110 protein-coding genes, 5 tRNA genes and 1 pseudogene (1 of these 116 running past the window's edge) are annotated in these 115343 nt (G+C 69.0%); 74 read left to right on the top strand and 42 right to left on the bottom strand.

All coding sequences use genetic code 11. From position 1 onward, the window contains the following. Both GP2_RS07420 and GP2_RS07415 read left to right on the top strand, forming a co-directional pair. Positions 1-991, top strand: the final stretch of a protein-coding gene (locus tag GP2_RS07420; protein ID WP_006899869.1) for an FdhF/YdeP family oxidoreductase. 1334 nt of this gene lie to the left of the window's left edge; the window shows 991 of its 2325 coding nt (coding positions 1335-2325); its start codon lies beyond the left edge, outside the window; the stop codon is at positions 989-991. 108 nt (positions 992-1099) lie between these two features. Then, complete coding sequence (locus tag GP2_RS07415) at positions 1100-2134, top strand: 6-phosphofructokinase (protein WP_006899868.1); 1035 nt, start codon at positions 1100-1102, stop codon at positions 2132-2134. A 97-nt stretch (positions 2135-2231) separates the two neighbouring features. Here GP2_RS07415 and GP2_RS07410 read toward each other — a convergent pair whose 3' ends face one another. Beyond that, the gene (locus GP2_RS07410; protein WP_006899867.1) at positions 2232-2477 is read right to left on the bottom strand and encodes a PspC domain-containing protein; all 246 of its coding nucleotides are present in this window, start codon (positions 2475-2477) and stop codon (positions 2232-2234) included. 118 nt (positions 2478-2595) lie between these two features. Here GP2_RS07410 and gatB point away from each other — a divergent pair, with 118 nt between their 5' ends. After that, positions 2596-4101 carry an Asp-tRNA(Asn)/Glu-tRNA(Gln) amidotransferase subunit GatB gene (gatB, locus tag GP2_RS07405; protein ID WP_006899866.1) on the top strand — a complete coding sequence of 502 codons (1506 nt, stop codon included), beginning with the start codon at positions 2596-2598 and terminating at the stop codon, positions 4099-4101. A 92-nt stretch (positions 4102-4193) separates the two neighbouring features. Here the strand turns inward: gatB and GP2_RS07400 are convergent, their stop codons facing one another. Beyond that, on the bottom strand, positions 4194-6566 hold the full coding sequence (locus tag GP2_RS07400) for a hypothetical protein (protein WP_006899865.1): 2373 nt from the start codon (positions 6564-6566) through the stop codon (positions 4194-4196). A 168-nt stretch (positions 6567-6734) separates the two neighbouring features. Next, on the bottom strand, positions 6735-7835 hold the full coding sequence (locus GP2_RS07395; RefSeq protein WP_040526592.1) for a PQQ-dependent sugar dehydrogenase: 1101 nt from the start codon (positions 7833-7835) through the stop codon (positions 6735-6737). 106 nt (positions 7836-7941) lie between these two features. Here GP2_RS07395 and GP2_RS07390 point away from each other — a divergent pair, with 106 nt between their 5' ends. Then, positions 7942-9159, top strand: a complete 1218-nt coding sequence (locus GP2_RS07390; RefSeq protein ID WP_006899863.1) for a DoxX family protein — start codon at positions 7942-7944, stop codon at positions 9157-9159. Between the two features lie 89 nt (positions 9160-9248). Here the strand turns inward: GP2_RS07390 and ilvD are convergent, their stop codons facing one another. From ilvD to GP2_RS07375, 3 genes are all read right to left on the bottom strand, one after another. Further along, positions 9249-11093 carry a dihydroxy-acid dehydratase gene (gene ilvD / locus GP2_RS07385; RefSeq protein ID WP_006899862.1) on the bottom strand — a complete coding sequence of 615 codons (1845 nt, stop codon included), beginning with the start codon at positions 11091-11093 and terminating at the stop codon, positions 9249-9251. A 298-nt stretch (positions 11094-11391) separates the two neighbouring features. Continuing rightward, the gene (gene mgtE / locus GP2_RS07380) at positions 11392-12735 is read right to left on the bottom strand and encodes a magnesium transporter (RefSeq protein ID WP_040526591.1); all 1344 of its coding nucleotides are present in this window, start codon (positions 12733-12735) and stop codon (positions 11392-11394) included. Between the two features lie 138 nt (positions 12736-12873). After that, positions 12874-13320 carry a PH domain-containing protein gene (locus GP2_RS07375; RefSeq protein WP_040526602.1) on the bottom strand — a complete coding sequence of 149 codons (447 nt, stop codon included), beginning with the start codon at positions 13318-13320 and terminating at the stop codon, positions 12874-12876. A gap of 352 nt (positions 13321-13672) precedes the next feature. On the opposite strand from GP2_RS07375, the gene GP2_RS07370 reads away from it, so the two are divergent. From GP2_RS07370 to ilvC, 3 genes are all read left to right on the top strand, one after another. Next, a complete protein-coding gene (locus tag GP2_RS07370) occupies positions 13673-15631 on the top strand; it encodes an acetolactate synthase large subunit (protein WP_006899859.1) in 1959 nt (652 codons plus the stop codon). Then, positions 15628-16131, top strand: coding sequence for an acetolactate synthase small subunit (gene ilvN / locus GP2_RS07365; RefSeq protein WP_006899858.1), 504 nt, complete (start codon positions 15628-15630; stop codon positions 16129-16131). The genes GP2_RS07370 and ilvN overlap by 4 nt, the downstream gene beginning before the upstream one ends. 95 nt (positions 16132-16226) lie before the next feature. Continuing rightward, the gene (ilvC, locus tag GP2_RS07360) at positions 16227-17240 is read left to right on the top strand and encodes a ketol-acid reductoisomerase (protein WP_006899857.1); all 1014 of its coding nucleotides are present in this window, start codon (positions 16227-16229) and stop codon (positions 17238-17240) included. A gap of 288 nt (positions 17241-17528) precedes the next feature. On the opposite strand, the gene GP2_RS07355 is transcribed toward ilvC, so the two are convergent. Next, positions 17529-18194 carry a chymotrypsin family serine protease gene (locus GP2_RS07355; protein ID WP_006899856.1) on the bottom strand — a complete coding sequence of 222 codons (666 nt, stop codon included), beginning with the start codon at positions 18192-18194 and terminating at the stop codon, positions 17529-17531. 326 nt (positions 18195-18520) lie between these two features. Here GP2_RS07355 and serA point away from each other — a divergent pair, with 326 nt between their 5' ends. After that, positions 18521-20116, top strand: coding sequence for a phosphoglycerate dehydrogenase (serA, locus tag GP2_RS07350; protein WP_006899855.1), 1596 nt, complete (start codon positions 18521-18523; stop codon positions 20114-20116). Continuing rightward, complete coding sequence (locus GP2_RS07345; protein WP_006899854.1) at positions 20113-21123, top strand: 3-isopropylmalate dehydrogenase; 1011 nt, start codon at positions 20113-20115, stop codon at positions 21121-21123. The genes serA and GP2_RS07345 overlap by 4 nt, the downstream gene beginning before the upstream one ends. A gap of 75 nt (positions 21124-21198) precedes the next feature. On the opposite strand, the gene GP2_RS07340 is transcribed toward GP2_RS07345, so the two are convergent. Further along, positions 21199-22443, bottom strand: coding sequence for an MFS transporter (locus GP2_RS07340; RefSeq protein WP_006899853.1), 1245 nt, complete (start codon positions 22441-22443; stop codon positions 21199-21201). Between the two features lie 142 nt (positions 22444-22585). On the opposite strand from GP2_RS07340, the gene GP2_RS07335 reads away from it, so the two are divergent. The 6 genes from GP2_RS07335 (at position 22586) to GP2_RS07310 (ending at position 26159) form a co-directional block, all read left to right on the top strand. Continuing rightward, positions 22586-23359: a fumarylacetoacetate hydrolase family protein gene (locus GP2_RS07335; protein ID WP_006899852.1), complete on the top strand. Its 774-nt coding sequence runs from the start codon at positions 22586-22588 to the stop codon at positions 23357-23359. Further along, positions 23356-24180, top strand: coding sequence for an alpha/beta fold hydrolase (locus GP2_RS07330; protein WP_006899851.1), 825 nt, complete (start codon positions 23356-23358; stop codon positions 24178-24180). The genes GP2_RS07335 and GP2_RS07330 overlap by 4 nt, the downstream gene beginning before the upstream one ends. 44 nt (positions 24181-24224) lie before the next feature. Next, a complete protein-coding gene (gltX, locus tag GP2_RS07325) occupies positions 24225-25700 on the top strand; it encodes a glutamate--tRNA ligase (protein WP_040526590.1) in 1476 nt (491 codons plus the stop codon). Between the two features lie 86 nt (positions 25701-25786). Beyond that, positions 25787-25858, top strand: a tRNA-Gln gene (locus tag GP2_RS07320). Between the two features lie 49 nt (positions 25859-25907). Further along, positions 25908-25980: transfer RNA gene (locus GP2_RS07315), tRNA-Glu, on the top strand. Positions 25981-26086: 106 nt separating this feature from the next. Beyond that, positions 26087-26159, top strand: a tRNA-Glu gene (locus GP2_RS07310). A gap of 167 nt (positions 26160-26326) precedes the next feature. On the opposite strand, the gene GP2_RS07305 is transcribed toward GP2_RS07310, so the two are convergent. Together GP2_RS07305 and GP2_RS07300 are read right to left on the bottom strand one after the other, a co-directional pair. Then, a complete protein-coding gene (locus GP2_RS07305; RefSeq protein WP_006899849.1) occupies positions 26327-26833 on the bottom strand; it encodes a PPOX class F420-dependent oxidoreductase in 507 nt (168 codons plus the stop codon). A gap of 87 nt (positions 26834-26920) precedes the next feature. Then, entirely contained in the window at positions 26921-27655 is a 735-nt protein-coding gene (locus GP2_RS07300) for an IclR family transcriptional regulator (protein ID WP_006899848.1), read from the bottom strand. 93 nt (positions 27656-27748) lie between these two features. On the opposite strand from GP2_RS07300, the gene leuC reads away from it, so the two are divergent. The 3 genes from leuC to GP2_RS07285 all read left to right on the top strand — a co-directional run bounded on the left by leuC (position 27749) and on the right by GP2_RS07285 (position 30644). After that, entirely contained in the window at positions 27749-29185 is a 1437-nt protein-coding gene (gene leuC / locus GP2_RS07295) for a 3-isopropylmalate dehydratase large subunit (RefSeq protein ID WP_006899847.1), read from the top strand. A gap of 52 nt (positions 29186-29237) precedes the next feature. Then, a complete protein-coding gene (gene leuD, locus GP2_RS07290) occupies positions 29238-29831 on the top strand; it encodes a 3-isopropylmalate dehydratase small subunit (protein WP_006899846.1) in 594 nt (197 codons plus the stop codon). Between the two features lie 186 nt (positions 29832-30017). Then, positions 30018-30644, top strand: a complete 627-nt coding sequence (locus GP2_RS07285; RefSeq protein ID WP_006899845.1) for an HU family DNA-binding protein — start codon at positions 30018-30020, stop codon at positions 30642-30644. 149 nt (positions 30645-30793) lie between these two features. On the opposite strand, the gene GP2_RS07280 is transcribed toward GP2_RS07285, so the two are convergent. The 3 genes from GP2_RS07280 to cofC form a co-directional block, all read right to left on the bottom strand. Further along, positions 30794-31717, bottom strand: coding sequence for an NUDIX hydrolase (locus GP2_RS07280; protein WP_006899844.1), 924 nt, complete (start codon positions 31715-31717; stop codon positions 30794-30796). A gap of 52 nt (positions 31718-31769) precedes the next feature. After that, a complete protein-coding gene (locus GP2_RS07275; protein WP_006899843.1) occupies positions 31770-33956 on the bottom strand; it encodes an RNA degradosome polyphosphate kinase in 2187 nt (728 codons plus the stop codon). Positions 33957-34025: 69 nt separating this feature from the next. Beyond that, complete coding sequence (gene cofC / locus GP2_RS07270) at positions 34026-34772, bottom strand: 2-phospho-L-lactate guanylyltransferase (RefSeq protein ID WP_006899842.1); 747 nt, start codon at positions 34770-34772, stop codon at positions 34026-34028. Positions 34773-34896: 124 nt separating this feature from the next. Between cofC and GP2_RS07265 the strand changes: the two genes are divergently transcribed. After that, positions 34897-35904, top strand: a complete 1008-nt coding sequence (locus GP2_RS07265; protein WP_006899841.1) for an NAD(P)H-dependent glycerol-3-phosphate dehydrogenase — start codon at positions 34897-34899, stop codon at positions 35902-35904. Between the two features lie 33 nt (positions 35905-35937). Here GP2_RS07265 and GP2_RS07260 read toward each other — a convergent pair whose 3' ends face one another. Both GP2_RS07260 and GP2_RS07255 read right to left on the bottom strand, forming a co-directional pair. After that, positions 35938-36570 (bottom strand): DUF3515 domain-containing protein, encoded by a 633-nt coding sequence (locus GP2_RS07260; RefSeq protein WP_006899840.1) that lies wholly within the window; start codon positions 36568-36570, stop codon positions 35938-35940. Positions 36571-36640: 70 nt separating this feature from the next. Beyond that, positions 36641-36880, bottom strand: coding sequence for an Lrp/AsnC ligand binding domain-containing protein (locus GP2_RS07255; RefSeq protein WP_006899839.1), 240 nt, complete (start codon positions 36878-36880; stop codon positions 36641-36643). Positions 36881-37068: 188 nt separating this feature from the next. On the opposite strand from GP2_RS07255, the gene GP2_RS07250 reads away from it, so the two are divergent. The 4 genes from GP2_RS07250 (at position 37069) to GP2_RS07235 (ending at position 40797) form a co-directional block, all read left to right on the top strand. Continuing rightward, positions 37069-38106, top strand: coding sequence for a thiamine-phosphate kinase (locus tag GP2_RS07250; protein WP_006899838.1), 1038 nt, complete (start codon positions 37069-37071; stop codon positions 38104-38106). 147 nt (positions 38107-38253) lie between these two features. Next, positions 38254-39495, top strand: coding sequence for a type I glutamate--ammonia ligase (locus tag GP2_RS07245; protein WP_006899837.1), 1242 nt, complete (start codon positions 38254-38256; stop codon positions 39493-39495). Positions 39496-39540: 45 nt separating this feature from the next. Continuing rightward, complete coding sequence (locus tag GP2_RS07240) at positions 39541-40062, top strand: gamma carbonic anhydrase family protein (protein WP_006899836.1); 522 nt, start codon at positions 39541-39543, stop codon at positions 40060-40062. A 48-nt stretch (positions 40063-40110) separates the two neighbouring features. Beyond that, a complete protein-coding gene (locus GP2_RS07235) occupies positions 40111-40797 on the top strand; it encodes a uracil-DNA glycosylase (RefSeq protein WP_006899835.1) in 687 nt (228 codons plus the stop codon). A gap of 61 nt (positions 40798-40858) precedes the next feature. Here the strand turns inward: GP2_RS07235 and GP2_RS07230 are convergent, their stop codons facing one another. Further along, positions 40859-41680 (bottom strand): enoyl-CoA hydratase/isomerase family protein, encoded by an 822-nt coding sequence (locus tag GP2_RS07230; RefSeq protein WP_006899834.1) that lies wholly within the window; start codon positions 41678-41680, stop codon positions 40859-40861. 119 nt (positions 41681-41799) lie between these two features. Then, a complete protein-coding gene (gene rpmB / locus GP2_RS07225; RefSeq protein WP_006899833.1) occupies positions 41800-41991 on the bottom strand; it encodes a 50S ribosomal protein L28 in 192 nt (63 codons plus the stop codon). A gap of 273 nt (positions 41992-42264) precedes the next feature. Between rpmB and fakA the strand changes: the two genes are divergently transcribed. From fakA to GP2_RS07210, 3 genes are all read left to right on the top strand, one after another. Further along, positions 42265-43914, top strand: a complete 1650-nt coding sequence (gene fakA, locus GP2_RS07220) for a DAK2 domain-containing protein (protein ID WP_006899832.1) — start codon at positions 42265-42267, stop codon at positions 43912-43914. Further along, the gene (recG, locus tag GP2_RS07215; protein ID WP_006899831.1) at positions 43911-46160 is read left to right on the top strand and encodes an ATP-dependent DNA helicase RecG; all 2250 of its coding nucleotides are present in this window, start codon (positions 43911-43913) and stop codon (positions 46158-46160) included. Before fakA ends, recG begins: the two co-directional genes overlap by 4 nt. 143 nt (positions 46161-46303) lie before the next feature. Further along, positions 46304-47086 (top strand): HNH endonuclease family protein, encoded by a 783-nt coding sequence (locus GP2_RS07210; RefSeq protein ID WP_006899830.1) that lies wholly within the window; start codon positions 46304-46306, stop codon positions 47084-47086. Positions 47087-47094: 8 nt separating this feature from the next. Here GP2_RS07210 and GP2_RS07205 read toward each other — a convergent pair. Then, positions 47095-47427 (bottom strand): annotated as a pseudogene (locus GP2_RS07205) (DMT family transporter); the annotation flags it as partial. 160 nt (positions 47428-47587) lie between these two features. Then, positions 47588-47887 carry a hypothetical protein gene (locus GP2_RS07200; RefSeq protein ID WP_006899828.1) on the bottom strand — a complete coding sequence of 100 codons (300 nt, stop codon included), beginning with the start codon at positions 47885-47887 and terminating at the stop codon, positions 47588-47590. 180 nt (positions 47888-48067) lie between these two features. Here GP2_RS07200 and GP2_RS22495 point away from each other — a divergent pair, with 180 nt between their 5' ends. From GP2_RS22495 to holA, 13 genes are all read left to right on the top strand, one after another. Continuing rightward, complete coding sequence (locus GP2_RS22495) at positions 48068-48226, top strand: DUF8730 family Cys-rich protein (RefSeq protein ID WP_506256197.1); 159 nt, start codon at positions 48068-48070, stop codon at positions 48224-48226. A gap of 110 nt (positions 48227-48336) precedes the next feature. Further along, a complete protein-coding gene (locus GP2_RS07195) occupies positions 48337-49620 on the top strand; it encodes a glutamate-5-semialdehyde dehydrogenase (RefSeq protein WP_006899827.1) in 1284 nt (427 codons plus the stop codon). Further along, a complete protein-coding gene (locus GP2_RS07190; protein ID WP_006899826.1) occupies positions 49620-50537 on the top strand; it encodes an AAA family ATPase in 918 nt (305 codons plus the stop codon). The genes GP2_RS07195 and GP2_RS07190 overlap by 1 nt, the downstream gene beginning before the upstream one ends. After that, positions 50537-51931 carry a vWA domain-containing protein gene (locus GP2_RS07185; protein ID WP_006899825.1) on the top strand — a complete coding sequence of 465 codons (1395 nt, stop codon included), beginning with the start codon at positions 50537-50539 and terminating at the stop codon, positions 51929-51931. The genes GP2_RS07190 and GP2_RS07185 overlap by 1 nt, the downstream gene beginning before the upstream one ends. A 30-nt stretch (positions 51932-51961) precedes the next feature. Next, the gene (gene nadD, locus GP2_RS07180; RefSeq protein ID WP_006899824.1) at positions 51962-52828 is read left to right on the top strand and encodes a nicotinate-nucleotide adenylyltransferase; all 867 of its coding nucleotides are present in this window, start codon (positions 51962-51964) and stop codon (positions 52826-52828) included. After that, the gene (gene rsfS, locus GP2_RS07175) at positions 52829-53191 is read left to right on the top strand and encodes a ribosome silencing factor (protein ID WP_006899823.1); all 363 of its coding nucleotides are present in this window, start codon (positions 52829-52831) and stop codon (positions 53189-53191) included. It begins immediately after the preceding gene. Next, on the top strand, positions 53188-53901 hold the full coding sequence (locus tag GP2_RS07170) for a histidine phosphatase family protein (RefSeq protein ID WP_006899822.1): 714 nt from the start codon (positions 53188-53190) through the stop codon (positions 53899-53901). Before rsfS ends, GP2_RS07170 begins: the two co-directional genes overlap by 4 nt. A 41-nt stretch (positions 53902-53942) precedes the next feature. Next, positions 53943-54674, top strand: a complete 732-nt coding sequence (gene octT, locus GP2_RS07165) for a diglucosylglycerate octanoyltransferase (RefSeq protein WP_083900210.1) — start codon at positions 53943-53945, stop codon at positions 54672-54674. Positions 54675-54761: 87 nt separating this feature from the next. After that, positions 54762-55622 (top strand): DegV family protein, encoded by an 861-nt coding sequence (locus GP2_RS07160; protein WP_006899820.1) that lies wholly within the window; start codon positions 54762-54764, stop codon positions 55620-55622. A gap of 365 nt (positions 55623-55987) precedes the next feature. After that, on the top strand, positions 55988-56113 hold the full coding sequence (locus GP2_RS22070) for a hypothetical protein (RefSeq protein ID WP_255218595.1): 126 nt from the start codon (positions 55988-55990) through the stop codon (positions 56111-56113). Between the two features lie 97 nt (positions 56114-56210). Then, a complete protein-coding gene (locus GP2_RS07150; protein ID WP_040526587.1) occupies positions 56211-57302 on the top strand; it encodes a ComEA family DNA-binding protein in 1092 nt (363 codons plus the stop codon). A 3-nt stretch (positions 57303-57305) separates the two neighbouring features. Then, the gene (locus tag GP2_RS07145; protein ID WP_006899817.1) at positions 57306-58700 is read left to right on the top strand and encodes a ComEC/Rec2 family competence protein; all 1395 of its coding nucleotides are present in this window, start codon (positions 57306-57308) and stop codon (positions 58698-58700) included. Positions 58701-58882: 182 nt separating this feature from the next. Next, positions 58883-59851 carry a DNA polymerase III subunit delta gene (holA, locus tag GP2_RS07140; protein ID WP_006899816.1) on the top strand — a complete coding sequence of 323 codons (969 nt, stop codon included), beginning with the start codon at positions 58883-58885 and terminating at the stop codon, positions 59849-59851. Positions 59852-60061: 210 nt separating this feature from the next. Here holA and rpsT read toward each other — a convergent pair whose 3' ends face one another. After that, positions 60062-60325 carry a 30S ribosomal protein S20 gene (rpsT, locus tag GP2_RS07135; RefSeq protein ID WP_006899815.1) on the bottom strand — a complete coding sequence of 88 codons (264 nt, stop codon included), beginning with the start codon at positions 60323-60325 and terminating at the stop codon, positions 60062-60064. 228 nt (positions 60326-60553) lie between these two features. Between rpsT and GP2_RS07130 the strand changes: the two genes are divergently transcribed. The 4 genes from GP2_RS07130 to GP2_RS07115 all read left to right on the top strand — a co-directional run bounded on the left by GP2_RS07130 (position 60554) and on the right by GP2_RS07115 (position 65386). Further along, positions 60554-61708, top strand: a complete 1155-nt coding sequence (locus GP2_RS07130) for a hypothetical protein (protein ID WP_006899814.1) — start codon at positions 60554-60556, stop codon at positions 61706-61708. An 83-nt stretch (positions 61709-61791) separates the two neighbouring features. Beyond that, positions 61792-63567: a circularly permuted type 2 ATP-grasp protein gene (locus GP2_RS07125; RefSeq protein WP_006899813.1), complete on the top strand. Its 1776-nt coding sequence runs from the start codon at positions 61792-61794 to the stop codon at positions 63565-63567. Then, positions 63564-64541 (top strand): alpha-E domain-containing protein, encoded by a 978-nt coding sequence (locus GP2_RS07120; protein ID WP_006899812.1) that lies wholly within the window; start codon positions 63564-63566, stop codon positions 64539-64541. Before GP2_RS07125 ends, GP2_RS07120 begins: the two co-directional genes overlap by 4 nt. Continuing rightward, positions 64538-65386, top strand: coding sequence for a transglutaminase family protein (locus GP2_RS07115; RefSeq protein ID WP_006899811.1), 849 nt, complete (start codon positions 64538-64540; stop codon positions 65384-65386). Before GP2_RS07120 ends, GP2_RS07115 begins: the two co-directional genes overlap by 4 nt. A 15-nt stretch (positions 65387-65401) precedes the next feature. Here the strand turns inward: GP2_RS07115 and GP2_RS07110 are convergent, their stop codons facing one another. Next, positions 65402-65830: a type II toxin-antitoxin system PemK/MazF family toxin gene (locus tag GP2_RS07110; protein ID WP_006899810.1), complete on the bottom strand. Its 429-nt coding sequence runs from the start codon at positions 65828-65830 to the stop codon at positions 65402-65404. After that, a complete protein-coding gene (locus GP2_RS07105; RefSeq protein WP_174320704.1) occupies positions 65827-66519 on the bottom strand; it encodes an alpha/beta hydrolase family protein in 693 nt (230 codons plus the stop codon). Before GP2_RS07105 ends, GP2_RS07110 begins: the two co-directional genes overlap by 4 nt. 38 nt (positions 66520-66557) lie before the next feature. Here GP2_RS07105 and lepA point away from each other — a divergent pair, with 38 nt between their 5' ends. The 7 genes from lepA (at position 66558) to GP2_RS07070 (ending at position 75830) form a co-directional block, all read left to right on the top strand. Next, positions 66558-68459 carry a translation elongation factor 4 gene (gene lepA, locus GP2_RS07100; protein WP_006899808.1) on the top strand — a complete coding sequence of 634 codons (1902 nt, stop codon included), beginning with the start codon at positions 66558-66560 and terminating at the stop codon, positions 68457-68459. A gap of 17 nt (positions 68460-68476) precedes the next feature. Beyond that, complete coding sequence (locus GP2_RS07095) at positions 68477-70528, top strand: M3 family metallopeptidase (RefSeq protein WP_040526586.1); 2052 nt, start codon at positions 68477-68479, stop codon at positions 70526-70528. Between the two features lie 3 nt (positions 70529-70531). Continuing rightward, positions 70532-71434: a cation diffusion facilitator family transporter gene (locus tag GP2_RS07090; protein ID WP_006899806.1), complete on the top strand. Its 903-nt coding sequence runs from the start codon at positions 70532-70534 to the stop codon at positions 71432-71434. Between the two features lie 461 nt (positions 71435-71895). Further along, on the top strand, positions 71896-73011 hold the full coding sequence (locus tag GP2_RS07085) for a sulfate ABC transporter substrate-binding protein (protein WP_040526585.1): 1116 nt from the start codon (positions 71896-71898) through the stop codon (positions 73009-73011). Positions 73012-73016: 5 nt separating this feature from the next. Continuing rightward, positions 73017-73898, top strand: a complete 882-nt coding sequence (gene cysT / locus GP2_RS07080; RefSeq protein WP_040526599.1) for a sulfate ABC transporter permease subunit CysT — start codon at positions 73017-73019, stop codon at positions 73896-73898. Further along, positions 73895-74833: a sulfate ABC transporter permease subunit CysW gene (cysW, locus tag GP2_RS07075; RefSeq protein WP_006899803.1), complete on the top strand. Its 939-nt coding sequence runs from the start codon at positions 73895-73897 to the stop codon at positions 74831-74833. The genes cysT and cysW overlap by 4 nt, the downstream gene beginning before the upstream one ends. A 1-nt stretch (position 74834) precedes the next feature. Next, positions 74835-75830 carry a sulfate/molybdate ABC transporter ATP-binding protein gene (locus tag GP2_RS07070; protein WP_006899802.1) on the top strand — a complete coding sequence of 332 codons (996 nt, stop codon included), beginning with the start codon at positions 74835-74837 and terminating at the stop codon, positions 75828-75830. Positions 75831-75887: 57 nt separating this feature from the next. Here GP2_RS07070 and GP2_RS07065 read toward each other — a convergent pair whose 3' ends face one another. Continuing rightward, positions 75888-77909: a glycoside hydrolase family 15 protein gene (locus tag GP2_RS07065; RefSeq protein ID WP_006899801.1), complete on the bottom strand. Its 2022-nt coding sequence runs from the start codon at positions 77907-77909 to the stop codon at positions 75888-75890. 92 nt (positions 77910-78001) lie between these two features. Between GP2_RS07065 and GP2_RS07060 the strand changes: the two genes are divergently transcribed. Further along, a complete protein-coding gene (locus tag GP2_RS07060) occupies positions 78002-78202 on the top strand; it encodes a hypothetical protein (protein WP_006899800.1) in 201 nt (66 codons plus the stop codon). Positions 78203-78288: 86 nt separating this feature from the next. On the opposite strand, the gene GP2_RS07055 is transcribed toward GP2_RS07060, so the two are convergent. The 5 genes from GP2_RS07055 to GP2_RS07035 are packed head-to-tail and all read right to left on the bottom strand — an operon-like array spanning position 78289 to position 83759. Next, entirely contained in the window at positions 78289-79020 is a 732-nt protein-coding gene (locus GP2_RS07055; protein WP_006899799.1) for a sirohydrochlorin chelatase, read from the bottom strand. Then, positions 79017-80312 carry a sulfate adenylyltransferase subunit 1 gene (locus GP2_RS07050; protein ID WP_006899798.1) on the bottom strand — a complete coding sequence of 432 codons (1296 nt, stop codon included), beginning with the start codon at positions 80310-80312 and terminating at the stop codon, positions 79017-79019. The genes GP2_RS07055 and GP2_RS07050 overlap by 4 nt, the downstream gene beginning before the upstream one ends. After that, a complete protein-coding gene (cysD, locus tag GP2_RS07045) occupies positions 80312-81265 on the bottom strand; it encodes a sulfate adenylyltransferase subunit CysD (protein WP_006899797.1) in 954 nt (317 codons plus the stop codon). Before cysD ends, GP2_RS07050 begins: the two co-directional genes overlap by 1 nt. Beyond that, positions 81247-81996, bottom strand: coding sequence for a phosphoadenylyl-sulfate reductase (locus GP2_RS07040; protein WP_006899796.1), 750 nt, complete (start codon positions 81994-81996; stop codon positions 81247-81249). Before GP2_RS07040 ends, cysD begins: the two co-directional genes overlap by 19 nt. Then, the gene (locus GP2_RS07035; protein ID WP_006899795.1) at positions 81993-83759 is read right to left on the bottom strand and encodes a nitrite/sulfite reductase; all 1767 of its coding nucleotides are present in this window, start codon (positions 83757-83759) and stop codon (positions 81993-81995) included. Before GP2_RS07035 ends, GP2_RS07040 begins: the two co-directional genes overlap by 4 nt. Positions 83760-84142: 383 nt before the next feature. Between GP2_RS07035 and hemW the strand changes: the two genes are divergently transcribed. Continuing rightward, positions 84143-85354 carry a radical SAM family heme chaperone HemW gene (gene hemW, locus GP2_RS07030; protein ID WP_006899794.1) on the top strand — a complete coding sequence of 404 codons (1212 nt, stop codon included), beginning with the start codon at positions 84143-84145 and terminating at the stop codon, positions 85352-85354. Positions 85355-85436: 82 nt separating this feature from the next. Here the strand turns inward: hemW and GP2_RS07025 are convergent, their stop codons facing one another. After that, complete coding sequence (locus tag GP2_RS07025; RefSeq protein ID WP_006899793.1) at positions 85437-85943, bottom strand: type II toxin-antitoxin system VapB family antitoxin; 507 nt, start codon at positions 85941-85943, stop codon at positions 85437-85439. A 107-nt stretch (positions 85944-86050) separates the two neighbouring features. On the opposite strand from GP2_RS07025, the gene hrcA reads away from it, so the two are divergent. The 4 genes from hrcA (at position 86051) to GP2_RS07005 (ending at position 89947) form a co-directional block, all read left to right on the top strand. Next, positions 86051-87085 (top strand): heat-inducible transcriptional repressor HrcA, encoded by a 1035-nt coding sequence (gene hrcA, locus GP2_RS07020; protein ID WP_040526598.1) that lies wholly within the window; start codon positions 86051-86053, stop codon positions 87083-87085. A 173-nt stretch (positions 87086-87258) separates the two neighbouring features. Beyond that, on the top strand, positions 87259-88419 hold the full coding sequence (dnaJ, locus tag GP2_RS07015; RefSeq protein ID WP_006899791.1) for a molecular chaperone DnaJ: 1161 nt from the start codon (positions 87259-87261) through the stop codon (positions 88417-88419). Next, a complete protein-coding gene (locus GP2_RS07010) occupies positions 88416-89165 on the top strand; it encodes a 16S rRNA (uracil(1498)-N(3))-methyltransferase (RefSeq protein ID WP_006899790.1) in 750 nt (249 codons plus the stop codon). Before dnaJ ends, GP2_RS07010 begins: the two co-directional genes overlap by 4 nt. After that, complete coding sequence (locus GP2_RS07005; RefSeq protein ID WP_006899789.1) at positions 89162-89947, top strand: alpha/beta hydrolase family protein; 786 nt, start codon at positions 89162-89164, stop codon at positions 89945-89947. The genes GP2_RS07010 and GP2_RS07005 overlap by 4 nt, the downstream gene beginning before the upstream one ends. Positions 89948-89972: 25 nt before the next feature. Here GP2_RS07005 and GP2_RS21625 read toward each other — a convergent pair whose 3' ends face one another. Beyond that, complete coding sequence (locus GP2_RS21625) at positions 89973-90200, bottom strand: hypothetical protein (RefSeq protein WP_006899788.1); 228 nt, start codon at positions 90198-90200, stop codon at positions 89973-89975. Between the two features lie 89 nt (positions 90201-90289). Between GP2_RS21625 and GP2_RS07000 the strand changes: the two genes are divergently transcribed. From GP2_RS07000 to GP2_RS06960, 9 genes are all read left to right on the top strand, one after another. Next, positions 90290-91366 (top strand): PhoH family protein, encoded by a 1077-nt coding sequence (locus GP2_RS07000; RefSeq protein WP_006899787.1) that lies wholly within the window; start codon positions 90290-90292, stop codon positions 91364-91366. Next, on the top strand, positions 91363-91956 hold the full coding sequence (gene ybeY, locus GP2_RS06995) for an rRNA maturation RNase YbeY (protein ID WP_006899786.1): 594 nt from the start codon (positions 91363-91365) through the stop codon (positions 91954-91956). Before GP2_RS07000 ends, ybeY begins: the two co-directional genes overlap by 4 nt. Positions 91957-91958: 2 nt before the next feature. Continuing rightward, the gene (locus GP2_RS06990; RefSeq protein ID WP_006899785.1) at positions 91959-93467 is read left to right on the top strand and encodes a hemolysin family protein; all 1509 of its coding nucleotides are present in this window, start codon (positions 91959-91961) and stop codon (positions 93465-93467) included. Further along, positions 93464-93808 (top strand): cytidine deaminase-like protein, encoded by a 345-nt coding sequence (locus GP2_RS06985; protein WP_006899784.1) that lies wholly within the window; start codon positions 93464-93466, stop codon positions 93806-93808. The genes GP2_RS06990 and GP2_RS06985 overlap by 4 nt, the downstream gene beginning before the upstream one ends. Then, positions 93801-94712: a GTPase Era gene (era, locus tag GP2_RS06980; RefSeq protein WP_006899783.1), complete on the top strand. Its 912-nt coding sequence runs from the start codon at positions 93801-93803 to the stop codon at positions 94710-94712. Before GP2_RS06985 ends, era begins: the two co-directional genes overlap by 8 nt. Before the next feature lie 60 nt (positions 94713-94772). After that, positions 94773-96182 (top strand): YhgE/Pip domain-containing protein, encoded by a 1410-nt coding sequence (locus GP2_RS06975; RefSeq protein WP_040526597.1) that lies wholly within the window; start codon positions 94773-94775, stop codon positions 96180-96182. Positions 96183-96266: 84 nt separating this feature from the next. After that, positions 96267-97082: a DNA repair protein RecO gene (gene recO, locus GP2_RS06970; protein ID WP_040526596.1), complete on the top strand. Its 816-nt coding sequence runs from the start codon at positions 96267-96269 to the stop codon at positions 97080-97082. After that, positions 97063-97884, top strand: coding sequence for an isoprenyl transferase (locus GP2_RS06965; protein ID WP_006899780.1), 822 nt, complete (start codon positions 97063-97065; stop codon positions 97882-97884). The genes recO and GP2_RS06965 overlap by 20 nt, the downstream gene beginning before the upstream one ends. Beyond that, a complete protein-coding gene (locus tag GP2_RS06960; protein ID WP_006899779.1) occupies positions 97881-98285 on the top strand; it encodes a hypothetical protein in 405 nt (134 codons plus the stop codon). The genes GP2_RS06965 and GP2_RS06960 overlap by 4 nt, the downstream gene beginning before the upstream one ends. 77 nt (positions 98286-98362) lie before the next feature. Here the strand turns inward: GP2_RS06960 and GP2_RS06955 are convergent, their stop codons facing one another. The 3 genes from GP2_RS06955 to GP2_RS06945 form a co-directional block, all read right to left on the bottom strand. After that, complete coding sequence (locus GP2_RS06955) at positions 98363-98794, bottom strand: Fur family transcriptional regulator (protein ID WP_006899778.1); 432 nt, start codon at positions 98792-98794, stop codon at positions 98363-98365. Further along, positions 98791-99177: an ArsR/SmtB family transcription factor gene (locus GP2_RS06950; protein ID WP_006899777.1), complete on the bottom strand. Its 387-nt coding sequence runs from the start codon at positions 99175-99177 to the stop codon at positions 98791-98793. Before GP2_RS06950 ends, GP2_RS06955 begins: the two co-directional genes overlap by 4 nt. A gap of 86 nt (positions 99178-99263) precedes the next feature. Then, positions 99264-100781, bottom strand: a complete 1518-nt coding sequence (locus GP2_RS06945; protein ID WP_255218594.1) for a M28 family peptidase — start codon at positions 100779-100781, stop codon at positions 99264-99266. 199 nt (positions 100782-100980) lie between these two features. Here GP2_RS06945 and GP2_RS06940 point away from each other — a divergent pair, with 199 nt between their 5' ends. From GP2_RS06940 to GP2_RS06920, 5 genes are all read left to right on the top strand, one after another. After that, positions 100981-102366 carry a glycine--tRNA ligase gene (locus tag GP2_RS06940; protein WP_006899775.1) on the top strand — a complete coding sequence of 462 codons (1386 nt, stop codon included), beginning with the start codon at positions 100981-100983 and terminating at the stop codon, positions 102364-102366. A 147-nt stretch (positions 102367-102513) separates the two neighbouring features. Next, positions 102514-102966 carry a cold-shock protein gene (locus GP2_RS06935; protein WP_006899774.1) on the top strand — a complete coding sequence of 151 codons (453 nt, stop codon included), beginning with the start codon at positions 102514-102516 and terminating at the stop codon, positions 102964-102966. 40 nt (positions 102967-103006) lie between these two features. After that, complete coding sequence (locus GP2_RS06930) at positions 103007-104272, top strand: deoxyguanosinetriphosphate triphosphohydrolase (RefSeq protein ID WP_085950506.1); 1266 nt, start codon at positions 103007-103009, stop codon at positions 104270-104272. Positions 104273-104443: 171 nt separating this feature from the next. Next, entirely contained in the window at positions 104444-106363 is a 1920-nt protein-coding gene (gene dnaG / locus GP2_RS06925; protein WP_006899772.1) for a DNA primase, read from the top strand. A gap of 49 nt (positions 106364-106412) precedes the next feature. Beyond that, positions 106413-107216 (top strand): alpha/beta fold hydrolase, encoded by an 804-nt coding sequence (locus tag GP2_RS06920; protein ID WP_006899771.1) that lies wholly within the window; start codon positions 106413-106415, stop codon positions 107214-107216. Between the two features lie 65 nt (positions 107217-107281). On the opposite strand, the gene GP2_RS06915 is transcribed toward GP2_RS06920, so the two are convergent. Beyond that, complete coding sequence (locus GP2_RS06915) at positions 107282-107878, bottom strand: TetR/AcrR family transcriptional regulator (protein ID WP_006899770.1); 597 nt, start codon at positions 107876-107878, stop codon at positions 107282-107284. Between the two features lie 97 nt (positions 107879-107975). Here GP2_RS06915 and GP2_RS06910 point away from each other — a divergent pair, with 97 nt between their 5' ends. Further along, positions 107976-108905 carry an alpha/beta hydrolase gene (locus tag GP2_RS06910; RefSeq protein ID WP_006899769.1) on the top strand — a complete coding sequence of 310 codons (930 nt, stop codon included), beginning with the start codon at positions 107976-107978 and terminating at the stop codon, positions 108903-108905. A gap of 98 nt (positions 108906-109003) precedes the next feature. On the opposite strand, the gene GP2_RS06905 is transcribed toward GP2_RS06910, so the two are convergent. Further along, positions 109004-109080: transfer RNA gene (locus GP2_RS06905), tRNA-Ile, on the bottom strand. 403 nt (positions 109081-109483) lie between these two features. Here GP2_RS06905 and GP2_RS06900 point away from each other — a divergent pair. The 3 genes from GP2_RS06900 to GP2_RS06890 all read left to right on the top strand — a co-directional run bounded on the left by GP2_RS06900 (position 109484) and on the right by GP2_RS06890 (position 110378). Next, positions 109484-109556: transfer RNA gene (locus GP2_RS06900), tRNA-Asn, on the top strand. 266 nt (positions 109557-109822) lie between these two features. Further along, positions 109823-110026: a hypothetical protein gene (locus tag GP2_RS06895; protein ID WP_006899767.1), complete on the top strand. Its 204-nt coding sequence runs from the start codon at positions 109823-109825 to the stop codon at positions 110024-110026. 16 nt (positions 110027-110042) lie between these two features. Continuing rightward, positions 110043-110378, top strand: coding sequence for a hypothetical protein (locus GP2_RS06890; RefSeq protein ID WP_006899766.1), 336 nt, complete (start codon positions 110043-110045; stop codon positions 110376-110378). Between the two features lie 658 nt (positions 110379-111036). Here GP2_RS06890 and GP2_RS21145 read toward each other — a convergent pair. The 7 genes from GP2_RS21145 to GP2_RS06865 all read right to left on the bottom strand — a co-directional run. Continuing rightward, positions 111037-111312, bottom strand: a complete 276-nt coding sequence (locus GP2_RS21145) for an HNH endonuclease (protein WP_006899765.1) — start codon at positions 111310-111312, stop codon at positions 111037-111039. Between the two features lie 103 nt (positions 111313-111415). Beyond that, a complete protein-coding gene (locus GP2_RS06885) occupies positions 111416-112147 on the bottom strand; it encodes a phage major capsid protein (protein ID WP_255218593.1) in 732 nt (243 codons plus the stop codon). Positions 112148-112398: 251 nt separating this feature from the next. Then, a complete protein-coding gene (locus GP2_RS20930; RefSeq protein WP_006899763.1) occupies positions 112399-112893 on the bottom strand; it encodes a hypothetical protein in 495 nt (164 codons plus the stop codon). Next, positions 112886-113158, bottom strand: coding sequence for a Rieske (2Fe-2S) protein (locus GP2_RS06875; protein ID WP_006899762.1), 273 nt, complete (start codon positions 113156-113158; stop codon positions 112886-112888). The genes GP2_RS20930 and GP2_RS06875 overlap by 8 nt, the downstream gene beginning before the upstream one ends. 336 nt (positions 113159-113494) lie before the next feature. Then, a complete protein-coding gene (locus tag GP2_RS21140; RefSeq protein WP_157211661.1) occupies positions 113495-113839 on the bottom strand; it encodes a WhiB family transcriptional regulator in 345 nt (114 codons plus the stop codon). Beyond that, positions 113806-114648, bottom strand: a complete 843-nt coding sequence (locus tag GP2_RS06870; protein WP_006899760.1) for a hypothetical protein — start codon at positions 114646-114648, stop codon at positions 113806-113808. The genes GP2_RS21140 and GP2_RS06870 overlap by 34 nt, the downstream gene beginning before the upstream one ends. Next, positions 114645-115343: AAA family ATPase (locus GP2_RS06865; protein WP_006899759.1), on the bottom strand; the 699-nt coding region annotated here is incomplete at its 5' end. The genes GP2_RS06865 and GP2_RS06870, both read right to left, overlap by 4 nt.

Raw genomic sequence — 115343 nt, 5'->3', positions numbered from 1 at the left:
AGAGCACGGGCTCGACTCGGTCGACGCGATGAACGCGATGGAACGCGGCGACATCAGGTTCTTCATGTCGATGGCAGGCAACCTGCAGGCGGCGATCAGCGACTCCAACCGCGCCGACTCCGGGATCGGGAACGTCGACCTCACCGTCTCGGTGACGACGAAGCTCAACCGCTCCCACGCCGTGACCGGCAAGGCGTCGTTGCTGCTCCCGGCGCTCGGTCGCACCGAGTACGACGTCCAGAAGTCCGGTCGCCAGTTCACCACCGTCGAGGACACCGTGTGCTTCATCAACGAGTCCCGCGGCGAGCTCCCACCGATCTCGGACGGAGTGCGGTCGGATGTGTGGATCCTCTGCGAACTCGGCAAGCGACTCCTGGGTGACACGCAGATCCCGTGGCAGGAGTTCCAGGACGACTACGACACCATCCGCGACCGGATCGCCCGGGTGATCCCCGGCTTCGAGAACTTCAACGAGCGGCTGCGCACGGGCCGTCGGGGCTTCCTGCTCGCCCACCCGCCGCGGGATTCGCGGACCTTCCCGACACCGACGGGCAAGGCGCGGTTCACCGTGCACACCCCCGAGCACATCACGTGCCCGCCGGGGCGACTCATCCTGCAGACGTTGCGCTCGCACGATCAGCACAACACGACCATGTACGGCCTCGACGACCGCTACCGCGGCATCAGCCAGGGACGGTTCGTCGTCTTCGTCAACCCGGACGACCTGGCCGAGCTCGGTCTCGCCGACGGCGACACGGTGGACGTGTTCAGCGAGTGGCCGGATTCCCCGGACCGGGTACTCCGCGGCTACCGGGCGGTCTCGTACCCGACTAAGAAGGGTTGCGCGGCGTTGTACTTCCCGGAGGGCAACGCCCTGATCCCGCGAGAGTCGGTGGCCGAGGGGTGCAACACGCCCACCTCCAAGCAGGTGATCGTCCGCCTGGAGCGTTCGGACGAGCGGGCGGCGACCGGACGTCCGGTCACCGTCTGATTCCCGCGTCTCCCGCACCGCCGACGCGCGATGTTCCTCTGCGCTCGGCGTCGCGCGCAGCCGGGCACTAGATTGGGTGTGATCGTCGACAAGGGAGGGTCACACCACATGGCCAAGAGGTTCGGCATTCTCACATCCGGCGGTGACTGCCCCGGCCTGAACGCGGTGATCCGCGGTGCGGTGCTCAAGGGCGAAACCGTATACGGTCACGAGTTCGTCGGCTTCAAGGACGGTTGGGCGGGTCTCGTCTACGGGGACATCATGGAGCTCAACCGTTCCACGGTGCGCGGCCTGTCACATCAGGGCGGAACCATCCTCGGCACGAGTCGCTTCGGGCCGTATTCCGAGCCCGACGGGGGAGCGGACAACATCAAGAAGGTCCTCGAGAACCTGGGCATCGACGGGGTCATCGCGATCGGCGGTGAGGGCACCGCGTCGGCGTCGAAGCGTCTGTTCGAGGACGGCATCGACATCGTCGGCGTTCCCAAGACCATCGACAACGACATCGACGCCACCGACTACACCTTCGGCTTCAACACCGCTGTCGAGATCGCCACCGAGGCCATCGACCGATTGCGCACGACCGGCAACTCGCACAAGCGGTGCATGGTGCTCGAGGTGATGGGACGCCACGCCGGCTGGATCGCCCTGCACTCGGGTATCGCCGGCGGTGCCCACGTCATCCTGATCCCCGAGCAACCGGAGAGCCTGGACCAGATCTGCGCCTGGGTGACCAGCGTCAAGAACCGCGGCCGTTCGCCGATGGTCGTGGTGGCCGAGGGCTTCAAGCTTCCCGACATGAGCGAGGCCTACTCGACCAAGGGGCTCGACGGCTTCAATCGTCCGCGACTGGGCGGCATCGGCGAGGTCCTCGCCCCGCTGATCGAGGAGCGGACCGGCATCGAGACGCGGGCCACCGTCCTCGGCCACATCCAGCGCGGCGGCGTGCCGTCGGCCTACGACCGCGTGCTGGCCACCCGCATGGGCATGGCCACCGCCGACCTCGTCGCAGAGAAGGGCTGGGGCCAGATGGTCGCCCTGCACGGCACCGAGATCCGCCGCATCACCTTCGACGAGGCGCTCGGCAGGCTCAAGACCGTCCCGCCGGAGCAGTACAAGGAGATCCGGGTCATCTTCGGCTGACCGTTGAGTTCCCCGGGCCCGAGACAACGGGGGACCCGGCAAGGGTGGGCGTCCTCCACCCCTGCCGGGTCCGGTCGGTTGATCTGGTGTTCTCGCGTCAGCCGGCCTGATAGGGCTGCACCGGGGCGGCGGGTTCCGGCTCGCGCGGGATGACGATCCACAGGGCCAGGTACAGCAGCACCTGGGGGCCGGGGAGCAGCAGCGACAGCACGAACAGCACGCGGACCAGCGTGGCGTCCCAGCCGAAGCGTGCGGCGATGCCGCCGCAGACCCCGCCGAGCCAGGCGTCGGTGCGCGAACGCATCAGACGGGGGCCGGTGTAGGAGGGTTGTGCTGTGGTCATCGATGGTCTCCTCGGTCGGTGGGATTCTCGTCTTCGACGGTAGGCCGCAGACCTGCCGGGGGACATCCGTGATCACCCTGATCGTTCCCCTGGGATTTCGGCGCATAAACTGACAGCCATGACTTCCGCCGCAGCCGACCTGTTGGAGTACGACGAGGTCATCGCCGCTTTCGATCCGGTGATGGGCCTCGAGGTGCACGTCGAGCTGGGTACCGCGACCAAGATGTTCTGCGGATGCCCGACCGATTTCGGTGCTGATCCCAACACCCAGGTGTGCCCGGTGTGCATCGGCCTGCCCGGATCGCTGCCGGTCGCCAACGCCAAGGCCGTGGAATCGGCCATCCGCATCGGACTGGCGCTGAACTGCTCGATCCGTCCGTCGAGCGTGTTCGCCCGGAAGAACTACTTCTACCCGGACCAGCCGAAGAACTACCAGATCTCGCAGTACGACGAGCCGATCGCCTACGACGGCTACCTCGACGTCCCGCTGTCCGACGGCACCACGTGGCGCGTCGAGATCGAACGCGCGCACATGGAGGAGGACACCGGCAAGTCGCTGCACATCGGCGGCGCCACCGGTCGCATCCACGGCGCGAGCCACTCGCTGCTCGACTACAACCGCGCCGGCGTGCCGCTGGTCGAGATCGTCACCAAACCGATCGTCGGCGCCGGCGAACGCGCCCCCGAGGTCGCCCGTGCCTATGTGACGGCCCTGCGCGACCTGCTCAAGGCGCTCGGCGTGTCCGACGTCCGCATGGACCAGGGTTCGCTGCGCTGCGACGCGAACGTGTCGCTGATGCCCAAGGGCACGAGCGAGTTCGGCACGCGCACCGAGACCAAGAACGTCAACTCGCTGAAGAGCGTCGAGGTGGCCGTCCGCTACGAGATGTGCCGGCAGGCCGCGATCCTGCAGGCCGGTGGCGAGATCGTCCAGGAGACCCGGCACTTCCACGAGACCGACGGCACCACCTCGGCCGGTCGTCGCAAGGAGACCGCCGAGGACTACCGCTACTTCCCGGAGCCCGACCTGCCTCCGGTGCAGCCCGATCCCGCCTGGATCGAAGAGCTGCGGGCCACCATGCCGGAACTCCCGTGGGTGCGTCGTGCGCGCATCCAGGAGGAGTGGGGCGTGTCCGACGAGGTCATGCGCGACCTGGTCAACGTCGGCGCTGTCGAGCTGATCATCGCCACCGTCGACGCCGGCGCCTCGGCCGAGGCCGCCCGCGGCTGGTGGGTCTCGTTCCTTGCGCAGCAGGCCAATTCGCGCGGAGTCGAGCTCGCCGACCTGCCCATCACGCCGGCTCAGGTCGCCGAGATCATCGGCTTCGTCGACGAGGGCAAGCTGACCACCAAGCTGGCCCAGCAGGTCGCGACCGCCGTCCTCGACGGCGAGGGCGAGCCCGCGCAGATCGTCGCCGATCGTGGACTCGAGGTCGTGCGCGACGACTCGGCCCTGCAGAAGGCCGTCGACGAGGCGCTCGCCGCCAACCCCGACATCGCCGAGAAGATCCGCGGCGGCAAGGTGCAGGCCGCCGGCAAGATCGTCGGCGACGTCATGAAGGCGACCCGCGGCCAGGCCGACCCGGCGCGCGTGAAGGAGCTCGTGCTCCAGGCCTGCTCCTGATTCCACGGGATCGCCCAGCGCCCACACACCGACAAGGCCCGATCCCCGTACGCGGGGATCGGGCCTTGTTCCGTTGTTCGCAGTCGTCGTTCTCAGTCGTCGGCCGAGGCGCTGCCGCCGGAAGTGCCACCGCCAGAGGCGCTGCCGCCTGTGCTGGTGCCGCTGCCGGTGGTGCCCGAGGCGCTGTCACTGCCGCCGGTCGTGCCCGTGCTGCCGCCGGTCGAGCCGGAACCGGTGCTGCCGGACGTGTCGCCGCCGGTTGCGGCGGTACTGCCGCTCGAGGCGCCGTCACCGCCGCCGGTCGTGGAACCGGTGGAGCCGCTTGCGCTTTCGCCGCTGCCGGTCACACCACTGCTGGTCGGGCCGCCGCCCGTCGAGCCGCCTGCTCCCTCGCCGGGGGTGTACGTCGACCCGCTCTGGGCCGGTGCCAGGGTCGGCACGGGTGGCGCCGGATCGTCGTTGCGGTGCTTCCCGACGTAGGAGGTCTCGTCCAGCGCGTGCCGGCCGGTGGCATGCGATGTCGTGGACGCCGAGCCGGAGTTGCCGACCGCATCCGCGATCTCGCCCGTGGCCTCGGCGAGGGACGTGGAGGCGGACCGCACGGCGTTCGAGCCCGAGTTGACGAGGTTCGTCGCCGCGTCGGCCAGGGCTTTCGAGATCTGCGAGGCCGTGGGGGTGACGTGCTCGGTGTACAGCGGGCTGAGGAACGCCTCGATCCGGCGCACCACCTCGATCGGGTCGGGCAGGTCGAGGTCGGAGAGGAACCCGGGCAGTTCCGCCTCGGAGAGGAACTCCGGCACCTCGATGCCCAGCGCGGCGAACACGAGCGCCGGATCGAGGGAGACCAGCGAGTTGGCGCCGCCGAACAGGTTGCCCAGCTGACCCAGGTCGAGGAGCGCCGGGTCCAGCTCGCCGAGGTCGACTCCGGCCAGCGAGAGGTCGGCGTCCGGGGGAGTGGTGCCGAGCTGGAATCCGGGGAGTCCGATGCCGAAGAACGACGGACCGCTGTAGCCGATCCCGTACGGACCGACGTTGAGCGAGCCCAGCGAGTACACCACCGGCAAGGTGACCCCGTCGGCCACCTTCAGCAGCGCGACGGTCACGCCGGAGTTGATCAGCATCCCGTCCGGTCCGATGTAGTACGACTGCAGCAGCGAGGTCTTGTCGAGTCCGACACCCAACTCGGGGATCGCGAAGCCCGACGAGCGCGAACCCAGGACCGACTGCACCGACTGCGCGCCGTTGGTGACGATGCCGGGGGAGAACTTGCCGCCGGCCGTGAACAACTGTCCCGGCGAGGTGATCCCGCCGGCCATGATCGGCACGGTCAGGACTTGGTCCGGCCGGCCCTCGCCGCCGGGGATGATCACCTGTGTCAGGCCGACGAGCGAGCCCGCCGAGCCGTCCAGCGGGAGCGAGTAGGCGCTGCCGATCTCGCGCGTGATGATCGACAGTCCCTGGAAGTCGAAGTCGTCGAAGTGCGAAAGCGCTTTGGCTAGGTCTGAATTCGGGTCGTAGGCGATCTCGTAGACCGTGGCACCCGATGCGTCCTTCTCCGCGTCCCACGTTCGGCTGTAGCAAATGCCTAAAGCCTTGCGGGTGCACCGCTCGCTGCCTTTCGCGACCTCCAGCGGTTGGAGCGGACCGTACGCTTGCAGGACGGTGTCCTTGAGGCCGGCCGCGGTGAGCGGGTCCATCGTGAGTCGGTTCTGGGTGATCCAGTTGCTGCCACTGACGCCGAGCGCCGGCCAATCCACCGTTCCGGTCCACGAATCGGTTGTCTTGCTGCCGCTGCCGACGCCGGCCAGCGAGCTGAGGAACTTGGTGGGATCGATGAGGTCTGCTTGTTGCTTGATCGGCCGTCCGTTCCAGGCCTTCTCGGCCAGGGCCTTCGCGTTGGCCGCGATGATGGGGCCGTTGGCCACCGTGAGGTCGGCCCCCGCCGACGCCGCCGGACCGGCGATGTTCGTCAGGCCGAAGAGCGGGTCGACGAGTTGCAGTCCGAGATAGGCCTGCTGGATCAGCGCGTTGCCCTGGTCGAGCGCTCCCAGGATCGAGTTGCCTCCGACGCCGGGCACGTGACTCGTGTCGGGCACCGCCACCAGCATGCCGGTCGCTTCGGAGACGACCTCGAGGATGGTCAGGGGCTCACTGGTCGAGTTCTTCGAGCTCGTGACCGCGGGCACCCATCCCTCGGGCAGCACCGACTTCAGCGGGGCGAGCAGGGCGATCTGTGTGCGCCCGAGGTTGTCGGTGATGGTGATGATGTTGTCGGTCGTCGCATAGCCGTTCTCGGCGATCTGGCCGGCGTTGAGCTCGGCACCCATGGCCGGCGCGGCGACGCCGGTGCCGATCGCGAGCACTGCACCGAGTGCGGCGGCCGCCTTCGTCAGTTTCTTGGACGAGCGTGCCTGTGCGCGCGCCGCCTCCCGGCGACTCGCCCGGTTTCCTTGCGGGGATGTCAAGTTGATCTCCTGGTAATCGCTTGGGGTGCAAGCGATCGTAAGGGGAGATCGTCGTCAGGGCCTCATCAGAAGGCACCGGATTCGCGAAGTTCGTCCGTTTGGACGAATGTCTGATTTCGTCTCTTTGACCTCAGGGTGAACGGAGCGTCACGGCTGCGCTTGCCCCACTCAGGTCCGGTCGTTCCCGCCGCCCTGCGGCAGGAAACGGAAGACGCGGTCGTCGGTGGGCTTGGGATCGCCGACCTGCCGGTTTACGGTCGCGACCTGAAGAACTCCGTTGGGCAGTGCGGTCATTCGGCCCAGGGCCCCATATCGCCGGTCGAGGACCACGGCAGGGGCGGTGACGGTGGGGTCCTCACGGGTCGGTTCCCGGATCCCCTCGATGCGCTGGGTGCGCGTGGTCGACACGAAGATGCTCCCGTTGGCGACGCCGCACCCGGCGATCTGCGGCTTGTCCGGCCACGTCCACAGGACCTTGGGCCCGCCTTCCTCGAGAACCTGGACGCGGTCCTCGGTGGCCTTCTGATCGGCCACGTAGATGGTTCCGTTCTCGTTGGGGCACAACGCCACCGACGATCCGAAGCCGTCGGCCAGGATGCGCGGGCGGGGGTTGGCGCCCGAGGTGAACGAGGTGATTGCCAGCACCTTGCCGGCCAGAGACGAGGGGTTGTCGGCCGCGGCAGGATCGCCCGCATCGCCGGTGGCCACGATGAGTTCGGTGGGCGTCCGGAAGAACATCGACCCCATGTTCCCGGTGGCGCCCTTGGGGATTCCGGTCAGGATGGGTTTCGGGACGTCGTCGGGTGCGAGTCGGACGACGCGGTTGTCCGACGGAGTGGTGATCAATGCGTAGATCAGCCGATCCTGAGAATAGGTGGGGGAAAAGGCGAAATCGATGAGTCCGCCGTCGCCGGAGGCGTCCACCGGGGCCTGCGCCAGGACCCGCTCGGGTCCGTAACGCTTCGTGGTGATGATCTTCCCGGTGGTCCGCTCGGCGACCACGGTCACCTCGCCCTGATCGTCGCCGGGCATCAACCCGCCGGTCGATGCGAGACAGGTGGCGATCACCGCCGGGTCCGGGTCGACACAGGGGCCGGACGGTGGCGGCTGGGTCTCGCGCGGCGTGGCCGGCGGGGGAGTGGGCTCCGCCTGACCGCTCGGCCGGCTGTTGGGGGTGAAGGCGCCGGCCTCCCGCTGACGGTCCTGCTCGGTGAAGTTCGCGCATCCTCCCACCGCGAGCGTGATCACCGCCAGGATCGTCACCAGCATTCGGCCGCTCGGCCGCCCCTTCCACATGAGGTCCACAGTAATGGTGTGCCGACTCACCCCGCCGGGGTGCGGTGAGCGCGCACCTCGAGCGCCTAGAGTCGGGCTTGTGAGCGAACGCGACACGCCGAACGACGGGGAGCCCGACTCGGCCGCCCCCGCATTCAGCCCGTACGACGAACCGACCGGCCAGATCCCGGTCCAGGGGCGGACGCCGTCACAGGACCCGGCGGACCGGGACTCCTTCTTCGACCGGCACGCACGACGCCCGGCGTCGTACTCGAGGGTCGACGAACTCGACGACATCGATCCCGACGACGTCGAGACGCGCCGCATCGACCCGCCCACCCCGGCGCCCGCGGACCCGGAGTCCTCGGACCCCGCTCTCTCCGGGTCCGGCCACGCGAGGCCTGATCGTCCCGGGGCGGATGCTCCGGTGTCCGGATCGTCCCGGCGGGAACCGGGCTCGCCCGCCGTACCTGCACCGGAACCCGCGCACGAACCCGGTGTCGAGCCGACCGTCGCGTTCGCGAAGAGCCCTTCCGAGCCCGCAGGGGTCCCGGCCGACGACGCGCTGACCACCCCGGAACCGGAGCTGCCGCCAGTCGGGACCGCTCGTTATCCGTTCCTCGACGACGAGGACGACAACCTCACGGGCACCGACACCGCCGTGCTCGACGACGACGAGCCCGGTTCACGCAGGGGCCTTTTCGGACGGCGCCGCCGGGATGCGGCCGTCGACGAGCACGAGACCCCGATGGGTGTCGCCGACGAGGAACTCGAGGATGCGGTCGCCAAGGCCCGACGCGGCACCCTCGACCTCGGCCTGCTGGTCCTGCGTGTCGGCCTCGGTGTCGTCGTCGGAGCCCATGGCCTGCAGAAACTCTTCGGTCTGTGGAACGGGCCGCGGTTGTCCGGATTCGAGCAGATGCTCGTCGACGGCGGATTCAACGCCGACTACGCGCAGGCCCTCGCCATCGTGGGCGCGCTGTCGGAGACGGTGGGCGGCCTGATGGTCATCCTCGGTCTCCTCACGCCGATCGGTGCCTCGGCGATCCTGGGCACGATGCTCGTCGCCGCGGCCTACCGCGTCTCGGCCGCGGGCGGTTTCGAGTTCTTCGCGTCGGCGCAGGGCGTCGAGTACGAGTTGTTCCTCGCGGTTGCCGCGGCGGCGGTGATCCTGACCGGCCCCGGCCTGTACTCCCTGGACTACCCGCGCGGATGGGCCCGCCGACCGTTCATCGGGTCCTTCGTGTGGCTGATCGTCGGCGTCGCCGCGGCGGCCGCGGTCTGGATCCTCGCGAACGGGACCAACCCCCTCGGCTGATCGCGCCCCTGCGCAAGAAATGCGGGCCGGGCGTCGCCCAAGGCGACACCCGGCCCGCATTCTGCGTTCTGCTGTTCCCCGCTCGGGCCTCAGTCGACCTTGCGCACCGCGCCCTTGTCGGCCGAGGTGGCCATCTTGGCGTAGGCCCGCAGCGCCTGGGTGACCGGACGCTGGCGGTCCTTGGGCTGCCACGGACGCTCGGAGGCCTCCATCTTCGCGCGGCGGTCGGCGAGCACCTCGTCGTCGACGAGGACCTCGAGGCGACGGGTCTTGACGTCGATCAGGATGGGGTCGCCGTCCTCGACGAGCCCGATCGCTCCGCCCGATGCCGCCTCCGGCGACATGTGGCCGACCGACAGGCCCGACGAGCCGCCCGAGAATCGGCCGTCGGTGATGAGCGCGCACTTCTTGCCCATGCCGGTGCCCTTCATGAAGGCGGTCGGGTGCAGCATCTCCTGCATGCCCGGGCCGCCCGCGGGGCCCTCGTAGCGGACGACGAGCACCTCGCCGGCCTGGATGGTCTTCGACAGGATGACCTGGACGGCCTCCTCCTGGCTCTCCACCACACGGGCCGGGCCCTCGAAGTGCCACAGGTCCTCGTCGATGCCGGCGGTCTTCAGCACGGCGCCGTCGGGCGCGAGGTTGCCGCGCAGCACGCACAGGCCGCCCTCGGTGGTGTAGGCGTGCTCGATGTCGCGGATGCAGCCCCCGGCCGCGTCGGTGTCGAGCGAGCTCCACCGGTTGTTCGTCGAGAACGGCTCGGTGGTGCGGACTCCGCCCGGCGCCGCGTGGAACAGCTCGAAGGCCTCGTCGACGGCCTTGCCGCCGCGGATGTCCCAGTCGTCGAGGAACTTCGCCAGGGACGGGGAGTGCACGGTCGTGGTGGTCTCGTCGAGCAGGCCTGCGCGGCGCAGCTCGCCGAGGATGGCCGGGATGCCGCCGGCGCGGTGCACGTCCTCCATGTGGTAGTCGGAGTTCGGCGAGACCTTCGACAGGCACGGGACCTTGCGGCTGATCTCGTCGATGGTCGACAGGTCGAAGCCCTCGACCTCGCCCTCCTGGGCGGCGGCGAGGATGTGCAGCACGGTGTTGGTCGATCCGCCCATCGCGACGTCGAGCGCCATCGCGTTGCGGAAGGCGGACGCGGAGGCGATGCTGCGCGGCAGGACCGACGCGTCGTCGTCCTGGTACCAGCGCTTGGCGGCCTCGACCACGACCTTGCCGGCGCGCTGGAACAGCGCACGACGGGCCTCGTGGGTGGCCAGCGTCGAGCCGTTGCCCGGCAGGGCCAGGCCCAGCGCCTCGGTGAGGCAGTTCATCGAGTTCGCGGTGAACATGCCCGAGCACGAGCCACAGGTAGGGCAGGCGGACCGCTCGACCTCGCTCAGGCCCTCCTCGTCGACGTCGGAGTTCGCCGAGGCCGAGATCGCGGTGATCAGGTCGGTCGGGGCGTGGGCGACGCCGTCGACGACGACGGCCTTGCCGGCCTCCATCGGCCCGCCCGACACGAAGACCGTCGGGATGTTCAGGCGCAACGCGGCATTGAGCATGCCGGGGGTGATCTTGTCGCAGTTGGAGATGCACACCAGCGCGTCGGCGGTGTGCGCGTTCACCATGTACTCGACCGAGTCGGCGATGATCTCGCGCGACGGCAGCGAGTAGAGCATGCCGCCGTGACCCATCGCGATGCCGTCGTCGACGGCGATGGTGTGGAACTCACGCGGCACGCCGCCGGCGGCGCGGACCGCGTCGGCGACGATCTCGCCGACGTCCTTGAGGTGCACATGCCCCGGCACGAACTGGGTGTAGGAGTTCGCGATCGCGACGATCGGCTTGCCGAAATCGTCGTCGGTCATACCGGTGGCGCGCCACAGCGAACGGGCTCCGGCGGCTTCGCGGCCGACGGTGGTGGTGCGTGACCTCAGGGCTGGCATCGTGTCCTCATATCGATCGTCGGGTCTGGCTGAGTCGCCTCGGCCGCAAGGCCGTTCGGGACGGCCGGCCGGGGCTCGACGGGCAGGACCATCCAGGGTGCGGTCTGCCGTCGGGACTCCTGGCGCAACGCCGCCGACCCAGGGGTTGGTCCCACACGGGCTGTGAGCCTGGGAAGGGGGATGCAACGGCTGCGCACGCTGAGGGTGGGCGTGACGCGTCGCTGAGAGTCCAGGCTACTCCGCTGTGACATGCGGAAACAAAACCAATTGCCGATCACCGGACCGGTGACGGCGCCGGTCAGATCCCCAGGACGGCCTTGGCGATCGAGAAGTAGATGATCAGGCCGGTGGCGTCGCAGAACGTGGAGATGAACGGGGTGGAGAAGACCGCGGGGTCGACGTGGAGCGCCTTCGCGACGAGCGGCATGACACCGCCGACGGTCGCGGCCATGGTGCAGATCGACACGATGGTCAGTCCGATCACCGCGCCGATGGACATCTCGTAGACCAGTGCGGCCACGCCGAATCCGACGACGCCGAGCAGCGATCCCATCGTCAGGCCGACGCGCATCTCCTTGACCGCCACCCGCAGCACGTCGCGGGTCGCCACGTCGTCGGTGGCGAGTGCGCGGGTCACGGTCGTGGCCGCCTGCGAGCCGGTGTTGCCGCCGATGCCGGTGAGCAGCGGGATGAACAGCGCCAGAGCCACCTTCTGCTCCAGGGTCCCCTCGAAGATCTCGAGCACGTTGACGGTCAGGATCGCCGACACGGCCAGGATGAACAGCCACACGATCCGGGCCCGCGTGATCGACAGGATCGAGGCGTACAGGTACGGCTCGCGCAGCGGCTCCCGCGCACCCGCGCGCGCCTCGTCGGTGTCACGCGCCTGCTCCACGACGGCCACCGCGTCGTCGATCGTCAGCACGCCCACGAGGCGATGGTCGCGGTCGACGACGGGCATGGCGAGGATGCCGCGGTCGAGGCAGCGCTGGGCCGTGGCCTCGGCGTGGTCGTCGACGACGGCGTACATCGGCTTGCTCATCATGGCCGCGATCGGCTCGTCGGGGTCGGCGAGCAGCAGGTCGCGCAGGCTGACCACGCCGCAGAGCACCCGCGAGTCGTCGATGACCGGGACCGTGTAGATGGTCTCGGCGGCGTGGCCGCGTTCCTTGACGCGCGCCAGTGCGGCCGAGGCGCTCTCGTCACGGCGGGCGTGGACGACCTCGGGGCTCATCCGGCGGCCGACGGAGCCCCGCGGATACCCGAGCACGACGGCGGTGGCGTCGCGCTCCTCGGGCGTCAGTTGCTGCACCAGCGCGCGGGCCACGCCGGCGGGGAGTTCGTCGAGCAGCTCCGCACGGTCGTCGGGGTCCAGGTTGTCGAAGGCGGCCGCCACCTCGACCGTGCCCAGGTCCTCGATCAGTCGGTGCTGCGAGTTCGGCGACAGGTCGTCGAAGACCTCGACCGCGAGATCCTTCGGCAGCAGCCGGAACGCGACACCTCGCGGCTTGTGGGGAAGCCGGTCCAGGAGAGCCGCGATCTCACCGGGCGGGAGTGCCGACAGCGCCGACGCGGCGACACCGAGGTCGCCGTCGGAGATCAGTTCGTCCAGCTCGTTCGGTTCGATCGTCGCGTAGGTCACGGTATCGACAGTAGCGGCTGGCGTGACGGTCAAACCCTTTCCGGCAGTGTCGTTTCTGTGCCATCAGGGCGCTGAGTCGTCGGCCGGCCGCTGCTGTGGGCCGGTCGTGGGCCGGCCGTCGGCGTGTCCGCCGCGCGATCAGCTGTCGCGCTCGGCGGCGGCCTCGAACGGGTCGGGGATGCGTCCCTTGCTGACCACGTTCAGGGCGGGGAGATCACGAAAGCCGATGGCAGGCAATCGGACCCGCTTGCCGTTGGTCAGCACGGCGCGGACCGGACTCCAGCGCGGGAACTGCAGGCCCGCGATGTCGGACCAGGGGATCTCGGTGGTCGACAGTCCGCCGACCGCGGTCAGGCCGTCCTCGTTCACGACGGTGCGCAGCCGGCGGATCCAGAGGTGGAGCGCGACCGGGACCACGAACCCGAAGGCGAACCACAGCGAGGCGCCCATCAGCAGGATCACCATCAGCGCGACCATCGGCACGGTGAAGTAGGCGACCCGGTTGATGCGGAAGACCACCGGGTAGGTGAACTCGGCGGAGTCGTCGTCGGGTGTCGAGGTGGGGTCACTGGAGTCGGTCGGCACGCGGCCCATTGTGCCAACAGGCGTCGGTCGGGGCGGGTCTCGGGTCGGCCGGGAGGCCGGGACGGTCCGGCGATGCCGTCTCGTGAGACGTGGGTCACCACCAGTGGGTTCCCACGATGTGGGACTGCACTGTCCGGAGTTTGACTCTGTGCTGCGCGCAGTCCTACCGTGATCTCGTGATGACGAACGGGATTCTCGTAGTACTCGGCTGGCGCGTCGCCTGACCGGTCACTTCGCAGACCCCGAAACGGCAACGACGCGCCACCCTCGAACAGCTGTAGCTGTCGGGGGTTTTTTCATGTCAGGCCACATCACACACAGATGAACACACAAACTAGATGAGGATCGTGCAGTGAGCGCACCAACAGCACGCAACGACGCCGGCCGTACCGAGCCGTCGCGTAACGCCGGACTGCGTACGCAGTCTCCCGCGGCGGGCAACCTCCGTGCGGTAGGCCAGCACACCGTGGCGCCCGAACGCGTCAGCGGCGCACAGTCGGTGGTCCGGTCGCTCGAGGAGCTCGGTGTCGAGGTCGTCTTCGGTATTCCGGGCGGTGCGGTGCTGCCGGTGTACGACCCGCTGCTCGATTCCAAGAAGGTCCGCCACGTCCTGGTCCGTCACGAGCAGGGCGCCGGCCACGCCGCGACCGGCTACGCGCAGGTCGCCGGCCGCGCGGGCGTCATGATGGCGACCTCCGGCCCGGGCGCCACCAACCTGGTCACCCCGCTGGCCGACGCCCAGATGGACTCGGTCCCGGTCGTCGCGATCACCGGCCAGGTCGGTCGGCAGCTGATCGGCACCGACGCCTTCCAGGAAGCCGACATCGCCGGCATCACCATGCCGATCACCAAGCACAACTTCCTGGTGACCCGCGCGATCGACATCCCCAAGGTCATCGCCGAGGCGTTCCACATCGCCGAGAGCGGCCGTCCCGGCGCTGTCCTGGTCGACATCCCCAAGGACATCCTGCAGAGCCAGACCACCTTCTCCTGGCCGCCGCAGATCGACCTGCCCGGCTACCGGCCGGTGACCAAGCCGCACGGCAAGCAGGTGCGCGAGGCCGCGCGCCTCATCAACGCTTCGAAGCGTCCGGTGCTCTACGTCGGCGGCGGCGTCATCAAGGCCAACGCCGCCGAGGAGCTGCGTGAGCTCGCCGAACTGACCGGCATCCCCGTCGTCACCACCCTGATGGCGCGCGGTGCGTTCCCCGACAGCCACCAGCAGCACATGGGCATGCCGGGCATGCACGGCACCGTCGGCGCCGTCGCGGCCCTGCAGCGCAGCGACCTGCTGGTCACCCTGGGCGCCCGGTTCGACGACCGCGTGACCGGCGACCTCTCGTCGTTCGCGCCCGAGGCGAAGGTCATCCACGCCGACATCGACCCGGCCGAGATCGGCAAGAACCGTCCGGTCGACGTCCCGATCGTGGGCGACTGCAAGGCGGTCATCGCCGAGCTGATCGAGACCCTGCGCGACGAGCGCGCCACCACCGGCGCCACCGCCGACCTGTCGGAGTGGTGGGAGTACCTCGACGGCATCCGCAAGACCTACCCGCTGAGCTACGACCGCCAGAGCGACGGCTCGATGTCGCCGCAGTTCGTGATCCAGGCACTCGGCAAGGCCGCCGGGCCGGACGCGATCTACTGTGCGGGCGTCGGCCAGCACCAGATGTGGGCTGCGCAGTTCATCAGCTACGAGAAGCCGCGCACCTGGCTCAACTCGGGTGGCCTGGGCACGATGGGTTACGCCGTGCCCGCCGCGATGGGCGCGAAGGCCGCCGCACCGGAGGCCGAGGTCTGGGCCATCGACGGCGACGGCTGCTTCCAGATGACCAACCAGGAGCTGGCCACCTGCGCCATCGAGGGCATCCCGATCAAGGTCGCCCTGATCAACAACGGCAACCTCGGCATGGTCCGCCAGTGGCAGACGCTGTTCTACGAGCAGCGGTACTCCAACACCGACCTCGCCACCCACTCGCGGATGATCCCGGACTTCGTGAAGCTGGCCGAGGCGCTGGGCTGCGTCGCCTTCCGCGTGGAGCGTGAGGAGGACGTCGACGACGTCATCGCGCAGGCCCGGGCCATCAACGACCGCCCGGTCGTCATCGATTTCATCGTCGGCAAGGACGCCCAGGTGTGGCCGATGGTCGCCGCGGGCACCGGTAACGACCAGATCATGGCGGCCCGCGACATCCGGCCGCTGTTCGACGACGACGAGGCCGCCTCCGATCCCGTCGACATCCACGAGACCATGACCAAGCCCGATGCAGCGGCGCCGAATTCGGCTGCGGCGGAGAAGGACCAGAAGTGAGCACCACCCACACCCTCAGCGTCCTGGTGGAGGACCGGCCGGGCGTCCTGGCCCGTGTCTCCGGGCTGTTCTCGCGGCGCGGCTTCAACATCGAGTCGCTGGCCGTCGGACCGACCGAGCTCAAGGGCATCTCGCGGATGACGATCATGGTCTCCGTCGAGGACTTCCCGCTCGAGCAGGTCACCAAGCAGCTGAACAAGCTGATCAACGTGATCAAGATCGTCGAGCAGGATCCGGCCAACTCGGTGTCCCGCGAGCTGATGCTGGTCAAGGTGCGCGCGGACTCGTCGGTGCGCACCGAGGTCATCGAGGTGGTGAACCTCTTCCGCGCCAAGGTCATCGACGTGTCGCCGGAGTCGCTCACCATCGAGGCGACCGGTACGTCGGAGAAGCTCGAGGCCCTGCTGCGGATGCTCGATCCGTACGGCATCCGCGAGATCGCCCAATCCGGTGCCGTGGCACTGGGTCGCGGACCGAAGAGCATGTCGGCCAATCGCTGACCGTTAGACTCCGCTGGAAACAGCGACAAGAGAATTAGAAGTCTCTCGGCGGCAGATCGCACGGCGAGGGGCGCCACAAATCGAAGGGAAACAAAGTGGCCATCGAACTGTTCTACGACGACGACGCAGACCTGTCGATCATCCAGGGTCGCAAGGTCGCGGTGATCGGTTACGGCAGCCAGGGCCATGCGCATTCGCTGTCGCTGCGTGACTCCGGCGTCGACGTCGTCATCGGTCTTCGCGAGGGCTCGAAGTCGCGTGCCAAGGCAGAGGAGCAGGGCCTGAAGGTCCTCACCGCAGCAGAGGCGGCCGCCTGGGCCGACGTCATCATGGTGCTCGCCCCCGACACCTCGCAGGCCCAGATCTTCACCGAGGACATCGAGCCGAACCTGAAGGACGGCGACGCGCTGTTCTTCGGCCACGGCCTCAACATCCACTTCGGCCTGATCAAGCCGCCGGCCAATGTCACCGTCGGCATGGTCGCCCCGAAGGGCCCGGGCCACCTGGTCCGTCGCCAGTTCGTCGACGGCAAGGGCGTCCCGGCGCTCATCGCCATCGACCAGGACCCGAAGGGCGAGGGCCAGGCCCTGGCGCTGAGCTACGCCAGCGCGATCGGCGCCGGCCGCGCCGGGATCATCAAGACCACCTTCAAGGAGGAGACCGAGACCGACCTGTTCGGTGAGCAGGCCGTTCTCTGCGGTGGCACCGAGGAGCTGGTGAAGGCCGGCTTCGAGGTCATGGTCGAGGCCGGTTACGCACCGGAGATGGCCTACTTCGAGGTGCTGCACGAGCTCAAGCTGATCGTCGACCTCATGTACGAGGGCGGCATCGCGCGCATGAACTACTCGGTCTCCGACACCGCCGAGTTCGGCGGCTACATCTCGGGCCCGCGCGTGATCGACGCCGACACCAAGGAGCGCATGCGCGGCATCCTGAAGGACATCCAGGACGGCACCTTCGTCAAGCGCCTCGTCGCCAACGTCGAGGGCGGCAACAAGGAGCTCGAGGCCCTGCGCAAGAAGAACGCCGAGCACCCGATCGAGGTCACCGGCAAGAAGCTGCGCGACCTGATGAGCTGGGTCGACCGCCCCATCACCGAGACCGCCTGAGTCCGAACGACCCTCACGATCGGCCCCTGGGATTCGTCCCGGGGGCCGATCGGCTTTCTCGCCCGTTGCGTCGCGCCCGGGTCCGTGGTGGGTGGTCTGTGCTGGCGGCGGCAGCGATTGTCGTCACGTCCGGAATGCTCGGACAGAAGAGGCCCGCCGAAATGGCGGGTCGTGTCGAGACCGCGGTCGTCGTGGAGGTGGATCGCCCGGTGGTCCGCCACGACCGGCGCGAAAAGAACGACGCCCCGGGTGTGTACCCGGGGCGTCGTCGAGGAGTCCTGTCAGCGGTCAGTAGACGCGGAAGCCGCCGTAGGCCGGCAGCGAGGCGACGCGGTCGAGGATCGGCTTGATGTTCGTGCCGGTCTCCGGGCCGAAGCAGCCGACGAAGTAGTAGGCGTTGACCATGCCGACGAGGCGGTCGCCGACGACGACCGGGCTACCGGAGTCGCCTTCGATCACGCACAGCTGGCTGAGGTGGACGCCGCCGTCGGAGAACCAGGCGATGCCACAGGTGTTGCCGGTGGTGCGGCCCTCCTTGCACGCGATGGTGGGGAAGGCCAGCGGACGGGTGTCGATGCCGCGGATGGTCACGCCGCGAACGGTGCGCAGCGGCACCACGCGCGACTCGTCCAACTCGATGATGGCCATGTCGAGGTCGGGAGTGGAGTAGGTGATGACGCCGGCCTGCCCGCGGTCCTGGAAGGTCTCCGAGTAGACCTTCTGGCCCCGGTTGCCGCAGTGGCCCGCGGTGATGCCGATCAGCTTGCCGGTCTTGGAGCGGCCGATGGTGGTCAGGGTGCACGCCGCTGCGGAGTTGCCGCCCTTGAGGACCAGAATTCCCGAACCGCCCCCGAGGTAGATCTTCGCCGGCGCCGCGACCGCGGCACCTGCACCCCAGCCGGCCAGCACCGTCGCAGCCAGTATGGCCAACAGTGCTGTCAGCTTCTTCGTCATCCGTTCTCCACTTCTCATTCTTCGCAACCGAACCGCCTGCCGAGTGCGTCGGACAGGCGGTCAAAGCACACCGTACCGACCGCGCCGGGCGATTGCCTCCGGCTGAACCGACCCGGGCACGCATTGCAACACTTCCGTGATGCACGTCGTTGCGGCTCGTAATGCCGATCACACTCTACCCAGCCGTGGGGACAGCGCCCCAAAATTGAGGTAGACCGCCTGATCGGAGCCGATTTGGGGGCTCTAAGCTGTGACATGGAGAGTCCGCGACCCTCCGACCTGACCTTTGGTGTCATCGCACCTGCCCCGACTCTGGAGATAAGACTGTGAGCTCTGCTGGCCGCCCGGTTGTACTCATCGCCGACAAACTGGCGCCGTCCACCGTGGAAGCACTCGGTGACGGCGTGGAGGTGCGGTGGGTCGACGGCCCGGACCGCCCCAAGCTGCTCGAGGCCGTCGTCGACGCCGACGCGCTCCTCGTGCGTTCCGCGACGACCGTCGACGCCGAGGTTCTCGACGCCGGCAAGAAGCTGAAGATCATCGCCCGCGCCGGAGTCGGACTCGACAACGTCGACGTCCCGGCCGCCACCGAGCGCGGCGTCATGGTCGTCAACGCCCCGACCTCCAACATCCACTCCGCGGCCGAGCACGCGATCGCCCTGCTGATGGCGACTGCGCGCCAGATCCCGGCCGCCGACGCCACCCTGCGTGAGCACACCTGGAAGCGCTCGTCGTTCAACGGCGTCGAGATCTTCGACAAGACCGTGGGCGTCGTGGGCCTCGGCCGCATCGGTCAGCTGGTCGCCGCCCGCCTGGCCGCGTTCGAGACCCACATCATCGCCTACGACCCCTACGTGTCGCCGGCCCGCGCCGCGCAGCTCGGCATCGAGCTGGTGAGCCTGGACGAGCTCCTCGAGCGCGCTGACTTCATCACCATCCACCTGCCGAAGACCCCGGAGACCGAGGGCCTGATCGGTGCCGAGCAGCTCGCCCGCACCAAGAAGGGCGTCGTCATCGTCAACGCCGCCCGCGGCGGCCTGGTCGTCGAGCAGGCGCTCGCCGACGCCATCAAGTCGGGTCAGGTCCGCGCCGCGGGTCTCGACGTCTTCTCCACCGAGCCCTGCACCGACTCGCCGCTGTTCGAGCTGCCCGAGGTCGTCGTCACGCCGCACCTGGGCGCCTCCACCGCCGAGGCCCAGGACCGCGCTGGCACCGACGTCGCCAAGAGCGTGCGCCTGGCGCTGGCCGGCCACTTCGTGCCCGACGCCGTCAACATCACCGGCGGCGCGGTCGACGAAGAGGTCGCCCCGTGGCTCGAGGTCGCCCGCAAGGCAGGCGTCCTCGTCGGCGCCATCAGCAAGGAGCCGCCGACCTCGATCGTCGTCGACGTCCGTGGCGAGCTGGCGGCCAAGAACGTCGAGGTGCTCGGCCTCTCGGCACTGCGCGGTCTGTTCTCCGCGGTGCTCGACGAGCCGGTCACCTTCGTCAACGCTCCGGCCGTCGCCGAGAGCCGCGGTGTGACCAGCGAGGTCACCACCGCACCGGAGAGCCCGAACCACCGCAGCGTCGTCGACGTGAAGGCCGTCTTCGCCGACGGGTCCGTCCACAACGTCTCCGGCACCCTGACCGAGCCGCGCCTGGTCGAGAAGATCGTGAACATCAACGGCCGCAACTTCGACCTGCGCGCCGAGGGTCACAACCTCATCGTCAGCTACGCCGACCGCCCGGGCTCGCTCGGCAAGATCGGCACCATCCTGGGCGATGCCGGCGTGGACATCCTCGCCGCCGGCCTCTCGCAGGATGCGGAGGGCGACGGCGCGACCATGATGCTGCGCATCAGCAGCGCGCTGACCGACGATGTCGTCGAGACCATCTCGCAGGCGGTGGGCGCCACCCTGATCGTTCAGGTGGACCTGTCGTGAAACTCGCAGTCATCGCCGGCGACGGCATCGGTCCCGAGGTCATCGGGGAGGCGCTCGGCGTCCTCGAGACCGTGGTCCCGTCGCTGACCACCACCGAATTCGACCTCGGCGCGCGCCGGTACCACCGCAACGGCGAGTTGCTCACCGAGGGCGACCTCGATTCGCTCCGCGAGCACGATGCGATCCTGCTCGGCGCCATCGGCGATCCGTCGGTGCCGCCGGGCATCCTCGAGCGCGGTCTGCTGCTCACGATGCGGTTCGCCCTCGACCACCACGTGAACCTGCGCCCGTCGCGCCGGTTCCCAGGTGTGGCCTCGCCGCTCGCCGGTGATCCGGAGATCGACTTCGTCGTCGTCCGTGAGGGCACCGAGGGGCCCTACACCGGTAACGGCGGGTCGATCCGCGTCGGCACCCCGCACGAGGTCGCCACCGAGGTCAGCGTCAACACCCGCTTCGGGGTGGAGCGCGTGGTGCGCAACGCCTTCGAGCGCGCGCAGAAGCGTCGCAAGAAGCTGACCCTGGTCCACAAGACCAATGTGCTCGGCTTCGCCGGGTCGCTGTGGAGCCGGACCGTCGAGGAGGTCGGCAAGGAGTTCCCCGACGTCACCACCGACTACTGCCACGTGGACGCGGCGACCATCTACCTGGTCACCGACCCCGGTCGCTTCGACGTGATCGTCACCGACAACCTGTTCGGCGACATCATCACCGACATCGCGGCGGCGGTCAGCGGCGGCATCGGACTCGCGGCGTCGGGCAACATCGACGCCACCGGGACGAACCCGTCGATGTTCGAGCCGGTCCACGGCTCCGCGCCCGACATCGCCGGCCAGAACAAGGCCGACCCGACGGCGGCGATCCTGTCGGCGGCACTGCTTCTCGAGCACCTCGGCGAGAGCGACGCCGCGGCGCGCATCGAGAAGGCTGTCGCCGACGATCTCGCCGAGCGCACCGGTCCGGTGAAGACCACCGAGGTCGGCGCGCGCATTCGCGAACGCCTCGGCTGAGTCGCCCTCAGACCGCGAACACCGACGAACCCCACAGGCCGGACCCGGTCTGTGGGGTTCGTCGGTTCGAGCGCCTCAGACGTCGTCTGGTGAAGGGACGCCGGGTGATTCGACGCGTGACGGCGCCTCCTCGGGGACCAGGGGAGCGGCGACCAGCGGTGCCAACGCCGTCAGCGCGAAGGCCGCCGGGAACCCGACCGCGGCGATCAGTCCTCCGAGTACCGGCGTGGTCGCGGCGGTCACCAGGTACTGCCCGGTGTTCTGCACCGCAAGCCCACGCCCGCTCCAGGCCGGCCCGGCGAACTCGGCGATCGCGGTGAACGCCAATCCGTTGTCGGCCACCGAGATCACGCTCGCCACCGCCATCAGGGCGGGCGCGACCGGACTGTCGAACCAGTCGGCCACGGCCAGCGCGCACATGGAGGCGACGCCCGCGACCGCGATCACGCGGATCGGGCGCATGCGCGACAGCCATGCGTCCGACCACCGGCCCGCGGCGATCCGGCCGAGGGCGCCGACGACCTGGGTGACCGTGATCAGGACGCCCGCCCCCTGAGGGGACCAGTGGTGCGCCACGATCAGCCAGGTCGGCGCGAACGTCCACAGCATCGACTGCGGGATCACCAGGAGCATGCTGACGCCGTGGACGCGGGCCAGAAAGGAGTTGCCCCGGTAGGGGTTCGGCGCGTGCATCGGAGTGGAACCGGCTTCCTGCGGCACCGTCCGGCGGGGTGGGTCGGTGATCCCGACGGTCACCGCCAGCAGGCCGGCGGCGGTCACGATCGCCGGGATGGCGAGGGCGGCAGCGGGTCCGTGGTCGGCCGCGATCGCAGGCATGGTCAAGGCGCACACGCCGATCCCCAGCGGCTGGGCCATCTGGCGAATGCCCATCGCCGTCCCGCGCCGGTGAGCGGGGAACCATCCCACCACGATTCGCCCGCTGGCCCCGTTGGCGGCGCCGGAACCGAGCCCGCCCACGAACAACGCGGCGCCGACCACCAGGTAGGAGGAGTCGGAGTGGGCGGCGACCGCGGCTGCGGCCGCGCCCGCGAGCGAGATCGACAGCGAGACCATCAGGACCAGCCGTTCCCCGAAGCGGTCCAACAGGATTCCCCACGGGATGGTCGCGATCATCAGGCCGATCGTGGGCACCGCGGCCAGCGACGACGCCTGCGGCAGTGAGAGTCCGGCGTCGGTGTGCAGCGAGGGGATGAGGTAGGCGACGCCGCTGACGACACAGGTGGTCGTGAGCGCGGCGAGCAGCGAGCACCCGAGGATGACCCACCGTCTGGTGTCGGAGATGACAACGGCGTCATCCATCGGACTCACCTCTCTCCACCGTTTCGGGACGCGGCTGGCGTCTCAATATATGGAACACTGAGTTCACATTGTAGAACCCGTGGCGATCGCGGCTAACTCGGCTCCCCGTGGGCCGGATCGCCTCGTGCGCTAGGGTCGGACCATGCGTTTAGGTCGAATTGCGAGTCCCGACGGGGTGGCATTCGTGTCGGTCGAGGGCGAGGGCTCCGACGCCGTCGTGAAGGAGATCGCCGAACATCCCTTCGGCACCCCGACGTTCACCGGTCGCTCCTGGAAGCTGGCCGACGTCCGCGTGCTGGCCCCGATCCTCGCCAGCAAGGTGATCTGCGTCGGCAAGAACTACGCGGCCCACGCGGCGGAGATGGGCGGGGAGGCGCCGGAGGATCCGGTGATCTTCATCAAGCCGAACACCTCGATCATCGGCCCCGAGGTCCCGATCGTCCGGCCGCCGTCGTCGGAGCGCGTCGACTACGAGGGCGAGCTCGCGGTGGTCATCGGCCGCCCCTGTAAGGACGTCAAGGCCGCGCAGGCCAAGGATGTCATCCTCGGCTACACCGTCGCCAACGACGTGACCGCGCGCGACCAGCAGAAGATCGACGGCCAGTGGACGCGCGCCAAGGGCTATGACACCTTCTGCCCGCTCGGCCCGTGGATCGAGACGACCCTCGATCCCTCCGACGTCGAACTGGTCACCGAACTCGACGGCGAGGTGAAGCAGCGCACGCGAACGTCGTTGATGCTCCACGACGTCGGTGAGATCGTGGAGTGGATCTCTCGGGTGATGACGCTCCTCCCCGGTGACGTCATCCTCACGGGTACCCCCGAAGGCGTGGGACCCATGGTTGCCGGGCAACGCGTTTCGGTGACCGTCGAAGGTATCGGCACGCTCTCCAACCCGGTGGTGGACAAGCAATGACAGCTCCGAGCACAGCTCGCGTCAACGGAATCGACATCTCCTACAGCGTTTCGGGCAGCGGCCCGCTGGTCGTCATGGTGATGGGCACCGGCAGTCCCGGGCGGGTGTGGAAGGCGCATCAGGAACCCGCGCTGGTGAAGGCGGGCTACACCGTCGTCACCTTCGACAACCGCGGGATCGCGCCGTCGTCGGAATGCCCGGAGGGCTTCACGCTCGACGACATGGTCAACGACACCGCCGGCCTGATCGAGCATCTCGGCCGCGGCCCGGCGATCGTCATCGGCACCTCGCTGGGCGCCCGGATCACCCAGGAACTGGCGCTGGCGCGTCCCGATGTGGTCAAGGCCGCCGTGCTCGTCGCCACCTACGGCCGCAGCACGCCTCTGCAGCAGGCGATCTCGGCCGGCGAGCGCGCACTCTACGACAACAACATCAAGCTGCCGCGCGAGTACGAGGCCGCGATCACCGCTCATCTCAACCTGTCGCCGCACACGCTGGACGACGACCGCGCCGCGCGCGACTGGCTCGACATCATCAGCTTCTCGCCGCAGACGGTGACCCCCGGGGTGCGGGCGCAGCTCGAGCTGCACAACAACGAGCTCGACCGCCTCGCGGCCTACAAGGGAATCACGCGCCCGACGCTGGTCGTCGGGTTCGCCGACGACCGCACCCTGCCGCCGAAGCTGGCGCGCGAGGTCGCCGACGTGATCCCGGGCGCCGAGTACGTGCAGATCGAACGCGCCGGGCATTTCGGATATCTCGAGCGTCCCGACGAGGTGAACCGGGTTCTCGTCGAGTTCTGCGGACGCCACCGGGCCTGAACGCGCTGGTCCGGCCCGAAAGCGGTTTCGATACGCTGAGGGTCATGACCAGTAGTGATGTGCGTGTCCGTTTCTGTCCGTCCCCGACCGGTACACCCCACGTGGGAATGGTTCGGACCGCGCTGTTCAACTTCGCCCAGGCCCGTCACGACGGCGGCACGTTCGTCTTCCGCATCGAGGACACCGACGCCCAGCGTGACAGCGAGGAGAGCTACCAGGCGATCCTCGAATCCCTGCGCTGGCTGGGACTCGACTGGGACGAGGGCCCCGAGGTGGGCGGCCCCTACGGCCCGTACCGGCAGTCCGAGCGTCGCGAGATCCACACCGACGTCGTGCAGAAGCTGCTCGACGCGGGGGAGGCGTATGAGGCGTTCTCCACGCCCGAGGAGGTCGAGGCCCGGCACAAGGCGGCCGGTCGCGATCCCAAGCTCGGTTACGACAACTTCGATCGCGACCTCACCGAGGAGCAGAAGGCCGCCTACCGTGCCGACGGGCGCAAACCGGTTGTGCGCCTGCGGATGCCGGATCACGACATCACCTGGAACGACCTCGTCCGCGGCGAGACGACCATCAAGGCCGGCACTGTTCCCGACTTCGCGCTCACGCGTGCCTCGGGCGACCCGCTCTACACCTTGGTGAACCCGGTCGACGACGCCATGATGAAGATCACCCACGTGCTGCGTGGTGAGGATCTCCTCTCCTCGACGCCGCGCCAGATCGCGCTCTACGAGGCGCTCATCCGCATCGGCGTGGCCGACCGCGTCCCCGAGTTCGGTCATCTGCCGTTCGTGATGGGGGAGGGCAATAAGAAGCTCTCCAAGCGCGATCCGCAGTCGAACCTCTTCCATCATCGCGACCGCGGCTTCATCCCCGAGGGCCTGCTGAACTACCTGGCGCTCCTCGGCTGGGGCTACTCGAAGGACACCGACGTCTTCACCCTCGACGAGATGATCGCGGCTTTCGATGTGCGACAGGTGAATTCGAACCCCGCACGCTTCGATCAGAAGAAGGCCGACGCGATCAACGCCGAGCACATCCGCCGGCTGGCGCCCGGTGACTTCACCGCCCGGCTGAAGGCCTTCCTGATCGGGCACGGGCACCTCGCCGAGCCGGTCGACGACGCGACGTTCGCCGCGCTCGCCGAACTCGTGCAGACGCGGATCACCGTCCTCGGTGACGCCTGGGACCTCATCAAGTTCGTCTACGTCTCCGATGACGAGTTCACCATCGACGAGAAGGCCGCGAGCAAGAATCTCGGCGCGGACTCGGTGGCGGTTCTCGATGCCGCCATCGCCGCCGTGGAGCCGCTGGGCTCGTGGGCGACCACCGAACTGCAGGACGCCCTGACCGAGGCGCTGGTGGACGATCTGGGCCTCAAACCGCGCAAGGCGTTCGGTCCGGTGCGGGTGGCGGTCACCGGTTCGCAGGTGAGCCCGCCGCTGTTCGAGTCGATGGAGATCTTGGGGCGCGACAAGAGCCTCGCACGCCTGCGCGCAGCCCGCGAGATCGCCGAAAAATAGCCTCTGAGCTGCATGTTTGTGGACTTCCGGGAACCCTTTGCTAAAGTCTTTCTCGGCGCTTTTCCCGGCAGGGAGAAGCAAGTCCATGGGGTATGGTGTAATTGGCAACACAGCTGATTCTGGTTCAGCCATTCTAGGTTCGAGTCCTGGTACCCCAGCGAACTGAAGAAGGTCGAGTCTCTCGGATTCGACCGCTGGAAGTTCCTTGGCCCCGTCGTCTAGCGGCCTAGGACGCCGCCCTCTCAAGGCGGTAGCGCGGGTTCGAATCCCGTCGGGGCTACAGAGGCTCCCTTCTCCTGCTCGAGCAGGGGTAGGGAGTTTTTCACTGCGAAGTGATCTCTCGTGATCGGGTCCGTCCCAGGATTCGGTCGCACCGGAAGTTCCCTGGCCCCGTCGTCTAGCGGCCTAGGACGCCGCCCTCTCAAGGCGGTAGCGCGGGTTCGAATCCCGTCGGGGCTACAGATCGACTCCCTCCTCCTGCGGCGCAGGGGAGGGAGTTTTCGTTTCGGCACGACGCGGCGGTGCGGGGCACGCGGATGGCCCCCGGCGCACAGAGAACATCGCCCGTGTGGCGATGATCACTCACCACACGGGCGGCGGTTCACTCGTGCACCGGCGGCGCCGGGTCAGTCCGCGTGGAGGAACTGTGCGGTGCTGCCCATCGGCTCCATCTTGTCCATGCCGAGCTTGCGGTGGTCCCACGAACGCGTGCGGGTGGGGATGAAGCGGACGGCCACGCGCTTGTTCATCATCTGCTCGACGAAGGGCCGCGATTCCTCCGTGTAGGGGGCGGTGTAGCGCTCCCAGACGCTGATCCCGACCTTCAGGCAGGAGTCGGGGTCGTCGAGGATCTCGGCCGTGCCCTCGAAGGACACGCCGCGCAGCGAGTCGTAGGTGTCGCCGTCCTCGATCATGATGGTGCAGCGGTTGTCGCGGCGGAGGTTGACCGCCTTCTGCGACTTCGCCTTGGTCTCGAACCAGATCTCGCCGTCCACGAGTCCGTACCACATCGCGACGAGGTGGATGTTCCCGTTCGGGCCGAAGGTGGCGAGGGTGGCGGTACGGCTGCGCGCGACGAATTCGGTGATCTCGTCGTCGGTCATGACGATCTGGCTGCGTTGGTTCACTCCCATGTGATGAAGCTATCCGACGCGCCGTCGATGTGACGAGATGCCCATGCCCGGGTCCGGTGTCGGGACGCGACGCGCGCGGGTGGTGACTCAGGGACGGGAGGCCTGCAGGCGCTTGTGGATCGCGTCGGCGGCCGCGAGGAGGTCGGCGGCCCAGCGTGCCCCGGGGCGCCGGCCCATGCGGTCGATGGGGCCGGAGACCGAGATCGCGGCCACCACGTCGCCGTTGGCGTCGCGGACCGGCGCGGACACGCTGGCGACCCCCGCCGCGCGTTCGCCGGCACTCTGCGCCCACCCGCGGCGCCGGATCTCCTGGAGCGTGCGTTCGCTGAAGACGCTGTCGTGCAACAGGGCGCGCTGGGTGGCCGGGTCGGCCCATGCGAGGAGCACCTTCGCCGCCGAACCCGCGCTCATCGGGAAGCGGGTGCCGACCGGGACCGTGTCGCGCAGGCCGGTCGGCGGCTCCATCGCGGCGACGCAGACGCGTTCGGCGCCTTCGCGCCGGTAGACCTGAACCGATTCGCCGGTGATGTCGCGCAGCCGCGGCAGGACCATCAGGGCGGCCTCGGTGACCGGATCGTGGGCGGATGCGGCGAGTTCGCCCAGGGAGGGACCGGGCTGCCAACGGCCGCCGGAATCGCGGGTCAGGAATCGATGGGTCTCCAGGCCGACCGCGAGACGATGTGCCGTGGCGCGGGGGAGCCCGGTGCGGTCGCACAGCTCCGAGAGATTGCAGGGTGCCTCTGCGATGGCGCGTAGAACGGCCACGGATTTGTCGAGGACGCCGATTCCGCTGCTGACCTCCGATGCGGTATCCTTTCCCATAGGACGATACTAGCTGTCCAAATAGTGAGATGCACGTTTTCCTCCGGGGAACGTGCACCGTCCGCCGAACCCGAGAAGATATCGAGTGCAGCCATGAGCAACAGCCCAGCCAAGCCGCTTACTCTTGCCGAGAAGGTCTGGCGCGACCACGTTGTCGTGCCCGGCGACGCCGATGCGTCCGGGACCCGCAATCCCGACCTCATCTACATCGACCTCCACCTCGTGCACGAGGTCACCAGCCCCCAGGCCTTCGAGGGCCTGCGACTGGCCGGGCGTCAGGTGCGTCGGCCCGATCTGACGATCGCCACCGAGGACCACAACGTCCCGACCATCGACATCGACAAGCCGATCGCCGACCCGATCTCGCGTACCCAGGTCGAGACCCTCCGGAAGAACTGCGAGGAGTTCGGGATCCGGCTGCACCCCATGGGTGACACCGAGCAGGGGATCGTCCACGTCGTCGGCCCGCAGCTGGGCCTGACCCAGCCCGGCATGACCGTCGTGTGCGGCGACAGCCACACCTCCACCCATGGCGCGTTCGGCGCCCTCGCCATGGGCATCGGCACCAGCGAGGTGGAGCACGTCCTCGCCACGCAGACGCTGTCGCTGCGGCCCTTCAAGACCATGGCGATCAACGTCGACGGCGAACTGCCGCCCGGGGTCACCGGCAAGGACCTGATCCTCGCCATCATCGCGAAGATCGGCACCGGCGGCGGCCAGGGCTACGTCCTGGAATACCGCGGCGAGGCCATCCGCAAGCTGTCGATGGAAGCGCGGATGACGGTGTGCAACATGTCGATCGAGGCCGGTGCCCGCGCCGGCATGATCGCTCCCGACGAGGTCACCTACGAGTTCCTGAAGGGACGCCCGCACGCGCCGAAGGGTGCCGAATGGGATGCGGCCGTTGCGTATTGGGAGAGCCTCAAGACCGACGAGGGCGCCGAGTTCGACGCCGAGGTGCACATCGACGCGAGCGAGCTGACCCCGTTCGTCACCTGGGGCACCAACCCGGGCCAGGGCGCGCCGCTGGGGTCGGTCGTCCCGAGTCCCGAGGACTTCGGCGACGAGGTCGCCCGTCTCGCCGCCGCCAAGGCGCTGGAGTACATGGACCTGACGCCGGGCACACCGCTGCGCGAGGTCGAGGTCGACACGGTGTTCGTCGGCTCGTGCACCAACGGCCGCATCGAGGACCTGCGTGCCGTCGCCGACGTCCTCAAGGGCCGCAAGGTCGCCGACGGCGTGCGGATGCTGATCGTCCCCGGCTCCATGAAGGTCCGGGCGCAGGCGGAGGAGGAGGGCCTCGGCGAGATCTTCGTGAACGCCGGCGCCGAATGGCGTCAGGCCGGATGCTCGATGTGCCTGGGCATGAACCCGGACCAGCTGTCGCCGGGCGAGCGCTGCGCCTCCACCTCCAACCGCAACTTCGAGGGGCGCCAGGGCAAGGGCGGCCGCACCCACCTGGTGTCGCCGGCCGTGGCCGCCGCGACCGCCGTCCGCGGCACGCTGGCCGCACCGGCCGATCTCGATTGAGTCACCGCCAGACCACTTTCCAGACACTCTTCTACAACAGGGGCTAACGAACATGGAGCCGTTCACCGAACACACGGGCATCGGCGTCCCGCTGCGCCGCAGCAACGTCGACACCGATCAGATCATCCCGGCGGTCTACCTGAAGCGGGTGAGCCGCACCGGCTTTGAGGACGGTCTGTTCGCCGGCTGGCGGACCGACCCGGAGTTCATCCTCAACAAGGAGCCGTGGAACCGCGGCTCGGTCCTGGTGGCCGGACCCGACTTCGGCACCGGTTCCTCCCGCGAGCACGCCGTGTGGGCGCTGTCCGATTTCGGGTTCCGCGTGGTGATCTCGTCGCGCTTCGCCGACATCTTCCGCGGGAACGCCGGCAAGGCCGGTCTGCTGGCCGCCCAGGTCGAGCAGTCCGACGTCGAGCTGCTGTGGAAGCGGCTCGAGGAAAATCCCGGGATGGAACTCACGGTGAGCCTGGTCGACAAGGCCGTGACCGCCGGAGACCTCGTGGTGCCGTTCGCAATTGATGACTACACGCGGTGGCGCCTGCTGGAGGGCCTCGACGACATCGGTCTGACGTTGCGGCAGGTAGACGCGATTTCTGCCTACGAGGCGGCCCGGCCGTCGTTCAAGCCGAGGACCCTCGCCGACTGACCGTCGACGAGGAGGGTCGACCGCGAGACGGTCGTGTCCCGCCCGGGTCGGAGACCCTGTGAGCTACCATGCGATTTCGCAACACGTCGTCCTAATTGGCGTGGAAGATGGACGTTTTCGAATTCGACGTTTACCGTGTTGTGGTAGCTGGCCGAAAATCGGCCAGATCAGCTTGCGGAGGTACTCATGAACAAGGCGGAGCTCATCGATGAGCTGACCAAAAAGCTCGACGCGGATCGCAAGACTGCGACAGAAGCCGTCGAGCACGTCGTCGACACGATCGTCCGCGCGGTCAACCGCGGCGAGAGCGTGACGATCACCGGCTTCGGCGTCTTCGAGAAGCGAAAGCGCGCGCCGCGCGTCGCCCGCAACCCGCGCACCGGCGAGACCGTGAAGGTTCGTGCCACTTCGGTTCCCGCCTTCCGCCCGGGCGCACAGTTCAAGGCGATCGTCGCCGGCAAGCAGAAGCTGTCGGCCACCGGTCCCGCCGTGAAGCGCGGCAGCGGAACCGCCACGACCGCGGCCAAGAAGACCACCGCCAAGAAGACCGCGGCGAAGAAGACCACCGCCAAGAAGACCACGGCGGCCAAGAAGACCACCGCAGCGAAGAAGACCACCGCAGCGAAGAAGACCACGGCGGCCAAGAAGACCACCGCAGCGAAGAAGACCACCGCGGCCAAGAAGACCACCGCAGCGAAGAAGACCACCGCGGCCAAGAAGACCACCGCCAAGAAGGCGGCCCCGGCGAAGAAGACCACCGCCAAGAAGGCCCCGGCCAAGAAGACCGCGGCCAAGAAGACCACTCGCCGCTGAGTTGTCGCGCGGACCGCACGCATCACCGGCCCGGTAGGGCACACAGAAGAACCCCTGGCGTCTTCCCCGCCGGGGGTTCTTCTGTGTCAGGGGTCGTGTTGTCGTAAGGGGTGTGTTGTCCCACCGATTGTGTTGGGTCGGGAGACAACTCAGTCATGCGGCAGGGGACCGGCGATGTGGTCGGCCGCGACGAGCCGTCCGCGGTCCAGGGAACAGACCCACACGCTGCCCTTGCGGTTGGCCGCCTCGGGCAGGTCGAGGCCGTCCTCGTCGGCCCACCACCGCATCAGCGGAGGGATCACCTTGCCCTGGCTGCAGACCGCGACGACATCCGGACGTGCGGCGAGCTCACGGATTCGGCGCTGCGCGGCCGCCGGATCGGCGCGGTAGGCCTCCTCGGACAGGGTCGGTTCGCTGACGCACTCGACGCCGAGCTCTGCGCGCAAGGGGTCGAGCGTCTGCTCGCAGCGCACCCGGTCGGCGGCGTGGACCCGCTCGGCGCCGAATGCGGTCAGCAGCGGCACCAGTGCCTCGGCCTGCCGACGGCCCAGCGCATCGAGCGGTCGCCGGCGGTCGTCGCCGTCCCAGTCGGCACGGCGCCCGGCCTTCGCGTGGCGCACCAGGAGCAGGGTGTGCAGATCCGCGGGCAGTCGCGCGAACTCCCGCAGGATCTGCCGGTCGAGTTCGTAGGTCAGTGTGGCATCGGCCTTCTCGACCGTCAGCCAGCGCAGCTCGTCGACCTCGTCGTCGGCGGCGAACGTGCCGTCGCCGCCGCGGGCGGCCCAGTACCGGACGTGCTTGCGTCCGGAGTCCAGGTCGTAGTGCACGTCGCCGAGGTGTCGTCCGAGCACGATGTGTTGACCGGTCTCCTCGGCGATCTCGCGGACCGCGGTGTCGACCAGGGTCTCGCCGGGTTCGCCCTTGCCCTTGGGGATCGTCCAGTCGTCGTAGCGCGGGCGGTGGACGACGGCGATCTCCACGTCGGCGGCCGCGGTCGATCCCGAGGGGCCCGGTCGCCAGACGACGGCCCCGGCGGCCCAGACGTCGGCTCTCTTCTTGTGCTTCTTCGTCATCGCAGCCTGGTCTCGGGTCGGGTGGCCGGACCGGACGACAACCGGACGCCGGTCACGAATGGATCTCCGACCGACGACGATTGCGCCGCATCATCTGGCGCTGGTGGTCGCGCACCTCCTCGCCCGCCGCGGGCGAGGCGACCCAGCTGCCGTCGGAATGCAGCACCCAGCAACGCGTCCGGGGATCGAGTGCCGAATCGAAGATGTCGCCGAGTTCGCCTGCGAGGCGGGAGTCGCGGACGTGCACCATCACCTCGACGCGCCGGTCGAGGTTGCGGTGCATCATGTCCGCGCTGCCGATCCAGTATTCGTTCTGGGCGCCGAAATGCAGGATGCGGGAATGCTCGAGGAACTGGCCCAGGATCGACCGCACGTGGATGTTGTCGCTCACACCCTCCATCCCGGGGCGCAACGCGCAGATGCCGCGGACGACGATGTCCACCGGCACCCCGCTCTGCGAGGCGCGGTAGAGCGCGTCGATCACCTGCTCGTCGACGAGCGCATTCGCCTTGAGCTGCACGCGTGCGCGCTTGTCTCCCGCACGGAACAACTCGATCTCGCGGTGGATGCGCTTGATGATGCCCGTCCGGATGCCCTGCGGGGCAACGAGGATGTTGCGGTACTCCTTCTTGCGGGAGTAGCCGGTGAGGGTGTTGAACAGGTCGGTGAGATCGGCGCCGATGTCCGGCGCGGCGGTCAGCAGGCCCACGTCCTCGTAGAGTCGCGCCGTCTTCGGGTTGTAGTTGCCGGTGCCGATGTGGCAGTACCGCTTGATCGTCGAACCCTCGCGCCGCACCACCAGGGCGGTCTTGCAGTGGGTCTTGAGTCCGACGAGGCCGTAGACGACGTGGACGCCGGCCTGTTCCAGTTTGCGGGCCCACTTGATGTTCGCCTGCTCGTCGAACCGCGCCTTGATCTCCACGAGCGCCACGACCTGCTTGCCTGCCTCCGCGGCGTCGATGAGGGCGTTGACGATCGGGGAGTCGCCCGAGGTGCGGTACAGCGTCTGCTTGATGGCCAGCACCTGCGGGTCGGCGGCGGCCTGCTCGATGAACCGCTGCACGCTCGTGGAGAACGAGTCGTAGGGGTGGTGGACGAGGACGTCGCCCTCGCGCAGCGTGGAGAACACGCTCTTGGGGGTCTCGCGCTCGCCGAACGCAGGATGGGTCGCCGGGACGAACGGGCGGTCCTTCAGGAGCGGACGGTCGAGATCGTAGAGCTCGAAAAGCGAGGACAGGTCGAGCAGGCCGGGGACCTGGATGACATCGGCGGGATTCACGTCGAGCTCGCGCAGCAGCAGCTCGAGCATGTGCTCGCTCATGTCGTCGGCGACCTCGAGGCGCACCGGGGAACCGAAGCGGCGGCGCGCGAGTTCGCGTTCGAGCGCCTGCAACAGGTCCTCGTCCCGGTCCTCCTCGACCTCGAAATCCGCGTTACGGGTCACCCGGAACACGTGGTGCTCGACGATTTCCATACCGGGGAACAGCGTTCCCAGGTTGGCCGCGATGAGGTACTCCATCGGCAGGAACACCGCGCGCTTGGGATTCGCATCGCCCGAGGGTGCCAGCTTGTCCACCCGGATGAAGCGATTCACGTTGTCCGGGACCTTGACCCGCGCGAAGTGCTCGCCGCTCTCGTTCACGTCGCGGACGGTGACCGCGAGATTCAGTGACAGGCCGCTGATGTAGGGGAAGGGGTGAGCCGGGTCCACAGCGAGTGGGGTCAGGACCGGGAACACCTCGTCCTGGAAGTAGTCGACCATGCGAGCGCGTTGATCGTCGGTGAGCTCCGCCCACGAGACGACGTGGATGTCGTTGTCGGCCAGAGCCGGTCGTACCGAGTCGAGGAAGACACGGGCGTGACGGTCGGCGATGGTCTGGGTGCGCCCGGCGATGCGCATCAACTGCTCGCGCGGGGACAGGCCGTCGGCGGATCGCACGGACAGCCCGGTCTCGTCGCGCCGTTTGAGTCCGGCGACGCGCACCATGAAGAACTCGTCGAGGTTGGAGGCGAAGATCGCCAGGAACTTCGCGCGCTCGAGGAGCGGCAGCGAGGTGTCCTCGGCGAGTGCGAGCACGCGCGAATTGAAGTCGAGCCAACTCAGTTCCCGATTGAGATACCGGTCCTCGGGCAGGTCGGCGGACTCGTCCGGGATGAGTGTCGCGGCGGGCGGCGCGTTCGGGATGGGCGTCGTCGTCACCGAGGCTGTGGTCGTGGAGGTGTCATCAGCAGGGCTCACCGTTCAATGATGACCCATCTGAACAGCGCTGTGGTGTCTCGTGCCACACAGCGTCGGGGTCGGCGGTGTTCAGATGTCGCGCAGGGCCCGGGTGGTGTGCGGACCCAGTCCCAGCTGCCGCGCCGTGGCGAGATCGGTTGCGGTGTCGACGTCGGTGCGCAGATCCAGCCACCGCCGGTGCGCCGGATCGAGTTCGACGGCCCCGACCTCGCGGTGCGCCGACGCCGAACCGGGCCCGAATCTCGGTGCGGCCTCTACCGGATCGCCCGGGGCCACCGCCCCGTGCAGCAGCACCGTGCCGGTGCCGTCGCGATCGGTCACGAAGCTCGGCGCGTCGGAAGGGGTCTCGGCCAGCACCTCTCGGAACGAGGTGCTCGTCGCCGCCGGGAGGTCGGCCTGCACGAACAGCAGCCGCCCCGAGTCCGGCCACGTCCGGCGTACCCACCGTGCGCCGTGACCGAAGGCGGTGTTGAGTCCCGATTCCGAACCGGCGCGCGGCGACGCCGATTCCGGGAGACCGCGGGTCCCGGACCTGCGGGCCGCGGCGAGCACCTCCGCGTCGGGGCTCACCACGACGATCCGGGTGACACCGGCGCCCCGGAGGGCCTCGACGGTGTCGAGGAACATCGCCAGGACGAGCGAGCCGCGCACCCCCGGCCGATCGGTTGCGCGCGAATCCCACAGCGTCGCGGCGAGCCGCGACTTGGCCTGTCGCAGACTCTTCACCGCGAGCACCGCAGCGACCGTCGCGCCGTCGGCGGGGACACCGCCGGCGGCGGCGGGGTCGACGCTCGTGTCGACGGCGCTGCGCTCCATGCAGACCATCATGGTCCACCGGGGAACAGGAGGGGGCATTCCGGGTCGGTCGTCGGCGGCGGAGCATTAGGGTGGCAGGTGATCGATCGGTCCGGACAGACGGACCCGGGCAGGAGGAGTACTGGTGCGCGCTGCGGTCATGGGAGCCGGTTCCTGGGGAACGGCGGTGGCGAAGGTCCTCGTCGACGCGGGCACCGAGACGGTCATCTGGGCCCGGCGGCCCGAACTGGCCGAGGCCATCAACTCGCGGCACGTCAACCCCGACTACCTCCCCGACATCGGGCTGCCCGAGGCGCTGACCGCGACGAGTTCGCCGGAGGAGGCGCTGACCGGCGCCGACATCGTGGTGTGCGGGGTGCCCTCGCAGTCGTTGCGCGGCAACCTCGCCCAGTGGACGCCCCACATCGGCTCCGACACGTCGCTGGTGTCGCTGGCCAAGGGCATCGAGACCGGCACGCTGCTACGCATGAGCGAGGTCATCGGAGAGGTGACCGGCGTGCCGCAGGAGCGGATTGCCGTGCTCACCGGTCCCAACCTGGCGCGCGAGGTCGCCGAGGGCCAGCCCGCGGCCACGGTCATCGCGTGCGTCGACGAGTCGCGTGCGGTGACGCTCCAGGGTGCCTTCAACACCGGGTACTTCCGGCCGTACACCAACACCGATGTCGTGGGCTGCGAGATCGGCGGCTCGGCCAAGAACGTGATCGCGCTGGCGTGCGGGATCGCGAGCGGTGTGGGCTTCGGCCAGAACACCCTGGCCACCATCATCACCCGCGGGCTCGCCGAGACCATCCGGCTCGGCCTGGCCCTCGGCGCCCACGTGGAGACCTTCGCCGGACTGGCCGGGGTGGGCGACCTGGTGGCGACGTGCTCGTCGCCGTTGTCGCGCAACCGGACCTTCGGCGCCCGCCTCGGAGAGGGCGCGAGCATGGCCGAAGCGCAGGCGGCCACCAACGGCCAGGTCGCCGAGGGCGTGAAGTCGTGCACCTCGGTGCGTGCTCTCGCCGAGAAGCATCAGGTGCCGATGCCGTTGACGGATGCGGTCCACCGCGTGTGCCACGACGGCCAGTCGGTGGAGGAGGCCATCAGCTCACTGCTCGGCCGCAGCACCAAACCGGAGATCTACCGGGGCTGACCGCCCGCCTCGAGCGGTCCCGGAGGGCCGGCGTCAGCGGCCGAGATCGAGCGGGCCACGGGCCAGCGTCTCGTCGATGACGCCGGAGATGTCGGTGATCGGGGCGTTGCCGGCGGTCGACGGAACCCACAGCGCCACATAGGGGCGATGGTCGACGGCGACGTAGGCCTGACCGGAGCCCTCCACGGTGTCGGTGATGAACCACTGCACGCCCCGATGCCCGGAAGCCTGGACCAGCTGGAGCCGGCTGTCGGGTGCGAGTTCGGCCGGGCGGGCCACGCCGCATCTCAAAAGGATGTCGTCGCCCGATCCCTGCGCGGGCCACGACGCGCGGTTCTCGGAGATCTCCTTTGCTCCGTAGCCCTCGAAGGTCTCCGGCGCCTTCTCCAGCAGCGCGGCGCACTCCTTCGACGCGGTCTCCTCCGCCGTGTACGACTCGACGGGGTTGGTCGGGTCCGAGCGCAGCGCGGCGTACGCGATGAATCCGGCGATGACCATGACCGGGATGGCGACGAGCGTCGCGATGAGCGCGGGACTCAGCCGGGGCTCGGATCCGTGACGCCCGTCCCCGGACGCGGTGTCGGCCGAGCCGCTCCCGGACCCGTCGCTGCCGGTCTTGTCGCTGCCGGGCTCCTGCGGGGTGTCATCCGAACCTGCTGACGTCACGTCACCACAGTAGGAGAACCGCCGAGAACCCCGGGCGCCGGGACGGCTCTCGGTGACGGTGAGGCCTCGCCTACGTGGCGGACGTCACCACGGAGCAGGTCAGGGTCCGGGTGATCCCGGCCACCTTCTGGATCTGGGGAACGACGTTCTGGGTGAGGTCGGTGGCGTCGGCGGCGTCGACCCGGACGATCACGTCGTACGGTCCGCTGACCTCTTCGGACGAGGCGACCCCTGAGATCTCCGCGATCGTCGCCGCAGCGAGCGCGGCCCTCCCGACCTCGGTCTGGATCAGTATGTATGCCTGAACCACGGATTTCCTCTCCGTCTGTGCGCCCTTGTCGACCCCGGCCCGCGGAGCCGGCAGAGGGTGCTCGGCGGCGAACCCCGTTCGCCCGATTCCCGACACCCCGGTGCCCAATACACTGTGGCTCACATTGTCACCGACAACCCGGTTCGCGCGCGACTCAAAGGGGACTCGACCAGAGTGGGACTCGACCAGTGACCTCCGACGACGCCGGGGGCGGCCCGGGCGGCATCGACCGCTGCGCACCGGTGGGACGCATCGGCGAGCGGGCGGTGATCTCCGCCCTCACCGCCGCGGCAACGGCCGCCGGCCCGGCCGACGACATCGTGATCGGGTCGGGTGACGACGCGGCCGTCCTCGACATCGGCGGGTCGACGGTGATCAGCACCGACACCGTCGTGGAGGGCCGGCATTTCCGTTTCGACTGGTCCACTCCCCGGCAGGTCGGGGCGCGGGCGGTGATCCAGAGCGCTGCCGACGTCGCGGCGATGGGCGGGCGCACCACCGGACTCGTGATATCCATCGCGTGCCCGCCCGAGACCCCCGTCGGCGTCGTCCTCGACCTCAACGACGGAGTCGTCGACGCCGCGCACGGGCTCGGCGCGCGGGTCCTCGGCGGCGATCTCGTCGCCGCCGCCGAGGTGGTCGTCAGCGTGACCGCGGTCGGTGCCCTCGAGGGGAGGCGTCCGGTGTCGCTCGGCGGTGCCCGCAGCGGCGACGTCCTCGCGGTGAGCGGTCCGCTGGGAGCGAGCGCCGCGGGCCTGGCCGTGCTGTCCGATGCCGAAAGCGGCCCGGAGTCCTGGCCGGACGTCGTTGCCCTGCACCGTGTTCCGTCTCCTGACCTGACCCAGGGGCCCATCGCCGCGGCGGCCGGCGCGCACGCGATGACCGACATCTCCGACGGACTCGTCGAAGAACTGATCACGATGTCGCGGGCGGCGGGCCTGGCGATGGAGGTGCGCGTCGACGCGATCCCGAGGCGCGGCGACCTCGACGCCGTGGCGGACGAACTCGGCGCGGACGTCGGCGAATGGGTGCTCACCGGTGGCGAGGACCACCATCTGCTCGCGGCTTTCGAGCCCGCGTCGGTACCCGCGGGCTGGACCGTCATCGGCTCGGTCCGCGAGGCCGGAGGACCGGTGCCCGAGGTGTGGGTGGACGGACGACGCGTCGGCGGTCCCGACGGTCCCGACCTGCACGGCTGGCAGTCCTTCTCCCAACCGCGCCGATAGCGGGACAACTCCTGCGATTTCGCTTCCTGAGGAGGCCCCCTCGGCCACACTCTGGCCATATCGCCCAGGGATGTCGGCGGCGACGCGGAGATCGCCCCGACACTGCTCGCAACGGTCGTCAACCCGGCCGGACTGATCCTCGCCAAGATGGTGCCCGGCGGACGGGCCGAGGCCTTCGCCTCCGCCGGTCTCGGCGCCGGGCCCTCGTGGCACGCATTCGCGATCGACGCGACCGGTGTCGCGTTCAGCACCTCCTCGACGGGCGTGGTCGGGGACCAGCGTCTGCGCATCGTCCCCGATGCCCGCGCCCGCCTGGACCACGACCTGTCCTGGACGCCCGCCGAGTTCCACGAGCTGACCGGCGAACCGTCGTCGTTGTGCCCGCGCGGCACGCTGCGACGCGTCGTGGCCGAACTCGCCGCCGACGACCTGGAGGCGTCGGTGGGACACGAGATCGAGTTCGTGCTCGTCGCGCCCGACGGAGCTGCACTCCCGGCACACGATTGGACGCCCTACGGCGCCGCCGGCCTCCTGGGGCAGGAGGATTTCGTCCGGGACTTGATCGTCGACCTCGGCACGGCCGGTGTCGAGGTGGAGCAGGTCCATCCCGAGCACGCGCGCCTGCAGTTCGAGGTGTCGCTGGCGCCCGCCGATCCGGTGACCGCAGCCGACCGGCTGGTGCTCGCCCGGATCGTCATCGGCCGGGTGGCGCGCAGACACGGTGTGCGTGCGGCCCTTTCACCGAAGCCGTTCGCCGACGAAGCGGGGTGCGGTGCGCACCAGCACATCTCGCTGAGGAGGGGCGGTGCCCCGCTGTTCTCGGACGGTTCGGGCGCCGCCGGCATGACCGCCGACGGGGAGCACGCGGTGGCGGGCATCCTCGAGGCCCTGCCGGAACTCCAGGGAGTGCTGTGCGGCTCGGTGGTCTCGTGCCTGCGCACGCGCCGGGGACAGTGGGCAGGCGCATACGCGTGCTGGGGTGTCGAGAACCGGGAGGCCGCGGTCCGCCTGGTCCGGGCGGAGACCGCCGGGGGAGCGGGCCGCGATGCGAACATCGAGGTGAAGGCCGTCGACCCGTCGGCCAACGTCTACCTCGCGACGGCCGCCGTGCTGGGTGCGGCCGCCCGTGGCATCGCCCGGCGTGCCGAACTGCCGCCGGAGGTCGCCGTCGATCCGGTCGAGTGTCCGCCCGAGCGGCGCGGCGCCCGGCTCGCCTCCGATCAGCGGACGATCGTCGATCGACTCGATTCGTCGGAGGCGTTGCGCGAGATCCTGGGCGATGAGATCGTCGACGCCGTGGTCGCGGTCCGGCGATACGAGGTCACCCGCTTCCCGGACCACACCCCGGAGTTCATCGCCGAACGCTTCCGGTTGGCCTGGACCGTGTGACGGCCCACGCCGGATGAGCGGTGCCGGTCTGGTTAGAGTCTGCGTATGGCGATCTACGCACTCGACGACCGTGTGCCCACCCTGGGGGCCGACACCTATGTCCATCCCGATGCGGTGGTGATCGGCAACGTCACCCTCGGCGACGGGGTCTCGGTCTGGCCCGGCGCGGTGCTCCGCGGCGACTACGGCACCATCACCATCGGCGAGCGGTCCAACATCCAGGACGGCACCGTCATCCACTGCACCGTCTTCGAGCCCACGGTCATCGGCGCCCGCTGCGTCGTCGGCCACAACGCCCACATCGAGGGGGCGACCATCGGCGACGACTGCCTCATCGCCTCCGGGTCGGTGGTGCTCAACGGCTCGACGATCGGCTCGGGCGCGATCGTCGGCGCCGGGGCGGTCGTGCCGTTCAAGTTCGATCTCCCGCCCCGCCGCATGGCCCTCGGCGTCCCGGCGAAGATCCGCGAGAACTACGAGGTCCCGGAAGGGCACACCGAACTCAACTGCGACATGTACTTCCAGAACGCCCGGCACTATCGCGACGCATTGCGTCGGATCGACTGAGCGCCCGAACGATTGACCGACGGACCGACTGAAGGGGAGCCGACTCCAGTGACGACCGCGCAGCCCAGACCGCTCTCCGAGATCATCGACCCCGGCTGGGCCGAGGCCCTCGCGCCCGTCGAGCCGATCATCACCGAGATGGGCCAGTTCCTGCGGGCCGAACTCGCGGCCGGGCGCCGTTATCTGCCGGCCGGGCCGCACATCCTGCGTGCCTTCACCAGGCCGATCGACGACGTGCGGGTGCTGATCGTCGGCCAGGATCCGTACCCGACGCCGGGACATGCTGTCGGACTGAGCTTCTCGGTTGCACCCGAGGTGCGTCCCATCCCCCGGTCGCTGGCCAACATCTTCACCGAGTACTGCTCGGATCTCGGGTATCCGATGCCGAGCACCGGCGACCTCACCCCGTGGGCCGACAACGGCGTGCTGCTGTTGAACAGGGTCCTGACCGTGGCGCCCGGTGAGCCCGGTTCCCACCGCGGGAAGGGCTGGGAAGAGGTGACCGAGTGCGCGATCAAGGCGCTCGCCGCACGTGACGAACCTCTCGTCGCGATCCTGTGGGGGCGCGACGCCGCCGGGCTGGAGAAGTGGCTGCCCGACGTCCCGACGATCGTCTCCCCGCATCCGTCGCCGTTGTCGGCCTCCCGCGGGTTCTTCGGGTCCCGGCCCTTCAGCCGCGCCAACGAGGAACTGCTCGATCTCGGCGCCGATCCGGTGGACTGGCGGCTGCCCTAGATGCCGAACACACGACCGCCCGCTTCCGACGGAAGCGGGCGGTCGTGTGTGGTCGACGAGTTCAGCGAGTCCTGCCGAACTCCGGCGCCCGCTTGCCGACGAACGCGTCGACACCCTCGATGCCCTCGGGACGCCCCGACCGCTCGGAGATGGACCGTCCCTCGAGGGCGAGGTGCTCGACCAGCGAGGTCTCCGACGCCAGCGACAGCAGGCGCTTGGCGCCGGAGTCGGCCGAGCGGGGGCCGGCGGCGATCGCCTCGGCGTTGGCGCGGGCGACCGATTCGATCTCGTCGTCGGCGACGATCTCGGAAAGGATGCCCCAGTTCAGCGCCTCGTTGGCGGAGACGACCCGGTCGGTCAGGATGATCTGGCGGGCGCGGGCCGCGCCGACGGCCCGGGGAAGGGTCCACGTGAGGCCGCCGTCGGGGGTGAGGCCGATCCCGCGATAGGCCGGGCGCAGCTTGGTGCCGCTGCCGCCGATGGCGACGTCGGCGTGCAGGACCAGCGACATGCCGGCGCCGGCCGCCCATCCCTTCGCGGCGACGACGACGGGAACCTCCGCCTCGTACAGGGCCGCGACGAAGTCGTGGAAGTTGTCGGCGATGAGCCGGAGGTAGGTGGGGCGGTCGTCGGCCGCGGCGAACGCGCGCACGTTTCCGCCTGCGCAGAAGTTCTTGCCCAGGCCCACCAGGAGAACCGCGCCCACGTCGCGCTGCCCGCGGGCCACCTCGCGCAGGGCCTGCGTGCCCGCCGCGATGGCGTCGTCGTCGAGCGAGTTGCCGGCGCCTGCAGCCGAGACGGCGAGGGTCAGGACGCCGTTGGACTCGGTGACGAATTCGGGCGAATCGGACTGTGCGGTTGCGGGGGATGGTGTGGAGGTCATGGGACGAAACATTAACCCGCTCACACCAAAGACCCGACGCTGGGGGAGCTCACGCTCACCCGGCGTCGGGTCTTCAGAAGCCTTCGAACCTCACATCACCCACGAGGGGTGAGGGGAGATCAGACAGCTGCGTGCTTGCCGGCCTTCAGGCAGGAGGTGCAGACGTTCTTGCGCTTGCGGTTGCCCGGGGCGACCTCGACGCGAACGGACTGGATGTTCGGGTTCCAGCGGCGGTTGGTGCGGCGGTGCGAGTGAGACACCGACTTGCCGAAGCCCGGGCCCTTGCCGCAGATATCGCAGACGGCAGCCATCGTCGAACTCCCTTGATAGATGAATATGGTCTCGTGGTCAGCCTCTCGGGTAACGGCACCACCCGATGGTGTGCGCGTTGACCGAAAGGCAACCCTGCAAGGATAACCAGCCCGGGTGTGTGTGGCCAAATCCGGCCCGGACCGCCCGGCCGGCGACCCACGCCCGGTCGTCGTCGGTCCGACGGGGCGTCGGCGGGGCCGAGTAACCTGAGACACAATCTCCTCCGAGCCCGCCCCGTCGCCGAGTATGGCAGAGCGAGAAAGAGTCACCGAGTGATCGCCCGCACCATCAATCCCCAGCTGCTGCGCGACTGGGCCCATGTCTGCGTCGAGCAGCTCGAGGCGTTGCGGGGTGAGATCAACGATCTCAACGTGTTCCCGATCCCGGACTCCGACACCGGCAGCAACATGCTGTTCACCATGCGGGCGGCGGCCGAGGCGGCGGCCGCCCTCCCCGAGGACGCGGGCCTGTTGGACGTCGCTCGCGCCATGGCCGACGGCGCGGTGTCGCAGGCCCGCGGCAACTCCGGCATCATCCTGTCGCAGATCCTCGTCGGGCTGGCCGATGGCGCCGAGATCCTCGGCAACGCCGAGTCGGCGAGCTTCGGCGAGCTCGCGAGCCTGGGGTTGCGGCTGGGGTCGCTCGCCGCGACCCGCGCGGTCAGCGAGCCCCGCGAGGGGACGGTCCTCACGCTGGTCCGGGTTGCCGCGGAGTCGGCGGCCGCGCACGAGGAGGATTCGCCCGCCGACCTCGTCCGCGCCATCGCCGACGACTGCGCCGACGCGCTGGAGCACACCCCGGAACAGTTGTCGGTACTGGCGTCGGCGGGCGTCGTCGACGCCGGCGGTCGGGGGTTCCTGGCCATCGTCGACGCGATGGTGCAGGTGGTCACCGGGGTCGCGAACCGGCGTCGTCGGTACCGGGGCATCCTCACCGACAGCGAGACCCTCGGGCACGGCATCGACGACCCGTGCGCAGACAGCAGCGACCAGGACTTCGAGGTGATGTACCTGCTCGACGGGGCGGCCGCCGAGCAGATCGCCGAACTGCGGGAGAGACTCGACGATCTCGGCGACGCCGTCGTCATCGTCGGCGACAGTTCCAGCGGTGAGGGCGAGCGCTTCTCCGTGCACGTGCACACCTGCGAGCCCGGTGCCGCGGTGGAGGCCGGGGCCGGGCTGGGCCGGCTGTCCGACATCCGGATCAGCTGCTTCGCCCTCGACGCCATTCGCGCCCAGTCGGATTCGAACGAGCCGCCGCCCCGGCACAAGCGCGCGGTCGTCGCCGTGGCCTACGGCGACGGCGCGGCCGAGCTCTTCGCCGAGGCCGGCGCCACCGTGCTGCGCGGCGACAACGGGCTCACCGCACAGCAACTCGGCACCGCGATCCGCGATACCGACAGCGCACACGTCGTGGTGATGGCGAACGGCGCGTTGAGTTCCCAGGATCTGGTCACGGTCACCACCGAGGTGCGGTCGTCGCAGCGGTCGGTGCTGATGCTGCCGACCGCGTCGATGACCCAGTGCCTGGCCGCGCTCGCGGTGCACGACCCCAGCGAGGTGCCCGATGTCGACGCCTACGCGATGGCCGAGGCGGCCGCCGGGGCGCGGTGGGGGTCGCTGCAGCGGGCGACCACCAAGATGATGACGTTGGCCGGGATGTGCGAGGTCGGCGACGTGCTCGGCCTCATCGGCGACGACGTGCTCGTCGTCGCGCCGGATCAGACCTCGGCGAGCACGGCGCTCATCGACCTCATGCTCGCGACCGGCGGCGAGCTGGTGACGATCCTCGCCGGGATCGACGTCGACGCGGCCGCACTCGAGGCCGTCGGCGAGCAGATGCGGCGGAGTCATCCCGGCATCGAGCTCGCCGTCTACCGCACCGGACAACGCACCGATCTCCTGCAGGTGGGTGTGGAGTGATCGAGGCGGCACTGTCGGATGCGCTGTCGGAGGTCCTCGGCCCCAAGCCTGCCGAGAAGCTCGAGACGCTCGGTGTGTCGACCGTCGGGGAGCTGTTGCGCTACACCCCGCGCAGATATGTCCGTCGCGGACGCGCGTCGGACCACACCCGGCCGGAACCGGGGGAGTGGCTGACGATCGTCGGGCGCATCACCAGGTCGGATCTGATCCAGATGCGCAGCAGGCGCGGGCAGTTCCTCAAGGTGACGGTCACCGACGACCACGAGGTCTACGAGGCGAGCTTCTTCAACCCCCGCTTCATCAAGAACCAGTTGCGCCCGGGTGCGCGGGTGATGATGGCCGGGACGGTCAAGTACTTCCGCGATCAGATCCAACTGTCGCATCCGGAATGGATGATCCTTCCCGACGGCGAGCCCGAGGTCGAACACGTCGTCGGCTCCAAGATGCTCACCGAGATCTATGCGGTCGAGGAGGAGATCGGCCGCGAACACGGCGGGCATCCGCTGGCCGCCATGTTCGACCGCGACATCCTGCCGCTGTACCCGGCCACCAAGCAGGTGCAGACCTGGGAGATCCTCGGCGCGGTGCGCCGGGTTCTCGACCACTGTCCGCCCATCCCGGACGCGCTCACCGAACAGCAGCGTGTGGAGCGCGGACTCATCAGCACCGACGAGGCGATCCGCAAGATCCACCTCCCGGAGACCGAGGACGACGTCAAGGTCGCCTCGTACCGGCTGAAATTCGATGAGGCGCTGGCGATCCAGACGGTCCTCGCGCAGCGGCGGATCGCCGGCCGCGCCGACGCCGCGCCGCCGTGCCCGCACGTTCCGGGCGGCCTCGAGGACAAGCTGCGCGAGCGACTGCCGTTCCAGCTCACCGAGGGACAGCTCACCGTGGGCGAGGAACTCGGTGAGGATCTCGCCCGCGCACAACCGATGTCGCGACTCCTGCAGGGCGAGGTCGGCTCCGGCAAGACCCTCGTGTCGCTGCTCGCGATGCTGCGGGTCGTCGACAACGGCCATCAATGCGCGATCCTCGCGCCCACGGAGGTCCTTGCCGCCCAGCATCACCGGACGATGAAGAAGATGCTCGGCGATCTCGCCGAAGGGGGAGAGCTGACCGCGGCCGAGGGCGCCACGCGCATCGCCCTGCTCACCGGGTCGATGAAGACCAAGGGGCGGCGCGAGACACTCCTCGACGTGGTGACCGGCAACGCCGGGATCGTCGTCGGCACGCACGCATTGCTCGAGGAGAAGGTCGAGTTCTTCGACCTCGGCCTCGTCGTCGTCGACGAGCAGCACCGGTTCGGCGTCGAGCAACGGGATGTGTTGCGCAGCAGGGGACGCGACGGACGGGTGCCGCACTTCCTGGTGATGACCGCGACCCCGATCCCGCGCACGGTCGCGATGACGGCTTTCGGCGACCTCGAGACCTCGGTGTTGCGTGAGCTGCCCCGCGGCCGCCAGCCGATCATGACGTCGGTGGTGCCGATGTCCCGCCAGAACTGGGTGGACCGCGTGTGGTCGCGGGCCAACGAGGAGATCGACGCCGGCCGCCAGGTCTACGTCGTGTGTTCGCGCATCGGCGACGACGATCCGGAGCCGCAGTCGGGGCCGGAGGAGGAGAAGGGTCCCAAGACCAGGTCGGTGATCGAGCAGTACGAGGCGCTGGTCTCGGGGCCGTTCGCGCACCGGCGGGTGGAGATGCTGCACGGTCGGATGGCGCCGGACGAGAAGAACGCCATCATGGACGCCTTCGGGCGCGGCGAGGTCGACGTGCTGGTGTCCACCACCGTGATCGAGGTCGGTGTCGACGTCCCGAACGCGACCACGATGGTCATCGTCGACGCAGACCGGTTCGGCGTGAGCCAGCTGCATCAGCTCCGCGGTCGCGTCGGTCGTGGGCGGCATGCGGGACTGTGTCTGCTGATGACCAACGCCAAGGACGTCTCGCAGTCGATGCAGCGACTGCGGGCGGTTGCCGCGTCCAACGACGGCTTCGAGCTCGCCCGCGTCGACCTCGAACAGCGACGCGAGGGCGACCTGCTCGGGTCGTTGCAGTCCGGGCAGAACTCGTCATTGAGGTTCCTGTCACTGCTGGAGGACGTCGAGATCATCGAGGACGCGCGTGGGCTGGCCGAGGAAGTGGTGAGCGAGGATCTCACGCTGCTCGATCATTCCCCGCTGGCCGACCTGGTCGACGGGATCCTGGTGCCGCACAAGATCAAGTACCTGGACAAGTCGTAGGTCGCGGCGGGGCGTGACCGTCGGCGCGGCTCCGTCGTGCCGGTTGTTTCCGGGAATCGGTTGAGCGGGAGGCCTTTCGGCCACCGGTGGACCCCATTCCGCGAACTGCGGAACCGAAGCGGGCCGGTCGGCGTCCAACTCCCATGACCCGCCGCAACGCCCGTCGAGCACATCGGCTGCGCGAGCTGTGCACGCGTGCGCGGTGGTCGGTCCGGGCCGGCTCGTCGGCCCCGGGGCTCACGCCGAAGCAGTGGGCGCTGCTGGTCTTCGCGGTGTTCACGTCGATCGTCGTGGCGATCGGCAGCGGCGGGTTCTGGGCGCACCCGGACGCCGATCCGCACGTGCTCTCGATGGCGCGGGAGGCGCTGTCGCGGCTGGACTCGTTGCCCGTGGTCGCGCAGCGTCCGGAACGGGACGACTACGACCGTGCGGCGTTCGGGGCTGCGTGGACCGATGCGGTGTCGGTCGCCGGCGGAGGAAACGGCTGCGACACCCGCAACGACATCCTCGCCCGAGACCTCCAGGACATCCGCGCCGGACCGATCCCGAGCTGTCCCCGGGCGGTGCTCGGCGGCGAGTTCCGGAGTCCGTACAGCGGTGAGTTCGTCGTGTTCAGCAGGGAACGCGCGGCGTCGGCGGTGCAGATCGACCACATCGTGCCGCTGGCCTACGCATGGGACATGGGGGCGTGGTCGTGGGGGATGGCGCGGCGCGTCGACTTCGCCAACGACCCCGCGAACCTCGTCGCGGTCGACGGGAGGTCGAACCAGGACAAGGGTGATTCCGAACCGGCGCGCTGGCTGCCGCGCGCACGTGGTTTCCGGTGCCAGTACGCGATCCAGTTCGTGATGGTCAGTCTCGCTTACGGGCTCTCGGTCGACGCGAGGTCGCGGGACGCGCTCGCAGAGGCGTTGGCGTGTGGATGAGGATCGGCCGCCTCGCCCCCGGACGCGTTGTGCAGCAGGTTGAGTCCGACCACGCCGACGAGGATCAGGAAGATGCAACCCATCCGCGCCCACCCGGCTGGTTCGTGGAGGAACAGCATGCCGTAGAGCGAGGTGCCGACCGCACCGATGCCGACCCACACCGCGTAGGTGGTGCCCAGCGGTATCGATCGGATCGCGTAGGCGACACCGGCCATGCTGGCGACGACCCCGACTGCGAAGATCGCGGTCGGCCACGGACGCGTGAAGGTCTCGGACTTCTCGAGCGCCGCCATGTAGACGATCTCGATCAGGCCCGCGGCCACCAGCACCAACCACGCCACGTCGCGCACACCTCTCACATCTCTCGAAGCCGACCTGCGTTCTCGTGACGAAACCCTAAGCCGGGACGGTCAGATGCGCAGGGCGAGAAGATACGGGGCCTCAGGGGACAGGTGGGAGGAGGTCGGTGCGCGCCGAGGTGTGGCGGCGCGCACCGCACGGTCATTGTGGATCGATCAGGCGCGCGACGATCCCGCTGGCGCCCACCCAGAACGACAGCGCCCCCACGCCGGCGAGAACGAGACTGCCGAGCAGCCGCCACGTGGCCGACCAGGTGAGTGTCTCGAAGGCGATGGCCGGCAGGAACGCCGCGGCGGCGAAGAGCATCGCGCAGCCGCCGACGAAGGCGAGAACCCGGGCGGCCGCGGATGTCGTGAAACGTCGGAACCAGGCGAGTGCGGCGCTCGACGGCGCCGACTGCAGAACATGAGCCCCCTCGAGGGCATGCGTCAGCAACGTCATCGAATCTTCTCCCCGATAGACACGACAGCCATTCACCCCGTGTCGGAGTGCAGACGCAATTCACGATAGCAAATCTTCGCGCTCGTCACGTGCGGCGGATCGGGCTGACGGGGCACTCGGTCAATATACCCCAGGGGGTATATTGAAGTATCTCGAACAGACGACGAAAGGACAGGCGGCGTGTGTCGACCCGTGACCTGCAAGACCTGTGGAAAGACGACGTGGTCGGGCTGCGGCCGTCACGTCGACGCCATCAAGAGCCAGGTCCCCGCGTCGAGGTGGTGTGACGGGCACCCGCGGGTCTCGGGTCGGCGGTCGAAGTGGTGGTCTCGGGCCTGAGCGGACCGGATATCTCCTTGGGGCGGACTCGGCTCGGCGCTACTCTTGACACCGGCACTTTTCCCGCGGCGGGCACGCCGCGGCGACCACCCGCGAAGTCGAGGATGTTGATGAGCGCACCCACCGCAGAGCCTTCTGTCGCTGCCGGCGACACCGATGTCGAGAAGGCCGTCCTCGGCCTGGCCAAGGCCGCCAAGGCCGCGTCCCGCACGCTGGGCGGCCTGACCACCGCGGACAAGAACGAGGTGCTGCTCGCCGCAGCCGACGCTCTCGAGGCCGCCTCGGAGTCGATCCTCGCGGCCAACGCCGACGACATCGCGCGCGCCGAGGCGGCGGGCACCGAGGCCAGCCTCCTCGACCGGCTGCGACTGACCCCCGAGCGGGTCGTCGGAATCGCCAACGGTCTGCGCCAGGTCGCCAACCTGCCCGATCCGATCGGTGAGATCACCGCGGGCAAGACCCTCCCGAACGGGCTGCAGCTGCGGCAGGTGCGGGTCCCGCTCGGTGTCGTCGGCATCGTCTACGAGGCCCGCCCCAACGTCACCGTCGACGCGTTCGGCATCGCCTTCAAGTCCGGCAATGCGGTCCTTCTGCGCGGGTCGTCGTCGGCCGCGTCGTCGAATGCCGAGCTCGTCCGCATCCTCCGTGAGACGCTGACGGCCAAGGGCGTCAGCGCTGACGCGGTGTCGCTGCTGCCGAGTGAAGACCGTTCGAGCGTCACCGCTCTCATCCGCGCGCGAGGCCTCGTCGACGTGGTGATCCCGCGTGGCGGTGCCGGGCTGATCGAGGCGGTCGTGTCCAACGCGACCGTCCCCACCATCGAGACCGGCGTCGGCAACTGCCACGTGTACGTGCACGCCCTCGCCGACCTCGACGTCGCGGTGCGAGTGCTCCTCAACTCCAAGACCCGTCGCCCGAGTGTCTGCAACACCGCGGAGACCGTCCTCATCGACAAGGCGATCGCCGCCGACGCGCTGCCGCGCATCACCCAGGTGCTGCAGTCGCAGGGCGTGGTCATCCACGGCGACGAGTCCGGCATGGAGCCGGCCACCGAGGAGGACTGGGCCAACGAGTACCTGTCGATGGACATCGCGATGAAGGTCGTCGAGGACCTCGATGCCGCGGTCGCCCACATCGACACCTACGGCACCGGGCACACCGAGGCGATCATCACCACCGACCTGTCGGCCGCCGACGAGTTCACCCAGCGGGTCGACGCCGCCGCGGTCATGGTCAACGCCTCCACCGCGTTCACCGACGGCGAGCAGTTCGGCTTCGGCGCCGAGATCGGCATCTCCACCCAGAAGCTGCACGCCCGCGGCCCGATGGGCCTGCCCGAACTGACCTCCACCAAGTGGCTGGTCTGGGGCAACGGCCACGTTCGGCCGGCGTGATGAGCACCCCGCAGCCGGTGGCCGGCCCCGCCGTCGTCCCGTCCTTCGCCTCCGTCGACGAGGTCGTCGCGCGTCTGCGCGAGACCGGTTACCTCGCCGACGACGCCACCGCGACGTCGACCTTCCTCGCCGATCGGCTGGGCAAGCCGCTGCTCGTCGAAGGGCCGGCGGGCGTCGGCAAGACCGAGCTGGCCAAGGCGATCGCCGCGGCCACCGACGCCGAACTCGTCCGCCTGCAGTGCTACGAGGGCATCGACGAGGCGCGCGCACTCTACGAGTGGAACCACGCCAAGCAGATCCTGCACATCCAGGCGACGGGCACCCGCGCCTGGGACGAGGCCAAGGCGGACATCTTCTCCGAGGAGTTCCTGCTGCCCCGTCCGCTGCTGAAGGCGATCTCGCGCGAGGGATCGACCGTGCTGCTCATCGACGAGGTCGACAAGGCCGACGTCGACATGGAGGGCCTGCTGCTCGAGGTGCTCAGCGACTTCGCGATCACCATTCCCGAGATGGGGACCGTTGCGGCGCAGCGTCGCCCGATCGTGCTGCTCACCTCCAACGCGACCCGTGAGCTGTCCGAGGCGCTCAAGCGACGCTGCCTGTACCTCTACATCGACTTCCCCGACGCCGAGCGGGAGAAGGAGATCCTCGCGTCGCGGGTGCCGAATCTGTCGGCGTCGCTGAGCGCGGAACTTGTCCGGATCGTCGGGGTGCTGCGCACGCTGGACATCCGCAAGAAGCCGTCGGTGGCCGAGACCATCGACTGGGCCAACACGCTTCTCGCGCTCGGGGCGGGGGAGCAGGCGGACGCCAAGAAGAGCGGGCTCGACGACGGACTGATCGCCCGCACCCTCGGGGTCGTGCTCAAGCACCGTCCCGACCTGAAGACGGCCCTCAAAGAACTCAAGCTGGGCTGATGACGACGACACCGCTCGTCGACCATCTCACCGACTTCGTCGATGAGCTGCGCCGGCGCGGGATCGTCGTCGGACCCTCTGCGCTGATCGACGCCGCGTCGGCGATGGAGGTCCTCGATCTCCTCGAGCGGCCCCGCCTGCGTGAGGGTCTCGCCACCACGCTCCTCGTCGACCACTCGCACCGACCGGTGTTCGACCGCGTCTTCGACCTCTGGTTCCCGATCGGCGCCGGGATGCGCACCGTCACCGAGGATCTGCCCCGCGACGAGGACGGGAACCTCGACGTCGAGGCGGTCCGCGACGCGCTCGCGGAGATGCTCGCCGACGACACCGCCGCGAACGACGGACGACTCGACCAGGCGATCGCGATGATCGTCGACGAACTCGGCCGCTACGGGAGCACCAAGGGGGAGGCGTTCTCGGCGTATCAGGCCATCTCCGCGGTCAACCCGCAGACGCTCATCGCCAAGATCGCCGCGGCGATGGACAGTGGCGACGGGGACGGCGGCCGGCCGGGCACCGGGGAACTCTATCGGCAGGCGGCCCGTCAGAAGGCGGCCGACCTGCGGGCCGCCATCGAGCGGGAGACGCAGCGTCGCATGGCCGATCGCAACGGCCGCGAGAAGGTCGGGGCGTACGCGGTGCCGCCGCTGCCGGAGAACGTCAACTTCCTGTCTGCCGGCGCGAAGGAGCAGGTCGAGATCCGCAAGACCATCGAGCCGCTGGCCCGTCTGCTCGCGGCGAAGCTCGAGACGCGTCGGCGCCGGGCGCACCGGGGCGCGGTCGACGTCCGGAAGACGTTGCGCGCGTCGATGTCCACCGGTGGGGTCCCGATCGAGCTGAGCCATCGCAAACCGCGCCCGGGGCGGCCCGAGCTGATCATCATCTGCGACGTCAGCGGTTCGGTCGCCGGGTTCAGCCAGTTCACTCTCCGGCTGGTGTACGCCCTGCGGCAACAGTTCTCGAAGGTGCGGGTGTTCGCCTTCGTCGACACCGTCGACGAGGTCACCGACTACTTCGACCACGGCGAGGAGGACTTCGGCGCGGCGATGCACCACATGATCTCCACCGCGCGCATCTCGACCCGCGACGGCCACTCCGACTACGGCAACATGCTGGCCGGATTCGTCAGCGAGTACGGGGAGTCGCTGACCCACCGCGGTGCGCTGCTGATCCTCGGCGACGCCCGGAACAACTACCACGACGCGCACACCGATGCGCTCGCCGAACTCGTCGAACGCGCACGTCACGCGTACTGGCTGAACCCGGAGGCCAAAGAGCACTGGGGGACCGGCGACTCGGCCGCCCCCGACTACGCGGAGGTGATCGACATGTTCGAATGCCGCAACGCCACCCAGCTCGGCACCGTCATCGCCGACCTGCTGCCGGTCTGAGCCCGGCGGCACCGCGTAGACTGACCGTCCATGTCAACCGACCGCCGTCGTGCGCGCCGAATCGGCGTCATGGGTGGCACGTTCGACCCGATCCACAACGGCCACCTCGTGGCTGCGAGCGAGGTCGCCCATCGCTTCGAGCTGGACGAGGTGATCTTCGTGCCGACCGGACGCCCGTGGCAGAAGCTGGGCGAGCACGCGATGGTCAGCCCGCCCGAGGACCGGTACCTGATGACGGTCATCGCGACGGCGTCGAACCCGCAGTTCAGCGTGAGCCGCGTCGACATCGATCGCGAGGGCGACACCTACACCGTCGACACCCTGCGCGACCTGCACAAGCAGCTGCCCGACGCCCAGTTGTACTTCATCACCGGCGCCGATGCGCTGGAGTCGATCCTGTCGTGGCAGGACTGGGAGGAGCTGTTCGACCTCGCCCGGTTCGTCGGCGTCAGCCGGCCCGGTTACAAGCTCGACGCCACGCACCTGGCGAAGCACCTCGAGCAGTTGCCGGCCGACACGCTCACCCTGCTGGAGATCCCGGCGCTGTCGATCTCGTCGACGGAGTGCCGGACGCGGGCGGCCCAGGGACGGCCGGTCTGGTACCTGGTGCCCGACGGCGTCGTGCAGTACATCGCGAAGCGGAAGCTGTATCGTGCGCCTCGGGCGTCGTCCCCGGGGGTCTCCGCGCCGGGAGCGGAGCGAGCGGGCGGTGGGGGTGCCGCGCCGGGAGCGGAGCGAGCGGGCGGTGGGGGTGCCGCGCCGGGAGCGGAGCGAGCGGGCGGTGGGGGTGCCGCGCCGGGAGCGGAGCGAGCGGGCGGTGGGGGGGTGCCGACACCGTCCCGGAGACCGAGAGCATCGAGCGGGCGACGACCCGGAAGTGATATCGAGAGGACTTGAGTGACTGCGTCAGCTGAAGCGGTGGAGATGGCCAAGGTGGCTGCTCTTGCGGCCGCGGACAAGCTCGCCCACGACGTGACGGTGATCGACGTGTCGGAGCAGCTGGTGATCACCGACTGCTTCGTGATCGCGTCGGCGGACAACGAGCGGCAGGTCAACGCGATCGTCGACGAGGTGGAGGACAAGCTGCGCGAGGCCGGTCACAAGCCGTTGCGTCGCGAGGGCACCCGTGAGGGTCGCTGGGCGCTGCTCGACTACGCCGACATCGTGGTGCACATCCAGCACACCGACGAGCGTCGCTTCTATGCGTTGGAGAGTCTGTGGAAGGACTGCCCGACGATCGAGGTGGAAGGCATCTCGTGAGCGGTGGTCCCGACACCCATGACACCGCCGTCGAACGTCTCACCCCGGTGGTGCGTCGCCTGATCCTGTTGCGCCACGGACAGACCGAGTACAACGCGACGAGCCGTATGCAGGGTCAACTCGACACCGATCTCTCCGACCTCGGTGTGCGGCAGGCGCATTCGGCGGCGGTTGCGCTGGCGAAGCGCCGGCCGAAGGCCATCTGGTCGTCGGATCTCAAGCGCGCCCGCGACACCGCGGAGGCGCTGGCGCAGCGCACCGGACTCACAGTGCGAACCGATGTGCGGCTGCGGGAGACCCACCTCGGTGAGTGGCAGGGTATGACCCACCACGAGGTCGATGCGGCGATGCCGGGCGCACGAGTCGTCTGGCGCGATGATGCGACCTGGCCGCCGCCGGGCGGGGAGAGCCGGGTCGATGTCGCCAAGCGGTCGACCCCGCTGGTCGACGAGTTGATCGAGCTGTTCCCCGACTGGGGCGTCGGCGACAACCCCGAGGCGCCGGTGGTCCTGGTGGCCCACGGCGGCGTGATCGCGGCGATGACTGCTGCGCTCCTCGGGTTGCCGGTGGACAACTGGCCGGTGTTCGGCGGCCTGGCGAACACCAGTTGGGTGCAGCTGTCGGGTCACGGTGTGCCCGGCGCCGCCCCGCGCTGGCGCCTCGATGTGTGGAATGCGTCGGCCGAGGACGCCGACCCAGCCGTTCAGTGACGCACGTCGTACGGGCCGGCGATTCCGGCGAACGCTGCGTGATGGTCCTGTCGGACTCGCTCGCCTATTACGGGCCGACGGGCGGGTTGCCGTCGGACGATCCGCGGATCTGGCCGTCGCTGGTCGGTTCCGATCTGGGGATGCCGGTGCGGCTCTTCGGCCGGATCGGATGGACCAGCCGGGACGTGTGGTGGGCGCTGACCCAGGACCCGAACATCTGGGCCACGGTCCCGCTCGCCGACGTCGTCGTTCTCGCGTTCGGCGGCATGGATTCCCTGCCGTCGCCGTTGCCGACCGCGTTGCGCGAGCAGATCCGCTATGTGCGGCCGAGCCGGCTGCGCCAGCTGGTGCGTGCGGCGTACTCGTGGGTGCAGCCGCGCGGGTCGAGGCTGGGGTGGCCGCTGGCGCTGCCGCCGAAGGTGACGGTGGAGTACCTGGAGAAGATCCGCGGCGCGCTGACCCAGCTGCGGCCGGACCTGTCGATCGTCGTGTGCCTGCCGCCGACGCACGACAGCCCCTACTACGGCCACGTGCACTCCGGGCGGATTCCCACGACGGCCGCGATCGCCCGATGGGCGGACGCGCACGACCTGCCGGTGGTCGACTTCTATCCGGTCACCCGGGACGCGTTCGGCGACCCGGACACCGAGATGAACCCCGACGGCATCCACTGGGGTTTCGAGTGTCACCGGCGGATCGCCGACGAAGTGGTGCCGGTCGTCGAGGCGCTCAGGACCGGCGGGGCCGGGACGCAGGAGGCCAGGGCCGAGTAGGTCCGGGCCCGCAGATGGTCCCGGAAGCGGGGTCGTTCGTGGAGAACCGATGTGATGCGGCTGCGTGGAACCGGTTAAGTTAGACGGGTGCCTGTCGTCGTCGTCACAGATTCGTCGTCTCGGCTGCCGGAGTCGGTGGCCGCGCACTACGGGATCCGTCAGGTGCCACTGCACGTGTCGTATGACGACAAGGACTATCGCGAGGGCATCGACCCCATCCCGGAGAACCTGTCCTCGACTCCCGGGGTGACGACGTCGGGCGCCAATCCTGCGGAGCTGACCGAGTACTTCGAATCCGCGCTCGAGGCCAGTGAGGGCGACGGTGTGGTCGCGGTTCATCTGTCCCGGAAACTGTCGGGTACGTGGAGCTCGGCGCGGCTGGCGGCGGAGAGGTTCTCCGGCCAGGTCCGCATCGTCGATTCCCGATCCGTCGGTCTCGCAGTCGGTTTCACCGCCATCGCGGCGGCACAGGCCGCAGCCGCCGGCGCCGACCGCGACCGTGTCTACGAGTCCGCGATCCGTCAGGCCGCCACCGTCGACTCCCTGCTCGCCGTGCAGCAGCTCGACAACCTGCGTCAGAGCGGCCGGATCAGTGCCGCGGGCAAGCTGTTCGGGTCGGCACTGTCGATCAAGCCGATCCTGCACATGGTCGACGGCACGCTGCAGTTGCGGGAGCGCCACCGCACCTACTCCAAGGCGCTGGACAAGATGGTCGACGCCGCGGTCGAGTGCGCCGGCGGGCGGGCGGTCACGGTCGGCATCCAGCATTGCGAGAGTCCGGTCGTCGCCGAGGAGCTCCTCGAGACCCTCCGCGGTCGATTGCGGATGGTCACCTCGGAGCTGGTCGTCGAGCTCGGGCCGATCCTCGGTCCTCATGTCGGCCCGGGAGCGGTGGGCGTCGTCATCGCCTCGCACCTCGATCCGATCGAGGGGATCGAGGCGCGCTGAGGCGTGGGGGACGGCCGTCGTGCTCCTGGCGGCGCTCGTCCGGAGGGCCGAGGACATGGCGCGACGGACATCCCCGGAATCCGGGGCGAAGCTGATCATCGCCCGCTGCGATGACGATCCGGAGAAGGAGTTGCCGGCGGGATCGGCGCCAGACGAGCGGACTGCCGGCGAGATCACCGATCGGATCGGTCCGACCGGGTCGAATGCCGGACCGAGAGATTCACCGTTCGGGACCTGCCGGGGGACGGCGTGACGTCGAGGACGTTGCGCCTCGCGGCGACCGGTTCGAGAGACTGCGGATTGTCCGATGCGTCCCAACGGAATTCACTGCTCCGGACGCGATCTTCGCCGAGCGTCTGAACGCGGTGGCGTCTGTCGTCGACCACGTGCCCGAGCGCGGCTCGCGGATCGGAGTGGACGTGGACGTGCCGGAGTTGCCGGTGCCGTGGGCCGATCCGGTGGCGCTCGACGGCACCCGTCTGCCCGACTGACTCCCGGCTGTTCACAACCCCGCACCGTCCCCAGATATCCCGGGGCCCGCTCCACCGGGCCGGTGCGGGGAGGTCAGCGGGCCTATCGTCGTGCGGCATGAGCACAGCAGGGCGACCCAACCCACTGGACCGTCTCGGACCGGTCGATATGCCCGTGCGGCCGTGCGACGGAGAATCGGCCAGGGAGCCGGAATCGTCTGAAGGTGTCGGCAACGGCTCGGGCGCAGGGCCGGCCGACGAGGCCGATCACCCGGGCTGGGGGATCGGCGCGATGCCCACCTGGCTGGCACCCGAACCCGGCAGAGAAGACCGGTCGACGCACCACCGGTCGGAGGGTCCGCGGTCGGCGGAGCCGGCACGTGGTGGGTTCGGGCGCCGGCGTAGCCGATTCGACGACGTCCTCGACGCGGATGACGAAGAACGGGAAGGATTCTGGGACGATGAGGACCCGGTGCCCCGTCGGCGGTTCGCGATCGCGCCGCCCGGAGCCCTCGCACTCATCGCGGTCGGGGTGATCGCCTGTGCTGTGGCTGCTTTCGGACTCTTCCGGGGATCGGACCCCGCGCCTGTCGTGGATTTCGGTGCACCCGCGGGTGGTTCGGCCTCGGCGGCACCGGGTGCGACGACGGTTCCGGGTGCCACGACGGAACCGAGCGGCCCGTCCTCGCCGCAACCGGGTACGACGCCGGGCGAGATCGTGGTGAGCGTCGTCGGCCTGGTCAACGACGCCGGCCTCGTGCGGTTGCCGTCCGGCGCACGGGTCGCCGACGCGATCGAGAAGGCCGGTGGCACGCGCAAGGGCGCAGATCTGTTGTCACTCAACCTCGCTCAGGTCCTTCGCGACGGTGATCAGATCCTGGTCGGATATGCGGGCGGTCAAGGCCAGATGTCGTTGAAGAGCGCGGTCGTCGGTGCGTCGGGGAGCAGTGGTGGGTCCACGGAGCCGGCAGGGGCTCCGGACGGCCCCGCGGCGGAGGCGGGTTCGCGGGACGGCGGCGGGAAGGTCAATCTGAACACCGCCACCGAGGCAGAGCTCGACACGCTGCCCGGCATCGGCCCGGTGACCGCGAAGGCGATCATCGACTGGCGGCAGCGCAACGGACGCTTCACCTCTGTCGATCAACTCGCCGAGGTCGACGGCATCGGCGCAGCACGGCTGGCCAAACTGCGCGACCGCGTGACGGTCTGAGCGATGGACTTCCGGCTTCTCGTGCCGGCGGTGGTGGTGTGGGCGTCGACGATATGTGGACTGGTGGCCCCGCTCGGCGTCACCATCGGTCTCGCGGCCGCCTCCGGCACGGTCGCCGTCGTGCTCGGAATCGCCTGTGCGCGTAGTCGAATGCCCTGGGACATCGTCGGTCTCGGGATCATCGCGACAGGTCTCGCGTGCGCGTGCGCGGCGTCGATGGCGATTCGGCAGGACGCGCGGGCCGACCACCCGCTCGCACACCTCTCGGGAAAACAGACCGTCGTGATGACCTTGCGCGGTGACCCGACGCCCACAGGCCCTGCGCGACAGGGACGCATCAGGGTGCGGGTGGACGTCGAGCAGATCGGTCGGTATCCGGTGTCGTCGGCCTCGGCGGAGCTGCGTGGTTCGGCACAGGCGTGGTCGGGGTTGCTCCCCGGACAGCGGGTGACCGCCGTCGTGCGAGTGCGTCCGCCGCCGGATCGCTCGTTGCTCGTCGCGTCACTGACCGCGCAGGCACCGAAGCCGGTCGGCGGGCCTCCCGCGTACCAGCACGCGGCCGGCGCGATTCGGCAGCGCCTGCACCTCGTGGCGGCCCGTGCGTTGGGGCCGGAAGCCGCGGGTCTGCTTCCCGGGCTCGTCCTCGGTGACGAGTCCGGCCTCGACGAGGACCTGCGTGACGATTTCCGCGCGGCGGGGCTCAGTCATCTGACGGCGGTGTCGGGAGCCAACTTCGCGATCGTCTGTGGGGCCGCACTACTGCTCGTCCGGAGCATCGGGGTGGGGCCGCGATCGTCGGCGGTGATCGGCTTGGTGGTGATCGCCGGTTTCACGATGCTGGTGCGACCGACCCCCAGCGTCGTTCGTGCCGCCCTCATGGGCGGGGTCGGGGTCATGGCGTTGTTCGCCTCCCGGCGGGCTCAGTCGTTTCCGGCTCTCGGTGCCGCGGTCATCGGCGGGCTGCTGTGGTGGCCGGAACTGGCCCTGCAGCCCGGCTTCGCGCTGTCGGTGGCGGCGACGTGCGGGATCGTGCTGTGGGCGCCGCGCATCCGGGACCGTTTGAGACGCTGGCGATGTCCGGCGGGTCTCGCCGAGGCGGTCGCGATGGCGGTGACCGCCCAGATCGTCACCGCGCCGATCCTGGTGCTGGTGACGGGGCGGATCTCGGTCGTGGGCGTCGTCGCGAACCTGCTCGTCGCCCCGGTGGTCGCGGTCATCAGCGTCCTCGGGACGGTGGCCGCGCTCATCGGCGCGATCGGTCCGCCCGACGGAGTGTGTGCGGGTATCGCCGAGTTCCTCGTCCGAGCCCTCGGCCCGGAACTGTGGTGGATGGTCTGGTGTGCTCGGACCCTCGGTGGAGTCGGGTGGGCGAGTGTGGACGTGCCGTGGCCGGGCTGATCCGGACGCCTGGACCGGGAGGCGCCCCGGAAGACCACCCACGAAGGCTGAGCGGATGACGATATGTCGCCGGCGGCGTGCTGGAGGGTGCATCTCGGGGTGCATCCCGGCGAGGAAGCGACGGGGACTCTCCCCTCGGTCTCATGTGCGTCGCTGTCCGCCCCATCTGGCACGATGAGCACGTGACCGATCGCCTGCACCTGCTTCTCGGAGACGACGACTTCCTGACCGGCCGGGTGATCTCGAAGGTCGTCGAGGAGACGTCCAGGGAAGCCGGGACCCAGGTCCCGGTGACCCGCGTGCGCGCCGGTGACGTCAGCGAGGGCGAGCTCGCCGAGCTGCTGAGCCCGTCGCTGTTCGCGGAGGAACGCATCGTCGTGGTCGAGGCCGCTGCCGAAGCGGGCAAGGAGCCGGCGGCGCTCATCACCGCTACCGCGAAGTCACTGCCCGACGGGATCACCCTGATGGTGATCCACACCGGCGGCGGCCGCGCGAAGTCGATGGTGGCTGCGCTGAAGAAGGCCGGTGCCGTCGAACACGAGACCGCGACACCGAAGTGGCCGTCGGACCGGATGACCTTCGTCCGCAACGAATTCCGGTCTCTCGGGGTCAAGGCGAGCGCAGACGTCGTCGAACAGGTCGTGGAGTCGGTGGGTTCTGAACTCCGGGAGCTCGCCGCCGCGTGTGCTCAGCTCGTCGCCGACACCGGCGGCAAGGTCACCGTCGAGACGGTGCAGCTCTACTACCAGGGCCGGCCGGAGGTGACCGGCTTCGAGATCGCCGACAAGGCCGTCAACGGGGACCGCGCCGGCGCGTTGGAGGCCCTCGAGTGGGCCATGCACCACGGCGTGCCGCGCGTGCTGCTGGCCGACGCGCTCGCCGAGGCGGTCCACTCGATCGCGCGTGTCCGGCCGATGGGCGGCATCGATCCGTACAGCGCGGCGTCGGAGCTGGGCATGCCCCCGAACCGCGTCAAGAGCGTCCAGGCCAAGGCCAAGGCGTGGGACTCCGAATCGATCGCGCGCGCCATCGGTGTGGTCGCCAAGCTCAACGGCGACGTAAAGGGGCAGGCGGCCGACGCCGACTACGCGCTCGCGCACGCGGTCGCCGCGGTGGCCGAACTGCGGCCGGACGGGCGACGGAGACTGTAGGGGAGCGGCGGGACCGGAGCACGGGCGCCGCGCTGCGTCGTCGCCTGCTCGGCCGGTGGCCGGGTCGGTGAACCCCGGCTCGTCGTCGCAATCACGCCGACCCCACCGACGACGATCACCCCGGCAACCGCGTGGATGCTGCCGGGGTGAACGCGAGTATGAACATGTGACGGCGCGGCGTGCCGTGGTCGGCCCGAGGGCCGAGGGGTGTCAGCCGAGCTTGTTGACCGCGAGCGCGATGGCCGACTTCTTGTTGGCGGCCTGGTTGGCGTGGATGACGCCCTTGCTGGCGGCCTTGTCCAGCTTGCGGCTGGCGAAGCGGCCGAGCTCGATGGCCTTGTCCTTGTCACCGGCGTCGACGGCCTCACGGAAGTGGCGGATCGAGGTACGCAGCTCCGACTTCACCGACTGGTTGCGCTGCCGGTTCTTCTCGTTGGTGCGGTTGCGCTTGATCTGGGACTTGATGTTCGCCACGCGTGTTACCTCTGTCGTTGCTGGTGGATATGTCTGTCTGTTCGGTTCGGGCGGCGCGCCGGCAGACCCGGGCTCACCCGCGCGGCGATCGGCTCGTGAAGCAACTTCACGGCGTCACCGCAACAGCGGACAACATTACCAGCCGGGTTCATCGAGCCCAAAATCCGGCGGGGCGCCCGAGGACGCCGATAAGAATCATCGTGCGCAAAAGTCTAGGCTCGAGACATCATGTCCGTTGTCTATGTACACATCGGTCTGCCCAAGACCGGTACCACGCACCTGCAGGATCGGCTCTGGCGCAACCGCGACCTGGCGTTACAGACGTCGGGTCTGCTGTACCCGGGCAACGTCATCTCCGATCACTTCCACGCCGCGGTCCATCTGCAGCCCGAGCGCTATCTGGACTGGGCCGATCCGGCGTTCGCCGGCGTCTGGCCGACGCTCGTCAAACAGATGAGGGCCTGGCCCCAGACCTCGCTGATCTCGCACGAGCTGTTCTCCACCGCCACGTCCGAGCACATCGAGAAACTCCTCGACGATCTGTCCTTCGCCGACGAGGTGCACGTGATCGCCACGGTGCGCGATCTCGCCCGCCAGCTGCCGTCGGTGTGGCAGGAGAACGTCAAGAACCAGCGTCGCGCGTCGTTTGACGAGTTCGTCGACTCGGTGGCGTTCGCCGCGGAATCCAACGCCGTCGGCGGCGCCGACCCCGATCGGGTGGGTGAACCCGTCGTCGAGGACGAGCCGTTCTGGGAGTTCCAGGACCACGTCGGCATCCTGTCGCGCTGGGCGCGGTTCGTCGGGCCAGAGCGGGTGCACGTCGTGACCGTGCCGCGCACCCGGACGAAGGGCGACGGTCTGTGGGAGCGGTTCCTCGCCGCGATGAACGTCGACCCCGTGCCCCTCACTATCCCGGTGCCCAGCCTGAACAGCTCGCTGTCGGCGGCGCAGGCGGAATTCCTGCGTCACCTCAACCAGCGGCTGCAGCCCGACACCATCGAGTGGCGGCGCTACGAGCGCATCATCAAGGGGCAGGTGATCGGCGAGATCCTCTTCGAGGCCGAATCCGGCCCGCCGCAGGGGCTGAGCGTCAAGCACCGGCAGTGGGCCGCCGGCCTGGCCACGGAGATGGTGGAGGCCATCCGCGACGCGGGCTACGACGTGACCGGCGATCTCGCCGACCTCCGCGTGTCCGCAGACGGGGCCGACGACGACGTGCCGATGCCGACCGACGGCCAGGTCCTCGACGTCGCGCTCGACACCATGGCCGAGATGATCCTCGCCGCTCCGTTGCCGAAGGTCGGGCCGCCGCTGAAGACGCGGGCCGCCAACGTCGTGCGCCGGGTGCGCCGCCGGGCGCTCGCGGTGCGGCGTTCGGCCTGAACGCAACGGTGGGGCAGTGGTGTGTACGACATGTCTGCCGACAATCGTGCCGATTCCGCCGACATGGGGCACCATGACAATTCATGACCCCCGCATCGACAAGCGCGCCCGCCAAGAAGGCGGCGCGTAAGGCCGCATCCGCGAAGACCAGCTCGTCGAGCACATCAGGGAAGTCGACGTCGACGCGCTCGGGTACGGCCAAGGGTGCGGGATCGGGCAGGTCGGCGAAGTCGGGCGCCGACAGTTTCACCGGCAACTTCGCGGGGTACTCAAAAGGCCCTTACGGCAAGGCATATGACGAGATGTTCGACGCGTCGGGCGAGGTCCGCCCGCCGTACCGGGGCATCTACAAGGCCTTCGCCGACGAGGAGCAGTCCGACGTCGTGGAGGCGCGCGTCGAGGCGCTCGGGCGGGCCTACCTCGACCAGGGCGTCACGTTCTCGTTGTCGGGCCAGGAACGTCCGTTCCCATTGGACATTGTGCCGCGCGTGATTTCGGCCGCCGAGTGGAACAAGCTCGAGGCCGGCATCACCCAGCGCGTGCAGGCGCTCGAGTTGTTCCTCGACGACATCTACGGCGAGCAGGAGATCCTGCGCGACGGGGTGCTGCCCAAACGTCTCGTTCACTCGTGCGAGCACTTCCATCGGCAGGCCGCAAACATCAGGCCGCCCAACGGTGTTCGCATCCACGTCGCCGGCATCGACCTGATCCGCGACGAGAACGGCGACTTCCGGGTGCTCGAGGACAACCTGCGTTCGCCGTCGGGTGTTTCCTACGTCCTCGAGAACCGTCGCGCGATGTCGCGCGTGTTCCCGGACCTGTTCGCCAAGCACCGGGTGCGCGCGGTCGCCGACTACCCGAGTCACCTGCTGTGTGCGCTCCGTGCGTCGGCGGCCTTCAACGAGGCCGACCCGACCGTCGTCGTGCTGACCCCGGGTGTCGCGAACTCGGCGTACTTCGAGCACTCGCTGCTCGCACGCCTGATGGGCGTCGAGCTCGTCGAGGGGCGAGACCTCTTCTGCCGCGACAACGTGGTCTACATGCGGACCACCGAGGGCGAGCAGCGCGTCGACGTCATCTACCGGCGCATCGACGACGACTTCCTCGATCCGCTGCAGTTCCGGCCGGATTCGATGCTCGGCGTCGCCGGCCTGCTGAACGCGGCCCGCGCCGGCAACGTGGTCATCTCCAGCGCCGTCGGCAACGGCGTGGGCGACGACAAGCTCATCTACACCTACGTGCCCGAGATCATCGAGTACTACCTCGGCGAGAAACCGAGCCTGCAGAACGTCGACACCCTGCGCTGCTGGTTGCCCGACGAATGCGAGGAGGTCCTCGACCGCATCGACGAGCTCGTCGTCAAACCCGTCGAGGGATCGGGCGGATACGGGATCGTGTTCGGGCCCGAGTCCACGAAGGCCGAACTCGACGCGCTGGCGCGCAAGGTGCGCAACGACCCGCGCGGATGGATCGCCCAGCCGGTCGTGCAGCTGTCGACGGTGCCCACCAAGGTCGACGACGTGATCCGGCCGCGGCACGTCGACCTGCGACCGTTCGCGGTCAACGACGGCGAGAAGGTGTGGGTGCTGCCCGGCGGCCTCACCCGCGTCGCGTTGCCCGAGGGATCGCTCGTCGTGAACTCCAGCCAGGGCGGCGGCTCCAAAGACACCTGGGTGCTCGCCGGCCGCAGCTCCGCGGCCGAGCGCGAGCTGTCCGGCACCAAGGTGGTCACCTCCAGCGGGGTCGCGGCGGCCCGCCCCGCGGACAGCGCGCCCGATCCGGTTCACACCCAGACCCAGCAGCAACAGCAACAGCAACAGGGCGCCGACGAACACGTGCAGGGTGGTGATGCCCGATGATGCTGGCGCGCAACGCCGAATCGCTCTACTGGATCGGCCGCTACGTCGAGCGGGCCGACGACATGGCCCGCATCCTCGACGTCGCGATCCACCAGCTGCTCGAGGACACCACCGTCGACGTCGACCAGCAGGCCCGCCTCGTGATCCAGGTGCTGGGCCTCGTCGCGCCCGACACCGACTCCGAGCTCGACGTCTGGTCGCTCACCGAACGCGTCGCCTATGACGCCGACACCCGGGGGTCGATCGTCGACCTGATCCGCGCGGCGCGTGAAAATGCGCGTGGCGCAAGGGAAGTCACGTCCAGTGAGTTGTGGGAGTGTCTGAACACCACCTACAACGGCCTCGACGCGGCCGAACGCCGGGCGCGCCGCCTGGGCCCGCACGAGTTCCTCTCGTACATCAAGAACCGCGCCGCGATGTTCGCCGGACTCGCCGACGCCACGCTCAGCCACGACGACGGCTACCGGTACCTGCTGCTCGGGCGCTCGGTGGAGCGCGTGGACATGACGATCCGCATGCTGCTGTCGCGCGCGGGCGATCGCACGTCGTCCCCGGCGTGGGTCAACGTGCTGGTCTCCGCGGGCGGGCACGACACCTTCTTGCGCACCTACCGCGGCGTGCTCGACGCGGAGAACATCGTCGAGTTCATGCTCCTCGACCGGCTGTTCCCGCGGTCGATCTTCCACGCGCTCAGCGTCGCCGAACACAATCTCGGCCAGCTCGAGAAGGGGTCGAGCCGCGTCGGTGCCCGTGCGGAGGCGCAACGCCTGCTCGGTCGGGCCCGGAGCTCGCTGGAGTTCCTCGAACCCGGGGAGCTGCTCGACGGCCTGCAGGACCGCCTCGTCGACCTGCAGGACACCTGCCGCGCGGTCAACGAGGCGGTCACCAACCAGTACTTCCATGTGTCGCCGTACGTCGCGTGGGCCGACGCGCGGGTCAGCGATGGCCATGTGATCGAGGAGAGTGAACTGTGAGCTGGCGTCTACGCGTCGTCCATTCCACGGGGTTCGCGTACGACGGCCCGGTGACGTCGTCGTACAACGAGGCCCGACTCACACCGCGCAGTGACGCCCGCCAGAACGTCATCGTCAACCGTGTGGAGACGGTGCCCGCCACGCGTGCCTACCGCTACACCGACTACTGGGGCACCGCGGTCACCGCCTTCGACCTCCACGCGCCGCACGACGAGCTCGAGGTGACGGGCATGTCGGTGGTGGAGACCGAGCCCGGGCCGCGCGTGCCCGAGGACGAGCTGGCCACGTGGGACGACCTCAACAGCGAAGAGGTCAAGGACCGCTACGACGAGATGCTGTCGTACACCGAGTACGTCCCGAGGAACCGGCAGCTCATCGCGGCGGCCAAGCGGGTGGCCAAGGGGCTGACCCCGGAGGAGACGGTCGAGGCGGTCGCCCGGTACGTCCACGAGGAGATGGAGTACGTGCCGGGTACGACCGGCGTGCACACCACCGCCGTCGACGCCTGGAACGAGCGCAAGGGCGTCTGCCAGGACTACGCGCATCTGACGCTGGTGATGCTCCGCGGGCTGGGGATCCCGGCGCGATACGTCTCCGGGTACCTGCACCCGAGGCCCGACGCCAAGATCGACAAGACCGTCCAGGGCCAGAGTCACGCGTGGATCGAGGCGTGGACCGGCGGCTGGTGGGACATCGACCCCACGAACAACACGCCGATCACCGAACAGCACGTGTCGGTGGGCATCGGTCGCGACTACGCCGACGTGTCGCCGCTGAAAGGCGTCTACACCGGTGGCAAGGCCAAGGACCTAGACGTGATCGTGGAGATCACGCGACTGGCCTAGTCTCGGTGCCGGCCCTCAGCGCCAGCCGTACCGCGCCCGCAGCTCGACGGCGATCGCGTCGAACCGCTTGCGGTCGAGGATGGCGCCCTCGCGGCGGATGCCGTCGGCGTCGACGACCAGGACGCGGTCGAGGCGGACGAAGCTCGGCCGGTTCTGCGAGTCCCACGTGCCCGTCCCGATGGCGAGCCAGTTGGCGTCGTCGCGGTGGTGGTCCTTGCTGGAGAGCATGAGTCCGAGGACGTCGTCGGCGGTCTCGGCGTTGGCGTCGCGGCCGACCACGAGCACCGGGCGATCCTTGCCCTGATCGGGGTCGTCCTCGTAGGCGACCCAGGTCCACACGATCTCGCCGGGGTCGGCGTCGCCGTCGAGGTCGGGGGTGTAACTGATCGTGCGGGCGACGTCTGCGGTCGGACGCAGACGTGGCTCGATGCGGCGTGTCGTCACGCGCCCGATTCTCGCATCAGGAACTCGTCCACGGCGTCGGCGGTCAGCGCCGGCGTCGGCTTCCTCTTCGGGTTGAGGTCGTGGCCGACCTTCTCGACGTCGACGATGCGCGTCGGCGCGGGGATCAGTGCGATCGCCTCGGCCATCTCCGCGGAGGTGCCGAACGGGTCGGTGCTGCCGTGCACGACGAGGGTCGGCACGGTGATCGAGGGCAGGTGCTCGGTGCGCAGCCGGTCGGGCTTGCCCGGCGGGTGCAGCGGATAGGACGTCAGCAGCAGGCCGTCGGCGAGTGCGGAACCGTCCTCGGCGACCGCCGTCGACGCCTGCCGCCCGCCGTAGGAGTGCCCGCCGACGAACAGCGGGCCGTCGGACTCGACCCGGAAGAACGCGCAGGCCGCGCGGATGCCGTCGCGGTCGGCGGGCGAGGTCGACGGACTCGGCGGCCCCTTCGGGCGGCGCCGGCGGTAGGGGAGGTCGATGCGCGCGACGACGTACCCGCGGGCCGAGAGCTCGTCGGCGAGCGCCCGCATGATGACGGTGTCGCGGTTGCCGCCCGCGCCGTGCGCGAGGACGATCGTCGCGCGCGGCGTACCGGCCGGGTGGTGCACGGCGGCGGCGACGTCGTCGGTCTCGACGATCGAGACGGCCACCTCGGGACTGTTCGGTGAGTCGGCTGACACGGCTGTCACGGTAGCGCCTCGGCGCGAGCGGCGGCGCTCATGAGAACATGGTGGTCAACGCCCGTGTCCGTCCTACCCCGTGTCGTCCCAGAGGAGTAGTTCCCATTCCCAGCTTCGCCGACAAGACCTTCACCGACCCGGCGCGTATCCGGAACTTCTGCATCATCGCCCACATCGACCACGGCAAGTCGACGTTGGCGGACCGGATGCTGCAGCTCACCGGTGTCGTGGAGGAGCGCCAGATGCGCGCGCAGTACCTCGACCGCATGGACATCGAGCGCGAGCGCGGCATCACCATCAAGGCCCAGAACGTCCGTCTTCCCTGGCAGGTGGACGGTGAGGACTACGTCCTGCACCTCATCGACACCCCCGGGCACGTCGACTTCACCTACGAGGTCTCGCGCGCCCTGGAGGCGTGTGAGGGCGCGATCCTGCTCGTCGACGCCGCGCAGGGCATCGAGGCGCAGACGCTCGCCAACCTGTACCTGGCGATGGAGAACGACCTCACCATCATCCCGGTGCTGAACAAGATCGACCTGCCCGCGGCCGATCCCGACCGCTACGCCGCCGAGCTCGCCCACATCGTGGGCTGTGAGCCGGAGGACGTGCTGCGCGTGTCGGGCAAGACCGGCGTCGGCGTGCGCGAACTGCTCGACGAGGTGATCCGCCTCGTGCCGCCGCCCGTCGGCGATCCCGACGCCCCGCTGCGCGCGATGATCTTCGACTCCGTCTACGACACCTACCGCGGCGTGGTCACCTACATCCGCGTCGTCGACGGCAAGATCGTGCCGCGCGAGAAGATCCAGATGATGTCTACCGGCGCCACCCACGAGCTGCTCGAGGTGGGCATCGTCTCGCCGGAACCGAAGGCGTCCGCCGGCCTCGGCGTGGGCGAGGTCGGTTACCTCATCACCGGCGTGAAGGACGTGCGCCAGTCGAAGGTCGGCGACACCGTCACCAGCGCCCGCAACGGCGCGAGCGAAGCGCTCACCGGCTACCGCGAGCCGCGGCCGATGGTCTACTCCGGCCTCTACCCGGTGGACGGCTCGGATTACCCGGTGCTGCGCGAGGCACTGGAGAAGCTGCAGCTCAACGACGCCGCGCTCACCTTCGAGCCGGAGACCTCGGTGGCCCTCGGCTTCGGCTTCCGCTGCGGCTTCCTCGGTCTGCTGCACATGGAGATCACCCGCGAGCGACTCGAGCGGGAGTTCAACCTCGATCTCATCTCGACCGCGCCCAACGTGGTCTACCGCGTGGTGATGGACGACGGCTCCGAGCACATCGTCACCAACCCGTCCGACTGGCCCGAGGGCAAGACCCGCCACATCTACGAGCCCGTCGTGAAGACCACCATCATCGCGCCGAGCGAGTTCATCGGCGCGATCATGGAACTCTGCCAGTCGCGGCGCGGCGACCTCGGCGGCATGGACTACCTGTCGGAGACCCGCGTCGAGCTGCGGTACACGATGCCGCTGGCCGAGATCATCTTCGACTTCTTCGACTCGCTGAAGTCGCGTACCCGCGGCTACGCCAGCCTCGACTACGAGGAGGCCGGCGAGCAGGAGGCCGACCTGGTCAAGGTCGACATCCTGCTGCAGGGCGAGGCCGTCGACGCGTTCAGCGCGATCGTCCACAAGGACGCCGCCTACGCCTACGGCAACAAGATGGCGCTCAAGCTCAAGGAGCTCATCCCGCGCCAGCAGTTCGAGGTGCCGGTGCAGGCGGCGATCGGCTCGAAGATCATCGCGCGCGAGAACATCCGCGCGATCCGCAAGGACGTGCTCGCCAAGTGCTACGGCGGTGACATCAGCCGAAAGCGCAAGCTGCTCGAGAAGCAGAAGGAAGGCAAGAAGCGGATGAAGACGATCGGCCGCGTCGACGTCCCGCAGGAGGCCTTCGTGGCGGCACTGTCCACAGATGCGATGGGCGACAAGCCAAAAGGGAAGTGATGGCGAGAGGGGACGGCATGGCAGGGCAGGACGGCTCGACCAATCCGGTACTGGCACACAGCGATCTGCCCTACGGACTACCCGACTTCGCGTCGATCTCCGACGACGACTTCCTGCCCGCGTTCACCGCGGCCATGGAATCGCACCTCGCCGAGGTCGAGGCCATCGCGGCGAACGAGGACCCGCCGACCTTCGGCAACACCGTCGAGGCGCTGGAGTTGTCCGGGCGTGACCTCGCGCGCGCGTCGGGCATCTTCTTCAACCTCGTCGGCCCCGACACCAACCCGAGGCGCAACGAGATCTCCCAGGAGCTCTCGACGCGGCTGACCGACCACGCGAACACCATCGCGATGCATCCGGTGCTGTTCGCGCGCATCAAGGACCTCGCCGAGCGCGCGGACGAGCTCGACCTGACCGAGCCGCAGCGCCGCCTCCTCGACAAGCGGTACCGCGAGGCGGTGCGCGCGGGCGCCGGACTCGGCGAGGCCGAACAGGAGGAGATGCGCGCGATCGCGTCCCGCCTCGCCTATCTCACGACGACGTTCTCGCAGAAGATCCTCGACGACACCAACGACTCGGCGGTGTTCGTCGCCGACGAGTCCGACCTCGACGGGCTGTCCGCGGGGCAGATCGCCGCCGCGCGACGGGCCGCGGCAGAGGCCGGGCACGAGACCGGGTATCTGATCGCCCTGGAACTGCCCACGAGTCAGTCGGTGCTCGCCGAACTCACGAATCCGCAGGTGCGGCAGAAGGTCTTCGACGCCTCGGTCAACCGGTGCTCCCGTGGCAACGAGCACGACACCCGCGAGCTCGTCCTCGAGATCGTGCGACTTCGGGCCCGGCGGGCCGAGCTGCTCGGCTACCGCGACCACGCGGAATACGTCATCGCCGAGCAGACCGCCCCCGACCCGTCCGCGGTCGACGACTTCCTGCGCGAGCTCAACGCGTCGGCGACGCGCGCCGGCGGCCGGGAACTGACGCGGCTCAGCGAGTTCGCCGGCGACGCCGAGATCGGTCCGGCCGACCTGACCTTCTGGCTCGAACGCGAGAAGAAGGCGACGGCAACGGTCCCGCTCGACGGATTCGCCGACTACTGCGAACTCGACACCGTGCTGACCCGCGGCGTGTTCTACGCGGCGAACAAGCTCTACGGCCTGCAGTTCGTCGAGCTGACCGGGTTGCCCGTCTACCACCCCGACGTGCGGGTGTGGGAGGTCCGCGACGACTCGGGGGTCGGCATCGGCCTGTACCTCGGCGACTACTTCGCGCGTCCGTCGAAACGCGGCGGCGCGTGGATGAACAACATCGTCGACCAGTCGAGCAAGCTCGGCGACCGGCCGATCATCGTCAACGTCCTCAACGTGCCCAAGCCCGACGAGGGACAGCCGTGCCTGCTCTCGATCGACCAGCTGACCACGCTGTTCCACGAGTTCGGGCACACCCTGCACGGGCTGCTGTCGTCGGTGGACTACCCGTCGCAGTCGGGCACGTCGGTGCCGCGCGACTTCGTCGAGTTCCCGTCGCAGGTCAACGAGATGTGGGCGCTGCACCCGGATGTGCTGGCCAATTATGCGATCCACCACCGGACCGGGGAGCCCATCCCGGCCGAACTGGCCGCCGCCGCACGGGAATCGGCGGGCACCGAGTCCGCGCACGCCACCATCGAGTACCTCGCCGCCGCGTCGCTCGACCTCGCCTGGCACCGCCTGACGCCCGCCGAGGCGCAGGCCGTCACCGATGTCGAGGCGTTCGAGGCGAAGGCACTCGCCGACGCGGGACTCAAGACCGAACTCATCCCGCCGCGCTACCGCAGCGCCTACTTCAATCACATCTTCGGCGGCGGCTACTCGGCCGGGTACTACAGCTACATCTGGTCGGAGGTGCTCGACGCCGAGACCGAGCAGTGGTTCCTCGCCGAGGGCGGCCTCGAGCGGGAGAACGGTCGACGCTTCGCCGAGGCGACCCTGTCGCGCGGTGACAGCGTCGACCCGCTGGCCGCGCACGAGAAGCTGATCGGGCGCAAGCCGCAGATCGACCCGCTGCTGCGTCGTCGGGGACTGGCGGCCTGAGACGTGAAGGCCGAACCCAGGGATCTGACGCGCTTCGCGCTGCTCAGCATCGTGACCGCCGTCGCGGTCTTCGCGCTCAAAGTCGTCGCGTGGTGGGTGACCGGATCGGTCGGCCTGCTCTCCGACGCACTGGAGTCCATCGTCAACGTCGTCGCCGCGGTCGCCGCCTTCGTGGCGCTGCGGGTGGCGGCGAAACCGCCCGACAGCGGACACAACTTCGGGCACACCAAGGCCGAGTACTTCTCCGCGGTGTTCGAGGGCGTGCTGATCGTCGTCGCGGCCGTCATCATCGTCGTCTCGGCCGTCGACCGGTTGCTGCATCCTCGCGAACTCGAGTCCGTCGGACTCGGTCTCGGGATCTCGATCGCGGCGACCGTCCTCAACGGCGCCGTCGGCCTGTTCCTCATCGCCGTCGGCCGCCGGCATCGGTCTCTCACGCTCGAGGCCGACGGCAAGCACCTGATGACCGACGTCGCCACGACGATCGGCGTCGTCATCGCGGTGTTCCTGGTTGCGTGGACCGGCTGGCTTCCCCTCGACCCGATCATCGCCATCGCGGTTGCCGTCAACATCATGGTCGTGGGTTTCGGGCTCGTGAAGCGGTCGGGAGCCGGCCTCATGGATTCGGCCCTGCCCGACGAGCAGTTGGAGGCGATCGAGGCGGTGCTCGATCGTCACCGGGCCGACGGCATCGTCTTCCACGACATCCGAACCCGCGAGGCCGGGCATCAGCGGTTCGTCCAGTTGCACATGCTCGTCCCGGGGGACTGGTCGGTGCAGCGGGCGCACGACCTCGCCGAGGAGGTCGAGGGCGAGTTGCACGACGCGGTCGCGGACCTGAGCATCACCACCCACATCGAGCCGGTCGGCGACCCCCGCGCCTACGAGGAGTGGCGGCTCGACTAGGCCCTCCGGCGGGGTTTGAATCCGGCTGATTTCAACCGTTGCACGGTTTCGGAAGAGGATTCTCGGGTCGTCTCGACGCATCGCGGAGCGGAGCGGGGGAACGGGGCCGGAGGCCCGCTCGCGCGGTCCGGTCCCGGGTCGGCGGGTCTGGGCGTCCGGTGCGGTGACCGGGCGTTCTCGCTGGCCACAGGCCTGCCCGATCCATCGGTGGGCTGCGGCGGATCGTAGACGACGATTTCGCTCCGCGTGGGCCGATTGCGTCGGCGGGCAACCGATGCCCGCACCCTCCCGACCGGAGAGGCGCCCACCGGACCGCGGTCCGCGCGCGCAGCGGTGCGAACCGGCTGCGGGCGCGACTTCGCCCCCTGCCAGAGCCGCTTGCAGGTTGCTAGCGTAAACCGGTCCTCGCCGGTCACAGCGTTGTCGCGACCGGCCCTGCGAAGAGAGTCCTGGAGGAATCCGTGAGCGCTGGCTCCGTCAAACGACGCGGCACTGGCGTGCTGGTGAGTCTGTTGGCACTGGCGATGGTGCTCGTCTCCGGATGTGGCGGCGGATCGACCGACGAACCCGGCGGGGTGGACATCTCCAGCGGAGACCGTCACCTCGACCTCGTCGCCTACGCCGTCCCGAAGATCGGGTTCGACGAGATCATCCCGGCCTTCCGCGCGACCCCCGAGGGCGAGGGCGTCGGATTCTCCGCGTCGTACGGCGCGTCCGGCGACCAGTCCCGCAAGGTGGCCCGCCGCGTCCCCGCCGATGTCGTGAACTTCTCCGTCGAGCCCGACATCACGCGGCTCGTGAAGGCCGGCCTCGTCGACGAGGACTGGAAAGAGCAGGCCCCCAACAACAGCACGCCGTTCGGTTCGGTCGTCGCGCTGGTGGTCCGCAAGGGCAACCCGAAGAACATCCGCGACTGGGACGACCTGCTCAAGCCCGGCGTCCAGGTGGTCACCCCGAACCCGGGCAGCTCCGGCTCGGCCAAGTGGAACCTGCTCGCGCCGTTCTCGGCGGTCAGCGACGGCGGCCGGAACCTGCAGGCCGGCCTCGACTACGTCGCCGAGCTCATCCGCGATCACGTGAAGGTGGTCCCGAAGTCGGGTCGCGAGGCGACCACGGCCTTCGAACAGGGACAGGGCGACGTGCTGATCAGCTACGAGAACGAGGCGATCATGCTCGACAAGGCCAACGCGGGCAAGAACCCGAACAGCCAGGTCGAGTATGTGATTCCGCCGCAGACCTTCAAGATCGAGAACCCGGTCGCGGTGGTGAACACCACCAAGGATCTCCCGGCCGCCCGGTCCTTCGTGGACTTCCTGTTCACCCCGGAAGCGCAGCGGATCTGGGCGGCAACGGGATTCCGCCCCGTCGACCCCGTGGTCATCGAGGAGACCAGGGACCTCTTCCCGGGCGACATCGCGAAGCTGTGGACGATCGCCGAGATCGGGAAGATCCTCGGCGAGGGCACCGCCGAGGAGAACGACGGCAAGAACCTGACCGGATGGAAGGCCGTCGACGAGGTGCTGTTCGGCAAGAAGGGCGCCATCACCAAGATCTACGACTCAGGGGGTAAGCAGTGACGACGGTGGACTCGGTCGACGCACCGGCCCCGGACGATCCGCAGGCCGTGTCCGGCTCGCGACCGCCCGGCGGGTTCCTGGGGCGCTCGCGGACCTTCGCCGGGGTGAGCCCGATGACCGTCGGCGTCGCCTGGCTGTGGCTGAGCGTCATCGTGCTGCTGCCGCTCGCCGCGATCACGGTGCAGTCCTTCGAGGACGGCTGGAGCGGCTTCTGGGACGCGGTGACCGCGCCCGCCGCCGTCGACGCACTGTGGATCACCGTCCTCGTCTCGGTGATCGCGGCGCTCATCAACGTCGTCTTCGGCACGCTGATCGCGTGGGTCCTGGTCCGTGACGACTTCCCCGGCAAGGGGTTCGTCAACGCCATCATCGACCTGCCGTTCGCACTGCCCACGATCGTCGCGAGCCTCGTGCTGCTGTCGCTGTACGGCCCGAACAGCCCGGTCGACATCCACCTCAACGCGACCAAGCCCGCGCTGGTGATCGCACTGACCTTCGTCACGCTCCCGTTCGTGGTGCGGCAGGTGCAGCCGGTGCTCCTCGAGCTCGACGTCGACGTGGAGGAGGCCGCGGCGGTGCTCGGCGCCAACAACCTCACGATCTTCCGCCGGATCATCCTGCCCGCGCTGCTGCCGGCGATCCTGACCGGTGCGGGCCTCGCGTTCACCCGCGCCATCGGCGAGTTCGGCTCGGTGGTGCTCATCGGCGGCAACATCCCGGGTGACACACAGGTGGCGTCGCAGTACATCCAGCAGCAGATCGAGATCGACGCGCCGGTCAACGCCGCCGCGATCTCGGTGGTGCTGCTGTTGATCGCCTTCGTGACGCTGCTCATCCTGCGCATCGTCGGCCGGTGGCAGTCCAAGCGGGAGGACGCGGATCGATGAAGGTCTCCCGACTCACCCGCTACGGGCTGCGGACCGTCGCCCTCGTCTACCTGTTCGTCCTGCTGATCGTCCCCGTGGGCACGATCTTCTACCGCTCCTTCGAACACGGCATCGTCCAGTTCTGGGAGTGGATCACCACGCCCGCGGCGATCTCGGCACTGCAGCTGAGCCTGCTGATCGTCGTGATCGTCGTGCCGCTCAACGTCATCTTCGGCGTCATCACGGCACTTGCCCTGGCGCGCGGGCGTTTTCCGGGCAAGGGGCTGTTGCAGGCGGTCGTCGACCTGCCGTTCGCGGTGTCGCCCGTGGTCGCCGGCGTCGCCCTGATCCTGCTGTGGGGCTACGGCGGCTGGTTCGGCGGCATCGAGAGTCTCGGGTTCCGGATCATCTTCGGGTTCCCCGGTCTGGTGCTCGCCACGCTGTTCGTCACGTTGCCGTTCGTCGCCCGCGAGGTCGAGCCCGTCCTCCGCGAGATCGGCACCGAGCAGGAGGAGGCCGCCGCCACCCTGGGCGCCAGTTCGTGGCAGGTGTTCTGGCGCGTCACGCTGCCGGCGATCCGCTGGGGCCTCACCTACGGCATCGTGCTGACCGTCGCCCGCGCGCTCGGCGAGTACGGCGCGGTGACCATGGTGTCGTCGAACTTCCCGGGCGTCTCGCAGACCCTCACCCTGTTGGTCAACTCGCGTTACACCGACGACTACAACGAGTTCGGCGCCTATGCGGCCGCGACGCTGCTGATGTTCGTCGCGATCCTCGTGCTGGTCGCGATGTCGCTCATCGAGCGCCGCGCCAAGTCACGCCTGGCCGAGGCGAGCGAGTCCACCTCGGGCGAGGTCGAGATCGTCGAACCCGAACTCACCCCGCCGCACGGACCGGAATCCGTCGACGCCAAGCAGATCGTCCACTCTCATGCCCATCCCACGGAAGGCGAGTGACATGTCCATCAAGGTCATCGGCGCCAACAAACGCTACGGCGACTTCGCCGCTCTCGACGACGTCTCCATCGACATCCCGGACGGTCAGCTGACCTCCCTGCTGGGCCCGTCGGGTTCGGGCAAGTCGACGCTGCTGCGCGCGATCGCCGGACTCGACACCCTCGACTCGGGCACCGTGATCATCAACGACACCGACGTGTCGAAGAAGTCGCCGCAGAAGCGCGACATCGGCTTCGTGTTCCAGCACTACGCCGCGTTCAAGCACCTGACCGTGCGCGAGAACATCGCCTTCGGGCTCAAGATCCGCAAGCGGCCCAAGAAGGAGGTCGACGCCAAGGTCGACCAGCTGCTCGAGGTGGTCGGCCTGACCGTCTTCCAGAAGCGGTTCCCGGCGCAGCTGTCCGGCGGGCAACGCCAGCGCATGGCGCTTGCGCGCGCACTCGCCGTCGACCCGAAGGTGCTCCTGCTCGACGAGCCGTTCGGCGCGCTCGACGCGAAGGTGCGCGACGACCTGCGGCGGTGGCTGCGTCGCCTGCACGACGAGGTGCACGTCACCACGGTGCTGGTCACCCACGACCAGCAGGAGGCGCTCGACGTCAGCGACCGGATCGCCGTGTTGAACAAGGGACGCATCGAGCAGGTCGGCACCCCCGACGACCTCTACGACCGTCCCGCCAACGAGTTCGTGGCGTCGTTCCTGGGCTCCACGGTGCGCCTCAACGGAGAACTGGTGCGCCCTCACGACATCCGGATCGGACGCACCCCGGAGATGGCGTCGCCGACCACCGATCCGAACCTCGACGTGGGCATCATCCGCGCCACCGTGCAGCGCGTGGTCAACCTCGGCTTCGAGACCCGCGTCGAACTCGTCTCGGCGTCGACCGGCGAGGAGTTCGCCGCGCAGATCACCCGCGGCGACCAGAACGCGCTGAACCTTCAGCCCGGCGAGACCGTGTACGCGCGGGCCACCAAGGTCGCCGCGCTCGACGGGGTCTGAGCACCGGCGTTCCGCCGGACCGAGAACCGGATTCCGTCGGTCCAGGTTGCCCGCCGGTCAGTGATTGGCCGGCTGGAACGTCGCCTGGTGCTCGGCCTCCTCGGCGCGGATGACGTGCATGACCGCGTTGATCAGCGCCAGGTGGGTGAACGCCTGCGGGAAGTTGCCCAGGTGCTGGCCGGTCTTGGCGTCGATCTCCTCCGCGTAGAGCTTGAGCGGACTCGAGTAGGACAGCAGGCGCTCGCACAGCGCCTTGGCGCGCGGCAGCTCACCGATCTCCACCAGCGCCGACACCAGCCAGAACGAGCAGATGGTGAACGTGCCCTCCTCGCCGGTGAGGCCGTCGTCGGTCTCTTCGACCCGGTAGCGCAGCACCAGGCCGTTCTCGGTGAGCTCGTCGGCGATCGCGAGAACCGTTGCGCGGACGCGATGATCGTCCGGCGGCAGGAACCGCAGCAGCGGCACCAGCAGCAGTGAGGCGTCCAGCGCGTCGTCGCCGTAGCGCTGGGTGAACACGCCGCGGTCGTTGACGCCGTGGGCGAGGACGTCGGCCTTGATCTCGTCGGCGATCGCCGACCACTCCCGGGCGTGCTTGGCCTCGCCGTGCATCATGGCCAGCCGCGCACCGCGGTCGAGCGCCACCCAGCACATCACCTTCGACGAGGTGAAGTGCTGCGGCTCGCCGCGGACCTCCCAGATGCCGCGGTCGGGTTCGCGCCAGTGTTCGATGGCCTCCTCGACCTGGGCCTTGAGTACCGGCCAGAGCGTCTCGGAGACGGCCTCGTGGGACTTGATGTGGAGGTACACCGAATCCAGCATCGTGCCCCAGATGTCGTGCTGCCGTTGGTTGTACGCGCCGTTGCCGATGCGGACCGGCCGGGCGCCGCCGTATCCGGACAGGTGGGTGAGCTCCTCCTCCTCGAGGGTGCGCTCCCCGCCGACGCCGTACATCACCTGCAGCGGATGGCGTTCCCCGTTGTTGATGCCCGAGACGTCGGCGATGAAGGAGAAGAAGTCGTCGGCCTCGCGGTCGAGGCCGAGGGTGTAGAGACCCCAGAGCGCGAAGGTCGAGTCGCGCACCCACGCGTACCGGTAATCCCAGTTGCGCTCTCCCTGCGGCGTTTCCGGCAGGGAGGTGGTCGCGGCGGCGAGCAGCGCGCCGGTCGGGGAGTAGGTGAGCCCCTTGAGGGTCAGCGCCGACCGCTGCAGGTGGCTGCGCCACGGGTGATCGGGGAAGGAGCCGATGTTGATCCACTGCCGCCACGCCTCACTGGTGGTCCACATCTTGTGGGCGGCCTCCTCCCAGTTCTGCGGCGCCGGATGACGCGACCAGCTGAGGGCGACGAAGCGGTTGTCGCCCTCGACGAGGCGTGTGCGTGCGCGGGCCTCGCGGCCCTCGAGTCCCAGACGGAGGTCGGTGGTGAGCTTCAGGGTGGGGGTGTCGGCGTCGGTGTCGTGGGCGGTTGCGACGGCCTCGCCGTAGGCGGGGCCGGTGTACTCCCAGCGGGTGGTGCCGCGGTGGTAGTCGAACGCCGGCTCGCAGCTCATGTGGAGTTCGACCGTTCCCGACACGCAGCGAACCGTCCGCAGCAGGACGTGCTCGGCGTCCCAGTCGGTGGGGGTGCGGCGGTGGGTGCGCGAGCGGCGCTCGGTGTCGTGCCACGGTCCCATGACGAGGGCGTCGCGCACGATGATCCAGCCCGTGTCGGTCTGCCACGTGGTCTCGACCATCAGGCTGCCCGGGAGGTACCGGCGATCGACCGGGACGTTGACGCCGTACGGTGCCAGCCGGAAATGGCCCGCGCTGCGGTCGAGGACCGCGCCGAACACGCTCGGCGAGTCCGGGCGCGGGATACACATCCACTCCACCGAGCCGTTGCGCGCGATGAGGCAGTTGGTCTCGGTGTCGGACAGGAACGCGTAGTCGCCGATGGGAGGGAAGGCGCTGCGATGCGACGGCGCGGTCGGCGGGATCGGCGCGGCATCGGTGACTCGGCGCACGTCCTGGTCGGCGTCGTCGGCCCGGTGGCCGGCGGCGGTCGGCAGGGGCGTTACGGTGGAGTCATCTGCGGCAGACATGGCAACTATCATTGCCACGGGCGCTGTCCGACGCCACTCGGTTCACCGGACCGAGACGCGGATGATCCGAATCGGATGGACGGGGAGATGACGTGACGGCGTTCTTCAACTGGTGGGACGGCGTGGAGGAGTGGCTGACCGGCCTGTCCTTCGTGCCGCAGCTGCTGGTGACGGTCGTCGTGGTGATCCCGGTGGCCGTGCTGATCGCCTACGTGCTCAACTTCCTCGTGGACCTCGCGGCCGACATCCTCGACCGCCGCCGCTTCGCCGACGACGATGGGACCGGACTGTGAAACTGATGCGCTCGCCGGTCACGGTGGCCCTGCTCGCGTTGCTGATCCTCGTGGTCATCGCCTGGCTCGTGACGATGTGAGGTCTCTCACCGCCCGCTGGTGGTGACCGCCGCCCGCCTGGTCGCGGTGCGGTAGAGGCAGCAGATGCCGTCGACGAGGTCGGGATGCGCGCCGAGCGGTCCCGCCACGAGCGTGCCCTCCACCATCGAGTCGAGGGCCGTCTCCACCCGCTCGACGAGCAGCCCCGCCGACAGGAGGTAGGGGCTGAGCGCGATCCGCCCGGCGCCGGCAGCGCGCAACCGGCGCACCGCCCCGGCGAGAACGCGGGCATCGGAGCCCAGCCGCGTGGCGAAGACCACCTCAACCGGACGGTGCAGTCGCGTCGACAACTCGATCGCCCGGCGTCGGACGTGGAGGTCGGCCGCGGCGTCCGACGACCCGACCGCGGCCAGGATCACACCGTCACGATCGTCGAGACCCGCCTCGTGCAGACGGTCGGCGAGTGCCGCCGCCAGCGACCGGGTGCCGACCACCTCCGTCTGATGCGCGAAGGGCCGATGCGCGGCGATGATCGCGGGCAGGTCGACCTTGTGGTGATACCCCGCCGACAGCAGCAGCGGGACGACGACCGGGTCCGCGTCGGCGTCCCCGACACGTTCGAGGACGTCGCCGACGAACGGCTCGTTCAGGTCGAGGTAGGACAACACCACCTCGACCTCGGGCAGGGCGGCCGCGACGGCGTCGCGCACACGGCGCGCGGTCACGCCGAAGCGCGGATCGCGGCTGCCGTGTGCGGCGAGGACGAGCGTCGGGTTCACACCAGCTCTTTGAGATGCAGCGGCGCCAGGGCGTCGCCGACGAGACCGGCCGCCAGTGTGTTGCCGCCGGCCGGATCGATCAGCAGGAAGCTGCCCGACTCGCGGTTCACCTGGTAGTCATCGGCCGGGATCGGCTCCGCGGTCTGCACCGAGATCCGCACGATCTGATTGAGCTCCACCGTCTCCGGGGCGTCGACCAGCGCGAGGTTCTGCTCGTCGAAGAGGGCGTCGAGTCCGCCGACGATGGCCTGCGTGGTCTTGGTGCCGTGCTTGAGGAGCAGACGCGCGCCCGGGCGCAGCGGCTTCTCGGCCAGCCAGCACACGGTCGCGGTGAACTGCTGGATCGGCTCGGGGGCGTCTGCCACCGCCGCGATCAGGTCACCGCGCGAGATGTCGACGTCGTCGGCGAGCAGCAGGGTGACGCTGCGGCCGGTGTGCGCGGTCTCCAGCGGGCCGTCGGCGGTGTCGATTCCGCTGACGGTGGTCCGCTGGCCCGACGGCAGCACGACGATCTCGTCGCCGACCGTGACGCGGCCGGCCGCGATCTGCCCGGCGTAACCGCGGTAGTCCGGGTACTCCGGGGTGCGCGGACGGATCACGTACTGCACCGGGAAGCGCAGGCCCACCGGGGCGCGCTCGGTCAGGTTGGGAACCGTCTCGAGGTGCTCGATGAGGGTCGGGCCGTCGTAGAACGGCGTGTTCTCCGACGGCTTCGCGATGTTGTCGCCGTGCAGGGCCGACACCGGGATCGAGGTGACCTGCTCGGGCGACCATCCGAGCGAGCGGGTGAGCTCGCCGAATTCGGCCGAGATCTCGGCGAACACGCTCGCCGCGTCGTCGACGAGGTCGATCTTGTTGACCGCGAGCACCAGCTGCGGCACGCCGAGGAGCGCCATGACCGCGGCGTGGCGACGGGTCTGCGCGACGACACCGTTGCGGGCGTCGACGAGCAGGATCACCAACTGCGCGGTCGACGCGCCGGACACCGTGTTGCGGGTGTACTGCACGTGGCCGGGGGTGTCGGCGAGCACGAAAGAGCGTGCGGGCGTGGCGAAGTAGCGGTACGCCACGTCGATGGTGATGCCCTGCTCGCGCTCGGCGCGCAGGCCGTCGACGAGTAGCGACAGGTCGGGGGTGTCGAGGCCGCGGTCGACCGACGCCTTCGTGACGGCGTCGATCTGGTCGGCCAGGACCGACTTGGTGTCGTACAGCAGGCGGCCGACGAGGGTCGACTTGCCGTCGTCGACGCTGCCCGCGGTGGCGATGCGGAGGAGGTCGGGGGCGTGGCTCATCAGAAATATCCTTCGCGCTTGCGGTCTTCCATCGCGGCCTCGGAGACACGGTCGTCGCCGCGGGTGGCGCCGCGTTCGGTCAGTCGGGAGGCGGCGACCTCGGCCAGCACCTCTTCGTTGGTGCGGGCCTCGGACAGCACCGCGCCGGTCGACGAGCCGTCGCCGACGGTGCGGTAGCGCACCCAGCGGCGTTCCAGCACCTCGCCGTCGCGGGGGCCGCCCCAGACGCCGGGGGTCATCCACATGCCGTCGCGCTGGAAGACGTCACGCTCGTGGGCGTAGTAGATCGAGGGGAGCAGCACCTGCTCGCGGGTGATGTAGCGCCACACGTCGAGCTCGGTCCAGTTCGACAGCGGGAACACGCGGACGTGCTCGCCCGGTGCGTGGCGCCCGTTGTAGAGGTTCCACAACTCGGGGCGCTGACGCTTCGGGTCCCACTGGCCGAAGGCGTTGCGCAACGAGAAGATCCGCTCCTTGGCGCGCGAGCGCTCCTCGTCGCGGCGGCCGCCGCCGAACACCGCGTCGAAGCGGTTCTCGGTGATGGCGTCGAGCAGCGGGATGGTCTGCAGCGGGTTGCGGACGCCGTCGGGGCGTTCGGTGAGCCGGCCGTCGGCGAGGTACTCCTCGACCGAGGCGACGTGCAGGCGCAGGTTGTGGCGCTCGACGACCTGGTCGCGGAACTCGAGGACCTCGGGCAGGTTGTGCCCGGTGTCGACATGCAGCAGCGAGAACGGAAGCGGCGCAGGCCAGAACGCCTTGAGGGCGACGTGCAGGAGGACGGTGGAGTCCTTGCCGCCGGAGAACAGGATCACCGGCCGCTCGAACTCGCCGGCCACCTCGCGGAAGATGTGGATGGCCTCGGACTCGAGCGCGTCGAGGGTCGAGAAGTCGTCGTCGGCAACGGCGTCGCGGACGGGCTGGGGTTCGGTGATGGTCATGCGTGGAGCCCACATTCTGTCTTGGCGCGGCCGGCCCAGCGGCCGCTGCGCGGATCGGATCCGGGTGCAGGTTTGGCGGTGCACGGCGCGCAGCCGATCGAGGGGTAGCCCTCGTCGACCAACGGGTTGACCAGCACGCCGTGGGAGTCGATGTAGTTCTGCATCTGCTCGTCGGACCACGGTGCGATCGGGTTGATCTTCACCAGGCCGAAGGCCTCGTCGAACGAGATCAGCGGGGCGTTCGCGCGCGTCGGCGCCTCCACGCGGCGGATGCCGGTGACCCACGCGTCGTAGCCGGCGAGCCCGGCCTTGAGCGGGACGACCTTGCGCAGGCGGCAGCATTCGCCCGGGTCGCGCGCGAAGAGGTTGCGGCCCAGCAGTTCGTCCTGCTCGGCGACGCTGTGCTCGGGGGTGAGGTTGATCAACTGCACCCCGTAGACCTGCTCGACGGCGTCGCGGGTGCCGATGGTCTCGGCGAAGTGGTAACCGGTGTCGAGGAACAGGACCTTCACCGGTCCGCCGACCAGCTCACGGTCGATGTTCTTGACCGCGAGGTCGACGAGCACCGCGTCCTGCATGTTCGACGCGACGACGAAGTTCGTGCCGAACATCTCCGCGGTCCAGCGGAACAGTTCCTCCGGGCTCGCGTCGGGGCCGAGGTCGGCGGCGCCCTTGGCCGCGATCGCGCGGAGCTCCTCTTCGCTGTGGCGCCGGCCGGCGACCGTCTCGGTGGTGCTGATGGTCATCGGAGTGCCTCCTCGTCGGCGCGAACGGCCCACTGCGCGAACCGTTCGCCGTCTTCTCGCTGCTCCACGAAGTTGCGGACGACGCGTTCGATGTAGTCGCCGAGCTCGGTGGAGAGAACCTTGTGCTGGCGGAGCTTGCGGCCGAATCCCGAGTCCAGGCCGAGGCTGCCGCCGAGGTGGACCTGGAAGCCCTCGGCCACGTTGCCGTCGGCGTCCTCCACCAGCTGGCCCTTGAAGCCGATGTCGGCGATCTGCGAACGTCCGCAGGAGTTGGGGCAGCCGTTGATGTTCACCGTGATCGGGACGTCGAGCTTCGAGTTGATGTCGGCGAGACGCTCCTCGAGCTCGGGCGCGAGCACCTGCGAGCGTTTGCGGGTCTCGGTGAAGGACAGTTTGCAGAACTCGATTCCACTGCAGGCCAGCAGGTTTCGGCGCCACTGCGAGGGCCGGGCGTGCAGGCCGAGCGGCTTGAGCTCGTCGATCAGCCACTCCACCTGGTCGTCGGGGACGTCGAGGACGATCAGCTTCTGGTACGGGGTGAAGCGCACGCGGTCGGAGCCGACTTTGGCGACGGCCTCGGCGGTCTTGGTCAGGATGGTGCCCGACACGCGACCGGCGATGGGGGAGAAGCCGACGGCGTTGAGGCCGTTGCGCAGCTTCTGCACGCCGATGTGGTCGATCGGGCGTTCGGGTTTCTCCGGGGCCGGGCCGTCGATCAGCTTGCGGCCGAGGTACTCGTCCTCGAGGACCTGGCGGAACTTCTCGATGCCCCAGTCCTTGACGAGGAACTTCAGGCGCGCCTTGGAACGCAGGCGCCGGTAACCGTAGTCGCGGAAGAGCGCGACCACGCCCTCCCAGACGTCGGGCACCTCGTCGAGCGGGACCCACGCGCCGACGCGCTGGGCGAGCATCGGGTTGGTGGACAGGCCGCCGCCGACCCAGAGGTCGAGGCCGGGGCCGTGCTCGGGGTGCACGACGCCGATGAAGGCGACGTCGTTGATCTCGTGCACCACGTCCTGCTGGCCGGAGATCGCGGTCTTGAACTTGCGCGGCAGGTTCGAGTACTGCGGGTCGCCGATGAACCGGCGGACGATCTCGTCGATGGCCGGCGTCGGGTCGAGGACCTCGTCGAAGGACTCGCCGGCCAGCGGCGAGCCCAGCACGACGCGCGGGCAGTCGCCGCAGGCCTCGGTGGTGTGCAGGCCGACGGCCTCCAGGCGCTGCCAGATGGTGGGGACGTCCTCGATGCGAATCCAGTGGTACTGGACGTTCTCGCGATCGGAGAGGTCGGCGGTGTCGCGGGCGAACTCGGTCGAGATCTCGCCGAGGGTGCGCAGCTGCGCGACGGTGAGCGCCCCGGCATCGCACCGGACGCGCATCATGAAGTGGTTGTCCTCGAGGATGTCGATGTTCTCGTCGCCGGTCCAGGTGCCGTCATAGCCCTGGGCGCGCTGGGTGTAGAGGCCCCACCAGCGCATACGGCCGCGCAGGTCCTGCTTGTCGATCGAGTCGAAGCCCTGCTTGGAGTAGATGTTCTCGATGCGGGCGCGGACGTTGAGCGGGTTGTCGTCCTTCTTGACCTGCTCGTTGGGGTTCAGCGGCTCGCGGTAGCCGAGCTTCCACTGGCCTTCGGCGCGGCGCTTGACCGGACGGGCCTTGCGGGCCGGGCGGGCGCGCTTCTCGGCGGAGGTGTCGGCGGTCTGGTCGGCTGCCGGGGCGGCGGGAGCCGATGCGGACACGGGGGCATCAGTTGTGGACGTCATCAGAGAATCTCCTGTGCCGGCGCACGCGATCGCCGGCGTTCTACGCACGAAAAGTGGGCTGGAACGTGCCGGCATCCCCGCAGAAATGGGGACAGGTCGGGGCCGAGACGTCGCTAGAGGCGACAGAAAGCGCTGTTGACGCGCTTGAGATCAATGTGGCGTCGGGCAGCGAGCCACACCCCGGGGAAAATCACGGCTCGATAATGCCACGTCCGTCGTCGCCACGTCTACTTGGGGTTATTTTCCATCACGATGATGGAAAGGCGGCAAGGTGAGCTGCGCGGCGTTGCAGCCCCGGTCTGCCGCGGGTGTTCGGCCGGCGACCGGCGGCTTCGGTTGAGGGCAAGAGGCGGCGACGCGTTTCCGGGCGGCATGATGGACGGGTGAAGGTCGACATCGAAACACCCGCTCCCGAGCTCGCCGCCGGGCTCATCTCGAGGGCGTGCGCCGACGTCGACCCCGAGGTCCCGTTTGGTCTGTATCTGCACGTCCCGTTCTGCGCGACGCGCTGCGGCTACTGCGACTTCAACACCTACACCGCGGGTGAGCTCGGCTCGTCGTCGTCCCCGGAATCCTGGCAGGAGGCGGTCGCGGCCGAACTCGAATCGGCGGCACGCCTGCTGCAGCCGGCCCGCAAGGTGTCGACGATCTTCGTCGGCGGAGGAACCCCGTCGCTGCTCGGTGCCGCCGGACTCACCAGGCTCCTCGATGCCGTGCGCGCCGAGTTCGACCTGGCCGACGACGCGGAGGTGACGACCGAGTCGAATCCGGAGTCGACGTCGCCGGAGTTCTTCGCCGATCTGCACGAGGCCGGGTACACGCGGATCTCGCTGGGCATGCAGTCCGCGGCGCAGCACGTCCTGCGCGTCCTCGACCGCGTGCACACCCCGGGACGTGCGGTCGCCGCCGCGCGCGAGGCCCGCGAGGCGGGCTTCGAGCACGTCAACCTCGACCTCATCTACGGCACCCCCGGCGAGACCGATGCCGACCTGCACGCCAGCCTCGACGCGGTGCTGTCGGCGGGCGTCGACCATGTCTCGGCCTATGCGCTCATCGTCGAGGACGGCACCGCGCTCGCGCGGCGAATCCGGCGCGGCGAGATGCCCGCCCCCGACGACGACGTCCTCGCCGACCGCTACCAGATCCTCGACGACCGGCTGAGCGCCGACGGGTTCGGTTGGTACGAGGTGTCGAACTGGGCGCGCGACGAGGCGGCGGCCTGCCGGCACAACCTCGCGTACTGGCACAGCCACGACTGGTGGGGGATCGGGCCGGGCGCCCATTCACACGTCAACGGCGTGCGCTGGTGGAACGTCAAACATCCCGCCCGGTATGCGAAGACGCTCGCCGAGGGGGCGCTGCCCGCGGCGTCGGCGGAGGAACTCGGCGCCGAGGACCGGCACGTCGAGGCGGTCATGCTCACCACGCGGTGCCGGACGGGGCTGCCCATGGGCATCCTCGACGACGCCGAACGTGCGAACGCCGAGAAGCTGTGCGCCGACGGCCTTCTCGAGCGAGCGGAGACGGCCTACGTCCTCACCGACGCCGGGCGCCTGCTCGCCGACGGTGTCATCCGCCGGGTTCTCTGGGGCTGAATCACCCTGCAAACCCACCACTTTTCGGCACACGCCACCGAATTCGGTGGCGTGTGCCGAAAAGTGGTGGAGCTGCGGAGGTCTAGGGGCTGGTCCACCCGGTCGACCGAGGGCCTCGACGGTGCGCGCCGCGACCCGAGGGAGACGGACGTGTCGCGGGGATGCCGGACGGCGAGACGCCGGGGCCGGGCACGCGCGGGATCTCCCGGGTCTCGGGAGTGGCGCGCCGCGCCGGGGTCTCGGCGGTGTCGTCGAGCTGCTCCTCGAGCGGGCGGGCGCCCTCGGAGAGGTCGAGCGCGTCGAGGTCGAGTGTGCGGGCGTGGATGATGTGCCGGTTCCGCAGCGCGGAGCGGACCGCGCGATGCAGTCCGTCCTCGAGGTAGAGCTCGCCCTGCCACCGGACGACGTGTGCGAACAGGTCGCCGTAGAAGGTGGAGTCCTCGCTGAGGAGCTTGTCGAGGGCGAGGACCTTGGTGAGGGTGGTCAGCTCGTCGAGGCGTAGCTGCCGCGGCGGGATCTTGGCCCAGCCGCGTGCCGACAGACCGTGGTCGGGATAGGGCCTACCCTCCCGCACCCCTTTGAAGATCATGAGACTCCGCGCTCGTTTCGTACTATGGATTACATCCAGTATGAGGTCTGGGCCACTCTATGGCCCGGACCCGCGGCCAGGGACTCGAATCACGGGAGGTGTACCGGGTGTCAGCGACCGAGGAACGCCGGTTCGAGATCCTCCGTGCGATCGTCGAGGACTACGTCGCCACGCAGGAACCCATCGGCTCCAAGGCCCTCGTCGACCGCCACAAGCTGGGGGTGTCGAGTGCGACGGTCCGCAACGACATGGCCGTCCTGGAGGCCGAGGGGTACATCACGCAGCCCCACACCAGCTCCGGGCGGGTGCCCACCGACAAGGGCTACCGGCTGTTCGTCGACCGGATCAGCGAGATCAAGCCGCTCTCGGCGGCCGAACGGCGCGCGATCATCTCGGTCCTCGACGGCAGCGTCGACCTCGACGACGCCCTGCGGCGCTCGGTGAAGCTGCTGGCCAAGCTGACCCGCCAGGTCGCGGTCATCCAGTATCCGGTGCTCTCCGCGGCACGGGTCCGCCACCTCGAGATGGTCACCTTGTCCCCGTCGCGACTGCTGCTCGTGGTGATCGTCGACAACGGACGCGTCGAGCAGCGGATGGTGGTGCTCAACGAGGACCACACCGACGGCGACATCGCGCGCATGCGCGACCTCTTCTCCGCGGCGCTCCACGGAAAGCGGCTCGCCGAGGCGTCGGCCGCGGTCGCTGAACTGGCCAACGACGCACCCCAGGACCTGCGCGGCGCGATCATGAACATCGCGACGGTCCTCGTGGAGACCCTCGTCGAGCGCGGCGACGACCGCCTCGTGCTCGGCGGCACGTCGAATCTCGCGAAATCCGCCGCGGACTTCACACCCACGGTCGGTGGGATGGACACCGTCCTCGAGGCGCTCGAGGAGCAGGTCGTCGTCCTCAAGATCCTCGCCCACTCGCAGCAGATGGGGCAGGTCACGGTGCAGATCGGGGAGGAGACCAAGACCGAGAACCTGCGTGGGACCTCGGTGGTGTCGACAGGGTACGGTGCATCGGGAACCGTGTTCGGCGGCGTCGGAGTGCTCGGCCCCACACGGATGGACTATCCGGGAACCATCGCCTCGGTGGCGGCCGTTGCCAAGTACATCGGTGAGGTGCTCGCCGAGCGATGACCGCAGGCCCGGCGGGCGAGCGGGACGCCGCGCGAAGGCCGCCGGCGGGTTTTCGGCAGAATTGAGTGGTTCCCGTGTGAACCGTGCGGCGGGCTGCCCGCAGGCGCGGGGCGCACGACGCGTGGGTGCCGCAGAGAACGGCGCCAACAACAGACCGAAGGATCACTACGACCGTGGCACGTGACTATTACGCAACCCTGGGGGTGTCCAAGGACGCCAGTGACCAGGAGATCAAGCGGGCCTACCGCAAGAAGGCGCGCGAACTCCACCCCGACGTCGCCCCCGACCGGGAGGACGAGTTCAAGGAGGTCAAGACCGCCTACGAGGTGCTCAGCGATCCGGAGAAGCGTCGCATCGTCGACGCGGGCGGCGACCCGATGGCCGGGCCCCGAGCCGGCGGCTTCGGCGGCTTCGGGGGCGGCGGAGGCTTCGGCGACGTCTTCGAGGCCTTCTTCGGCAACGGCGGAGGCTTCGGCGGCGGAGGCTTCGGCTCGAGCCGCGGTCCGCGTTCGCGTGTCCAGCCGGGGGAGCCGGCCCTCGTCGGTGTGAAGCTCGATCTCGAGGAGTGCGCCAAGGGCGTCAACAAGGAGATCACCGTCGACACGGCCATCCTGTGCGACGCCTGCAAGGGCTCGGGTTCCAACGGCGACAGCAAGCCGGTGACCTGCGACACCTGTAAGGGTGCCGGTGAGATCCAGTCGGTGCAGCGCTCGTTCCTCGGCCAGGTCATGACCGTCCGCGAGTGCCCGACCTGCCACGGGGTCGGCGAGGTCATCCCCGACCCGTGCCACAAGTGCGGCGGCGACGGGCGGGTCCGTTCGCGGCGCACGCTGACCGTCCGCATCCCGGCGGGCGTCGAGAGCGGCATGCGCGTCCGGCTGAGCGGCCAGGGCGAGGTCGGGCCTGGCGGCGGTCCCGCCGGCGACCTCTACGTCGAGGTCACCGAGCGTCCGCACGACGTCTTCGTCCGCGACAAGGACGACCTGCACTGCACCGTCAAGGTGCCGATGGTCGACGCGGCGCTCGGCGCCGAGTTCGACGTCCAGACCATCCTGGGCGACGAGGTGACGGTCACGATCGCACCCGGCACCCAGCCCGGACAGGTCGTCAAGCTCCGCGGGCACGGCATGCCGCACGTCAGCTCCGGAGTGCGCGGCACACTGCACGTGCACCTCGACGTGGTGGTCCCGACCCGTCTGGACAACGCCCAGACCGAGGTGCTCAAGCAGTACAAGAAGGTGGCGAACGAAGAGATCGAGGTGGTCAACTCGTCGGCCGCCGCGGCACCGGGCGGACTCTTCTCGCGACTCCGCAACGCCTTCGCAGGCAAGTGAGCCCGCCGCTCTTCTGGGCGGATTCCGTCCCCGCACCGGGCGCCGATCTCACCCTCGGCGGCCCCGAGGGTCGCCACGCGGTGACCGTCGCCCGGCTCGGGGTGGGCGAACGCATCCTCGTCGGCGACGGCGCCGGGTCCGTCGCGAACTGCGAGGTCCGCGAGATCGTCTCCAAGGACACCCTCGTCGCCTCGGTGCGCGAGCTCACGTTTCGGGCTCGCCAGACCCCGCAGGTGACCGTGGTGCAGGCGCTGCCGAAGTCCGACCGGTCCGAGCTGGCGGTGGACCTGGCGACCGAGGCCGGTGCCGACACGATCGTCCCGTGGCAGGCGATGCGCTGTGTCGCGCGCTGGAGCGGCAAGGCCGACAAGGGCGTCGCGAAGTGGCGGGCCGCGGCGTCGGCGGCCGCGAAGCAGAGCCGTCGGCCCTGGATTCCCGAGGTCACCGATCTCGCCACGACCACCGACGTCCGGGCGCGGTGCGCCGACGTGGTCGCCGCGGGCGGGGTGGTCGCGGTGCTGCACGAGGAGGCGGCTCGGCCGCTCGCCGATCTCCCACTCGCCGACGCCGGTGAGATCGTGCTCGTGATCGGCCCCGAGGGCGGACTCGACGACTCCGAGGTCGCCGACCTGACGGCCCTCGGCGCCCATTCTGTGGTTCTGGGACCCGAGGTGCTGCGCACGGCGGCCGCCGCCGCCGTGGCACTCGGCGCGATCGGCGTCCTCACCTCGCGGTGGTCCCGATGAGCCGGCGATGCCCGGTCCGGCGGGTAAAGATCGAGTACGGCGACGAACCGTCGCAGTTCGGGCATCTCTATTTCCCGCGCGAGGGCTTCGATCCCGAGCACGCCCGCGTCGTGGTGCTCATCCACGGCGGGTCGTGGTCGGCCGAGTACTCCTTGACGATTCAGACCGCGGTCGCGCGGGAGATGTCCGGCCGCGGCGCCTTGGTGTGGAACATCGAGTACCGGCGCGTCGGCGAGCCCGGCGGCGGCTGGCCCGAGACCGGCCGCGACGTCCTCGATGCGATCCGTGCCCTCGACGGGCCGGTCCGCGACGCGTTGTCTGAGCAGGGGCTCGACCCTGCCGGCGTCGACTTCTCGACGGTCGGGGTCGTCGGGCATTCTGCCGGCGGGCACCTCGCGGTGTGGGCGGTGGGGCAGCTCGGCGCGCGCACCGCGACCACCCGCATCACGACCGTGGTCGCCGAGGCCGCTGTGCTCGACACCGTCTCCGGCGCCGACAAACCCGCACTTCGGGCGTTGATGGGCCGCCCCTTCGGAGAGTCCCCGCGCCGTTACCGGGAGGCCTCGCCGATGCTGGCGCCGGTCTTCGACGCGCACGTCGTCGCAATCCACGGTGACGCCGACGACCTGGTGCCGCTGGAGTCGAGCCGTCGCTACGTGGAGGACGCGGTCGCCCGCGGCCAGTCGGCCGAACTGATCGTCGTGCCGGGGGAGGGGCACGAGGCATTCGTGGACCCGCGCAGCGCGTGTGCGCGGCAGACGGTGCGGGTCCTGGGGATCTGATTCCCGGAAACCTTCTCGATCACGGTCATGGTGGATCGCCGCCGGTCCGGGTACCGGGTTCCAGAACCTCCATGCGGATGAGTCCGCCGTCCCCGAGTGGGACGTACTCCGGCGCAGGTTCGGGCGGCATCCGGGCTCGCTCGGCTCGGCATTCGGGCTCGCTCGGCTCGGCGGCCAGGCCGGCGACTCGGTGGGGAACCGACGCAGCGGCGGGCGGCCCGTCGAAATATTGCCTGCTGATGCCGTGTTGCATAGCGATACACTGACCACAGGATGTGTCGGCTCGTGACGTGACGGCGCAACCTGCCATCCCACCGCCGACCACCAGGAGTGATTTCATACGTGAGTGACGCCAACCCCGAACCGAGCGGGCAATCCAGCCGTACGCAGCCGCGCCGGTCTGGGGTCACATCCACCATCGAAGTCTCTCCGGGAGTGGTGTTCGGACTCCTCGGTGCCAGTGACATCAACCTGCGGACCCTCGAGCAGCTGCTGCCCGCCGACATCCACGTCCGCGGCAACCAGGTGACGCTGACCGGCGAACCCGCCGACGTCGCCGCCTCCGAGCGGGTCATCGCCGAGCTCACCGATCTCGTCGGCCGCGGCACCCCGCTCACCCCCGACCTGGTCCGGCACAGCGTGTCGATGCTCTCCGACGGCGGGAACGAGTCGCCGGCCGAGGTGTTGTCGCTCGACATCCTGTCCCGACGCGGCAAGACCATCCGGCCCAAGACGCTCAATCAGAAGCACTACGTCGACGCCATCGACAACAACACGATCGTCTTCGGCCTGGGGCCGGCCGGCACGGGCAAGACCTACCTGGCGATGGCCAAGGCCGTGCAGGCCCTGCACGCCAAGACGGTCAACCGCATCATCCTCACGCGTCCCGCCGTCGAGGCCGGCGAACGTCTCGGCTTCCTGCCGGGCACGCTGAGCGAGAAGATCGACCCCTACCTGCGTCCGTTGTACGACGCACTGCACGACATGATGGACCCCGAGGCGATCCCGAAGCTGATGGCCGCCGGCGTCATCGAGGTGGCGCCACTGGCCTACATGCGCGGGCGCACCCTCAACGACGCCTTCATCATCCTCGACGAGGCGCAGAACACGACGGGCGAGCAGATGAAGATGTTCCTGACCCGTCTGGGCTTCGGGTCGAAGGTCGTGGTGACCGGCGACGTGACCCAGGTCGACCTCCCCGGCGGGGCCAAGAGCGGACTCATGACCGCGACCACGATCCTCGAGGGCATCGACGACATCCACTTCGCCCGGCTGACCAGCCAGGACGTCGTCCGGCATCGACTGGTCGCCGACATCGTCGACGCCTACGGGCGTGCGGAGGAAACCGAGCGGACCGGCGCGACGATCGGCGGCAACCGTGCGGCGCGTCGTGCCGCGGCCCATGGACGTCGCTCATGAGCATCGAACTGGCCAACGAGTCGGGCGTCGAGGTCCCGGCGGAACTGATCATCGACGCCGCGCGGTTCGCCGTGGGCGCGATGGACGTCAACCCCGGTGCGTTGCTCTCGGTCCTGTGCGTCGACGAGGACACCATGGCCGATCTGCACGTCCAGTGGATGGACCTGCCGGGCCCGACCGACGTGATGAGCTTCCCGATGGACGAACTGGTCCCGGGTGGGCGCCCCGACGCGCCCGAACCCGGTCCGGCGATCCTCGGCGACATCGTGTTGTGCCCGGAGTTCGCGCGCAAGCAGGCGCGTGAGGCACGACGTTCCTTCGAGCACGAACTCGCGATGCTCACCATCCACGGTGTGCTGCATCTCCTCGGCTACGACCATGCCGAGCCCGAGGAGGAGCGTGAGATGTTCGGCCTCCAGAACGAGATCCTCGAGGCGTTCTACGCCGACCGGCACCGCCGGGCGCAGGAACAACGCCTGGCCGACAGGGATGCGCGGCTGCTCTCCAACATCGGTTTCACCGGCACCGAGAGCGGCCCCGAGGACACGGGGACCGCCCCGGGATTCACCGGACGGTCCGAGGAGGACTGAACGTGTCCTCCGACTACTGGTTCCTCGTGGCCGCAGTCGTCCTGATCGTGTTGGGCGGGTTCTTCGCCGCCGTCGACACCGCGGTGTCGACCGTGTCCATTGCCCGCGTCGACGACATGGTCCGCGAGAACCGGGCGGGCGCACGGCGCCTGGCGATCATCCTCGACTCGCGCGCCACCTATATCGGCCTCGCCGTACTGCTTCGCGTCATGTGCGAGTCGGCCGCCGCCGCGCTCATCGCGCTCGCGGTCACCCGCTGGATCGGCATCGGGTGGGGACTCGTCGTCGCGATCGCCGCGATGACCGTGATCTCCTACGTCGCCATCGGTGTGGGACCCCGCACGCTGGGGCGCCAGCACGCCTACTCGATCGCGCTGTCGACGTCGTACCTGCTCTCGGCGCTCGGCGTCCTGCTCAAGCCGCTGACCCGGCTGCTCATCCTCATCGGTAACGCGCTGACGCCCGGGAAGGGCTACCGCAACGGCCCCTTCGCCACGGAGATCGAGCTGCGCGAGGTCGTCGACCTGGCCGAGGCGAGCGGAGTGGTGGCCGCCGACGAGCGGCGGATGATCCACTCCGTGTTCGACCTCGGCGACACCAGCGCCCGCGAGGTGATGGTGCCGCGGCCGGAGATGGTGTGGATCGAGGCCGACAAGACGGTCCTGCAGGCCACGAATCTCGCCATGCGATCGGGTCATTCACGCATCCCGGTGATCGGAGAGAACACCGACGACGTCCTGGGCGTGGTGTACCTGAAGGACATGGTCGTTCGGACCATCGCGCAGCGCGTCGACCCCGCGACCCTGCGAGTCTCCGAGGTGATGCGCGAGGCGCAGTTCATGCCGGACTCCAAGCCGCTGGACAAGGTCCTCGCCGACATGCAGCGCACCCGCAACCACATGGCGCTGCTCGTCGACGAGTACGGCGGGATCGCCGGCCTGGTCACCATCGAGGACGTCCTCGAGGAGATCGTCGGCGAGATCACCGACGAGTACGACACCGATGAGCTCGCGCCGGTCGAGGATCTCGGGGACGGCTCCTACCGCGTGTCCGCGCGGCTGCCCGTCGAGGATCTCGGCGAGCTCTTCGACATCGAGATCGACGAGGAGGAGGTCGAGACGGTCGGCGGCCTCGTCGGACTCGAACTCGGCCGCGTCCCGCTGCCGGGGGCCAGGGTGGAGTCGCACGGACTGCAGCTGGTCGCCGAGGGCGGGCCGAACCGACAGGGCCGCCAGCGCATCATCACCGTCCTCGTGTCGCGCCTGGAGTCCGAGGACGAGGCCGAGGACCGGGATCACAAGGACCGGGATCACAAGGATCGAGACCACCGGGACCGCAAGGAGCGCAAGGACCGCGGCCAGAAGGATTCCGGCCGTAGGGACGCGGCCGAGAAGGACTCCCGCGACCGGAGGCCCGCCGACACCGACCACGACGCCCCGGATCAGCACCCACACCCAGAAAACCCGGACCACGACGGTGCCGGACAACCGACAGCAAGGATGAACCAGTGACCGAGACCCTCGCGGACGAGGATCAGAAACTCGTGGTGCTCGCGCGCGGCGCCCTGGCACGCGCCGAGGCCCGTTCGGGCGCGGCCGTGCGCGACGGCGACGGGCGCACGTATGCCGGGGCCGAGGTCCGCGCGAAGACCCTCACGCTCAGCGGCCTGCAGGTCGCGGTGGCCTCCGCCCTCTCGAGCGGCGCGACCGCGTTCGAGGCCGCGGTGCTCGTCAACGGCGACGCCGACGATCCGGGCCTGGCCATTCTGCACGAGTTCAGCCCGCAGGCGTACGTCGTCATCACCGACGCCGCGGGCCGTCCCCAGCACCGACTCGGCGGTGACGATGCCTGAGTTCCGTTCCGGCTTCGTCTGTTTCGTCGGCCGGCCCAACACGGGCAAATCGACTCTCACCAACGCCCTCGTCGGCGAGAAGATCGCGATCACCTCGAATCGGCCGCAGACCACCCGACACACGATCCGCGGCATCGTCAACCGGCCCGACGCCCAGCTGATCCTCGTCGACACCCCGGGGCTGCACCGTCCGCGCACCCTGCTCGGGCAGCGACTCAACGACCTGGTGCGCGACACCTACTCCGAGGTCGACGTCATCGGCATCTGCATCCCGGCCGACGAGGCGATCGGCCCCGGCGACCGCTGGATCATCACGCAGGTGCGGGAGATGGCGCCGCGCACCAAGCTGCTCGGCATCGTCACCAAGATCGACCGGGTCTCGACAGACAAGGTCGCCGAGCAGCTGCTGGCGCTGTCCGAACTGCTCCCGGACGACGCCGAACTCGTGCCGGTGTCGGCCAAGTCGGGCAAGCAGCTCGACGTCCTCACCGACGTGCTCGTCGGCATGATGGAGGAGGGGCCGGCGTTCTATCCCGACGGCGAGCTCACCGACGAGCCCGAGCAGGTCCTCATGGCCGAGTTCATCCGCGAGGCCGCGCTCGAGGGCGTACGTGACGAACTTCCCCATTCCCTGGCGGTTGTGATCGAGGAGGTCATCGAACGCGAGGACCGACGCCCTGACCAGCCCCCGATGGTCGACGTGCACGCGGTCCTCTTCGTCGAACGCGACAGCCAGAAGGGCATCATCATCGGGCGCAAGGGCGCCCGGCTCAAGGAAGTGGGTACAGTTGCCCGCGCACAGATCGAGCGGCTGCTGGGCACCAAGGTGTACCTGGATCTGCACGTGAAGGTCGCCAAGGATTGGCAACGCGACCCCAAGCAGCTGCGCCGGCTGGGCTTCTAGACGAACGATTGCCGGTGCCCGTCCGACGACGGGCACTTCGCCTGCGGGGGAGAGATGTCGATGGGAACGCACGAGGCGCACGAGGACTCTGACGCCATTGGCCGGGGCGACCACGAGGCGCCCGAACCGGAGGAGCCGACCGGCCGGACGATCGCCGGGGTCCTCGGCTCCCCGCGGTTCTGGCTGGCGCCCTTGGTTATCGTCGCGGTGCTGTTCTCGCTCATGGCCGCGCTGTACATGTCCGCGGTCGTCGACCCGCAACGCCATCTGCACGACTTCCCGATCGCCCTGGTGAACGAGGACTCCGGCGGTGAGGTCACCGGCGCCGACGGCAAGCCGGTCGAGCAGAACATCGGTGCGCAGGTCGCCGACGGGATCGCCACCACCGCCGCCGAGAACGGCTTCGAGGTGCGTCGCACCGACCGGTCGACCGCGCTCGGCGAACTCAACAGCGGCAAGATCTACGGCGTCGTCGTCATCGGTGCGAACTTCACCAATCGCGCTGTCGCGCTGGGACGGTCGACGGTCCTGACGTCGGCGCCGGCACGCCCGGCGATCGACGTCTTCATCAACCGCGGCTCGGGCGCCTTCGCGTCGTCGATCACCCAGACCTTCGCCGAGCAGATGACCAAGCGCGTCAACGAGCAGGTCGGCGCGCAACTGACCGAGCAGGTGCGTCGGCAGCTCGACGCGAACGACGTGACGTTCACCGGCGCCGCGCAGCTCGCGGTGGGCAACCCGGTGCAGGTGACGGTGTCGGAGCCGACACCGCTGCCGCAGGGCGCGGGCAACGGACTCTCGGCGTTCTACCTCACACTCCTGCTGGTCCTCGCCGGGTTCACCGGCGCGATGATGGTCAGCATCGTCGTCGACGGCATCCTCGGGCAGACGCCGATCGAGTACGGGCCGTTCTACCAGCGGCGCGACCGGCTGAACATCAGCCGGTGGGCGACCCTCGCCGCCAAGTGGGTCATCATGTTCCTCGTCGCGGTGGTGCTGTCGACGGTGTTCATCGGAGTGGGTGCGCTGGTCGGGACGTCGCTGCCGAACGCCTTCGTGCTGTGGGTGATCTCCGTCCTCGCGATCTTCGCGGTGGGCGTGAGCGCGAGCGCGATGATGGCGGTCTTCGGCAACGCGGGCCTGCTGTTCAACCTGATCTTCTTCGTGGTGTTCGGCCTGCCGTCCTCCGGCGGCACGCTCCCGCTCGAGGCCAGCCCGCGGTTCTTCGAGTGGGTGGCCGCGGTCGAGCCGATGCACGTCATCTACCTGGGGGTGCGGTCGGTGCTGTACTTCGACGCCGACCTCTCGGCCGGTCTGGCCCGCTCGGTGATCCAGTGCTTCGTCGGCCTGCTGCTCGGCGCCGCACTCGGCTTCCTCGGCACCAAGTTCTACGACCGCAAGGGCTGGCACCGGTACCCGGGAGGCATGACGCTCCCGCCGAGGCTCGACAAGATTGTCAATGCCGACTGAGTTCGGGCCGAGCGGGTTCGGACCGACCGGGCCCACCCGGTGTCCCTGCCCGCCGCTGTCGGGCCGTGGTGGGACAATCGCCGGGTGAGGTTCTACCGGGATGAGGCCGTCGTGGTCCGCCAGCACAAGCTGGGCGAGGCCGACCGCATCATCACCCTGCTGACCGCCGAGCACGGGCTCGTGCGCGCGGTCGCCAAGGGGGTGCGCCGCACCCGGTCGAAGTTCGGTGCCCGGCTCGAACCGTTCGCGCACGTCGACGTACATCTCTACCCGGGACGCAGCCTCGACGTCATCACCCAGGCCCACAGCCTGCACGCCTTCGCCGACGCGATCGTGGCCGACTACGGCCGGTACACCACGGCCTGCGCGGTCCTCGAGACCGCCGAGCGGCTCGCCGGTGAGGAGCGCGCGCCCAGCCGGCAGTTGCACCGTCTGACGGTCGGCGCGCTGCAGGCGCTCGCGGAGGACCGCCGGCCGCGCGAGCTGATCCTCGACGCGTACCTGTTGCGGGCGATGTACAGCGCCGGCTGGATGCCCGCACTGGAGGAGTGCGCGCGGTGTGCGACGCCCGGTCCGCATCGCGCCTTCCACGTCGCGGCCGGCGGCGCGGTGTGCCTGCACTGTCGCCCGCCCGGCTCGGCCACGCCGTCGCCCGGTGTGCTCGACCTGATGGACGCGATGTTTCGCGGCCAGTGGGAGCACGTCGAGGAGTCCACGTCCTCGCTTCGGCGGCAGGCCAGCGGACTGATCGCGGCCCATCTGCAGTGGCATCTGGAACGTCAGCTCCGAACCCTGCCGCTCATCGAACGCACCGCGCCTCATAGGCTGATGGAGACGGGTGCCGAAGCAGGCGCGGAAACCGCTGTGAGGAGTGTCGACGATGGCGTTGCGGCCGGGTAGTTCCTCCAAGGGACGCAAGCCGATGAGCACACGTACCGAGATCCGGCCCCCGGACCCGCACCCGAGCGGTGCCCGTCCGCCGGCGATCCCGGCGGAGTTCGTGCCCAAGCACGTCGCCCTGGTGATGGACGGCAACGGCCGCTGGGCCACCGAACGCGGCCTGCCCCGCACCGAGGGGCACAAGCGCGGCGAGGCCGTCCTCATGGACACCGTCTGCGGCTGCATCGAACTCGGCGTCGAATGGCTGTCGGCCTATGCCTTCTCGACCGAGAACTGGTCGCGCAGCCCCGAGGAGGTGCGCTTCCTGATGGGCTTCAACCGCGACGTCATCCGTCGTCGACGCGACGAGATGCACGAGATGGGTGTCCGTGTGCGGTGGGCGGGTCGTCGTCCGCGCCTGTGGCGCAGCGTGATCCGCGAACTCGAGATCGCCGAGGAGCTGACCAGGGACAACACCGTGATGACGCTGACGATGTGCGTCAACTACGGTGGCCGCGCCGAGATCGCCGATGCCGCACGGGAGATCGCGCGCCGGGCTGCGCGCGGCGAGATCGACCCGGAACGGATCACCGAGTCGAGCTTCGCGCGGTACCTCGACGAGCCCGACATGCCCGACGTAGACCTGTTCCTGCGGCCTTCCGGTGAGCAGCGGCTCTCCAACTTCCTGCTCTGGCAGTCCGCCTACGCAGAGATGGTCTACCAGGAGAAACTCTTCCCCGACTTCGACCGTCGCGATCTGTGGGACGCCTGCCTCGAGTACGCCAGGCGCGACCGCCGGTTCGGCGGGGTGAAGTCGTCATGACCGACGCCCTTGCGCTGCTCGAACGCGCCGCAGAGGTCGTGGCCGAGTTGGGTCCGGTCGAGCGTCCCGACGCGGAATCGGTTGTGGTCCAAGTGGGTCCGACCCGCGCTTCGATCCGCGTGGTCACGCTCGCCGACGGTCTCGACGTCCTCGCCGTGACCCAGATGGTCGCCATGGACCTGCCCAACACGCCGGACCTGCGCGACGACGTCGAGGCGTTCGGCGCGCGGATGAGCTTCGGCAGCCTGCGCCGGTCCGACCCCGCCGGGGTCACGACGGATGTGCTGCAGTACTACACGTTTCCCGCCGGGCGGCTCGAGGACCTGCCGCTGCTGATGGTGCTGCACATCGTGCTGGCCAATGGGGTCGACGCCGCCGAGCGGCTGACGGGAAAGAGCTAGGTTCCGGCGGGTCGCGCTGGATCACCGTGTGTGCGCCCGGTGGCCGGGACAAGAGCGCAATCGGATCTGTGCCGGACTCAGTTCGACTGCGTCTCAGCGCACTTCGAGCACCGGCCGAACACCTCGACGGTGTGGTTGATGTCGGTGAAGCCGTGTTCCGCGGCGACGGACGCCGCCCACTTCTCGACCGGCTCGGCCTGGACCTCGACGGTGGTGCCGCACTCCCGGCACACGAGGTGATGGTGGTGGCCCGACGAGCAGTGGCGGTAGCGGGTCTCGCCCGATCCGTCCCACAGCACGTCGATCTGCCCGGCCTGGCTGAGTGCCTGCAGGTTGCGGTAGACGGTGGTGAGGCCGATGGACTCGCCGCGGGCCTTGAGGATCTCGTGGAGTTCCTGCGCCGAGCAGAAGTCGTCGGTGCCGGCGAGCGCGTCGGCAATCGCGGCACGCTGCCGGGTGGAACGGATTCCGGTGACCGGTTGGGGGCCCGAGGCCTGCACGCCGGTCATTCGGTCACCGCCTCGGTGGTGTGCATGTCAGCAGCCTGCTCATCCGACGCCGGCGCGTCGACGACGGCATCCTCGGCGGACTCGTTGGCGTGGACCAGCGCGTCGACGACGATGTGTGCGACGTGGTCGTCGATGAGCTCGTAGGTGATCTCCCGGCCGTTGCGGTGACCGCGCACGACGCCGGCGTCCTTGAGGACCCGGAGGTGCTGGCTGACCAGCGGTTGGCTCAGCCCGAGGTGCCCGACGAGTTCGTGGACGCACTGCACGCGCTCCCGCAGCGACAACACGATCGCGAGCCGGGTGGGGGAGGCCAGCGCACGCAGCAGGTCGGCGGCCTTCTCGCGCGCGGCGAGGTCGGAGCCCTCGAACGGCTGGGTCGACATGTCACTCCTCCCGGCGGGTCGTGCGGCACTGCTGGCGATCATTCTAACGGAAATGGTTTTCAATCCGAGGTGCCGCCGGGCGGAGATCACTCCGGGATCTCGACCTCGGTCCGCTCACGTGCGGCCACCGGCGGGACGCCATCGGGGCCGGTCGTCGACAACGCGTACGTGGCCAGCGCATAGGCGGCCGCGGCGGAGTTCACCGCGAGGATGTCGAAGTCGACGTTGTCGATGGTGTCGCTGTCGCGGTGGTAGTTCGGGTCGAACCGCACGCCGGCCTTCCCGCCCCACATGCGGGCCTGCTCCTCGGACTTCTCGCCGTCGGCGCCGGAGAACAGACCGCCGACCGGGACGCCGGCCGCGAGGAACGGTGCGTAGTCGGAGCGTCCGTCGAGATCCGTGTCCGCCACGGGGATGCCCCGCTCGGCGAAGAACCTCCGGAAGACCCGTTCGACGGCGTCCGATCCGGCCGGCCCGGCGCCGCCGCCCGCACGCGCGGAGTCGTCGCCGTCCAAGGTGAAGTATCCGCCGTTGGGGGAGCCGAGCATGTCGAAGTTGAGGTAGAGCGCGATGGCGCGGACGTCCTCGGCCCTCAGGTTGCCGACGTAGTCCCAGGACCCGCGCAGGTACTCCTCTTCGGCGCCCCAGAAGCCGAACCGGACCCGTTGCGGGACGTCCGGCGACGAACCCAGGCGCAGTGCGGTCTCGAGGAGTGCGGCGGCGCCGGTGCCGTTGTCGTCGATGCCGGGGCCCGCGCTCACGCTGTCGAGGTGGGCGCCGGCCATCACCACGTCGTCGGGTGCCCCGGTCCGGGTCTCGGCGATCACGTTGCGGGTGGTGATCTGCTCGGTGGCGGTCTCGGCGTCGAGCGTCAGCTCCCGGGCGCCGCCCACCCGGCCGGCGTCGGCGCGGGTCACGACGATCACCGGTATGTCCGGCACGTTCTCGGGCTCGAGGCGCAGGTTGGGCAGTCCCTCGTCTGCGTCGTCGACGATGACGACCCCGACGGCTCCCGCGGACTGCGCGTTGCGCGCCTTGTCGGAGAAGGTGCACTCGCCGCGGGCGATCACGGCGAACGCGCCGCGGACGTCGGCGGGGAAGTCCGCGGCCTCACACCCCCGGGCAGGGACGGACACGGGCCTGGCCGTCAGCGGGCCGCGTGTGCCCACCGAGGACTCGAGCATGCGCCCTTTCACGTCGCCGGCGCCGGCGGCGAACAGCACCGATCCGACGGTGAATCGCGTGTAGGAGAACTCGGGCGTCGACACCTCGAATCCCGCCTCCCGGAGCAGGCCCGCGACGTAGTGGATCGACGCGTCGTTGCCCGGGGTGCCCGCCGCGCGTGTTCCGTCGTTGTCGTCGGCGATCTGCTGCAGCGCGCGCAGGTGTGCGGTCACGCGGTCGATGTCGATCGCGTCGGCGAGGCCCTGCGGGGTCACCTCGGCGACCGGAGGAAGGGGCGAGGGGGCGACGACCGGCGCCGGTCGGCCGGTGTCGGTCCCGGCGCCCGCACACCCTCCGGCCAGCATCGTCGCCGCGGCCGCGACGGCCCACAGCTGCAGCATCGGGCGGCGTCGTCTCCGGGCGCGGGGGCGGGGGCTCATCCTGCCACTCTGACACCCGGCCGCCCCACCTCCGGTGCGCCCCCGCGATCGGCCAGGTGAGGGCACTGCTTTAGGGGAACCCTCTCCCTGCTCGGTAGTCTGTAGGGGTTGCCGTGCGCGCCGGACCTCATCATCGGTCGCCCCACGCATGAGCGCCGACAGAACAAGCCGAACACCGACCCGTGGAGAGCAGTTAACCGTGGCCGCCCAGTCCAAAGTGGAATCCGTCGTCAACCTCGCCAAGCGCCGGGGTCTGGTCTACCAGTGCGGTGAGATCTACGGCGGCACCAAGTCGGCCTGGGACTACGGCCCCCTCGGCGTCGAGCTGAAGGAGAACATCAAGCGGCAGTGGTGGCGGACCATGGTCACCAGCCGTGAGGACGTGGTCGGCCTCGATTCGTCGGTCATCCTGCCGCGTCAGGTCTGGGAGGCCTCCGGCCACGTCGAGGTGTTCAGCGACCCGCTCGTCGAGTCGCTCTACACCCACAAGCGCTACCGCGCCGACCACCTGATCGAGGCGTACGAGGCCAAGCACGGCCACCCGCCGGCCAACGGCCTCGCCGACATCAACGACCCGGAGACCGGCCAGCCCGGCAAGTGGACCGAGCCCAAGCCGTTCAGCGGCCTGATGAAGACCTACCTCGGTCCGGTCGACGACGAGGAGGGCCTGCACTACCTCCGCCCGGAGACCGCGCAGGGCATCTTCGTGAACTTCAAGAACGTGATGACCACCGCGCGCAAGAAGCCGCCGTTCGGCATCGCCCAGATCGGCAAGAGCTTCCGCAACGAGATCACCCCGGGCAACTTCATCTTCCGTACCCGCGAGTTCGAGCAGATGGAGATGGAGTTCTTCGTCAAGCCGGGTGAGGATGAAGAGTGGCACCAGTACTGGATCGACCAGCGTTTCAACTGGTACGTCGAGCTCGGCATCGACCCGGAGAACCTGCGGCTGTACGAGCACCCCAAGGAGAAGCTGTCCCACTACTCCAAGCGGACCGTCGACGTCGAGTACAAGTTCGGCTTCACCGGCAACCCGTGGGGCGAGCTCGAGGGTGTCGCCAACCGCACCGACTTCGACCTGTCGACGCACAGCAAGCACTCCGGTGAGGACCTGTCGTACTTCGACCAGGCGACCGGCGAGCGGTACACCCCGTACGTCATCGAGCCCGCGGCCGGCCTGACCCGCTCGCTGATGGCGTTCCTGTGCGACGCCTACACCGAGGAGGAAGTGCCGAACGCCAAGGGCGGCACCGACACCCGCACCGTGCTGCGTCTCGACCGCCGGCTCGCGCCGATCAAGGTCGCCGTGCTGCCGCTGTCGCGCAACGAGAAGCTCTCGCCGAAGGCCCGCGACCTCGCCGCCGAGCTGCGCAAGAACTGGAACGTCGAGTTCGACGACGCGCAGGGCATCGGCAAGCGCTACCGCCGCCAGGACGAGGTCGGCACGCCGTTCTGCGTGACCGTCGACTTCGACACCCTCGACGACCAGGCCGTGACCGTGCGCGAGCGCGACACCATGAGCCAGGAGCGCGTGGCACTCGACAAGGTCTCGGAGTACCTCGGCGGCAAGCTGCTCGGCGCCTGACGCACGGTCGACTTCGGTCGACGATCCCCGACGGCCGACCGCCGGCGGTTCTCGCGACCGGCGGTCGTCTGTCACAATTGAGGACGAGTTGTCGCGTCGACAGGACACGGGGTCCGTTCCGAACGCGACGAGAGAGTGAGTGGAGTCGTGGCTGTCAGCGGGAAAGTCGTCCATTACGACCCGAATCGGGGATTCGGATTCCTCGCGCCCGAAGAGGGCGGCGCCGATGTGTTCTTGCACATCAACGACATCAACATCGACGAGGACTCGCTGCGTCCCGGCGCCAAGGTGTCCTTCGACATCGAGGAGACCGATCGGGGCTCCAAGGCGGTCAACGTCGAGGTGACCGAAGAGGCTCCTGCCGACGACTCGGCAGGTGGCTCGCGCCCGCATCGTCGCGACGATCACCACGGCCGTGGGCACCGTCACGACGAGCGCGGCGGACGCCGCCAGCGCGGTGGTCTAGATGCGGCTGCGTTCACCGAGGAGCTCACCGAACTGCTCCTCGACGCCGACGACGACCTGACCGCCCGTCAGATCGTGGCGATCCGGCAGCGGATCACCGACTTCGCCGTCGGCCGGGGCTGGGTGCTTGACTGACACCCCACCCACCGCGGGCGCGGGTCACACGCTGCCGCCCATGGCCGCCTACGGGGAAGAGGCCGTCGAACGTGTCGTCCCCGAGGCCGCCAAGGTCGCCAGCCTGCCCGGAACCCGGACGGACCACCGCAGTGACTTCGCGCGCGACCGCGCTCGCGTGCTGCACTGTGCCGCCCTGCGGCGCCTGGCCGACAAGACCCAGGTGGTCGGCCCCCGCGAGGGCGACACGCCGCGCACCCGCCTGACCCACTCGCTGGAGGTGGGGCAGATCGGCCGGGGCATCGCGATCGGCCTCGGCGCCGAGCCCGACCTCGTCGAGCTCGCGGGACTCGCCCACGACATCGGCCATCCGCCCTACGGGCACAACGGCGAACGCGCCCTCGACGAGGTGGCCGCCGACTGCGGCGGCTTCGAGGGCAACGCGCAGAACCTGCGCATCCTCACCCGGCTCGAACCGAAGCTGCTCGATGCCGACGGGCGTAGCGTCGGCCTCAACCTGACCCGCGCCTCCCTCGACGCCACCCTCAAGTACCCGTGGACGCGTCGCACACCGGGCGGCAAATTCGGCGCCTACGAGGACGACGCGGCGATGCTCGGTTGGATCCGGCGCAACGCCCCGGACACCCGACGCTGCATCGAGGCCCAGATCATGGACTGGTCCGACGATGTCGCCTACTCGGTGCACGATCTCGAGGACGGCGTGATCGGCGGTCGCATCGACCTGCGCACCCTCGGCGATCCGCAGGACCAGCGCGCGCTCGCCGAGATCGGGGTCAAGGAGTTCCCCGGGCTCGATCCCGAGGCGCTCATCGACGCCGCGCAACGGCTGCACCGGATGGACATCGTGCGCGCGGTCGGCGTCTTCGACGGCACGCTCGACTCCTACGTCGCGCTCAAGCGCCTCACCAGCGAGCTCATCGGCCGATTCGCGTCGGCCGCCATCACCGGCACGCGTGCGGTGGTGGGCGACCGCCCGGTGTCGCGGTACAGCGCCGACCTCGAGGTTCCGGCGCTGATCGCCGCCGAGGTGTCGATGCTGAAAACCCTTGCGCTGCGGTTCATCTTCTCCAACGAGCGGCACAAGGCGACCCAGCAGCGCCAGCGTGAGCGCATCCACCGCGTCGCCAACTGGCTCGTCGAGGCCGCGCCCGGCGGGCTCGACCCGATCTTCGTGCCGTGGTGGAAAGAGGCCGAGGACGACGCCGCGCGCATGCGGGTCATCGTCGACCAGATCGCGTCGATGACCGAGGGCCGCCTCGAGCGCACCGACAAGCAGAACTCGGGAGCGCAGGCGCACCTCGGGTAGTCGGGGGCCGTGCGAGCACTGAGCTGCGCCCTGAAGAACGCCCCTCCACACGGCGGCGTCGACGCCGTCGTGTGTTCCCGCGTGGGGCTTCTTCCGGGTCGATTGCAGGGGCGGTATCGCCGGGACAAGAGCCAGGGCGGATCGGCCTCGCGACGTCACTACACTGGACGCGTGGCAGGACGCATTCCCGATCGTGACATCACGGCGATCCGTGAGCAGACGAGGATCGAGGACATCGTCGGGGAATACGTCGCCCTGCGCCGCGCCGGTGCCGACAGCCTGAAGGGACTCTGCCCGTTCCACGACGAGAAGACCCCGTCGTTCCACGTCCGCCCCAATCACGGGCACTTCCACTGCTTCGGCTGCGGGGAGGGCGGCGACGTCTACAGCTTCCTGCAGAAGCAGGAACACATCAGCTTCGTCGAGGCCGTCGAGCAACTCGCCGATCGCATCGGTTACCGGATCAACTACGAGGGCGGCGGCACCGCGATCAAGCGCGACCGCGGCACGCGCGCCCGGCTGGTCGCGGCCAACGCGGCCGCGGCGAAGTTCTACCAGGCGCAGCTGCAGACCCCGGAGGCGCAGGCCGCGCGGGATTATCTGGCCGAACGCGACTTCGACGCCGCGGCCGCCGCGAAGTTTGGCTGCGGCTACGCGCCCGCAGGCTGGGACACCATGACCAAGACGCTGCTGGCGCAGGGCTTCGAGTTCAGCGAGCTCGAGGCCGCCGGACTGTCGAAGCAGGGGCGCAAGGGTCCGATCGACCGGTTCCACCGGCGACTGCTGTGGCCGATCCGCAACCTCGGCGGCGACATCATCGGGTTCGGTGCGCGCAAGCTGTTCGACGACGACAACCTCGGCAAGTACATGAACACGCCGGAGACCATGCTGTACAAGAAGTCTCAGGTGCTGTTCGGCCTCGACCACGCGAAGAAATCCATCGCCAAGTCGCATCAGGTGGTGGTCGTCGAGGGCTACACCGACGTGATGGCCATGCACCTCGCCGGTGTGACGACCGCGGTCGCCTCGTGCGGCACCGCCTTCGGCGAGGAACACCTTGCGCTGATCCGACGCCTGATGATGGACGACTCGTACTTCCGCGGCGAGGTCATCTACACCTTCGACGGCGACGAGGCGGGAAAAGCAGCTGCGCTCAAGGCATTCGAGGGGGAGCAGGCGATCTCGGGACAGACCTTCGTGGCGATCGCGCCCGAGGGGATGGACCCGTGCGAGCTGCGCCAGGCCCGGGGCGACGCCGCGGTGCGCGACCTCATCGCGCGCCGGGTGCCGATGTTCGAGTTCGCCATCAAGGCGCTGCTCGCCGAACACGATCTCGACACCGCCGAGGGGCGCGTGCACGCGCTGCGCGACACGGTGCCGGTGGTCGCGCGGATCCGCGACGTCGCGCTGCGTGACGAGTACGCGCGCCAGCTCGCCGGCTGGGTCGGCTGGGAAGAGGTCGGACAGGTGCTCTCCCGGGTCCGCGAGGAGGGTGCGAAGATCCGGAAGGCGAAGGGCGTCGACGATGCCGTCCGCGTCCGCGGTCGTGGTGCGCGCAACCGTCCCGAGGCCGAGGCGGCGCCCAACTCGGCCCGACCCAATCCGAACGATCCGCGGCTGTGGCCGCAACGCGAGGCCCTGAAGGCGGCGCTGCAATACCCGGCCATCGCCGGCACGGTCTTCGACTCGCTGCCGGTCGAGTGTTTCACCGAGCCCGCGTATGCGATTGTGCGACAGGCGATGACATCGGTCGGCGGGACGTCGTCGGGTCTCTCCGGGGCGGCCTGGGTCGACGCCGTGCGCAACGCCGTCGACGATCCCGTCATCGATCCGCTGGTCACCGAGCTCGCGGTCGAGACGATGCCGGTCGAGGAGGACAACATCCCCCGCTACATCTCCAGCGTCCTCGCCCGGCTGCAGGAGGTGTGGGTCGGCGAGCAGATCGCCGACATCAAGTCACGTCTGCGCCGGATGTCGCCGAGCGACGACCCCGACGGCTACAACGCCGTCTTCGGCGACCTGGTCGCCCTCGAGGCGTACCGTCGGAGCCTGCTGGAACAGGCACTCGATCCGTCCGCCGGCGTCGGCTGACGCAGCCGCAGACGACCACGTCGGCAGACCTGCCGGAGATGAGGGAGACATGAACACGGTGACCGTCGGCGACGTGCTGGTCGCCTACACCGAAAGCGGCCTGGCCGAATCGGATTTCCCGCCGGTCGTCTTCGTCCACGGACTCGGCGAGGACCGTCGCAGCTGGGCGGGCGCCCAGGCCGACCTCGCCGAGGTGCACACCTACGCCTACGACCTGCGCGGTCACGGGGCGTCGACGCTGGGGAAGGCGGACGGCACCGTCGATCAGCTCGGCCGGGACCTGATCGGCTTCCTCGAGGAGGTGTCGGGTCCGGCGATCGTCGTCGGCTTCTCGGCCGGCGGGACGATCGTGCTGTGGGCCGCCGCCGAACGTCCCGACCTGGTGACCCGCGCCGTGGTGATGGGCACCTCGTCGGTGGTGGGGCGGGCGGCTGCCGAGTTCTATCAGGGTCGCGCGGCCCTGGCCGCCAACACCTCGACCAGGGAGTTCCACGAGGCCATGCGCCAGGACACCGCGGCGGGCATCGTCGCGGCGACCGGCCGGGTCGACGAGCTCACCGAGATGCGCCTGGAGGCGGTGGGCGACGGCGCGGGGTACACCAACGTCGCGCAGGCGATGTCCACACTGCGGGAGCGCCCGCTGACGCCGCGATTGGGCGAGATCACCCAGCACGTCGACGTGATCGCCGCGACGCAGGACGCCCTGTGCCCGGAGAAGGCGGCGCAGATGATCGTCGACGGACTGCCCGACGTCACCTACCGGACGATCCCGGACGCCGGGCACCTGATGAGCGTCGACAACCCGGCCGCCGTCACGGCGGCACTGCGCGCCGCGATCCTCGAACACCGGTGACGCCCGCGGGGGTCGGCGGGTCATGGCGGGGGCGAGCCGACGTCCGTCACATCGACGGGTTTCCGCTACTCACGACGCTCGGTCGCGTTGTGATCTGAAGACCGCGGCGACTGATCGGCGGCCGACGGCCACCGCGAGGCCAGCGTCTGGCACACGGTGCGTTGCTCGTTCTCGTCGGCCGTGTGCATCAGCAGTCCTTCGACGGTGAACACGGCGATCATCACCTCTGCGTCGACGGTCTCCGGGGAGACACCTGCCGCCTCCAGCTCCGCTCGGAACAGGACGCTGGTGAGCACGTGAAAGTTGTTGTGCCACTCCGCCACCTTGGGTGAATGCGGCACCCGGGCGTGGACTGTCGTCACGAGACTTCGCATCTCGGTGAGCCGCCGCACGATCCACAGAACCCGTTCGGAGATCGGCTCGCTCGCGACCGCCTGGTACATCGGCCAGACGTCCGCCATGACGGCGGACAGCACCGCGACGAGGACGTCGTCCTTGTCCTCGAAGTACCAGTAGATCGTGTTGGCCGCGACCCCGGCTTCCTTGGCCAGCCTGCTCATCGACGTCGCGTCGTATCCGTTCTCGAGGAACAGCCTGCGCGCGGCGGTGACGATCTCCTCCCGCTTCTCGTCGGCGGCCTGCGGCCTCCTGTTCCGCGCCATCTGAAGCGGTCACCTCCGTGCGAGTCTCTTGAATGGTGTTCAAGACGCTGTTACCGTGTTGAACGTCATTCAAGATACCCCGTCGAAGGCTCTCATCATGTCACGTCAGTTCAGCTATGTCCGGTCCGATGTCTGGTTCACCTCCGGCGACGCCCGGTGTGCCGCCTGGCTCTACCGGCCGGATGGTGTCGTGAATCCTCCGATCGTCGTGCTGGCCCACGGTTTCGCCGCATTCCGCGAGTTGCGACTCGACGCCTACGCGTCGAAGTTCGCGCAGGCCGGTTACGCCGCGCTCGTCTTCGACTACCGGCATTGGGGTGCGAGCGACGGGTCGCCAAGGCGTGTGCTCGACCTCGCCGAGCAGCACGCCGACTGGGATGCCGCGATCGCCTATGCCCGCAGCCTCGATTGGGTCGACACGCGTCGCGTCGTGGCATGGGGGACGTCCTTCGCCGGTGGGCACGTCTTGCGGTTGGCCGCCCGTGATCGGGGTCTGGCGGCTGCGATCGTGCAGGTGCCGCACGTGAGCGGGCCGGCATCGGCGTTCTCCCAGTCTCCGGCGCTGGTGAGTCGCCTGATCATCGCCGGGGTACGGGATCAGATCCGGGCGTGGACAGGCCGCGAGCCGTATCGGGTGGCGGCGGTCGGACGCCCCGGCGACTTCGCGATGATGACCTCGCCCGGCGCCTACGAGCAGGTCGAGCGGATGGGGGGCATGCGTGAGGAACTCCTCGCCGAAAACGATGTGGCCGCGCGGATCGCGTTGCGCGTTCCGTTCTATTCGCCCGGGCGGTACGCAGCCGACATCGACATCCCGGTGCTGGTGCAACTCGCCGCGAGGGACGACGTGACGCCGATCGACAAGGCCCAGGCGGTGGCGCGCCGCATTCGGAAGGGCGAAGTCCACACCTACGACTGTGCGCACTTCGAGCCTTATCTCGATCCGTATTTCGACACCATCATCGCCGACCAGATCAACTTCCTCGACCGCCATGTGGGAGAAGGGCGAGAGTCGTCGGCGCGATGAGTGACGCTGCCGGGCAAGAGCTGCCGACAGGTGCACGACAGGGTTCTCCGCGAAGATCGGGGAGGACGACGAGCGCGCGGCGAACGGCCTGTCGGCGATGGTGGGGAGTGCGGGGCTCGAACCCGCGACCTACGGATTATGAGTCCGCGGCTCTAACCGACTGAGCTAACTCCCCGTGTGGGCACCTGGCCCGCGGGAGGAGATTACCGCACGCGCGCTGATGTCCTGCACCCTGTCGCGGAGACAAACCGTCGGTGGGCGCGGTGCCGGCGTGTATCGGCTTGATCCACGCCCCGAGGAGTGTGGGCGGCGGGACCTGAGGTTGCACTCGGCCATCTCCTGCTCGCGCTGGTGTGCTTCCTCTCCTGGTTCCTGTCCGGGTCGAGGGCGCCACGTCGCCGGCCACTGAGTGCCCGATGGCACATGCGGCAGTTGGTTCCGGATCGCGGAACCAACTGCCGCATCTTTCGTCATCAGATGTCTTCTGACCAGCCGTTTTGTTGTCCGGCGTCGGCATGCGCTAAAGTCTGTCCTCGGTTCGAGTGAAGCGCTCCGGCGCCGATCGAGGACCTGAGCAATCCCCCATAGCTCAATTGGCAGAGCATTCGACTGTTAATCGAACGGTTACTGGTTCGAGTCCAGTTGGGGGAGCAAGTAAACCGCCTGGTAACGGGCGGTTTTCTGCTTTCTAGGGCATGGCACGTGCCAGATATGTGCCAGATCCACCTAGACCGGGTGACGAAAACGGCCCCGGTCGGTGCGGGAACACCTTCCAGGGCCTCGGACACACCGGAGGCGATTCCGATGCACCGTTCCCCAACTCTAACTGTCCTTGCGACAGTCCTCGCCACCCTGGCGCTCTACTTCGTGCCCCTCGCCGCCCTGGCAGCCTGCATCGAACTCGGCTGGTACGCCGCATGAGCACCCAGGCCCGCGACGACGCGCGCGAACACCTCACCACCCACGACCGCCTCATGTTCGCTGCAACAGACCTCATCGACGAGGTGCAGACCACCCCCGCCGACCTCATGCGTGAACTCGTGCTGCACCGGATCACACGCCGCCCCGACGTCATGGCCGACATCGTCGTGCACCTGGCCCGCAGGGCCGCCGACGCCTAAGACAAAGGAGCCACCAATGAGCACCCCAGAAACCGGCTACACCGCGATGCAAACCGCCATCAACGTCCTCGACACCAACCCGAAGCTCACCGACCTCGTCGCCCTCCTCCACGAGATAACGGCCCTAATCGCCCAAGACGACGTACTCCACGGCCTCACCCCCAACGACGCAAAAACCGTCGGAGTGACCCTCATCGCCGACCTCGCCCTCGGCGGATTCGACCGACTCCTATGGCGCGCCGACGTAATCCGCACCGCCAACGACATGTTCGACGACCGCGACGCCGCACTCGCAGCGCACGCCCACGCCGTCGCACTCATCGAAACGCACGACCTCCCAACCACCGACTGACCTCGACAGCCCCGATGGTCGCACGCGCGGTTCGACTCCGCGCGGGGGCGCTCAAGCGCACGTAACCGATCCGACCGCGTGCCCGTCGTCCTTGCGGAGCCCGACGAAAACCAGCCCGCTCGCCGTTAGCGCTCAGTCCCTCGCCGGCGACGAGGGCCACCGACACGCGCCTGATCACCGCGTATCCGGTGCCATGACAGTGACACCTTGCCCAACGGCCTGGTGCTACTCGTCGTGGGCCGACGCGATCAGGCGCCTGGGTTCGTGGGTCGACCGGGGATGGGGGAATCGACACCGGCACCCCTGGGTGTCCATCTCGACAGCCCCCGGCTGTCGTCAACACCCGGACCGCCCGATTCTGCGGGGTCCCGCAAAATCCCCCGTGAAGCTTCCCGGCGCCGAGAAGCTTTTCGGTGTTGCCCCCGAAAAGCCTCCCAGCTAGCCGACCCAGGGGCGGCCCCCGCCCACCCCTCTCTCCGCCGCACCACACGGCCTAGCCTGCATCTCTGCCCGCGTTTTCTCCACCAAACCCCCGACAACCCGGCAGAAGCCCCTACGCCCACGAGAGGGGGGCGGGGGGGTATGCGCGCGCAAACCGGCAACGCCCCCTGTTGCGGCTGAGGCGGTGGGTGGGGAGTGGGTGCCGTGGGTGGTGGGGTTACCAGGTGCGGTTGGTGTAGTGGCGTCGCAGTTCGGGCTGCTCGAGGCGGTCGCTTTTGACTCGGTTGCAGCGGTTGTGTGCTGGTTGTTTGTTGTCGATGGTGTCGGCGCCGCCGTGTGCGAAGGGTTTCTTGTGGTCGACTACGAAGCTGTCTGGGTGGGGGTAGGGGATGGTGTAGTCGATGGGTTGGTGGCAGATGGCGCAGGGGGGTTGTCCGCGGGCGATTATCCGTCGGTGTCGGTCGCGGAGGGTGCTGGAGCGTTTGCGGGCCACGTTGTCTCCCGGGTGAAGAGGAAGGAGGGGCCGGCGGTCGGGACTAACCAGCCCGTGATGCACAACCCGACCGCCGAACCCTCCGAATCGCGTCAGCTAGTCGCTAGCTGCCGGCGCCAATTGTGAAGCGGCCGACGCGGTCGGGTCGCACGATTTCGTGGCCGACGCGCCAGATCGCGCGGAGCGCAACACTGTCACTCGAGAAATACTGTTGGTCAGAGGTGGCGACCTCGATCTGGCTGACTGCGCTGACGACCGCTGCCGGGTCGACGAGCAACCCGTCGCCGGGCGCGAGGGCCGGGTTCACGACGACGGGGACCGACAACAGCCGCGGGGTTGTGTCCTCGACGCCGGCGCCGACCAGTGAGACGTTCGAGTCGGTCGAGGTCTTGATCTGGCGGATGAGCGCCCAGGCGCGGGGGCTCAAGATCCAGAGGCGCGGGTCGCCGCCGGCTTCACGAATTTCTGTTTCCAGATTGATGAGTTCGTCGAGGTTGCCGTCGACTGCGCCGCCGTCGACGATGTCGTCGCGTTCGGCGATGCCCGAGTCGGGATCGCTCAGGAACAAGCTGTCCGACTTTCGGATGAGTGCCCGCCGGACGCTCTGGGCGAGCTGATCGCTGGTGCCCTGCTGCCGCCACTGTTCGTTTGAAATGCGCACCAGCTGCGTGATTTTCGAGGTCTTGACCACGACTTCGTCGAGTTCCGGCTCGCCCTCGTCGATCTCCTGACCCTCGGCTGTGACGGTCGCGTCGTCGTCGGTGACATATCCGACTCGCAGTGAGGGTGCGTCACCGATGATTTCGCCCGAGACTGTGGTGGCCTGCAACAGCACGGCTTCGGGGACCGTGTCGATGGGGGCGAATGTGGTTACGTCCGGCCGCCAGGCGGCGTCCGAGTTGCCGGTGGTTGCGGTGAAAGCCATTTCGGGCTCCTACTCCCGCGGCCCTGGGATGTGAATAGGGCCGCGTCGGTTGAACAAGGTTGTGTTCAAGCTCCGCGGCTCCTGGCCTGTGGAGTTGCCGCGCCTGGCGGTAACGGTGACCGGGTGCTACCACCTGGGTGCTCGCCCGGTCACCGCTTATTCTACCTGTCTGCCCTTCGGTTTCGGGGTGCGAACGCTTCCGCCCACGGTGTCTTGGTGGGGGCTGGGTTGGCGGGTTGGTAGCCGGCGCGTGGTGCGAGGGCCCCTTTTCGGGGGATCTCGATGCCGAGTTCGATGCGGGCGCGGTCGATCGCGTGTGCCACCGCTTCGTGGTCGACGGTGCCCGCTTCGGTCACGAGGTCTCCGATTTCGGCGATTGTGAAGAGTGCTCGTGGTTGGACACCTGCTGCGGCGCAGAGTTGTTCGATGGCTGCGCGTTGGAGGTTTTCGATTTGGGTGCGGGCTTCGGCGAGCGCGGCCCGTGCCTCGTTTCTTTGCACCCGATATTTAGCGGCCTCGCCGCCGCTGCTGGCTGGGGTGGTGTCGGCGGTGTCGTCGGCGTCGGCGGTGTCGTCGGTCTCCGGCGTCTCGGCCGGCGGCGGCGTCTCGAGGGTCTCGAGTTCCTCGGCAGGCTGCGGGTTTTCGTGCTCACTCATCGGTTTCGTTCTCCTTCTCTAGTTCGTATCGTTCGATGGCGATGTTGGCGAGGGCGTTCTGTCCCTCTGGGGTGCCGATGGTCGGCGACCACGCGTAGGCGTGTGCGGCGACGCTCAGCACTAGGTGCGTGAGGCGTCCTTCGGCGTGGGCTTCGGCGAGGACCGCATTCATGCCGGGGACGTCGGTGCGTTCGGGGTTCGCGTAGCGCAGGAATTGGCCGGCGCGACGATAGTCGCCGTCGTTCAGGATTCGTCGTTCAGACATTGGTGCTTCTTTCGGGGGTTTGTCGGTGGAAGTTTCGGCGGTGTCCGGGGGCCCTGCCAGGAGCCCAACCGCTCGCGGCGGTGGCCGTCGTCGACGTCGACGACGATGAACGTCGTGTACCACCGCGGGGATCGCCAGCAGCGGGTGGCGGGCGTCATTGGCCTCGCCGACGACCTGTCGGTTTGATCCCTGGACGGCCGTACAGGATCGCTGCCTGCTGGCACTTTCGACACGTCCACCGCCATATGGGACCGGCCCAGATTCTGCAAGGCCCGTCGCAGTTTTGACAGATGAACGGCTTGTCGTCGCGGCGGTGCCGCGGATGAATTGGTGGTGTCATCCCTTCTGGGTCCTTTCTGAGTAGGGTTGGCGTCCCGGGAGTCGTGGGGCGCGGCCGGCGACGACCATGCCGCCGAGGTCCTTTTGGGATTCGGCCCACTGGCGACACCGGTCCAGGGCTGGGCACGTCGAGCAGATCCGCACTGCGGCGCGATGCCGGTATCGGACCGTCTGCGCGTCCTCATCGACGGCGGCTTCGTCGAACAACTCGGGTCGCCCGGCGCACGCCGCCCCAGACAAGTTGGCGGTTCCCTCCAGGACTTCGACGAGCAGCGGCAACAAGCCGGGTTCGTTGCGGTGTCGGTACTTCACTGGTGGTCCAACCTCCGCAGTATCTGCCATGCAGTCACCTCAGGGTCCTCCACGTCGTCTGCATTGAAGCTCGTCGCGGGTTCGTCCTGGTACTTTGCGACGACGTCGTGAAAGTTGCTGGGGGCACCGAGATCCCACAGTTTCTCGACAGCGAATGCGTTGCGGTCGGTGAAGCCCCGGCGCCATGGCACCGGCAACGCCGGTTGGGGTGCTTCCTCGGGGACCATCCCCCCGAGGATTCTGAAGCGGCCGGTTCGGCGGGGGCGGATTCCCCACTGGTCCCCGCCGGGGTCGACGTCCACGCCGCCGATCGCAACACCCCATGTGAGGGCGTGGGCGGTGAAGTCGCCGTCGAGCAAGTCATCAACGGCGCGGTGGAACGGAAACCAATGTGGCACGAAGTAGATTCCGCACCTGCAGGCCGCGCTCGGAACCTCGTGGCCGTGGGGGCAGTCGGCCACGATAGACGGGTGGTCGACGGCGCGGCCGGTGTCGAACATTGGTGATCTGATTCGGCCGGCGGAGTCGAGCGTCCACAGCCGCCAACCAAAGCGATACCGATTGCTGACGCGCATCGCGCTGAAACCCAAGCGGACGAGGTCGTCCCGGACCAACAGGTCGCGAAGCGCTTCTCGATCGCGTTCGACCTCCTCCTCGGATTCGGGTTCGATGATGTTGACGACGGCCCCGGACGGAAGGTGAAGTGTCTTTGTTCGTTTGCCGCGTTCGGCGTCGCGTGCGAGGGCTGCTCTGGCGAGCGTGCGGCCGCCGTCCAAGAGACCTGCCCCCGCTGCGAGTGCCTGGGCGCGGCGCGCAGCATCGACTTTCTTCGGGATCACAGCGCCTCCCTGCACGAGATGTGGTGACCCGCGTCGAGATCCTCACCGAAGACCATTCGGTCACCGCAGTCCGGACAAACGTCGTCGGCTAGGTGTGTGTCCGAAGTGTCCGGAGTGTCCGAAACACTAATCCTTTCGGACAGTTCGGACGGTTCGGACACGTACTTACCCCGGGATGCTTTCCGAATGTGCCCCGATGAAGCCAGGCGACGCAGGTACTTTCCCGCAGTGTCGCCGTCTAAGCCGAGTTTTTCGGACACATCCTTCGGACCGACCGCACCCGACGCCGCGCGGACCAGAGCAAGAACTTCTCCCGACCGGTCGCCCATCTGAGCACGCTCCCGACGCTCCGTCAGAGCGGCATTCGCCTCCCTGACCGTCGAACCGGCGAGCCGCCACTGACCGCCCTGGGTGGTCATAGCGATCTCGGTCTCGGTCACGTCCCTGCCGGTGATCGCGAGGACGCCCTCTTCGCTCTGCCGCTTCCGGGACAGCACCAACACGAAATCGGCGCTCCCGGCGAGCCCCTGCGTGCCGGACACAGCGTCCAAGAAATCGGTCGCCTCGGCTTTTCGGGTGTGATGAACAGCTAGCAAACACGCGCCGGGGTACTCATCAATGACTGCTTTGAGAGCACTACCAGCCTGGTAATCGGACAGGTAAGGATTGTCGCCACGGTTCGGTTGGGGCCGGCC

This window comes from Gordonia paraffinivorans NBRC 108238 (assembly GCF_000344155.1).
GTDB lineage: Bacteria > Actinomycetota > Actinomycetes > Mycobacteriales > Mycobacteriaceae > Gordonia > Gordonia paraffinivorans.
Note: the sequence above shows the minus strand (reverse complement) of the source record. Positions and strands in the feature narration are given on the sequence as shown.

Bases quoted from the DNA above. Each gene is read 5' to 3' on its own strand.
- GP2_RS07415 (WP_006899868.1), top strand. From the start codon at position 1,100: ATGGCCAAGAGGTTCGGCATTCTCACATCCGGCGGTGACTGCCCCGGC.
- GP2_RS07410 (WP_006899867.1), bottom strand. From the start codon at position 2,477: ATGACCACAGCACAACCCTCCTACACCGGCCCCCGTCTGATGCGTTCG.
- gatB (WP_006899866.1), top strand. From the start codon at position 2,596: ATGACTTCCGCCGCAGCCGACCTGTTGGAGTACGACGAGGTCATCGCC.
- GP2_RS07395 (WP_040526592.1), bottom strand. From the start codon at position 7,835: ATGCTGGTGACGATCCTGGCGGTGATCACGCTCGCGGTGGGAGGATGC.
- ilvD (WP_006899862.1), bottom strand. From the start codon at position 11,093: ATGCCAGCCCTGAGGTCACGCACCACCACCGTCGGCCGCGAAGCCGCC.
- GP2_RS07355 (WP_006899856.1), bottom strand. From the start codon at position 18,194: ATGACGAAGAAGCTGACAGCACTGTTGGCCATACTGGCTGCGACGGTG.
- GP2_RS07340 (WP_006899853.1), bottom strand. From the start codon at position 22,443: ATGGATGACGCCGTTGTCATCTCCGACACCAGACGGTGGGTCATCCTC.
- GP2_RS07335 (WP_006899852.1), top strand. From the start codon at position 22,586: ATGCGTTTAGGTCGAATTGCGAGTCCCGACGGGGTGGCATTCGTGTCG.
- GP2_RS07330 (WP_006899851.1), top strand. From the start codon at position 23,356: ATGACAGCTCCGAGCACAGCTCGCGTCAACGGAATCGACATCTCCTAC.
- gltX (WP_040526590.1), top strand. From the start codon at position 24,225: ATGACCAGTAGTGATGTGCGTGTCCGTTTCTGTCCGTCCCCGACCGGT.
- GP2_RS07305 (WP_006899849.1), bottom strand. From the start codon at position 26,833: ATGGGAGTGAACCAACGCAGCCAGATCGTCATGACCGACGACGAGATC.
- GP2_RS07300 (WP_006899848.1), bottom strand. From the start codon at position 27,655: ATGGGAAAGGATACCGCATCGGAGGTCAGCAGCGGAATCGGCGTCCTC.
- leuC (WP_006899847.1), top strand. From the start codon at position 27,749: ATGAGCAACAGCCCAGCCAAGCCGCTTACTCTTGCCGAGAAGGTCTGG.
- leuD (WP_006899846.1), top strand. From the start codon at position 29,238: ATGGAGCCGTTCACCGAACACACGGGCATCGGCGTCCCGCTGCGCCGC.
- GP2_RS07285 (WP_006899845.1), top strand. From the start codon at position 30,018: ATGAACAAGGCGGAGCTCATCGATGAGCTGACCAAAAAGCTCGACGCG.
- GP2_RS07280 (WP_006899844.1), bottom strand. From the start codon at position 31,717: ATGACGAAGAAGCACAAGAAGAGAGCCGACGTCTGGGCCGCCGGGGCC.
- cofC (WP_006899842.1), bottom strand. From the start codon at position 34,772: ATGGAGCGCAGCGCCGTCGACACGAGCGTCGACCCCGCCGCCGCCGGC.
- GP2_RS07245 (WP_006899837.1), top strand. From the start codon at position 38,254: ATGGTGCCCGGCGGACGGGCCGAGGCCTTCGCCTCCGCCGGTCTCGGC.
- GP2_RS07240 (WP_006899836.1), top strand. From the start codon at position 39,541: ATGGCGATCTACGCACTCGACGACCGTGTGCCCACCCTGGGGGCCGAC.
- GP2_RS07230 (WP_006899834.1), bottom strand. From the start codon at position 41,680: ATGACCTCCACACCATCCCCCGCAACCGCACAGTCCGATTCGCCCGAA.
- rpmB (WP_006899833.1), bottom strand. From the start codon at position 41,991: ATGGCTGCCGTCTGCGATATCTGCGGCAAGGGCCCGGGCTTCGGCAAG.
- GP2_RS07210 (WP_006899830.1), top strand. From the start codon at position 46,304: ATGACCCGCCGCAACGCCCGTCGAGCACATCGGCTGCGCGAGCTGTGC.
- GP2_RS07200 (WP_006899828.1), bottom strand. From the start codon at position 47,887: ATGACGTTGCTGACGCATGCCCTCGAGGGGGCTCATGTTCTGCAGTCG.
- GP2_RS07195 (WP_006899827.1), top strand. From the start codon at position 48,337: ATGAGCGCACCCACCGCAGAGCCTTCTGTCGCTGCCGGCGACACCGAT.
- GP2_RS07190 (WP_006899826.1), top strand. From the start codon at position 49,620: ATGAGCACCCCGCAGCCGGTGGCCGGCCCCGCCGTCGTCCCGTCCTTC.
- GP2_RS07185 (WP_006899825.1), top strand. From the start codon at position 50,537: ATGACGACGACACCGCTCGTCGACCATCTCACCGACTTCGTCGATGAG.
- nadD (WP_006899824.1), top strand. From the start codon at position 51,962: ATGTCAACCGACCGCCGTCGTGCGCGCCGAATCGGCGTCATGGGTGGC.
- octT (WP_083900210.1), top strand. From the start codon at position 53,943: ATGGTCCTGTCGGACTCGCTCGCCTATTACGGGCCGACGGGCGGGTTG.
- GP2_RS07150 (WP_040526587.1), top strand. From the start codon at position 56,211: ATGAGCACAGCAGGGCGACCCAACCCACTGGACCGTCTCGGACCGGTC.
- GP2_RS07145 (WP_006899817.1), top strand. From the start codon at position 57,306: ATGGACTTCCGGCTTCTCGTGCCGGCGGTGGTGGTGTGGGCGTCGACG.
- GP2_RS07130 (WP_006899814.1), top strand. From the start codon at position 60,554: ATGTCCGTTGTCTATGTACACATCGGTCTGCCCAAGACCGGTACCACG.
- GP2_RS07125 (WP_006899813.1), top strand. From the start codon at position 61,792: ATGACCCCCGCATCGACAAGCGCGCCCGCCAAGAAGGCGGCGCGTAAG.
- GP2_RS07120 (WP_006899812.1), top strand. From the start codon at position 63,564: ATGATGCTGGCGCGCAACGCCGAATCGCTCTACTGGATCGGCCGCTAC.
- lepA (WP_006899808.1), top strand. From the start codon at position 66,558: ATGGTGGTCAACGCCCGTGTCCGTCCTACCCCGTGTCGTCCCAGAGGA.
- GP2_RS07095 (WP_040526586.1), top strand. From the start codon at position 68,477: ATGGCAGGGCAGGACGGCTCGACCAATCCGGTACTGGCACACAGCGAT.
- cysW (WP_006899803.1), top strand. From the start codon at position 73,895: ATGAAGGTCTCCCGACTCACCCGCTACGGGCTGCGGACCGTCGCCCTC.
- GP2_RS07070 (WP_006899802.1), top strand. From the start codon at position 74,835: ATGTCCATCAAGGTCATCGGCGCCAACAAACGCTACGGCGACTTCGCC.
- GP2_RS07065 (WP_006899801.1), bottom strand. From the start codon at position 77,909: ATGTCTGCCGCAGATGACTCCACCGTAACGCCCCTGCCGACCGCCGCC.
- GP2_RS07050 (WP_006899798.1), bottom strand. From the start codon at position 80,312: ATGAGCCACGCCCCCGACCTCCTCCGCATCGCCACCGCGGGCAGCGTC.
- cysD (WP_006899797.1), bottom strand. From the start codon at position 81,265: ATGTGGGCTCCACGCATGACCATCACCGAACCCCAGCCCGTCCGCGAC.
- GP2_RS07040 (WP_006899796.1), bottom strand. From the start codon at position 81,996: ATGACCATCAGCACCACCGAGACGGTCGCCGGCCGGCGCCACAGCGAA.
- GP2_RS07035 (WP_006899795.1), bottom strand. From the start codon at position 83,759: ATGACGTCCACAACTGATGCCCCCGTGTCCGCATCGGCTCCCGCCGCC.
- GP2_RS07025 (WP_006899793.1), bottom strand. From the start codon at position 85,943: ATGATCTTCAAAGGGGTGCGGGAGGGTAGGCCCTATCCCGACCACGGT.
- GP2_RS07005 (WP_006899789.1), top strand. From the start codon at position 89,162: ATGAGCCGGCGATGCCCGGTCCGGCGGGTAAAGATCGAGTACGGCGAC.
- GP2_RS21625 (WP_006899788.1), bottom strand. From the start codon at position 90,200: ATGCAACACGGCATCAGCAGGCAATATTTCGACGGGCCGCCCGCCGCT.
- ybeY (WP_006899786.1), top strand. From the start codon at position 91,363: ATGAGCATCGAACTGGCCAACGAGTCGGGCGTCGAGGTCCCGGCGGAA.
- era (WP_006899783.1), top strand. From the start codon at position 93,801: ATGCCTGAGTTCCGTTCCGGCTTCGTCTGTTTCGTCGGCCGGCCCAAC.
- GP2_RS06975 (WP_040526597.1), top strand. From the start codon at position 94,773: ATGGGAACGCACGAGGCGCACGAGGACTCTGACGCCATTGGCCGGGGC.
- GP2_RS06965 (WP_006899780.1), top strand. From the start codon at position 97,063: ATGGCGTTGCGGCCGGGTAGTTCCTCCAAGGGACGCAAGCCGATGAGC.
- GP2_RS06960 (WP_006899779.1), top strand. From the start codon at position 97,881: ATGACCGACGCCCTTGCGCTGCTCGAACGCGCCGCAGAGGTCGTGGCC.
- GP2_RS06955 (WP_006899778.1), bottom strand. From the start codon at position 98,794: ATGACCGGCGTGCAGGCCTCGGGCCCCCAACCGGTCACCGGAATCCGT.
- GP2_RS06950 (WP_006899777.1), bottom strand. From the start codon at position 99,177: ATGTCGACCCAGCCGTTCGAGGGCTCCGACCTCGCCGCGCGCGAGAAG.
- GP2_RS06945 (WP_255218594.1), bottom strand. From the start codon at position 100,781: ATGAGCCCCCGCCCCCGCGCCCGGAGACGACGCCGCCCGATGCTGCAG.
- GP2_RS06930 (WP_085950506.1), top strand. From the start codon at position 103,007: ATGGCCGCCTACGGGGAAGAGGCCGTCGAACGTGTCGTCCCCGAGGCC.
- GP2_RS06920 (WP_006899771.1), top strand. From the start codon at position 106,413: ATGAACACGGTGACCGTCGGCGACGTGCTGGTCGCCTACACCGAAAGC.
- GP2_RS06915 (WP_006899770.1), bottom strand. From the start codon at position 107,878: ATGGCGCGGAACAGGAGGCCGCAGGCCGCCGACGAGAAGCGGGAGGAG.
- GP2_RS06910 (WP_006899769.1), top strand. From the start codon at position 107,976: ATGTCACGTCAGTTCAGCTATGTCCGGTCCGATGTCTGGTTCACCTCC.
- GP2_RS06895 (WP_006899767.1), top strand. From the start codon at position 109,823: ATGAGCACCCAGGCCCGCGACGACGCGCGCGAACACCTCACCACCCAC.
- GP2_RS06890 (WP_006899766.1), top strand. From the start codon at position 110,043: ATGAGCACCCCAGAAACCGGCTACACCGCGATGCAAACCGCCATCAAC.
- GP2_RS20930 (WP_006899763.1), bottom strand. From the start codon at position 112,893: ATGAGTGAGCACGAAAACCCGCAGCCTGCCGAGGAACTCGAGACCCTC.
- GP2_RS06875 (WP_006899762.1), bottom strand. From the start codon at position 113,158: ATGTCTGAACGACGAATCCTGAACGACGGCGACTATCGTCGCGCCGGC.
- GP2_RS21140 (WP_157211661.1), bottom strand. From the start codon at position 113,839: ATGGCAGATACTGCGGAGGTTGGACCACCAGTGAAGTACCGACACCGC.